Annotated in this window: 72 protein-coding genes, 5 tRNA genes and 1 other RNA gene; 49 read left to right on the top strand and 29 right to left on the bottom strand. The window is 42.2% G+C overall.

The genetic code is table 11. From position 1 onward, the window contains the following. Positions 1-121: 121 nt before the first annotated feature. Both FQV37_RS05045 and FQV37_RS05040 read right to left on the bottom strand, forming a co-directional pair. Positions 122-1,114 carry a hypothetical protein gene (locus FQV37_RS05045; RefSeq protein WP_160021530.1) on the bottom strand — a complete coding sequence of 331 codons (993 nt, stop codon included), beginning with the start codon at positions 1,112-1,114 and terminating at the stop codon, positions 122-124. A gap of 90 nt (positions 1,115-1,204) precedes the next feature. Then, entirely contained in the window at positions 1,205-1,672 is a 468-nt protein-coding gene (locus FQV37_RS05040; RefSeq protein WP_160021529.1) for an Lrp/AsnC family transcriptional regulator, read from the bottom strand. Between the two features lie 242 nt (positions 1,673-1,914). On the opposite strand from FQV37_RS05040, the gene FQV37_RS05035 reads away from it, so the two are divergent. Further along, positions 1,915-2,937 carry an EamA family transporter gene (locus FQV37_RS05035; protein WP_240990952.1) on the top strand — a complete coding sequence of 341 codons (1,023 nt, stop codon included), beginning with the start codon at positions 1,915-1,917 and terminating at the stop codon, positions 2,935-2,937. A gap of 117 nt (positions 2,938-3,054) precedes the next feature. On the opposite strand, the gene smpB is transcribed toward FQV37_RS05035, so the two are convergent. Further along, a complete protein-coding gene (smpB, locus tag FQV37_RS05030; protein ID WP_160021528.1) occupies positions 3,055-3,531 on the bottom strand; it encodes an SsrA-binding protein SmpB in 477 nt (158 codons plus the stop codon). A gap of 251 nt (positions 3,532-3,782) precedes the next feature. Between smpB and coaD the strand changes: the two genes are divergently transcribed. The 19 genes from coaD (at position 3,783) to FQV37_RS04935 (ending at position 23,791) form a co-directional block, all read left to right on the top strand. Continuing rightward, the gene (gene coaD, locus FQV37_RS05025) at positions 3,783-4,301 is read left to right on the top strand and encodes a pantetheine-phosphate adenylyltransferase (protein WP_160021527.1); all 519 of its coding nucleotides are present in this window, start codon (positions 3,783-3,785) and stop codon (positions 4,299-4,301) included. A gap of 267 nt (positions 4,302-4,568) precedes the next feature. After that, positions 4,569-4,817 carry a YfhL family 4Fe-4S dicluster ferredoxin gene (locus tag FQV37_RS05020; RefSeq protein ID WP_021814308.1) on the top strand — a complete coding sequence of 83 codons (249 nt, stop codon included), beginning with the start codon at positions 4,569-4,571 and terminating at the stop codon, positions 4,815-4,817. 55 nt (positions 4,818-4,872) lie between these two features. Beyond that, a complete protein-coding gene (gene bioA, locus FQV37_RS05015) occupies positions 4,873-6,213 on the top strand; it encodes an adenosylmethionine--8-amino-7-oxononanoate transaminase (protein WP_240990951.1) in 1,341 nt (446 codons plus the stop codon). Continuing rightward, positions 6,210-6,926 carry a dethiobiotin synthase gene (gene bioD / locus FQV37_RS05010; protein WP_160021526.1) on the top strand — a complete coding sequence of 239 codons (717 nt, stop codon included), beginning with the start codon at positions 6,210-6,212 and terminating at the stop codon, positions 6,924-6,926. Before bioA ends, bioD begins: the two co-directional genes overlap by 4 nt. A 74-nt stretch (positions 6,927-7,000) precedes the next feature. After that, an RNA gene (rnpB, locus tag FQV37_RS05005) (RNase P RNA component class A) lies at positions 7,001-7,367 on the top strand. 121 nt (positions 7,368-7,488) lie between these two features. Further along, positions 7,489-7,565, top strand: a tRNA-Met gene (locus tag FQV37_RS05000). A gap of 226 nt (positions 7,566-7,791) precedes the next feature. Then, positions 7,792-8,604: an ABC transporter permease gene (locus tag FQV37_RS04995; protein WP_160021525.1), complete on the top strand. Its 813-nt coding sequence runs from the start codon at positions 7,792-7,794 to the stop codon at positions 8,602-8,604. A 57-nt stretch (positions 8,605-8,661) separates the two neighbouring features. Then, positions 8,662-9,333 (top strand): ABC transporter ATP-binding protein, encoded by a 672-nt coding sequence (locus FQV37_RS04990; RefSeq protein WP_102078774.1) that lies wholly within the window; start codon positions 8,662-8,664, stop codon positions 9,331-9,333. Next, the gene (locus tag FQV37_RS04985; RefSeq protein ID WP_240990950.1) at positions 9,311-10,417 is read left to right on the top strand and encodes a KpsE/RkpR family capsule polysaccharide export protein; all 1,107 of its coding nucleotides are present in this window, start codon (positions 9,311-9,313) and stop codon (positions 10,415-10,417) included. Before FQV37_RS04990 ends, FQV37_RS04985 begins: the two co-directional genes overlap by 23 nt. 55 nt (positions 10,418-10,472) lie before the next feature. Next, on the top strand, positions 10,473-12,245 hold the full coding sequence (locus tag FQV37_RS04980; protein ID WP_160021524.1) for a polysaccharide biosynthesis/export family protein: 1,773 nt from the start codon (positions 10,473-10,475) through the stop codon (positions 12,243-12,245). A gap of 75 nt (positions 12,246-12,320) precedes the next feature. Next, entirely contained in the window at positions 12,321-14,804 is a 2,484-nt protein-coding gene (locus FQV37_RS04975) for a capsular polysaccharide biosynthesis protein (RefSeq protein WP_240990949.1), read from the top strand. 145 nt (positions 14,805-14,949) lie between these two features. Next, the gene (locus FQV37_RS04970) at positions 14,950-16,191 is read left to right on the top strand and encodes a capsule biosynthesis protein (protein ID WP_205962052.1); all 1,242 of its coding nucleotides are present in this window, start codon (positions 14,950-14,952) and stop codon (positions 16,189-16,191) included. A gap of 363 nt (positions 16,192-16,554) precedes the next feature. Next, entirely contained in the window at positions 16,555-18,354 is a 1,800-nt protein-coding gene (gene lepA / locus FQV37_RS04965) for a translation elongation factor 4 (RefSeq protein WP_101204270.1), read from the top strand. Between the two features lie 102 nt (positions 18,355-18,456). Next, positions 18,457-19,359, top strand: coding sequence for a signal peptidase I (lepB, locus tag FQV37_RS04960; RefSeq protein WP_160021523.1), 903 nt, complete (start codon positions 18,457-18,459; stop codon positions 19,357-19,359). A gap of 131 nt (positions 19,360-19,490) precedes the next feature. Then, entirely contained in the window at positions 19,491-19,883 is a 393-nt protein-coding gene (locus FQV37_RS04955) for a DUF4845 domain-containing protein (RefSeq protein ID WP_240990948.1), read from the top strand. A 102-nt stretch (positions 19,884-19,985) separates the two neighbouring features. Then, positions 19,986-20,783: a ribonuclease III gene (gene rnc, locus FQV37_RS04950; RefSeq protein ID WP_160021522.1), complete on the top strand. Its 798-nt coding sequence runs from the start codon at positions 19,986-19,988 to the stop codon at positions 20,781-20,783. A 346-nt stretch (positions 20,784-21,129) separates the two neighbouring features. Next, complete coding sequence (era, locus tag FQV37_RS04945) at positions 21,130-22,095, top strand: GTPase Era (RefSeq protein WP_227526679.1); 966 nt, start codon at positions 21,130-21,132, stop codon at positions 22,093-22,095. A gap of 63 nt (positions 22,096-22,158) precedes the next feature. Beyond that, positions 22,159-22,950: a DNA repair protein RecO gene (recO, locus tag FQV37_RS04940; RefSeq protein WP_102078781.1), complete on the top strand. Its 792-nt coding sequence runs from the start codon at positions 22,159-22,161 to the stop codon at positions 22,948-22,950. A 67-nt stretch (positions 22,951-23,017) separates the two neighbouring features. After that, positions 23,018-23,791: a pyridoxine 5'-phosphate synthase gene (locus FQV37_RS04935; RefSeq protein WP_160021520.1), complete on the top strand. Its 774-nt coding sequence runs from the start codon at positions 23,018-23,020 to the stop codon at positions 23,789-23,791. A gap of 20 nt (positions 23,792-23,811) precedes the next feature. On the opposite strand, the gene FQV37_RS04930 is transcribed toward FQV37_RS04935, so the two are convergent. Continuing rightward, positions 23,812-24,540, bottom strand: a complete 729-nt coding sequence (locus FQV37_RS04930) for a GspH/FimT family pseudopilin (RefSeq protein ID WP_160021519.1) — start codon at positions 24,538-24,540, stop codon at positions 23,812-23,814. Positions 24,541-25,124: 584 nt separating this feature from the next. Here FQV37_RS04930 and FQV37_RS04925 point away from each other — a divergent pair. From FQV37_RS04925 to mscL, 3 genes are all read left to right on the top strand, one after another. Beyond that, entirely contained in the window at positions 25,125-26,399 is a 1,275-nt protein-coding gene (locus FQV37_RS04925) for an OmpA family protein (protein ID WP_160021518.1), read from the top strand. A 349-nt stretch (positions 26,400-26,748) separates the two neighbouring features. Further along, positions 26,749-28,599: a translational GTPase TypA gene (gene typA, locus FQV37_RS04920; protein ID WP_057758402.1), complete on the top strand. Its 1,851-nt coding sequence runs from the start codon at positions 26,749-26,751 to the stop codon at positions 28,597-28,599. 279 nt (positions 28,600-28,878) lie between these two features. Next, a complete protein-coding gene (mscL, locus tag FQV37_RS04915) occupies positions 28,879-29,334 on the top strand; it encodes a large conductance mechanosensitive channel protein MscL (RefSeq protein WP_057758404.1) in 456 nt (151 codons plus the stop codon). Positions 29,335-29,448: 114 nt separating this feature from the next. On the opposite strand, the gene FQV37_RS04910 is transcribed toward mscL, so the two are convergent. From FQV37_RS04910 to cysM, 6 genes are all read right to left on the bottom strand, one after another. Then, positions 29,449-29,889: a hypothetical protein gene (locus tag FQV37_RS04910; RefSeq protein ID WP_160021517.1), complete on the bottom strand. Its 441-nt coding sequence runs from the start codon at positions 29,887-29,889 to the stop codon at positions 29,449-29,451. A 290-nt stretch (positions 29,890-30,179) separates the two neighbouring features. After that, positions 30,180-31,121 (bottom strand): bifunctional DNA-formamidopyrimidine glycosylase/DNA-(apurinic or apyrimidinic site) lyase, encoded by a 942-nt coding sequence (gene mutM / locus FQV37_RS04905; protein ID WP_160021516.1) that lies wholly within the window; start codon positions 31,119-31,121, stop codon positions 30,180-30,182. 55 nt (positions 31,122-31,176) lie between these two features. Then, positions 31,177-33,717 (bottom strand): RelA/SpoT family protein, encoded by a 2,541-nt coding sequence (locus FQV37_RS04900; RefSeq protein WP_160021515.1) that lies wholly within the window; start codon positions 33,715-33,717, stop codon positions 31,177-31,179. Between the two features lie 423 nt (positions 33,718-34,140). Next, positions 34,141-35,712, bottom strand: a complete 1,572-nt coding sequence (gene rlmD, locus FQV37_RS04895) for a 23S rRNA (uracil(1939)-C(5))-methyltransferase RlmD (protein ID WP_420876979.1) — start codon at positions 35,710-35,712, stop codon at positions 34,141-34,143. A 61-nt stretch (positions 35,713-35,773) separates the two neighbouring features. Continuing rightward, a complete protein-coding gene (locus tag FQV37_RS04890) occupies positions 35,774-36,598 on the bottom strand; it encodes a 3'-5' exonuclease (RefSeq protein ID WP_160021514.1) in 825 nt (274 codons plus the stop codon). Positions 36,599-36,740: 142 nt separating this feature from the next. Beyond that, positions 36,741-37,709 (bottom strand): cysteine synthase CysM, encoded by a 969-nt coding sequence (gene cysM / locus FQV37_RS04885; RefSeq protein ID WP_160021513.1) that lies wholly within the window; start codon positions 37,707-37,709, stop codon positions 36,741-36,743. 590 nt (positions 37,710-38,299) lie between these two features. Here cysM and FQV37_RS04880 point away from each other — a divergent pair. The 10 genes from FQV37_RS04880 (at position 38,300) to tsf (ending at position 51,499) form a co-directional block, all read left to right on the top strand. Further along, positions 38,300-41,929 carry a hybrid sensor histidine kinase/response regulator gene (locus tag FQV37_RS04880; RefSeq protein WP_160021512.1) on the top strand — a complete coding sequence of 1,210 codons (3,630 nt, stop codon included), beginning with the start codon at positions 38,300-38,302 and terminating at the stop codon, positions 41,927-41,929. Between the two features lie 223 nt (positions 41,930-42,152). Continuing rightward, positions 42,153-42,965, top strand: coding sequence for a crotonase/enoyl-CoA hydratase family protein (locus FQV37_RS04875; RefSeq protein ID WP_160021511.1), 813 nt, complete (start codon positions 42,153-42,155; stop codon positions 42,963-42,965). 355 nt (positions 42,966-43,320) lie between these two features. Then, a complete protein-coding gene (locus FQV37_RS04870) occupies positions 43,321-44,580 on the top strand; it encodes a multidrug effflux MFS transporter (protein ID WP_160021510.1) in 1,260 nt (419 codons plus the stop codon). Positions 44,581-44,688: 108 nt separating this feature from the next. After that, on the top strand, positions 44,689-45,405 hold the full coding sequence (locus FQV37_RS04865) for a transporter substrate-binding domain-containing protein (protein WP_338103982.1): 717 nt from the start codon (positions 44,689-44,691) through the stop codon (positions 45,403-45,405). 12 nt (positions 45,406-45,417) lie between these two features. Beyond that, positions 45,418-47,598, top strand: coding sequence for an ATP-binding protein (locus tag FQV37_RS04860; protein ID WP_160021509.1), 2,181 nt, complete (start codon positions 45,418-45,420; stop codon positions 47,596-47,598). Between the two features lie 61 nt (positions 47,599-47,659). Next, positions 47,660-48,022: a response regulator gene (locus tag FQV37_RS04855; protein WP_057758425.1), complete on the top strand. Its 363-nt coding sequence runs from the start codon at positions 47,660-47,662 to the stop codon at positions 48,020-48,022. Between the two features lie 30 nt (positions 48,023-48,052). Beyond that, positions 48,053-48,502, top strand: a complete 450-nt coding sequence (locus FQV37_RS04850) for a chemotaxis protein CheX (protein ID WP_057758427.1) — start codon at positions 48,053-48,055, stop codon at positions 48,500-48,502. Between the two features lie 35 nt (positions 48,503-48,537). Next, positions 48,538-48,987, top strand: coding sequence for a chemotaxis protein CheX (locus tag FQV37_RS04845; protein ID WP_057758429.1), 450 nt, complete (start codon positions 48,538-48,540; stop codon positions 48,985-48,987). A 464-nt stretch (positions 48,988-49,451) separates the two neighbouring features. Continuing rightward, on the top strand, positions 49,452-50,243 hold the full coding sequence (gene rpsB / locus FQV37_RS04840; RefSeq protein ID WP_057758431.1) for a 30S ribosomal protein S2: 792 nt from the start codon (positions 49,452-49,454) through the stop codon (positions 50,241-50,243). A gap of 374 nt (positions 50,244-50,617) precedes the next feature. Further along, on the top strand, positions 50,618-51,499 hold the full coding sequence (gene tsf, locus FQV37_RS04835) for a translation elongation factor Ts (RefSeq protein WP_114701165.1): 882 nt from the start codon (positions 50,618-50,620) through the stop codon (positions 51,497-51,499). Between the two features lie 171 nt (positions 51,500-51,670). Here the strand turns inward: tsf and FQV37_RS04830 are convergent, their stop codons facing one another. The 4 genes from FQV37_RS04830 to hflX all read right to left on the bottom strand — a co-directional run bounded on the left by FQV37_RS04830 (position 51,671) and on the right by hflX (position 55,908). Next, positions 51,671-52,477 carry a lytic transglycosylase domain-containing protein gene (locus tag FQV37_RS04830; RefSeq protein WP_160021508.1) on the bottom strand — a complete coding sequence of 269 codons (807 nt, stop codon included), beginning with the start codon at positions 52,475-52,477 and terminating at the stop codon, positions 51,671-51,673. Positions 52,478-52,963: 486 nt separating this feature from the next. Continuing rightward, the gene (locus tag FQV37_RS04825) at positions 52,964-53,653 is read right to left on the bottom strand and encodes an LrgB family protein (RefSeq protein ID WP_101204237.1); all 690 of its coding nucleotides are present in this window, start codon (positions 53,651-53,653) and stop codon (positions 52,964-52,966) included. A 16-nt stretch (positions 53,654-53,669) separates the two neighbouring features. Beyond that, a complete protein-coding gene (locus tag FQV37_RS04820) occupies positions 53,670-54,104 on the bottom strand; it encodes a CidA/LrgA family protein (protein ID WP_160021507.1) in 435 nt (144 codons plus the stop codon). Positions 54,105-54,480: 376 nt separating this feature from the next. Continuing rightward, positions 54,481-55,908, bottom strand: a complete 1,428-nt coding sequence (gene hflX / locus FQV37_RS04815; RefSeq protein WP_057758442.1) for a ribosome rescue GTPase HflX — start codon at positions 55,906-55,908, stop codon at positions 54,481-54,483. A gap of 306 nt (positions 55,909-56,214) precedes the next feature. On the opposite strand from hflX, the gene FQV37_RS04810 reads away from it, so the two are divergent. After that, entirely contained in the window at positions 56,215-57,015 is an 801-nt protein-coding gene (locus tag FQV37_RS04810) for a lysophospholipid acyltransferase family protein (RefSeq protein ID WP_160021506.1), read from the top strand. A 158-nt stretch (positions 57,016-57,173) separates the two neighbouring features. Here FQV37_RS04810 and FQV37_RS04805 read toward each other — a convergent pair whose 3' ends face one another. Continuing rightward, a complete protein-coding gene (locus FQV37_RS04805) occupies positions 57,174-58,214 on the bottom strand; it encodes an aldo/keto reductase (protein ID WP_160021505.1) in 1,041 nt (346 codons plus the stop codon). A gap of 100 nt (positions 58,215-58,314) precedes the next feature. Further along, positions 58,315-58,812, bottom strand: a complete 498-nt coding sequence (locus tag FQV37_RS04800) for an FKBP-type peptidyl-prolyl cis-trans isomerase (protein WP_160021504.1) — start codon at positions 58,810-58,812, stop codon at positions 58,315-58,317. 175 nt (positions 58,813-58,987) lie between these two features. On the opposite strand from FQV37_RS04800, the gene FQV37_RS04795 reads away from it, so the two are divergent. Then, positions 58,988-59,656 carry a DUF1294 domain-containing protein gene (locus tag FQV37_RS04795; protein ID WP_240990946.1) on the top strand — a complete coding sequence of 223 codons (669 nt, stop codon included), beginning with the start codon at positions 58,988-58,990 and terminating at the stop codon, positions 59,654-59,656. 145 nt (positions 59,657-59,801) lie between these two features. Here FQV37_RS04795 and lspA read toward each other — a convergent pair whose 3' ends face one another. The 4 genes from lspA to FQV37_RS04775 form a co-directional block, all read right to left on the bottom strand. Further along, complete coding sequence (gene lspA / locus FQV37_RS04790; RefSeq protein WP_160021502.1) at positions 59,802-60,446, bottom strand: signal peptidase II; 645 nt, start codon at positions 60,444-60,446, stop codon at positions 59,802-59,804. Beyond that, positions 60,439-63,300 (bottom strand): isoleucine--tRNA ligase, encoded by a 2,862-nt coding sequence (gene ileS / locus FQV37_RS04785; protein WP_160021501.1) that lies wholly within the window; start codon positions 63,298-63,300, stop codon positions 60,439-60,441. The genes lspA and ileS overlap by 8 nt, the downstream gene beginning before the upstream one ends. 443 nt (positions 63,301-63,743) lie before the next feature. Beyond that, the gene (locus FQV37_RS04780; RefSeq protein WP_160021500.1) at positions 63,744-64,292 is read right to left on the bottom strand and encodes a protein disulfide oxidoreductase; all 549 of its coding nucleotides are present in this window, start codon (positions 64,290-64,292) and stop codon (positions 63,744-63,746) included. 216 nt (positions 64,293-64,508) lie between these two features. Next, positions 64,509-66,146, bottom strand: a complete 1,638-nt coding sequence (locus FQV37_RS04775; RefSeq protein ID WP_102094613.1) for a carbon-nitrogen hydrolase family protein — start codon at positions 66,144-66,146, stop codon at positions 64,509-64,511. Positions 66,147-66,683: 537 nt separating this feature from the next. Here FQV37_RS04775 and FQV37_RS04770 point away from each other — a divergent pair. Further along, positions 66,684-67,313 carry a BLUF domain-containing protein gene (locus FQV37_RS04770; protein WP_114701153.1) on the top strand — a complete coding sequence of 210 codons (630 nt, stop codon included), beginning with the start codon at positions 66,684-66,686 and terminating at the stop codon, positions 67,311-67,313. A gap of 90 nt (positions 67,314-67,403) precedes the next feature. On the opposite strand, the gene FQV37_RS04765 is transcribed toward FQV37_RS04770, so the two are convergent. Beyond that, a complete protein-coding gene (locus FQV37_RS04765; protein ID WP_160021499.1) occupies positions 67,404-68,840 on the bottom strand; it encodes an FAD-binding oxidoreductase in 1,437 nt (478 codons plus the stop codon). A gap of 336 nt (positions 68,841-69,176) precedes the next feature. Here FQV37_RS04765 and serA point away from each other — a divergent pair, with 336 nt between their 5' ends. Continuing rightward, entirely contained in the window at positions 69,177-70,403 is a 1,227-nt protein-coding gene (serA, locus tag FQV37_RS04760; protein WP_057758460.1) for a phosphoglycerate dehydrogenase, read from the top strand. Between the two features lie 149 nt (positions 70,404-70,552). Here the strand turns inward: serA and trhO are convergent, their stop codons facing one another. From trhO to metX, 4 genes are all read right to left on the bottom strand, one after another. Further along, positions 70,553-71,611 carry an oxygen-dependent tRNA uridine(34) hydroxylase TrhO gene (trhO, locus tag FQV37_RS04755; protein ID WP_160021498.1) on the bottom strand — a complete coding sequence of 353 codons (1,059 nt, stop codon included), beginning with the start codon at positions 71,609-71,611 and terminating at the stop codon, positions 70,553-70,555. Positions 71,612-71,840: 229 nt separating this feature from the next. After that, a complete protein-coding gene (locus tag FQV37_RS04750) occupies positions 71,841-72,422 on the bottom strand; it encodes a tetratricopeptide repeat protein (protein WP_057758462.1) in 582 nt (193 codons plus the stop codon). Between the two features lie 413 nt (positions 72,423-72,835). Further along, the gene (gene metW, locus FQV37_RS04745) at positions 72,836-73,444 is read right to left on the bottom strand and encodes a methionine biosynthesis protein MetW (protein WP_160021497.1); all 609 of its coding nucleotides are present in this window, start codon (positions 73,442-73,444) and stop codon (positions 72,836-72,838) included. After that, the gene (gene metX, locus FQV37_RS04740) at positions 73,441-74,826 is read right to left on the bottom strand and encodes a homoserine O-acetyltransferase MetX (RefSeq protein ID WP_160021531.1); all 1,386 of its coding nucleotides are present in this window, start codon (positions 74,824-74,826) and stop codon (positions 73,441-73,443) included. The genes metW and metX overlap by 4 nt, the downstream gene beginning before the upstream one ends. Positions 74,827-75,294: 468 nt before the next feature. Here metX and hemH point away from each other — a divergent pair, with 468 nt between their 5' ends. Next, complete coding sequence (gene hemH, locus FQV37_RS04735) at positions 75,295-76,314, top strand: ferrochelatase (RefSeq protein WP_160021496.1); 1,020 nt, start codon at positions 75,295-75,297, stop codon at positions 76,312-76,314. A 114-nt stretch (positions 76,315-76,428) separates the two neighbouring features. Here the strand turns inward: hemH and FQV37_RS04730 are convergent, their stop codons facing one another. From FQV37_RS04730 to FQV37_RS04715, 4 genes are all read right to left on the bottom strand, one after another. Next, complete coding sequence (locus FQV37_RS04730; RefSeq protein ID WP_101204249.1) at positions 76,429-76,803, bottom strand: hypothetical protein; 375 nt, start codon at positions 76,801-76,803, stop codon at positions 76,429-76,431. Between the two features lie 287 nt (positions 76,804-77,090). Next, on the bottom strand, positions 77,091-77,549 hold the full coding sequence (locus tag FQV37_RS04725) for a hypothetical protein (protein WP_240990945.1): 459 nt from the start codon (positions 77,547-77,549) through the stop codon (positions 77,091-77,093). A 364-nt stretch (positions 77,550-77,913) separates the two neighbouring features. Then, a complete protein-coding gene (polA, locus tag FQV37_RS04720) occupies positions 77,914-80,892 on the bottom strand; it encodes a DNA polymerase I (RefSeq protein WP_160021494.1) in 2,979 nt (992 codons plus the stop codon). A 208-nt stretch (positions 80,893-81,100) separates the two neighbouring features. Then, complete coding sequence (locus FQV37_RS04715) at positions 81,101-81,514, bottom strand: organic hydroperoxide resistance protein (RefSeq protein WP_114701143.1); 414 nt, start codon at positions 81,512-81,514, stop codon at positions 81,101-81,103. A 266-nt stretch (positions 81,515-81,780) separates the two neighbouring features. Here FQV37_RS04715 and FQV37_RS04710 point away from each other — a divergent pair, with 266 nt between their 5' ends. The 11 genes from FQV37_RS04710 to tuf all read left to right on the top strand — a co-directional run. Beyond that, positions 81,781-82,683, top strand: a complete 903-nt coding sequence (locus FQV37_RS04710) for a hypothetical protein (protein ID WP_160021493.1) — start codon at positions 81,781-81,783, stop codon at positions 82,681-82,683. Between the two features lie 205 nt (positions 82,684-82,888). Beyond that, positions 82,889-84,484 (top strand): peptide chain release factor 3, encoded by a 1,596-nt coding sequence (locus FQV37_RS04705; RefSeq protein ID WP_057758477.1) that lies wholly within the window; start codon positions 82,889-82,891, stop codon positions 84,482-84,484. Between the two features lie 202 nt (positions 84,485-84,686). Continuing rightward, on the top strand, positions 84,687-85,538 hold the full coding sequence (locus FQV37_RS04700) for an RsiV family protein (RefSeq protein ID WP_160021492.1): 852 nt from the start codon (positions 84,687-84,689) through the stop codon (positions 85,536-85,538). A gap of 157 nt (positions 85,539-85,695) precedes the next feature. After that, positions 85,696-86,916: an FHA domain-containing protein gene (locus FQV37_RS04695; protein ID WP_160021491.1), complete on the top strand. Its 1,221-nt coding sequence runs from the start codon at positions 85,696-85,698 to the stop codon at positions 86,914-86,916. A 174-nt stretch (positions 86,917-87,090) separates the two neighbouring features. Beyond that, on the top strand, positions 87,091-88,587 hold the full coding sequence (gene trpE / locus FQV37_RS04690) for an anthranilate synthase component I (RefSeq protein WP_160021490.1): 1,497 nt from the start codon (positions 87,091-87,093) through the stop codon (positions 88,585-88,587). 192 nt (positions 88,588-88,779) lie between these two features. Beyond that, positions 88,780-88,855 (top strand) — tRNA-Thr (locus FQV37_RS04685). 67 nt (positions 88,856-88,922) lie between these two features. Continuing rightward, positions 88,923-89,006 (top strand) — tRNA-Tyr (locus tag FQV37_RS04680). An 84-nt stretch (positions 89,007-89,090) separates the two neighbouring features. Beyond that, positions 89,091-89,164, top strand: a tRNA-Gly gene (locus tag FQV37_RS04675). Between the two features lie 103 nt (positions 89,165-89,267). Beyond that, positions 89,268-89,342, top strand: a tRNA-Thr gene (locus FQV37_RS04670). Between the two features lie 209 nt (positions 89,343-89,551). Continuing rightward, positions 89,552-89,869, top strand: a complete 318-nt coding sequence (locus tag FQV37_RS14215) for a DUF6122 family protein (RefSeq protein ID WP_167514297.1) — start codon at positions 89,552-89,554, stop codon at positions 89,867-89,869. 266 nt (positions 89,870-90,135) lie between these two features. Beyond that, the coding region (gene tuf / locus FQV37_RS04665) for an elongation factor Tu (RefSeq protein WP_160021489.1) at positions 90,136-91,268 on the top strand (1,133 nt) is incomplete at its 3' end.

Raw genomic sequence — 91,268 nt, 5'->3', positions numbered from 1 at the left:
GTTAATCTAGTCATAACACTATGATTATCAATTATTCTATATATGTCAACACACCCTAGTATAATTGGAGTCTTTTTAAAATGGGTCGATTGCAGTTATCTTTCGCTAATACTCTATTGAACTAATGCCAGCTAGTATTGTCTTGAGGTATATTTTCTGACTGCTTCTGCCAATAGTTTGCTTTCGGCTCATAACGCGCATCAGTTAAAGCTAATTCAGTATAAATCTCATCTAAGCCCTCTATTGCTTTGTAACTGCCCAGTTCAGCGTAACCGGTCAACTCTGAAATAAGAGGCTGTAAATACTGTTCAAGCTCTTTTTGACTTGAGTTAACATGAGATGCCCGCCAATAATTGAAAGCCTCAAGCAATAGAACAGCTTTGCTATCTAAATGTCCAGCTTTGGATAATAATGCAGTACTTACAATACCTAATCCAGTCTCAGTTTCCTGCTGTAAGATAATAGGGTTGTTTGGACTTACACGTCTATTTTTTCGTACTAAACCTGTACCCACCATATAATCTAGCCAAATTGAAGAGTTTGCTTTATTTTGTTGAAAATAGTCTACAACCTTACTCATGTATTGTATGGCTTTGTTATCGTCTTTAGGAACAAATTCACCTATGTAGTAATTTAGAGCCATCTGGAAGTAAAGCTCGACTAGTTGCTCTTGATAGTAAACACCATCAGATTTAAATTGTTCTATTTGTTTATGGCTTAAGCTATCTTTCTTAGGAAAGTCGCTAATAGCTTTATTCGCAAACCTAGATAATGCTTGCTCGTATTTAGCATATTGGCTAATAACATCCGTATCCTTACTGAAAGGATATTTTGTTTGACAGAGCTGAAATTTTGCCACTTGTAATGCAAAATTATCTGAATATATGTCTATGCCATTTGGCGTTTCTTTGAATTCGCTTAATGTGATAGGTTTATCAGATTGTTCGATATTTTTATAAATATCGCAACTATTTGAAACAGGCTGAATATCATAGGCATAAGTAGGTAGAGATACAACTGTAAATAACCCTATAATAAACAGGCTATTTAGTGAGAGTTTTAAGTAAGGTAAGCTATTTATTTTGAACATTAAAAATGTATTTAAATTTTGCACAACAAGAATCCTTAAAGTCGTCATTAGCTACCATATTTAAAATTACACTACTCTTATCATTTTATTTCTTGATATGCTACATATGATGTCTTAATCAAGCAAAATCTTCGTGCCACTTTTGGTAAAGTTCATCACAAACTGGCTTTTGAAATTGCGCACATTATTTTCGTAAGTCAGTAAGCTGCGGGTGAACTGATGATAGTCGCTCATATTCTTGGCATTGACCATGAGCATAAAGTCAAAATCGCCAGATACTTCATAGCAGCTCATGATTCGTGATTGCGCATCCATCAAGCGCTCAAACCGATGCTGCATTGAAGTGTTAGAGCGCTCCATTTCTATCATCACTACGGCCGTCAGACCGTAGCCCACTTTGTCAGGATTGACGATGGCTACTTGTTTGGTAATCACGTCACTATCTATGAGCGCCTGTATACGCCGCTGCGCCGTCGCGATAGAGACATGCACTCGCTCTGCGACAGTTTTAAGCGGTAATGTCGCATCATCTTGTAGCAAGTTCAAAATAGCTTTATCAATATTATCTAAAGTATGGCTCATATCAGGACATCCTTAATAACGGCAGTTTTTATCTTTTTTTATAAATATTATCACTATAAAGTTTAATATAAGAAAATAATAGTTTATACGACATGTATTTGATATTTTTATTCATAAATATATCTATATAGAGATAATATATCAAAGCAGCCTAGTAAAATAGATCATATCAATTAGAGCTGCTTCAAAATAAGAGCTAGCAATTGGTTTTTTATCATCTATTAATAGCTACGGTGCTTATCATGTCTATCTCAATGTTCTCCAATGTATTCGCTAATACCCTAGCAACGACTGCTGCACGTTTGCCACTACCTGCGATTTGGACGACAGGTAGCGCACAACAACGCACTCTGATATTAGGGGTGTCTTTTGCCATATTGTCTAATGTGCTATTTGGCGTACTCTATGCGTATAGCAGTTTTTTAGCGCCATTATCAGGGACGCAAGTTTTTATCTGGCGTATGCTCGCAATGTGGGCAGCGTTGGTTGGATACCTGATGGTAAGTGGACGTCTAGGATTACACATTGATAAATTGAAAGTGTTAAAAGGCGCTAAGCAATGGGCTTGGTTGCTATTACCTACACCGATATTTCTCAGCCAGTTTTGGTTATTTATGTGGGGGCCAGTGAATGGCCAAGGTGTGCAAACCGCGATGGGGTACTTCTTATTCCCATTGATGATGGTGGTGTTTGGTTGTGTCCTCTTTGGTGAAAAACTCAGCCGTTTGCAATGGTTGGCAGTAGCCTTTGCCGCACTGGGCGTGGGTAGCGAAGTTATCCGTACGCAAAGTGTCTCTTGGGCGACGCTATGGGTATGCGGTACGTACCCTATTTACTACATTTTACGCCGACTGCAAGGAATCGGTGCGGTGACTGGGTTATTGGTTGATTTAACGATATTTGCGCCCTTTGCGTTGGCTTACTTATTCCTTTTTGCCCCAAGCAGTTTGGCATTGGTTAGCGGCTCTGGTTTCTTTATCATGATGCTAGTAGGTTTAGGTGTTCTCAGTGTCTTGGCGATGAAGACCAATATTGATGCTAGTCAAATGCTACCAGTCAACGTCTATGGCATGATGAGCTATCTAGAGCCTGCGTTGCTATTTATCTTGGCAGTGACCGTACTAGGTAACCCATTTGAGTCAGCGATGATCTATAGCTATGGTCTGATTTGGTTAGGTATTGGTTGTCTGATTGCTCATGGTGTTAGGCAATTGCGTCAGGCTAGTAGAAAGACAGCATTGTCTCTAGAAGAGCAGGTGGCATAAAAAGTCTCTGGATAGATGTTATAAAGGTGACTATTTAAAAAATGTGATAGACAACAAAAAAGGACGACTCAGTAATTATTGAGCCGTCCTTTTCTATTTAGATTAAGCGAATACTAGTTAATCTAAATGCTGTTTGAAACCACGCTGCTTGTCACGTTCCCAGTCACGATCTTTTAGCGTTTTACGCTTGTCATGCTGCTTTTTACCCAAGGCTAGACCAATTTGGCATTTCACTAGTGAGTTTTTCCAGTAGCAAGATAGCGGTACGCAAGCATAGCCTTTTTGGTTGATTGCCCCAGACAGCTTTTCGATTTCACGACGGTTCAGCAGCAGTTTACGGGTACGAATACTGTCTGGACTAACGTGCGTTGAGCTCGATAGCAATGGCTGAATGTGCGCACCGAACAGGAAGGCTTCGTTATTACGGAATATGACGTACGCTTCAGTAATCGTCATTTTTCCGGCACGAATGGCTTTTACTTCCCAACCTTGTAATGCCAGTCCCGCTTCAAAAGCTTCTTCGATAAAATACTCATGACGCGCCTTTTTATTGGCGCAAATCTGATTATCAGGTTTTTTTGATTTCTTTGACATAATTTCTCCATAAGGTTTGCCCAAAATGCGAGCGCCTTATCTGATCAGTCCTACTAGTTCCTCATCTTAATCCAATATATAGTCTTAAGCTTTATTTAGATTATAAGACAGATGAGTCGAACCACCTATTGTATCAAAGCCTCTAATCAAAAGGTAAATCAGCTCTTAGGACAAATGTAGCAGATAAGTATTAAGTTTGAGCAAAATTTGCTAGCATATGGCCTAATATCACCGATTATATCAGTCATGCTATGAGCCACTCTATTTCTTCTAATTCCTCAAAGCTACATACCAAAATCCTATATCCTGGTACTTTTGATCCTATTACCAACGGTCATGTAGATTTGGTCACACGCGCCGTCAAGCTATTTGATGAGGTCGTTATCGCGGTTGCCTCAGGCCATCATAAAAAACCCTTGTTTAATTTTGAAGAACGCGTTGCTTTGGTCGAAACCGTATTTGCTGATTTACCGCAAGTATCTGTCATTGGTTTTGAAGGGCTGCTTGTTGATTTTATGCGTGAAAAAAACGCCACGGCAGTTTTGCGTGGCTTGCGAGCGATGTCAGATTTTGAGTATGAGTTTCAGCTAGCCAATATGAATCGTGAGCTTGATGAAAACTTTGAGGCAGTGTTCTTGACCCCATCTCAAAATTACTCATTTATCTCATCTACCATGATTCGCGAAATTGCCAAGCTTGGCGGTGACGTTAACAAATTCGTTCCTCCCTGCGTTTTGCAAGCATTCGATAAAAAGCTAAATATTAAATAAAAGATGCTGCATTAAAGATATGCTGCTAGCACTTGCTAAAATAGTAAGGAGCAGTCATATAGGAGTAGGGCATGTCCCTATTTTAAAAATAGTGATAAAAATTAGATAAATCGTAGGCAAACAAGAAAAATAGTGCAGATAATATCGAGATATTGACCAGTTATTTGACGCCGTTTGCCAAAGATTTAGCCATTTTTAGCCCATTTAGTGATAAACGTTTGAATTAGGGACAAGCCCTAATACAAGCAAAAATATAAGGAACAGTTCATGGCACTATTAATCACTGATGAGTGCATCAACTGTGATGTGTGCGAGCCTGCTTGCCCCAATGAAGCCATCTCAGAAGGGGATGATATCTATGTCATCGACCCTGATCTATGTACAGAATGTGTCGGACATTTTGACGAGCCGCAATGCGTTGTGATTTGCCCAGTCGACTGTATTCCTCACGATCCCAATCATGTTGAGACTGAAAGCGACCTGCTATCTAAATACAAACGTATTACGGGTCAATAAAGTATTTATAAGTGATTGATGGCGTTTGGGTTTACAACGTTTTAGGGACAACACGATGACTATGGAAATAATAACCACGCAAACAACAACCACGCAATCCATCCAAGTCACAAACGACTTTGATCAGCAACACCTTTGGCATCCTTATGCTAGCCTGCCACCCACTTATCCTAATATCGTAATTGATCGTGCCGAAGGTATTTATATCATCACCGAAGATGGCACACACCTGATCGATGGTATGTCATCATGGTGGGCGAGCGTTCATGGTTATAACCATCCAAAACTGAATGAAGCACTGACTCAGCAGTTGGGTAAAATGGCGCATGTCATGTTTGGTGGGTTAACCCATCAGCCGGCGATAGATTTGGGCAAAAAACTGCTCGATATTGTACCTACTGGACTTGAGGCAATTTTTTATGCTGACAGTGGCAGTATTGCGGTAGAAGTGGCACTAAAGATGGCGCTGCAATATCAAGTGGCTGCCAAGCGCCCAAATAAGCAACAGTTTGCATCAACCCATTCAGGGTATTACGGAGACACGTGGCATGCCATGAGTGTCTGTGATCCTGTTAATGGTATGCACAGCCTATATGGCAAGCAATTACCGATGCAGCATTTCGTCCCTGCGCCGCCACTTGGCTTTGATCGCGCCTTGACAGTGGATGAGCGTGAATCGTTAGCTCAGTTTTTTTTCAAGTATGGTGAGCAGCTGGCGGGGTTTATCATTGAGCCAATTATTCAGGGCGCAGGCGGAATGCGTTTTTATAATCCTGAATATCTGCAATTGCTGCGTCAACTGTGCGATGAATATGATGTACTCTTGATCGCGGATGAAATTGCCACTGGGTTTGGTCGTAGTGGTAAATTATTTGCGTGTGAACATGCTGGCATCAGCCCTGATATCATGACCATTGGCAAGGCGCTGACGGGTGGTTATATGACTTTTGCTGCAACGCTATGTACCCGAAAAGTTGCCGATACCATTCATAATAGTGACTATCCAGCCCTTATGCATGGCCCAACCTTTATGGGCAACCCACTGGCTTGTGCAGTTGCGTGCGCATCGATTGATTTGATTACGTCTTATGAGATTGAAGCGTGTACCGCAAACATGCAGACTATTATGGAACAGCAGTTAGCGCCTGCTGCGTTATTAGACGGTGTTGCCGAGGTGCGCTGCTTGGGTGCAGTCGCTGTGATTGAGCTGGACGAAGCGGTCGATATGCCCATTTTTCAGTCTTTGTTGATTGATAATGGTATCTGGGTCAGACCATTTGGCAAGCTGGTGTATATCATGCCACCCTACATGATTACTGATGATGAGCTGACTACCTTATGCCAATCACTGCTAAAAGTAGTGCATACTTATTTAGAAAACCGAGGTCAACCATGAGTGTTTTATTTGTTTCTGGTATCGATACCGATATTGGTAAAACCTATGCTACTGGACTGCTTGCCAAAGCGCTTATGCAGCAAGGCTTAGATGTCATTACTCAAAAGTTAGTACAAACGGGCGTATCGATCAATCCAAATACTAGTGAGATGAATGTCGCTGATGATATTATTACTCATCGTCAATTAATGGCGATCCCACTACAGTCATGTGACCTCGATTTTACCACCTGCCCTTATCGCTACGAGAAGCCTGCATCACCGCATTTGTCAGCAACATTAGCCAACTATCCCCTCGATATTGAAATTATTACTAAAGCTACTAAGCGCCTGCAATCTGAGTATGAGCTGGTACTACTAGAAGGTGCAGGTGGTTTGCTTGTGCCCATTACAGAGAATCTACTCACGTTAGACTATATTGCCGAGCAAGGCTATCCTATTGTCTTGGTCACCTCTGGTCGATTGGGCAGCATCAATCACACTTTGCTGAGTTTAGAAGCTATAAAATCGCGAGGATTAATAGTACATAGCGTAATTTATAATCATATCCATGACGATGCTGAACAAACGGATACTGAGATCGCAAATAGCACTATTGAATTTCTACGAAGATATTTGGACAATCATTATCCCGAAGCGCATTGGCTACAAATACCATATCTAAAAGATAATCTGGTCGGTAATATTGAAACACTACCAGAAAATTTTGTTTAACCTATTTGTGTTGTCCACAAAAATAAATCCAAAAGACATGCGCAGAATGTAATAAGTTTGCTATACTAGCGCGCTTGGTAGACTAGGCGATCGCCGCTGTACACTGGCAACAGATGAGCAGGGGAGGAAAGTCCGGGCTACATAGGGCAGCGTGCCAGCTAACGGCTGGGCAGGGTAACTTGACGACCAGTGCAGCAGAGAGTAGACCGCCTTTAGTATCTTAGGGTATTATCGGTAAGGGTGAAAGGGTGCGGTAAGAGCGCACCGCGTGGCTGGCAACAGTTCACGGCATGGTAAACTCCACGCGTAGCAAGACCAAATAGGCATCGGCATGGCGCGGCCCGCGTTCGATGCGGGTAGGTTGCTTGAGCGTATTAGCGATGATACGCCTAGAGGAATGATCGTCCACGACAGAACCCGGCTTATCGGTTTACCAAACCTTTTTTATTGTTTGTTATAGTAATAGTTGCAATTAATCTGAATTAAATTCATTTTTTTGCAAAAAATGCTTATTAGGGGTTGACGGCAGTCAACAGCTTGGGCATAATGTGCAGCCTAAAACGGCGATGTAGCTCAGCTGGTTAGAGCGCATGACTCATAATCGTGAGGTCAAGAGTTCAAGTCTCTTCATCGCCACCATATATAGCAGTACGAAAAAAACCAATCTATCGAGATTGGTTTTTTTTTGCCTAAAATAAGTGGTTTTATAAACTAGAAGCAATTGATAGATAGCGTTTTAGGTGTGATTTACTTACAGATTTCTTACTAAATCATAGGTTTATCAGGATATGTACAGATTAATTCTTGTAACTTATGTCGCGCTTACTTATCATAGGGGCTGTTTTCGGTAAAGTCCTGTAACGCCATGTCTATACAATTACCTCCTTATCGTCCTGTTCAGCATCGTAGTGGCCTTAAAGTCATGGGTGCCGCATTTCATGCTTTACTAATGCGTGAGCTCCAAACGCGCTTCGGCGGCTATCGCTTGGGCTATCTATGGGCGCCACTTGAGGTTCTTTTTCAGATATTAATTTTTTTAGTAATTTTTGGGGCTATTCGTGAGCGCTTAGTACCAGGGATGAATTTTTCATTATTCTTAGTGGCAGGCATGGTGCCTTTTCGTATGTTCCAAAAGATGGCAACGAGAGCGCTAGGTGCTGTCGAAGGTAATCGTGGCTTGCTTATATATAGAGCAATTCGGCATATAGATGTTATTATTGCTCGCTCATTTCTTGAACTTATTATTTATTTTTTTACTTTTATCTTATTATTAGCTGGATTGTCTTTTTTCGGTATATTTCCAAGTCTAGGTAACTTACATATTGTTATTTTTTGCTGGATAACACTTTTTTTATTTGGATTTGGCACAGCGCTTATTATGATGGTTGTTGGACATTATGGTGGTGAGATATCTAAAGTAATAACAATATTTTTTACAATTCTATATTTTACTTCAGGTGTTATTTTCCCTTTACTTATTGTTCCAGAACCTTATTTTAGTTATTTGTTATATAATCCATTAGTGCACAATTTGGAGCTTATAAAACACTCTCTAGCCCCAAATTATCCCTCCTATTACATTGATATAGGTTATTTTTTAGAGTGGACAATTGGTATAAATTTTTTAGGGCTTCTGATGTATAAAGCAGTTGAAAAAGATCTGATACGTTCTAAGTAAGTAGATTGAAATTTAATCGATATTTTATTCATGTTATTGATAATTTATGGTAAATAAATGATTGAAGTTAAGAATGTTTCAAAGTCATTTATGACTACAAAAGGTCGGCATTATCTGTTTAAAGACTTGAATCTAACCATTGGTGATAAGCAAAGTGTTGGTTTGTTAGGTCGTAACGGTGCGGGCAAGTCAACCTTGCTACGTATTATATGTGGCCTTGATGAGCCAGACCACGGTGAAATTATTAGCGACTCAACCATCTCTTGGCCAGTAGGGGTGGCAGGTGGTTTTCAAGGAAGTTTGACCGGTCGTCAAAACGTACGTTTTGTTTGTCGTCTTTATTCAAGCGGTCCTTATATCGACGAAAAAATTCGTTTTGTAGAAGAGTTTGCAGATATCGGTAAGTATTTCGATATGCCTGTACGTAGTTACTCATCTGGTATGAAGTCAAGGCTTGTCTTTGGATTAAGTTTAGCTTTTGATTTTGATTACTATATGCTTGATGAAGTGGGTGCTGTTGGTGATGCAGCCTTCAAAAAAAGATCAAGAGAGATTTTGAAGGCTCGAAAAGAAACGTCTGGAGTACTAATGGTATCTCACAGTTTAAAAGATATAACTGCAAGCTGCGACATTGGTATTGTATTAATGGATCAGACAGCACATGTGTTTGATGATATAACAGAAGCGATTAAAGTTTATGAAAAGCATGTCCACAAAGCAAAAAAATAACATACTCAATTTTTCGCTTTTCATCGGCTTAGTGATTTTGCCTTGGGTGTTGGTGATATTCTATGTCATGACTATAGCCCACCCAAGATTTGTTTCTACTGCAGATGTAGTGGTTAAGCAGGTTAGCGAGTCTAGCGTACCATCTGGTGGTGGTATATCAGCTCTATTGGGCGTTAATAGTACCAGTAAAGAAGATGCGACCTATTTGACAGAGTATATTTTGTCGAATGATATGGTGAAGCGACTCGATAATAAGTTTAAATTTCGTGAAGCTTACCATGTTGATGGTTCAGACCCTATTTATGAAATCGATCCTGATGCGACTCAGGAAGATTTGCTCGAATACTTCAAGAAACGGGTTCACATTGATCTCGATGAGCAGAGCTATGTGCTTTCGGTATCAACAGAAGGCTTTGACTCAAAGTATGCTTTTGAGCTGAACAAAGCTATCTTGGGAGAGTCTGAACAGTTCGTAAACCGTATTTCGCAAGAAGTAGCTCGTGATCAATTAGCGTTTGCAGAAACTCAGTTAAATGAATCAGAAGAGCGCCTAAATGATGCCAAAGAGCAGCTATTAAACTATCAGAACGAAAACGAAATCTATGATCCACAGGCCAATGCACAGATCGTCAATCAGTTAATTGGTAGCTTACAAGCACAATTAAGCTCGTTGCGTACCGAAGAGCGCCAGTTACTCAGTTATCTAAATCCAGATGCGCCGCAAGTGGTTTCACTAAGAAGCCAGATAAAGGCCGTTGAAGAGCAAATCACTCAAGAACAAACCAAATTGACCTCGCCAAATACAACCAAATTAAACCGTCAAGCGGTACAGTTTGAGACCATCAAGGCAGATGTGGATTTTGCTACCGAGTTGTATAAATTGTCGTTGTCATCGCTTGAAAAATCAAGACTAGAAGCATTCAAGAAAATGAAAAACTTGATTGTGATCTCAACGCCCTATGAAGCTGAAGATGCAACATATCCGCGCCAAGCGTATCTCATTTGGACATCGCTTGCGTTGCTCTTAATGCTATATGGATTTGTGCGTTTGGTAATGGCAGTTGTCCGTGATCACCGTAGCTAATCTTGAAAAACCAGATATCAGTAATGATCGATAGATCAGGAAAGGAATATAACTCATGAATATGAAACCACGTTCTATCGTGATAGCGACAAGTTTGGCAATGGCGGCGACTAGTATGTCTGCAACAGCTGCAAGCAGTTATGCAGATCAAATATCAGGTTCAGGCTTTGGCACAAGCAGTAATAACATGAGTCAATCTCAGAACCAGAGCAATATTAACGTGTCTACCCAAGCATTTGCTGGGGCAGTACCAGGGCAAGCAACAACCCAAGAAGCGGTTAACGCAGCAAGCTTACCAAGTCAGTCAGTTATTAATACCACGCGTCCTTATCAAGATATTAAAACTCAAGATATGATGTTCGGTGAGCAATTGTTCCGTGGGGCATTTTCGACGACTTCAGGCTCTACCTTTAATGACAGTTATGTGATTAACCCTGGCGATAACGTCCAAGTAAGAATGTGGGGCGCTTACCAGTATGCTGCTACCATGACCGTCGATCCACAAGGTAATATTTTCTTACCGAACGTTGGACCAGTCCGCGTCTCTGGTGTGCAAAATGGCAGCTTACAAAACGTGGTCAAAAATGCTGTCAGTCGTATCTACCGCTCGAATGTAGGGGTTTATGCTTCATTAGAGCAGGCGCAACCAGTTAAAGTATTCGTCACAGGTTTTGTTAAGCAGCCAGGCTATTACGGTGGTCTAGCAGCAGACTCGGTATTGTCTTATTTAGATAGAGCAGGCGGCGTTGACCCAACACGCGGTAGTTATATCGACATTCAAATCAAGCGCAATGGTCAAATGCTACAGCAAGTCAATTTATATGACTTTTTGCTAGCAGGTAAATTACAGGCTTTTTCATTTCGTGATGGTGATGTCATCACCGTGGCACCACAGAAAAAGACATTTGTGGTAAGCGGTCAAGTTCAAAACGAATATACCTTCGAGTTTGATGTGAATGATCTGACTATTGGTGATGTGTTACAAGTGTCTAATCCGGCAGCCAATGCTACTAATATCAGTATCACTCGCAGTGCAGGACGTGCACAAACGGCAGAATACTACTCATTAAGTGAAGCCCAAAATGTTCCCGTCTATAACGGCGATCAAATGGTAGTAACCTCAGATCGTTATGCAGGCACCATCGCTGTACAGGTAAAAGGTGCGCATACTGGTAATGGCGCGATGGTTGTGCCATATGGCGCGCGTCTAAAAGATATCGTGCCACAATTACAGCCAAGCCCATTGGCGAAATTGACGCATTTAACAATCTACCGCGAATCTGTTGCTGAACAACAAAAACGCATGATTAACGAGTCGCTCGATCGTCTAGAAGAGCTAACACTTGCTACCCAGTCAACGACTCGTGAAGAAGCTGCACTACGTCAAGATGATGCAGCATTGGTCAAACAGTTCGTCGCTAAAGCTCGTAATGTACAAACCGATGGTCAAATCGTTGTGGTACCAAACTCATGGCAAGATATTATTCTGCAACAAGGCGACATCATTGAGATACCAGCCCAAACATCAGTCATTACAGTCAATGGTCAAGTACGAGCACAAGGGGCACTTACCTTTAATCCTGACTATACCGTTGGGGATTATGTGGCTAATTCTGGTGGTTTCTCTGATAACGCTGATACAAAGGATATCTTAATTATTCATCAAAATGGAGCGAGCCAAGTGGTCAATACTGCGTATCGTATCCAGCAGGGTGACGAGATTATGGTATTACCGAAAGTCAAAACTAAGCGTGTGGAGATTGCGCGCGGTCTATCACAGATTGTTTATCAGTTAGCAATTGCTGCCAAGGTAGTTTTAGATCTATAACGGTTAGCCAGTCATGACTTAACGATGACTGTTGAACGAATTTAACCAAAACCAATGAGTAAAGGTATCAAAGATATGGCAAAAGAAGCAGCGAATGAAATCAAGGTATCTACTATGTCCACCTCTGATCATGCGCTACTTTCGCCATCGTCACAGTACCAATCACCAAAGCAACTGGCAGTAGTTGGTAAAGGTATGTGCCGCAATAACTTGCTACTCTCGCAAGTGTTACAAGCCAATATCCAGCGCTGGTATCCGTGGTCAGGCTTGCAACACAGCCTGATAAATCGCAAGAAAAAATCACAACCTGAGGCATTTATTGGATGGGGGCATAAGAAAAGCTTCCAAAGAGCTAATAAAGCCGCCACTCGTCAGAATGTGAATGCTTTCAGTATTGAAGATGGATTTTTGCGTTCATTAGATTCAGGTATTAATAGTCGCCACGGTTTGAGTGTGGTTATCGATGACGTTGGTATCTACTTTGATATGACGCATCACTCGCGCCTCGAGCAGTTGATTGTTGAGCGCACCAAGAGTACTAGCAATGATCGCGCAGCAGACGAGGCACGTGCTCATCATCTGATGACACGTATATGCGAAGAAAAACTGAGTAAATATAATTCCATAATCGATTGTCCGTCGTTGGACAAATTGATTAATGAAGAAAATATTAACGAAAAAGAAAGTGTTTCACCATTACATATCTTGTTGATTGATCAGGTAGCGGGTGATGCCTCTGTTAAAGGTGCTGGTGCGAATAAACGTCAATTTAAGAAGATGCTAAAATCTGCATGCCACAACCATCCTAACGCCCATATTTGGATAAAGGCTCATCCTGCGTCAAAATCAGGCTACTTATCCAACTTAAAACTGCCTAAAAACGTTAGGCTATTGACTGAATCTCTCAATCCTATTGAACTGCTTAAGCAAGTAAGTGATGTCTATACCGTCAGCTCACATATGGGCTTTGAAGCATTAATGCTAGGTAAAAAAGTACATTGCTTTGGAGTCAGCTGGTATAGCGGATGGGGGCTGACCGATGACACTAATGCACCTAAAAACTTACTTAAAGCAGTTGAGAAACGTCGTTTAGAGTCAGCTGAGATACTTCTCAGTAATAGAGATTTGTCAAACTCAGCAATGTTTCCTGCCACGTCACATAAGACGCTTGAAACGTCATTAGAAACATTATTTTATAGTGCTTATGTTAATTATAGTCGTTATGTAGATCCAGCAACGAAACAAGCTTGTGATATCGATACAGCCATTGAGTGGTTGGTGACCAATCGGTGGTGGCAAGCGCGTCTTGAAGGCGATTTGACGATATATGAATTTAGTCGTTGGAAGCTGCCATTTGTCAAAGCCTTTATAGACCTACCGCGTACGACATTATTCGTTAAACCAAAACCGCGTCTAAAAAATCTTCTACATCTAGACCATTTCCGTGTCAATTTCAGCCAGCCTTTATTGGTATGGGGTTTGGCCAAACGTCAGCAAGTACAGAAGAAGCTACAGAGTAAACTTGCTGAACAAAGCTCGGACATGCCAGCTATTTATTGTATGGAAGATGGGTTTATCCGATCAAATGGTTTAGGTGCTACTTTACTCGCACCACTGTCTGTTGTCATAGACAAACAAGGTATTTATTACGATGCGACCCAGCCTTCAGACTTAGAAACATTGCTGCAAAATTGTCAGCCATTAAGTTCTGAACAGCGTCTTCGCGTAAACAAACTGCAAGACAAACTGCTGAATCAGCGGGTAAGTAAATACAATGTTGGGGTTGGTATAGATGTTTCTAGTATTCAAAATAACTCGTGGATGCAGGATGCCAAAATATCTGGGAGACGACGTGTTCTTATTATCGGTCAGGTAGAGGACGATTTGTCAGTACAGTACTGCGGTTCCACAATAAAGACAAACAGTGGTTTGATCGAACGTGTACGACAAGATAACCCAGACGCTTATTTGATTTATAAGCCGCATCCTGATGTTGAGGCAGGACTGCGAGCAGGTAAAGTATCAGAAGCTCATCTACAACAAGTTCAAGCGGTTGCCTACGATACTGCCATGCCTGATTGTTTAGAATGGGTGGATGAGGTTCATACGATCAGCTCACTGACTGGTTTTGAAGCGTTGCTGCGTGGATTGGACGTCACCTGCTATGGTTTACCATTTTATGCAGGTTGGGGGTTGACCACAGATATTGACGGGCAGTCGCTACCGAAATATACCTATCTAAAAAGGCGTCAACGAGATATACCTTTGACTCTTGAGCAGCTAATATATGGCGCGCTTATATGTTACCCGTTGTATCGTCTGCCTGATGGCTATGGATTAGCACAAGTAGAACAGGTGATCGATTATTTATACCCTCTCAAAGACTCGCATCTGCTTGCGAATAGTGAAGAATCGCAATCTGAAATGGCTAGTACTTCAAATAGTTCAGCTAAGACTGTGAACTCGTCTTTATCTACAAAGTTTAAACGTCACGCGACCACACGTTTTATGCAGCAGCGTCACCAGTGGCAACAGAAATTGCGTAAAATGTCTCGTTAATTTATTAGAGTAGCACCGTATAATTGCATTGCGACAAATAGATGCTTTTTCGGTATAATCACTTTTACGCTATGTGTTTTCACACGGTTGCACGACCTTTCTCATTTTTATTTCTTATTTTCTCATTTAATGGTAGCCCTGTATTATGGCAGCTTCGATGTCTCACTTGCTTACTCATCGACATGTCTTGCTACTACAAGGGAAAATGGGTGGGTTTTTTAATCGCTTTTCGTCATTCTTGCAAACTCAAGATATTAAAGTAAGTAAAATCAATTTTAATGCAGGCGATGCCTTTTTTTATCATCACGACAATACCTACGAATATACCAATACATTAGCGCAATTTTCCTCTTGGTTGCAGGCGTTCATTAAAGAAAATGCCATTGATGCGATTGTATGCTTTGGCGATTGTCGACCGCATCATACTCAAGCAGCGTGTATCAGTGAGAAGCTAGGTATTTCATTTTTTGTCTTTGAAGAAGGGTACTTGCGTCCTGATTACATTACCTTACAAGAGCATGGGATTAATGGCTATTCACGTCTAAACACTGCTGAGATTAAAGCACTTAAGAAAGCCAATGATCAGCCTTTATACACACATAATCGATTTTATCGCTTAAGTATCGCGGCCATCGTCTATTACATCATTGCTTGGCTTTATAAAAGTCGTTATCCACATTATTCGCATTATCGTGGTATGACCGCTTGGCAAGAGGCCATCGCTTGGTTAAAAGCACCGTGGCGGAAGCTACGAGGATATTTGCCAGATAAACAATTGCAAAATAGACTGATCAAGCAAGAAAGTAACAATTACTTTTTGATTAGTTTGCAAGTGCATAATGACTCACAGATTACCCATCATAGTGATTATCGTGATGTGGTACAGTTCATTGATGAGTCTATCGCAAGCTTTGCAAAATTTGCTAAGCAAAAACAGTTACTTGTGTTTAAGCATCATCCATTGGATCGTGGTCATAGAGACTATCGGGAGCTGGTAGCTAGCCTAGCTGAGCGCTATCAAGTGTCTCATCGTGTTTTCTATGGTTGTGATATGCACCTGCCAACTTTGATGAAATATAGTATTGGCATGGTGACTATTAACAGTACGACAGGCTTGCAGTCGGTTTATCATAAGAAACCTACTAAGGTTATGGGTCGTGCAATTTACGATATTCCTAAGCTAACAGATCAAAAGCCGCTTGATGATTTTTGGCAGCAGCCTAAGGGCCCAGATAATAAATTTTATTTGAGATTTCGTGAGTACTTGATAGAGCAAACTCAAATAAATGGTGCTTTTTATGGCAGATCGCCATGGATGTATAAGTATCTGTACCAAAATGGCAGTGAAACTACAGACGTAGATATGTCTAAAACCAATTTACCCTAGTCATTTATTCGCTTTTGTTTCTAAGAAGTCATAGTAATTATAATAGTATCTATATAAAGAAACGAAGTTCAACAAGTGTAACGATTGTTGCGTTATCCTTTTTTAGCTTGTCATTTCATCTGTAAGTCACATCTCTTCTAACAAAATCGCCTTACTTTGCAGTGGAAAACTGCTAGAATACTCTTTTATGTCTACGCATAAGAGTTAATGTGCTTGGCTATAGGTTTTAGACGGTGGTATAAGCCCAATTGGCTTGTTATAACGGTTAACCTTGAAAGAAGTACAAGCACGTTATCAATTGCATCTGACAATATTTATTTTTTAGTTTTATTATTCTATCACCCTTAATTTAGTAGGCGCTTTGTGACTGCATTAGCCAATATTCGTAACTTTTCAATCATTGCCCACATTGATCATGGTAAGTCGACCCTTGCCGATCGTTTTATTCAGATGTGCGGTGCCTTGCAAGATCGCGAGATGCAGGCGCAGGTACTCGACTCAATGGATATTGAGCGTGAGCGCGGTATCACTATCAAAGCACAGTCAGTAACACTGTTTTATGATCATCCAAATGGTGAGCGCTATCAGCTTAACTTTATTGATACCCCGGGTCACGTCGACTTTTCATATGAAGTGTCGCGTTCATTAGCAGCTTGTGAAGGTGCGCTATTGGTTGTTGATGCCGCTCAAGGCGTAGAAGCGCAGTCAGTAGCCAATTGCTACACAGCCGTTGATCAAGGCTTAGAAGTCATGGCGGTGTTAAATAAGATTGATTTGCCACAAGTTGAGCCTGAACGCGTCATTCAAGAAATTGAAGATATTATCGGTATCGATGCCGTTGATGCACCGCGAGTATCAGCCAAATCTGGTCTTGGTGTTGATAAGCTGCTAGAAGCGCTGGTGGAGTTTATCCCGGCACCAACTGGTGACCGTGAAGCACCACTGCAAGCACTAATTATTGACTCTTGGTTCGATAATTATTTGGGCGTGGTCTCATTGGTACGGGTGCGTGAAGGTACTATACGTAAAGGTGACAAGTTATATATCAAATCGACTCAAGAGGCGCATCTGGTTGGCTCGATTGGTGTCTTTACGCCTAAGCCTGTAGATACGGGTGTTTTAGAAGCAGGGGAAGTCGGCTTTGTTATTGCGGGTATTAAGGATATTGCCGGAGCACCAGTAGGCGACACTATCACTCATGCTAAGACCCCTGATGTGGATCGTATCCCAGGTTTTAAACAAGTCACGCCACAAGTCTATTCTGGTATGTTCCCAGTAGATTCGAGTGATTTCGAAAAATTCCGTGAAGCTTTGCAAAAACTGCAAATTAACGATGCGTCGCTGTTTTTTGAGCCAGATACGTCGGATGCGCTTGGTTTTGGTTTCCGCTGTGGCTTCTTAGGTATGCTGCACATGGAGATTATCCAAGAGCGTCTAGAGCGTGAATATGATTTAGATTTGATTACTACAGCGCCCTCAGTTATTTACGAAATTGAGAAAAAGAACGGTGATGTAATCTATGTAGATAATCCGTCACATCTACCTGAGCCAAACAACATAGAAGAATTCCGTGAGCCAATTGCCCGCTGTCAGATTTTAGTACCGCAAGAATTCTTAGGCAATGTAATGACGCTATGTATTGAGCGTCGCGGCGTTCAGGTTGATATGCGTTTTATGGGTCGACAAGTACAGCTGATATTTGATATCCCAATGGGCGAAGTGGTTATGGATTTCTTTGATCGCCTAAAGTCAGTTTCACGTGGTTTTGCATCGTTAGACTATAACTTTGAGCGCTATCAAGCTGATAAATTGGTGAGAGTTGATGTACTAATCAATGGCGATAAAGTTGATGCCTTAGCGATGATCGTGCACGAAACCCAATCACGTTATCGTGGTAATGCCCTAGTTACTAAGATGAAAGAGTTGATTCCACGTCAAATGTTTGATGTCGCCATTCAAGCGGCTATCGGTAGCCAAATCATTGGTCGTAGTACGGTAAAAGCCATGCGTAAAGACGTATTAGCAAAATGCTATGGTGGCGATGTGTCACGTAAGAAAAAGCTACTGTCTAAGCAAAAAGCTGGTAAAAAACGTATGAAGCAAGTAGGTAACGTGGAAATTCCACAAGAAGCCTTCTTAGCTGTGTTGCAAGTTGATAGCTAATCGCTAAACGTAACCTAAGATAGTCATTGTAGATAACAGTCAAATGTAGTGAGTCTTATCGTAAAGGTGTTAGATAAGCCGCTCGTTAATAGGCAATTTGGTATGGATTTTGATTTTAATTTAATTTTAGTGCCGTTAACTATAGTCCTAGGAATTGTTTGGCTGTTAGATAAGCTAGCGCTCAAACAGCGCAAAACTCGTGGTCGAGGTCAAGAAGGCTTACTAGTTCGCTGGGCTTATGACTTTTTTCCTGTGTTAGCAGTGGTATTGATAGTACGCTCATTTTTAATTGAGCCTTTTAATATTCCATCATCGTCTATGGTGCCAACGCTATATACGGGTGACTTTATTGCTGTCAATAAGTACGCATATGGCGTGCGCCTGCCGTTAACCTACAATAAGGTGATAGATACTGGTGAACCTGAGCATGGTGATGTGGCAGTGTTTCGCTATCCTGAAAACCCGAGCATTTATTATATTAAACGCGTTATCGGTTTGCCTGGTGACACCGTAAGTTATAGTCAAGGCACGTTATCTATCAATGATGTACCTGTTGAGACTAAGTCTGTAGATTTCGCGGCAAATGCTGAATTGACTTCACAGTTATACTTACCAGGCCAGGTTGGTCCAGGTCAAGTGCTGACCGAAGAGAGTGCTTCTGCAATGGGTCAACAAGAAGAAGATGCGGCACAATATTTTGAAGAAGTACAAGGTGACAACAATCATCTCGTGCGCTATTTAGATGGCATGAACAGTTCACAGTACGCGCCATTTTTACAACAACAATCGCCAGAAGTGGTTGAGTCAGAAGGTACTGAGTGGCGCATTGACGTACCAGAAGGTCAGTATTTTGTGATGGGTGATAACCGAGATCGCAGTGCAGACGGTAGATTTTGGGGATTCGTTCCTGATGAAAACCTAGCAGGTAAGGCAGTTTATATTTGGATGCATAAACCACCTGGTCTTAACCTACCAACCTTTGAGCGTAATGGTACTATCAATTAAGGCGGTGTGATTGTTTATCGGTTGATTTGTTGACAATGGTTTTATGCTAATATCGTTGCTATCTAATAAATAGCTATTTATTATTTATACACTTATTCAAAATAGTCGTTTATCTTTAGAAGGATATCATAATGCAGCAATTATCTGGTTTGGCTATGCAGCGCGGCGCCAGTGTGACAAATGTTGTTCTCATTATTATGCTTTTGGGTATTGCGACTAAATTGACAGTAGCTATTGTACCAGCTCAAATTGGTGACTACCAACTGACCAAAGTATTAAGTGCGCAGCTAAAAGAAGCCAATAATAATAAAGAAACAGCCAAACAATTTGTTGAACGTGTCAACAAACAGTTATCTATCAATGCTGACTATGATACCAAGGCAGAAGAGGTATTTACCTTTACCGATAAAAAAACAGGTCAATTAGCTATCTATAAAGAATATGCAGTAACTAATAACTTTTTTAGCAATGTCGACATCGTAAACCGTTTCGAAGGTAACATCGAGATGGCAACAGCAGAGTAAGCCATCATAGTACGACATAGCGCTTTCATTATTTCATAAAATATATCAAATAATATTATTAAACTAAATCTGTCAAGCAGAAGGGATAACCACAAACCACGCATGAAACCAACTTCGCACCATTCCCAAGCGGCTTCTACTTCCCAAAAAAATAGTACATCTGTTGACACGCTTGTTGTTAGCTCGGAATTTATTCAGCGGTTAGCAGTATTAACGCGTAAGTTAGGCTACGAGTTCAATGACTTGAGTCTACCTAAACTTGCGTTAACGCATCGCTCATTTGATAGCAAAAAAAACTATGAGCGCCTAGAGTTTTTAGGTGATGCACTTTTAGGGATGATTGTGGGTGAAGCTTTATATCATCGTTATCCTAGTCAAAATGAAGGGCGCTTAACGCGTATGCGTGCGACATTGGTACGCCAAGAGTCGTTGGTAATTATCGCTCAAAATTTAGAGCTGTCTAACCATCTTATATTAGGAGTAGGTGAGCGCAAAGGTGGCGGTCGCAATCGTGCTTCTATACTGGCCGATGCCGTAGAGTCTCTAATTGGTGCTATCTATTTAGACAGCCAAGATATGGATATTACTCGCAAATGTGTTCTCTCTTGGTATGGTGATCTGATTGATAATGTCAATGACCAAAAAGCGCTGAAGGACGCCAAGAGTCGGTTACAAGAGTGGCTACAATCTAAGCAGTTTGACTTGCCCAACTACGAACTCATGGAAACGCGTGGTAATGCACCGCATCAAATTTTCGTTGTACGTTGCCATGTCAATATCAATAATTGCCCTGATATTACTGAATCTGGTGAGAGCCGCCGTATTGCTGAACAGAAAGCAGCAGAGCTTATGATTAACCAATTACATAAATTGCCAGGATCTGCCAAAAAACGTGTATAGCCGACATCCATAAACGCGTTTTTAGATGCATAGTATCTGTTTAGACTGGTTTATAACTTGGCAAACATACATTAAAACTACCTCACATATTATTCATTTTAAAACTTTAAATGTTTCTAGCCCGTTTTTAATGGTGACTAAATAAATTTACCATCAAAGACTGTTCGGCTAGTCACAAACCCTATAGGATTAACTTATGAGCAATCATACTGATTTGCCATCAAACAATGAAGACAGCACCCAAAATTTGGGTGAGAATACAGATATTGATTTAAGCCAAAACAATATCGAAGTTACCGAAGAGATTCATGCTATTGATGCAGAAGATATTGCATTAGACAATGATATGGCTATTGAAGAGTTTTTTGCGCCAAGTGGTAATACTCGGATGGCTGATGATTTTAGAGCAGGTTATGTGGCCATTGTTGGACGACCAAATGTGGGCAAGTCAACTTTGATGAATCACTTATTGGGTCAAAAGTTGTCTATCACTTCACGCAAACCACAAACCACCCGTCATCGTATTCATGGCATTTTGTCAAACCATGAAATGCAAGCGGTGTTTGTTGATACACCAGGTATTCACCGTAACGAAGTACGTGCTATTAACGAACGTATGAATAAAGCGGCGGTATCGGCGTTAGTAGATGTAGATTTAGTACTGTTTGTTGTCGATTCAGATCAATGGCGTGACGATGATTTATTGACCTTGCAAAAGCTCGGTGAGACCAATCTAACAGTCGTATTGGTTATTAATAAGTCAGATACTCTAAAAGATAAAGGCAGCGTGCTACCACTTATCGAAACTTTCAACGATAGTTTCGATTTTGCTGATATCGTTCCTGTATCTGCACTAAAAAATCAAAACTTAGATCGTTTGCAAGAAGTGATTGCCTCACATTTACCAGTCGCTGCGCCTATTTACGATACAGAACAAATCACAGATCGCTCTGAGCGATTTTTAGCCAGTGAAATCATTCGCGAAAAAATCATGCGTAGTGCGGGTGATGAAGTGCCATATGATTTAACGGTACAGATTGATGAGTTTAAAGACGAACCTGCACATACTGATCCAAAAACAGGGCGTCCACGCAAAGCTTGTACTTTCATCGATGCGACTATCTATGTTGAACGTGGTGGTCAAAAAGCCATCGTTATCGGTGATAAAGGCCAGCGTATCAAACAAGTTGGTATGGATGCTCGTAAAGATATGGAGCAGTTGTTTGGTAAAAAAATCATGTTAACTTTGTGGGTCAAAGTGAAACGTGGTTGGTCTGATGATGAGCGTGCGTTGACCAGTTTGGGCTATTGATAGCGGTTAAGAACGAACGCTTCAAAAGCACTGTCTGCCTTTTAGCTATTTAGGTAATAAAAAATGCGTAATGAAGCGCTCGTCGGGTATTTATTGCATCAGCGTCCTTATCAGGAAAAGCGCGCTTTGTATTATCTTTTTTCTCAACAACACGGTGTGATACATGGTGTTGGGAAAAAAGGCGCGCCATTATTTATGCCGTTACAGCTTTTTGCTACTGGCAAACGCGATCTAAAAACCTTTAGTCAAATTAATATTGCTTCGCAAGATACAACTCAAGCTGATAGCGTTCAAAAAGACGGTGTTCAAAAAGATAGTAAATCTGCTGTCTTAGAAGCCGTACCTTACGCCAATATCAGCGGTCAACATCAATATGCTGCACTATATATAAATGAGATTCTGTGGCGGCTGTTACCTACTGAAGACCCAATTCCTGTATTGTGGCAGCATTATCAAATCAGTCTACAACAACTCAAACAGCCCTTAAGTAATAGCGAGCTTCGTCTCTGTCTACGTCAGTTTGAGCAGTATCTATTTACCGAGTTAGGATTCACTTTAACGTTAACGCATGACAACGTTGAAGATCCCATCGAGTATGATTGTACTTACCGCTTTTTACCGGATGTAGGTTTGCTCCCTGTATTAGTACATAATGAAGAATCTGAGCATTTAGCCAGTGAGTCTGGACAGACCGTCTTTAAGGGTGCAGATATCATAGAAATGGCACGTTTAGGTATTACTGAACAGACGCTGAGCCATTGGTCAAAACTACATCGACATCTTATTGATCATTTGCTTGATTATCAGCCGCTACAAAGTCGTCTGTTATGGCAGCAACAGCAGCGTTATCAATAACTGCATTCTCAAATATCATCGTAGTATCAACTATATAAGTTAGGCTTAATTGTCCAAAGGATTTTTTATGAGTATCTCTGTATCTACCTCATCTGAAAGCAGTTCAAAAAAACCTTTGCTAGGCGTGAATATTGATCATGTGGCAACATTGCGTCAAGCGCGCGGTGTGAGTTATCCAAGTCCTTTGGCTGCTGCATTATTGTGCGAAAAGGCAGGAGCAGATGGTATCACTATACATCTACGTGAAGATCGTCGTCATATACAAGATGCGGATGTTTATGAAATGGCAGGGCAGTTGTCGACGAGAATGAACCTAGAGATGGCAGCAACTGATGAGATGCTTGCAATTGCCTGCGAAGTTAAACCTTTTTGGGTATGTCTAGTACCTGAAAAGCGTGCAGAGTTAACGACAGAGGGTGGTCTCGATGTTGCAGGGCAAGTCACGTCTCTAAAAGAGTATGTTCATAAACTACAAGCCTCTAATATTAAAGTTTCTTTGTTTATTGATCCTGATGACAAGCAGATTGCAGCCGCGATAGAGTGTGGTGCAGACGCGGTAGAGTTGCATACGGGTGCTTATGCCGAAGCAGGATTAGCAAATGATACTGACGCACAGTTGGCTGAACTTAAAAGAATTGAACAAGCAGTAGCTACAGCACAGAGCATAGACGATAAATTGCTTATTAACGCAGGTCATGGTTTAACGTGTGACAATGTTAATGCTATTGCAAAGATTGATGGTATCTATGAGTTAAATATTGGTCACGCACTTATTGCAGATGCGGTCTTCGTAGGACTAGAAAGCGCTGTGACAATGATGAAAGAGGCCATGCATAAATAGGTTTGCATATACGGCATCTATTACCCATTACATTTCGTAGGGTGGTCTACGTTAAGTTTATGTTTGACGATACCGGATTGGTTAAAAGAGATTTGGTACATTGATTTATTATAAGAAGAGGTAGGGCAATATTTTATATGACCGAAGTGTCCTCGTGGTCTGCCACTATCACCCCAAAATTTAGTATAGTGACGCCTACCGCCAACTCTTAATTTCACTGTACTATATCTTAGGTTTAAGGATTGCTGAGTTAATAAGGTATCTACTTGAGAATCAAAATGCTTGTTGTTATTTTTATCTACGAATAGCAGAAGTGTTTTATCACTATTCCTATGGCACTGCTGTGCATCATTCGATAAACAAACCAAGACATCCTGCCGACTTATGTAACTTTCAGCCTTTGCTAATGATAAGGTACTCTCTAGTTGATGCTTGACACGTTGGGCTTCCATTCGTGCTAAGTGCGTTAAGATACTTGGCGCTGCAATAGCTGCGATAATTCCCAATACCATTGTCGTCACAGTTAGCTCAACGAGAGTAAAGCCGTTTGATTGCTTAGCATTTAAAATATTATCGTTTTGAAGGAGTGGTTTCCTATAAATGACAAACTTCAATAGTTTATTGAATAACCTAGATGCAATAGCTAATAAATTATCAATTCCATACCTGCCGTTTTTACAAATAGGTAAACAAAAGGTAAAAATGGCTATTCTCTTATAATGGGCCAGTACCTTACTAAGTAAGTTCATAATGCGCTACATCCTATAGCTGTTTATCTTTGAAGTAAAAAACAACGTCTCACACACCCTTGTGTTGACTATCTTTTAAGCTAACCAATTGTCTAAATTCTTTAGACTTTCTCTTATTCCACTGTATATAAGACAGATGTAATTGCTAATTACTTGATTTTCAGAAGAATATTGGTTTTTTACAATATATATGTAATATATAGCGACTGTCAAAAAATGTTTCAATTAGTGAAAGAACGATATTAGCAATAGAGAAAAAATTCTAATTGTAATAAAATGCTTCAAGAAAATAGCTATCAATGGACTACTCATCTATCGCAAACTGATGTGTAAAAGATAAGAAGCGTAAGGTGTGTTAGTTCTGGGTAACTTAGACTGTTTACTGTGTTTTAGTTACAACATTATCGTGTAATAATGTGTAGCTCGTTAACGAAAAAAGTTGTAAACTGAATTAATAATCGCTAAGCTACTCCTTAATTGGTTTTGCTTTGTAACTTAAAATGCGTAAGAGATGTCTATCTTAGTACGTCTTGAGAATCGGTTTTGCTTAATGCATCACTAAAATTATCCTTTGGAGGAAGTCCATGAAATTGAATAAAATAGCTCTAGCCCTTGTTGCTGTAGCGGCTGCACCGATGGCAGCTAATGCTGGTGTTACTATCAGCCCATTGTTACTTGGTTATCACATGACTGAAGAATTCAGTGATACCTCTGACAAGCAGCGTGAAGTTCTTACTACTGGTAAGAATCTGCAAAACAATACAGATCGTGCCGGTAACGACAACGGTGGCGTAGCTAAAGAAAGTGGCTTATACACTGGTGCAGCACTAGGTATCGAACTTACTCCTTCTACTCAGTTCCAAGTAGAATATGGCGTATCTGATGCTAATGGCGAGGCTTCTGAAGATTCAGCGAAGTCTGGCGCTAACCGTTTTGACATCGAACAAGAAATGATTTCTGGTAACTTCTTGATCGGTACTGAAGAATTCACTGGTTACACTGATAGCGCACTTAAGCCATATGTACTAGTAGGTGCTGGTCAGTCTAAAATCAAAGTAGAGAACCAAGAACAGTATACTAACTCTAACGGTGAAGTAGTTGCTGCTGGTACTGAAGTATCAAATTCTAAAGACACTATTGGTAACCTAGGTCTAGGTGCTATGTATCGCATCAATGACGCGCTAAGCCTACGTGGTGAAGCTCGTGCGATTCATAACTTTGACAACAATTGGTGGGAAGGCATGGCTTTAGCCGGTCTAGAAGTAGTACTAGGTGGCCATCTAGCACCTACAGTAGCAGTACCACCTATGCAAGAGCCAGTAGTTGACAACACTCCAGTAGTCCTTGTTGAAGCTGATCTTGATTCTGACGGTGATGGCGTACCTGATAGCATCGATGCATGTCCAGGCACTCCAATGAACGTTGTAGTTGATGAGCGCGGTTGCCCAGTACCAGTAGACATTACTGACGAACTGAAAATGGAACTACGTGTATTCTTTGATAACGACAAGTCAGCTATCAAAAACCAGTACAAGCCAGAAATCGCTAAAGTAGCAGAGAAGATGCGTGAGTATCCTAACTCTACCGCTCGTGTAGAAGGTCATGCTTCTAAGACTGGTCCTTCAGCACGTTATAACCAACGTCTATCTGAAGCTCGTGCCGTTGCTGTTAAATCTATGCTAACTAACGAATTCGGTATTGCTCCAAACCGTCTATCAACTGTAGGCTATGGTTACAACAACCCAATCGCTTCAAACGACACTGAAGAAGGTCGTGCTATGAACCGTCGTGTTTATGCCATCATCACTGGTGACAAAACAATGACTGTTGAACAAACTAAAGATATGGTTGTTCAATAAGTATTAGCAAAATAACCGTATAGTTAAATATACAGTTACAAAAAAAGCCACCCAATGGGTGGCTTTTTTTTATTTATGTATTGAGAAAAGTGAGTTATTACATAAATTTATGAATCAATAATGTTATACTAGCCACCCAAACATTCTGTAAATTAGCAGTATGTACATTAGCATAGCAATCTGTATGATGAATTCGTCAGTATAGATATTTGATTGTATTGAACTTTTTTATTTGATAGCATTCTTTTCTGCGTCATCTTAGATTCAATATCTATCTGATTGATGATGAAAGTTTATTCAGCAGCGCTTACTGCTACTGCATTTTTTTAAGACGAAACGAGCATTTTATATGGCGAACGATATCAAACACCTGCGTAACATTGCAATTATTGCCCACGTTGACCACGGTAAGACAACTTTGGTTGATAAGTTATTACATCAGTCTGGTACTTTTGGCGACCGTGCAAACATTGCTGAGCGTGCAATGGACTCAGGTGATATTGAGCAAGAACGTGGTATTACCATTTTGGCTAAAAACACAGCTATCCGCTGGACAGATAAAACTTCAGAAACTGAATACCGTATCAACATTGTTGACACCCCAGGTCACGCCGATTTCGGTGGTGAAGTTGAGCGTGTAATGTCTATGGTTGATTGCGTACTTTTGGTTGTTGACGCTGTTGATGGCCCAATGCCTCAGACTCGTTTTGTGACGCAAAAAGCATTCGAACAAGGTCTAAAGCCGATCGTTGTTATTAACAAAATCGATCGTCCTGGCTCACGTCCTGATTGGGTAATGGATCAAATCTTTGATTTGTTTGATAACCTAGGTGCAAACGATGAGCAGCTTGATTTCCCAGTTGTTTATGCTTCAGCATTGAACGGTATCGCAGGTTTAGAAGCAGATGATTTAGCTGACGACATGACCCCATTGTTCAAAACTATCGTTGACGTTGTTCAGCCTCCACAGGTTGATGCTGACGCTCCGTTCCGTATGCAAATCTCAAGCCTTGATTACAACAGCTTCGTTGGTGTAATCGGTATTGGCCGTATTCAACGTGGTAAAGTTAAACTTAACACGCCAGTGACTGTCATTGATAAGCATGGCAAAACGCGTAACGGTCGTATCTTAAAAATCATGGGTTACCATGGTCTTGATCGTATTGACGTTGAAGATGCACAAGCAGGTGATATCGTTTGTATCACAGGTATCGATGCGCTAAATATCTCTGATACTATTTGTGATCCTAACAACGTTGAAGCACTACCAGCACTAACGGTAGATCAACCTACAGTATCTATGAACTTCCAAGTAAATAATTCACCATTTGCTGGTCGTGAAGGTAAGTTTGTGACTTCACGTAACATTCGTGAGCGTCTTGAGCGTGAGTTGATTCATAACGTAGCATTGCGTGTAGAAGACACTGAGTCTCCTGACAAATTTAAAGTATCAGGCCGTGGTGAGCTTCATTTATCAGTACTTATCGAAAACATGCGCCGTGAAGGTTTTGAGCTAGGTGTTTCTGGTCCAGAAGTTATCGTTAAAGAAGTTGATGGTAAGCTACAAGAGCCGTATGAAAACGTTGTCTTCGATATCGAAGAAGAGCATCAAGGTTCTATCATGGAGCAAGTTGGTCTACGCAAAGGCGAGATGACTAACATGGAGCTGGACGGTAAAGGCCGTATGCGTATCGAGGCAACCATACCAGCGCGTGGCTTGATCGGTTTCCGTTCTGAGTTCCTAACCCTGACTTCAGGTAGTGGTATTATGACCTCGAGCTTCTCACATTACGGTCCACAGAAGATCGGTGATGTTGGTGGTCGTTCTAATGGCGTATTGGTTTCTATGGCAAATGGTACTTGCCTAGGTTTTGCTCTATTTAACCTACAGAAACGCGGTAAGTTGTTTGCTGAACCACAGCTTGAAGTTTATGAAGGTATGATTGTTGGTCTTAACTCTCGTAACGATGATATGACTGTTAACCCGACGACTGCTAAACAGTTAACCAACGTACGTGCTAGTGGTACTGACGAAGCATTGACGTTGACGCCAGCAGTGAAGTTCACTCTTGAGCAAGCGCTTGAATTTATTCAAGACGATGAGCTAGTCGAAGTAACGCCAAAAGCGGTACGTATTCGTAAGCGCTACTTGACTGAAAGTGAGCGTAAACGTCACGGCCGTGGTAAAAAAGGTGCTTAATATCAATAATTGAATTACTTAGTGATTCATAGTATTGATATTTGACGCGAACACTTAGTGTCAGTAGTTTTACTGGCACTGAGTGATTCAAAAATGAGCAGTATAAGGTGAGCTATTAGTGTTTGACTTTATACTGCTTTTTTTTATGTTGTAATCTTGGAAAAATACAGACAGAATGAATAGTGGTATTAATGTATTCAATTATTAACATGAAAGCTAGATGTGATACTAACTATATAAATATCTATTGGTTTATAGATAAATTTTGAGGAAAAAACAATGAGTATGGTTTCAGAGTTTAAAGAGTTCGCTGTCAAAGGTAATGTGATGGATTTGGCAGTCGGTGTCATCATCGGCGGGGCTTTTGCTACCATCACAAAATCTTTGGTAGATGATATTATTATGCCAATTGTCGCTTTTATTTTTGGCGGCGAGATTAATTTTGAAAACATGTTCTTAGTTTTAGGTGATGCACCTGATGGTATTGCTATGACTTATGATGCGCTCAAAGAAGCAGGTGTACCTGTGTTGGCTTACGGTAGTTTTATTACCGTACTTATTAACTTCTTAATTTTAGCTTTCATCATCTTTATGATGGTGAGAGGTGTCAATAAAATGCGCCGTGCTGAAGAGGTGGAGGAAGTTATAGAAGAAGCAGTAGAAGAGCCATCAGAAGAAGTGAAGTTGCTGCGTGAAATCAGTGCTAAATTAAGTAATACCAGTATTACGAAATAAATTATCAAATCGTTGACAATAAAAAAGGCTAACTTCTCGAGTTAGCCTTTTTTTCTATGAAATAGTCACAGTTATTTTTGTAAACTATTTGGTGTGCCTACTAAAAGCAAATTGTTACGGAGTAACCACTACATAGTCATTGGTGTTAATCAGAATTTCTGATGGTTGATCGACAAGGATACGTACTACGTTATTATCAACAACTTGAGATTTATAATAGTTGTCTTCTGCAACTGTGCAGCCTAAACAACGTCCCATCGCATTCCAAGGTTCAACAAATAGCTTCTGCTGTGCTTGATCTGCATTACCACCAATAAGTGAGAAAGGTAGGCTTACGATATAAGCTGCTGTTCCAGCTACCGCATTAACGAGTTGAAGTGGTTTGCCAACAATCGTATCGACTACCATCTTTTCATATGAAGGACCGAAATCAGTTTCATCAATTTCTATGGCTGCAAAAGTAGGTTGAATAGTCGCAGCTACCAATCCTAAAGTTGCCAATACAGTAAAAAATCTCTGCTTAACTGTGCGTTGAGTTTTTGCTTTAACAGTCATAACGATATCCTGAAACTCATAGTAGTATGATTAATGGCTGCTGCTATCTTCACGCAGGAATCTTGCGGCAACGATAGGCAGGTATAGTATTACAGAAAAATAAATGATACGCACTATTTATGTAAGCGCTAGCACTATTAAAGCAAGATGTGCGCTAATAAGCAACAAAAATGAGAATAATCTAGTTATAGCTTTGGCAGTATTTGATACTTTTAAAAATAGATACTCTGCCCAGATATTAGCTTCATTTAATCTAAATATACCATAAGCAGATAGATATCATTTATTAGCTATTTTAACGGCTGACAATTTGGACAATAAACACTGGCTCTACCAGTAAGCTTGATGTTTTCTAGCGTCGTACTACAATGCAGACAGCTCTCTCCTTGTCTACCATACACATTTAAGGTTTGCTGAAAGTAACCAGTTTGACCACTTGCTACTGTGAAATCCCGTAGTGTCGAACCGCCTAATTTTATCGCTTTCTTTAAAATTTCTTTAATATGACTCACTAAAATGACAATCTGATCGTATGAAATTTGATTGGCTGGTGTAGCAGGGTGGATGCCGGACAAGTACAGACTTTCAGTCGCATAGATATTGCCAACCCCAACCACGACTTCTTGTTCCATGATGACAGATTTAATCGCTCGGGAGATGGGTTTTAGTCGTTTGTTTGCTTTAGTATTATCTGTCGATGACCCATTGCCATCTTGGCTAGATAAATCTATACGCTGGATTAAACTGTACAAATAGTCTGCGGTAAAATCTTTTGAAAGAGGCTCAGGACCTAGATGATCTAGTAGTTTATTGCCGTAATCCTCATGCCATAGTACTGAACCAAAGCGTCTTGGATCATAGTAATGTAGCTGAGACTTTTTATTAGCAGCATCATTAAAAACGACGACCAGATGATCATGTTTACGTTTATCAGTACCATAGCTGTGCTGTTGTAAGCTACCTGACATCCCTAAGTGGATAAGAAGCTGACGTGGTTCAACTTTGCTGGCTGACATGGGAGCATTATTCAGTGCAGCTACTGGCATAAAATTAAGAATCAGATACTTTGCTCGGCGCTCGACACTCTCCAATGTGTAATTAATTAACTCGTCCAAGTTACCTGGCATCATCCATCGCAGCTTTGGTTGAAATACTTTAACATCAACGACCTGTTGCCCAAACAATGGAGCAAGACTGGCTTTAGTGGTTTCTACTTCAGGTAATTCAGGCATAGTATTTTTTGACAACTCTATTGTGGAATAAACAACGACTGGCTTAAGGTTTTATTTACACGACTGCACGGCGTGCGTGCAAAATACCATGTTGCTGCTCTAATTTTGCGAGCAGCTTAGATAGATGCGCTAGGCCTGAGACTTCAATATGGAACTTTAAAAAAGCAATATTGTCGTCATTACTTAACGTTTGAACTTGGCGAATATTGACGTTTTCTTTATCAATTATCTGTGTCAAATCACGTAGCAAACCGCGTCTGTCATATGCTTCGACATGAATATCAACAGGCTGATAACGACCAATCTGTACTTGCCAAGCGGCTTCTATCTTGCGCTCAGGATCACGCTCGACCAGACGTAAGTACTCTGGGCAGCCTCGATTATGCACGCTAACGCCACGCGATAAAGTGATGTAGCCAGCTATCGGTTCGCCATGCACAGGATGACAACAACCTGCCAAATTGATTTCGATATTATCCAAACCATCGATATGGATTTTATACGCATCGAGCTTACCTGTATCTCTGTTATCTACATGAGGTACAAAGTTCTCTGGTGGTATCTCAGGTTCAAGGTGTAGCTGACGAGAGATATGACTGGTTAACTGATTAAGGCCAATATCACCTGTCACCAGCCCTACAATAATATCGTCGGTCGTATTGACATGAAAATGCTGAATATAGTCGTTCAGATCAATACTATTAGGATGAACAGATAGGCGCTCAAGCTCTTTACTGAGCATTTGGCGACCTATTTCAATATTCTTATCACGGTCTTGCTTATTGAACCACTGGCGCAGTTTTGAACGGGCGCGATTGGTATGAATATAACCTAACGAGGCTACCAACCAATCACGATTGGGCTCACGCGATGCCTTAGTAATAATCTCAACTTGCTCACCTGTTTTCAACTGATAGGTCAGTGGCACATAACGCTGATTGACGCGGGCTGCCTGCGCACGGTTGCCAACTTGAGTATGCACATAGTAGGCAAAATCGAGAACGGTCGCGCCTTTTGGTAGCTCAGTAATATCACCGTCACGGCTAAAGATATAAATACGTTCTAGTTCATCAAAATCAACAAGTTGTTCTTCTTCGTCAAACTCGATATCGTCTATCTCTTCGCCCGCTACCACAGCTGAGCGTGGTTGATTACGTGTCTCATTGTTGATAGATAATAATTGGCGTAGTGAGCTGATTCTTTGATTCAGATAATTGTCTTTCTTATTCTTTAGACCTTCTTTGTAGTTAACGTGCGCACACATGCCAAGCTCGGCCTCAAAGTGCATCTCATGAGTACGAATTTGAACTTCCAGTGATTTATTTTCTGCAATTACAGCCGTATGTAGCGAGCGATAGCCATTGGACTTAGGGTTAGTAATATAGTCATCAAACTGCTCAGGAATATAACGCCATAAGCCATGTACTAGGCCTAAAACGTGATAACAGTCAGAAGGGCTATTAACCAAGACACGTAAAGCGCGAATGTCATAAAGCTGATCGAAAGATAAGCCTTTGAGCTTCATTTTTCGATAGATAGAGTAGATATGTTTGACGCGACCAGATACTTCGCCTTCAATACTGGCATCTGCTAGTGATTCATTTAATTTGTCTTGTACGCGCTGAATATAGGACTCGCGTTCGCTACGTTTTTCTGACAGCAGCTTAGCAATTTCTTTGTAGCGGTCAGGCGCAAGATAACGGAAAGCTAAATCTTCGAGCTCCCATTTTAACTGTGCAATACCTAAACGATGGGCTAATGGCGCATAAATAGTCATGACTTCACGTGCGACACGCGTTTGACGCTCTGGCCTAGAAAACGTCAATTCACGCATGGCGAAAGTACGTTCAGCCAGTTTTATCAGTACCACGCGCACGTCGTTGGTGACAGAGATGAGCATGCTATAAATATTTGATAGCTGATCACGTTGATTATTGACGAAATGGTCTTCTAAGCGCTTGTTGCTTTCGATAATCTCCGACAGTTTACCCATTGCAAGGGTATCTTTCACAAGCGTCAAAATATCTGGACCAAAGTTTTTTTCAACTTCAGCGAGACTGATGATTGATTTGCGCGCACTGCGATACAGCATGGCCGCGACCAATGCGTCTTCATCTTGATAAAGATAGGTCAAAATATCAGTCATACCAATACCGGTCACATAAGCACCTGAACGCTCAGATTCACTGGTATTCATATGACTGCGAATAAACTCGCAAGCTGCACTTAGGTTGGGTACTGACTCTTGTCCAATACGCTTGGCCACATTATCTAGCCAAGTAGGTACGTCGATGTTGGCGTGGTGGTCTAAGTCGACCGCCTCAAGCTCATCGTTTGATAGCGCATTGGTATCATCCAAATACTCGTCTTCAGTGTGAGGGTCATGCAAATGATAAGTGTGTGCAGCTGAGCGATCAAAAGTAGTATGTAGCTTGTGGGTTGCCAACTGGTATTTGATGTCGAGGGGAATTTGGGCATAGCTATTGGCTGACTGGTGAGAGCGTTGGCTCGCCACCAGTTGTGCCGCAAGTGTTGCACTATCGGCCTGAGTGGTCTGTCCATCCACCAGCGGTAATCCTTCACGAATTTTTACCATAGCCGACTCCTCTTAGCTATTTTGAATTGATTATAACCTCATCTACTATGCACACACTCTGAATTAACGATCCATAAAGCGTCAGCTATAAACCAATACAACTGCTAAAAATGTTATTTTTAGCAGCTATAAAATGCGCGTAAAATATATAAAGCTATGAGTGCAAATGCTTGCTATGTAGCGATTGGAAACATCATCAAAAACATAGGAAGATTGTTTACTATTATCTCATTTTAAAGTGACAAATCAAGCGAGCCTCTGTACGGCTGTGGTCAATTACGCTAAATAATGACTATTTATTAGCACAAACTTATCAAAGCTTTGAGTTATCTTAGATAATTGTAATAACGCTTAATTGTCTCTTTAATTAGGTTCAACTATCAGTCATTTCTAGCTATCAATCATTTTTGAAAATTAATAACGTTAAACTGCTACTTTTTCAAAGCGAGCGATAGATTCAACATGACCCGTATGGCAGAACATATCCATCACGCCAGCATGAGTCAGACGATAGCCTTGTTCTAACAATGCTTTTGTATCACGAGCAAGGGTCGCTGGATTACAAGAGACATAAACAATACGCTCAGCATTAAATTTTGGCAAATATTGCATAATCTCCCAAGCACCAGAGCGCGGTGGATCAATCAACAGTGCATCAAAACCTTGGTTGGCCCATGGCTTATCAGTACAGTCTTGAGTCAAATCTTGACTATAAAACTCAGTATTGTTGATACCGTTGCGACGAGCGTTGTCAGCAGCACGTTCGGTCATGGCTTCACTGCCTTCGACACCGACTACTGAGCCTGTCTCGCCAACGAGGCGCGCTAGTGGCAAGCTAAAATTGCCCAAACCACTGAATAAGTCTAGTACGCGTTCGCCTGCTTTTAAGTCCAATAAGTCACAGGCAAGCTTGGTCATCTGACGGTTCACCGATAGATTTACTTGAGTAAAGTCTGTAGGGATAAATTCAAAAGTCAGATCATACTCTGGCAATTGATAATATAAACGCCCAAATTGCTCGCTCAAATCATCAGCGTCTGTCAACGCAATACGTTGGATGCTATCAACGCCTTTCGACTGCAAATATAGCTGCCAATTACGCGCTGCGAAAAATACTTTTAGTTTGTCTATATCAGTATCTGATAACGGTTCTAAATTACGTACGATGAGCGCAACTGGCTGATTGCCATCAGGTAGTTCTGGCAGTTGCTCACCCATTGCAAGCTCAAGCTGAGCAATCTTGTCACGGCTCTCTAAAGTGCTAATAAGTATTTTTAGGTTTTCAATCTCAAACCCAATACGTGGATCTAGGATATGACATTCATTTAGCTCTGCCAAGAAGTTACTTGAACGCTCGCGGAAGCCGACAAGCGCGGTTTCTTTTTTGACAACATAACGCACGCCCAAACGTGCTTTGGTACGATAGCCAAGACGATCGCCGACCACAGGTGGGAGCCAATTGTCAGGTTCCGCGTTGGCTTGGTGCATTAGCATTTCAGCCAGTACTGACTGCTTGAAGTTTATTTGACCATCTGGTTGCCAATGTTGCAAGTTACAACCGCCGCAGGTACCGAAATGCGGGCAGGGTGGTACAGCACGTTCAGGGTTTGGGTTGGCAGTAATGCTAATGGCATCGCCTTCTTCAAAGCTAGCACGGCTGTTGGTTATTTTTACTAAGGCGCTCTCACCGGGTAGGGCAAAGCTAACAAAGATCTTTTTGCCGTGTTTGTCTTCAGCATGGCCTTCAGCAACGTCAAAACCATTACCATACACAGCAACACCGCGACCATCATGTGATAAGCCATCTATATTGAATGGAATTGGCTCTGCATCTTTTAGACGACGACGTGTCTTTGATGATGGCTTTGATTTTTTCTTACTCGGCGGAATGACAATCGTTTGGGTGTCGTTTGTTTGAGCTTCATTCGTTTGAGCGTTACTGTTTTGCGCTGCCATATCAGATGCTGTAGATGTTTTTGAATCGGTGGGTTGCATAAACCTGCCTTAATAATAAATAACTAGAAGAGGGGAATAAAAACTACTAATAATGCGAATTCTATAATTCGGGTGCCGATGACCAGTCAGCGATAAACTCTTGATGTCGCGGACTACCGTCAGCTTGGGTATACTTTGCCAGATAGTCATAGCTCTGCTGCTGCCAGGCATCAAAATCTTGTGAAGACAACTGTCCTGTTAGACGTAACCAGCGTAAATAAATAAGCCAAGTATTCATGACATCAGACTCACAGTATATAGATAGGGTCTGCCAGTCACCGCTACTAACAAGCGCGCCGACCATGCTACCATCTACATCAGTTTTACCAGGTAATCCGTACAGACTTGCGACAATATCCATGGCTTCGCGGCGACTAGCACCGTACTGGCTAAACCGATCCATCAAGTCTAGATGACGCGTATGAAAGCGATTAACATAGTTATCAAAGCGCATGTTTTTAATACGCTCGCCTTCTTCGAACAGCCATGGTGCTGACAAATCATATTGCATGGCACGATATATCAGTACAGGTATGTCAAAGCCCGAGCCATTCCAACTAATAAGTTGTGGCAGTGTCTCAATGTCGGTAAATGCTCTAAAGAATTTGGCTAGGATTTCTTTTTCACTAAATTTATCGGCAGTCAAAGAAAATAGCGATAACTTACCATCCTTGATGTACAGAGCTGAGATACAAACAATACGCTGTAGTGGCAGGCGCATAAAGTCGTGCCCTGCCTCTTGTGTACGTATGGCTGTCAGCGCGCTTAAGGCATCTGCATCATTAAGATCGGCCAATTTCGGATAGATACGGCGTGCTGCATCGACATCGGCGACAGTCTCGATATCAAAAACCAATATAGGGTCGGATGGTAGCGCTTGTGACATAGATAATCCTGACTATTTATGAGCTTATAGTTAATTCATTATAAAAGAGTGACAACATTGACCTTGCTTGAAGTATTACATCTGCACTTGGTCGCTCTGCACTTCTTTTAAATTAACAGTAATAAATGGTATTTCTTATGCATTAACTAACTTCTGCGTCATTGTCCGTATTGCTATCGTCAACGTTATATAAACCTGTTGATAAATAACGATCGCCACGATCGCAGACAATAAAGGCAATAACAGCATTAGGGTTTGCTTTTGCCACTTGGGTCGCTGCCCATGCAGCTGCGCCCGAAGATACACCAGCAAAGATACCTTCAGTCTTCGCCAATTTACGCATATAGACTTCGGCAATACGCTGATCGATATCCATCACTTCATCAATCAAGTCTGCATCAAAAATACCTGGCATATAAGCCGCTGGCCAACGGCGAATACCAGCAATAGAGGCTTCTTCGTCAGGCTGTAGGCCGATAATTTTGATGTCTGGGTTTTGCTCTTTTAGATAGCGTGATACACCAGTAATCGTACCTGTCGTGCCCATCGAACTAATAAAATGCGTAATTTTACCTTCTGTCTGTGCCCATAGCTCCGGGCCTGTAGTCAGGTAATGTGCTTGGCTATTGTCAGGATTATTAAACTGATCCAATACCACCCCTTTGCCATCTGCTTGCATCTGTAATGCCAAATCACGCGCAGCTTCCATACCTTCGTCTACTTCAATCAGCGTTGCGCCATAAGCAATCATGGCATCTTTACGCTCTTGGGTAGAGTTGGTTGGCATCAGCAATATTATCGGGTAGCCACGCATCGCAGCGACCATGGCCAATGCAATACCAGTATTGCCACTAGTGGCTTCAATCAACATATCACCAGGCTTGATATCACCACGCTGTTCTGCTTGATAAATCATATTAAAAGCAGGACGATCCTTTACAGAGCCCGCTGGATTATTGCCTTCAAGCTTAGCTAATACTGTGGCGCCATTGGCAATTTGCTCTTGCTCAGGCAGGCGTTGAAGTTGTACCAATGGCGTTTGACCAACGCAATCAGCGAGGGTAGTGATTTGAGTAATAAAGTTAGCATTTGACATGGCCGTAGTGGACATAAAGTATCCTTTTCTATTTTTTAAATATGTTTTTAATGGCTTGTTTTTGATGGAAGCGCTGTTTTTATTGTTTGATCATAATTTTAGACAGTCGCTGTGTATATAGGTTTACAGTGATACGCGAGCTAAAAACGAAAGGCATTAGAGTGCGCTCTCATATGTTATGACTATGAGCGATATATTGTGGTAAATAAAAAGTGGCTTTATTATATCATTTTGTTTTCAGCTGCGCTTATCGCATCAAGGATTAATAGTCACTGTATCAGGTCAGTACTAATGCTACGTTAAGGGTTGCAAAAGTAGGACCATTGCTTAAAGCCATATTCTCTTTGACACAGAGTGGTTGGTACTCTAATTATAACGTTATTCATCACATGGAATGCCTAACCAGAACTTAGAGAATCCTGTTAAGATAATCTTGAGTTATATATCAATTGTCTTATCAAAACCAGTGACCTTATTAACGATTAGTGGCTTCATTAAAAGTAGCGCCTTACCCAAATGCTTTGACACGACATGCTATAAGTAACACGAATACTGACATTATCACAAAAATTCATGGCAAGAACCTAGTAGAGAGTAGACCTAGCATGGCATATAAAAAACGTTTCGATACCAGTAGTGCTTATGGTCAGCTGATCATACTGGTGTTTTTGCCTATCTGTGTGTTGGCAGCAGTAGGCGGCATTTTGGTATTTCACGAAACCATGCGTGCAAGCGACTCTGAGCAAGAAGTATTGGCCGAAGCGGTACTTATTCGCTATACGCCAGTCATAGCTGAACTGATTCCTGAGCTGCTAGAACAAGAGCGCCAGCAAGTAGGGAGTAGTGCTGAGAGGACCCAGCAAGCGGCGATGACGACGCTAGAGGGCATCCAAGATAAGCTTGGACGTATGCAGTCTGAGCAGCATGTACAGCGCATTGCTATTATTAATGAAGGCAATCAAATACTGGCAACCGTCGGTTATGGTCTCAATGAAGAATGGCCATTAATCAGTGATTCTGCAAGCTTTTTATCACAACGCCCAACGCCTGTAGGCACAGCGTATGGCAGTGTATTGGGAGAGTTTGAAGGGCAGACATTGTGGTTACTTGTCGATATGGATAACGAGCCGCTCTACATTGCACGCTACCGTATTGCGATGGCGTTAGTGATTACTGGTTTGTTTACTATCCTGATTCTATTATTGAGTCTAAATATCTATTCGAAACGTTGGATTGCCCCCATTTATGAGCTGCGGTTGCAGTTGCAGCGTACCCATGTTGATAATTTATACCAACCTGTACCAGTAGAGTCAGATGGTGAGCTGAATTTATTACAGCAAGATCTAGTCAGAACGTTGCGCCGCTTACATAGAAGCTTTCAAGAGCTCAAAGACCATGCCGAGCAAACTGAGGATGATTTACGTTTGGCATTTGATGAGATGGAGATGCAAAACATCTCTATTCGAAATGCACGTGATGCAGCTATTTCAACCAGCCAAGCAAAATCTGCGTTTTTAGCCAATATCAGTCATGAACTGCGCACACCATTGAACAGTATCGATGGCTTTATTAACTTGCTGGCACGTCACGGTGAGCTTAATCCTGAGCAGGACTTGTATGTACAGACCATACGTAAGTCCTCAGCACACTTGCTCGCTTTGGTAAATGATGTCTTAGATTTTTCTAAAATTGAGGCAGGCAAGCTAGTACTGGATCGCCATGAGTTCGATCTCTATGACACTATTTATGATGTGGTCGATATGCTATCTCCGGTCTCTGCGGAGAAGGGTTTACGCATGGCGGTGCTTTTTTACAATGATGTGCCGATGCGCATCAACGGCGATGCGTTACGTCTTAAGCAAGTATTGACCAATATCGTTGGTAATGCCATTAAATTTACGGATAGTGGTGATGTGGTGGTGCGTGTGAGCTTAGATGACCACCGTGATAACTATCTGATGATTAGCGTGCAAGATAGCGGAAAAGGCATTTCTCTAGCAGATCAAAAAATGCTGTTCCAAAGCTTTAGCCAAGGCGATCCATCAATCACACGTCAGTATGGCGGTACAGGGTTGGGTCTGGTTATCTCCAAACAGTTAACACGCTTGATGGGCGGTGATATTGGGTTTCATGATAATGCTCAAGAAAATATTGCCAACCAAGGCGCGACATTTTGGTTTCGCATGCCAGCCCATGTTGATGTGCTAGAGGCAGCCACAGGGCAAACGATTGAATTACCAGTATTAGCGCCACTGGCGAGCGAGACTGATGAGTTTAATGTCCTGGTTTGGATTAATCATACCGCTTCCATACAAGTACTCAAGGCCAGCCTGCAATATTTACCGATTAAATTGACTCAAGCCAACTCATTACCGGGTGTGCTTGAGTCACTAAAAGAGCACGGTAACTATTGGGATTGGGTCATCGTTGATGATGACACGCAAGACGATATGATGGCGCTCCTCAAGCAAATTCGTCTGCATTATCAAGGCAAGCTTGCTGTATTTGGCTATCAAGTGGCGGCCGATCAAGCGCTACTCAATCGCTATCATGCCAACATACTGTATGAGCCATTAGACAAAAGACAGCTGTACGCGATGCTTGATACGCAAAGCCGTAGTACGCCGCAAAGCCTGCAGGAACCACGCTGGAAAGGGGTCACTGTACTGGCAGTTGACGACCATTTGCCTAATTTATTAGTGCTTGATGCTCTATTGAGCGAGCTAGGGATTCAGGTAGTCACGGCGAGCAGTGGGTTTGATGCTATTGAGATTATCAGTAAACAGCAAACCAAAAATATTAAAACTGCCAAGAGCGATAAACAAAGCCTATCGAATAAAACGCAACTCTCTAAAGCAGAAACACGTGATGAGATAAATAAGAAAACAAACAGCGCGTTCTATCATGAGGACACGAGCGCTGACGATAAAGCGGCTACGCAAGACAAAGATAATATTGATTTGATATTTATGGATATTCAAATGCCGCGTATGTCAGGTCATGAGGCGGCTAAGCAGATTCGAAATATCGAAAATGCGGATAGTCGTATCCCTATTATCGCTCTGACAGCTCATGGGTTGGTAGATGAACGTGACAAACTTATAGCCAGCGGTATCAATGACTATGTCGGTAAACCTATTAGCCAACCTCAGTTATTGCAAGTGCTACAGAAATGGCTTGGTCGTAAGAGTACGACACCACAATTGACCGCGCTGCCCGATACAGATTTGCAGAGCTTTGGCTTACAGCATTCTGATTTGCAGGATGATAATTTACAAGATGCTAATGTACAAGGTGCTAACGTAAAGGGTACCGACCCAACAGGGGCTGAGTTAACTCCTATTGACTCGCTGCGCGGTTACTCAATTAATGATAATGATTTATCGAACGACTTGTTCTCCAACAATGTAAATGGGCAGGAGACTCAAGTCAGTTCAGGTATATCTTCAGATACATTAACCGCTATTTATCCAATAATAAGAGGAGACGGGGGAGATCGTAATAGTACTTCTGTCAGTAGCGAGCCGAAAATTACCCGTCCACTATCCCTGAAAAAAATCCGTGATGACTATTTGCGCGATAGCCAGCCTCGTGACGGCTATAGACGAGATACTGCGCGTGATATTCAGCCACGCTATGAGAGCTTACGTCTACAAAAACAAGGTCAGTCGCCACTACTACAATCACCAACAAAGTCTATCGACAGCTCTCAAGACCAAAGCATTCAAGACAGTAGTTCTCAAGATAGGACAGCTAACGCTAACTCGGCTTTACACGAGCAAATCAATAATGACCTTAGTAACAACAATATAAGCAAAAGTGATACCTCAAACATTTTAGATTGGCAAGATGCGCTCACTCGTTCAGCGAACAAACCTGAATTGGCGGCCAAGCTTATTATCATGATGATCGATACTATCAATGATGAAAAACAGGCACTCATTCAGGCATGGGAAGCGCATGACCGAAATATGCTGGCACAAATTGCCCATCGTATATTGGGCGGTAGTCGATATACAGGTGTACCACAATTGCGTCAGGCTAGCCAAGATTTAGAAGATAAGTGTCTGCTGAATGTACAGCATACGACACCTGTGCAGTTTGCAATGATTGAGCCTTATTATGAGGCATTATTAATGGCGCTAGACAACCTGCAAAAGGTAGATTTATCTTCTTATCCGCAGCTTAATTATCATCGCTTAAGCGAAAATGACATGACGTGGAAAATGATATAAGTTGAAGATGAGGTAATAAGGTCAGAATCATTTAGGTCCAGAGAGCGATAGGTAGCCTCGTTAGATTTGCTTATCGCTATCAGCTAGACAAACTGTGTGTGCTGTATATGAAACTGACTATAGTATCGTGACAGTCAGTTATTACTACGGTACAACAAAGACAAGCCTGCTAATATTGTGAATATCAGCACCATATTTATTTTATTCATTAATAAGGATTGTTATGAACGCGATTGCAAGTTACCAGTATGAGACCTTACAAGTTAGTATTACAGACAACATACTGACGGTTACCTTAAATCGTCCACATAAAAAAAATGCCATGAGCTTTCAGGTAATCAATGAGCTGATTAAGCTGGCAGGTCGCATTAGTAAGGACAGAAGCATACGCGCAGTCATTCTAAATGGGGCAGAGGGGACGTTTTGTGCAGGTATTGATTTAGGAGACTTAAATCATCCAAAAAACACAGCATTTGCGCTTTGGGAATTGATTAAACCATGGCAAAGTGCGTTCCAACGAGTATGTTTGGTATGGCGTGATCTGCCAGTACCCGTCATAGCAGTATTGGAAGGGTATTGTATCGGCGCTGGGTTACAGTTGTCGTTGGCTTGTGACATACGTATCAGCCATCCTGACTGTCAACTATCTATTATGGAAGCTAAATGGGGGTTAGTGCCAGATATGGGACTGACCCAATCGGCATTTGGAGTTCTAAGAGAAGACACTTTAAAAGAGCTCGCCATGAGCGCTCGTATCATCGATGCTAATGAAGGCAAAGAATTAGGCTTGATTAGCCATTGTAGTGAAGCACCTCTTGAACAAGCACAAAAGCTTGCTGCCGAGTTTGCAGAGCGCTCTCCTGATGCGGTGCTAGCAAGCAAACGCGTGATAAATGCGATGTACGATCAACCTGCTAAGACTTTATATAAAGAAAAAGCATGGCAGCTTAAAATGATGCTTGGTCGCAATCGTAAGCTTGCTCTTAGAAAAGCAAAGCAGGCCAGCACCTTATTTGGCAAACGTCAATTCCGCTAAATTTTTGCTATCAGTAAATTTTCTAGTGTTATTTTCGTTTGATTCATTCTAATAAAAGAAATTGCTACCTAAGAAAACCAGACATATTTTGATAAATTATTTTGACGATCTTTAATTGTTAGCGGTTGTTTCGCCATTATCTTATAGCCATTGAAATGCAAGCAGATAGCACGATATAGCATTGTCTGCTTGCACCGATGTGGGTAAAGATGCACTATTGTTGTTAAAGGTATCTATTTTGATTACTGGATAAGCCAGTAAAATGACGAAAGCCTACCTAACAACACGTGCAAGCAATTAAACGTCGAAAAATAAAATATCAAAAATAATAGCCACTATATAAAACGGTCTAAATATGTCTGCTTCAAAACCCTCCCTTCCAAACAAACCTATCGCTTCTGAGCGAGTGCGCTCTGCTGATTTGCCTGTTGCATGGATTATGATGCTTGGGCTGATGGTTGCGGTGGGCCCATTATCCATTGATATGTATCTGCCAGCGCTACCATCGATGGCCGATGATTTCGGTGTTTCAACGGCCTTTATGGCCAACTCTGTCCCTGCATATTTTTTAGGTTTGGTATTTGGGCAGCTATTTTACGGACCTTTCAGTGACCGTGTTGGCCGTGTCAAACCCTTATATATAGGTATGACGCTGTATGTTATCGCTTCTATCCTTTGTGCGACTACTGATAATGAGTACGTACTGTTTGCAGGCCGTACTTTACAAGCATTGGGCGCGTGTGTAGGTGCAGTAGTTACTCGCGCTGCGATTCGAGATCGCCTCACTGCAAAACAAACGGCAAAAGCTTTTTCCATCATGATTTTAGTGATGGGCTTAGCACCCATATTGGCACCATCGCTTGGCGCGCTATTCTTACAGTTTTTTGATTGGCACTCTATATTTTGGTTCTTAGCTGCATTTGGCGCTCTAAACTTGCTACTTACTAAGTTTTTCTTTTTTGAAACTTTGACTGAAGAAAACCGTAACGTACGCCCTGCAAGAGAAGTGCTCAGTCAATATTGGGATTTATTAAAAGATCCGACTTTTAATTACCCAGCAATTGGTGGCGGATTGTTAATGGGGGCGATGTTTGTCTATATCAGCTCCGCTTCAGAGCTAATCATGGATACTTATGGCGTCTCAGCGACACATTTCGCTTGGTTGTTCGGAATGAATGCGGCAGGTTTTGTAGGTTTGACTCAGTTGAACCAATGGCTTACCAACCGCTTTCGAATACTAAGTATTTTGCGATTTGGGGCGATGATGCAGGTTATCTCTGCGGGTGTGCTATTCGTGATTGGCTTGCTTTTAGGGACGGATGCTTGGTTGCCACTAGTACTAGCTTGTATTTTCTTTTGTATCGCAGGACTGGGTTTGACTCAGCCTAATGCTTCTGCAATTGCGCTCGCTTTTCAGAAACGCCGTGCTGGTATGGCAAGTGCATTACAAGGCTCGCTAATGTTTTCAGTCGGTATCTTTGGCGGTTTATTATTGAACCTGTTTCCAGTCAACCCAGTCCTCAAGGTCGGTATTGCTCTGTTCTCACTAATGAGTTTCGGTTCTTTCCTGATTTGGAAGATTGATCGTAATCTCAATTTGGACGACGCAGAGTAAAAGTGCCTCTATTTTAAGTTAACTGTATTTTAAAAAAGCACTCATACGTTCACAGCGTATGAGTGCTTTTTTTGTGTTGAATAATTATTCAGTTAAGGATCAAGTCTTATAGAGACTTTAAGTAGCAACGGTTATCAGACTTTAGCAAACATAAATGGCAATATGCAAGGCACTGATGTTGATTCAATTCGTGCTATTGGTGAAGAGCAGGGGTTCAAAGTCGAGTTTTACAAGGAAACTTGGCAAGACATGTTCGATAGCGTCGAAACAGGAAAGCGTGATCTAGCGATTTCTGGTATTTCTTACAAAGACGATCGGGCAGTGAGATATGGTCTATCAACACCATACTTTTTCAACCCAGCTACTATCATGTATTTGGAAGGTAAGTTCGATATAAAAGGCTTAAACGATATAAAAGGTCTAAGAGCAGGTACGTTAGAAGGCTCTAAAGAAGAAGACACGCTAAAAGAGATGGGCAGTTCAGTTGAGCTAATTTCAAGACCTACAGCATTTTTGGCGTATCAGGATTTGGTTCAAGGTAATACGGATGTCTTCTTGTACGATATGCCAGTCTTGCAATATATCGTCAAAGGCTATCCTGAGCATAAAGTGAAAATTGTACCCTATGAAGCTGCAGATGCACCTTCAGCCCAGCAAGTGGTGCTCATGGCAAAAGAAAATACTCAGCTTATCAAAACGGTTAATGAAGGTATTGCCAAACTAAAAGAAAAAGGGACATTTAAAGAAATTGAGGCGCGCTGGTTGGGTGAAGCTGACCCTGCTGAAAAGAGCGAATCTGACACCAATACTAAGCAATTGAACTAAGGAATTCTGAAGATGGCAACCGTACCTAATGTCGACAATAAGCGCTATCAAGGTCTGATTATTTCAATTGCACTATTTTTATCTCTAATCGGTGCTTTGCTAGCGTTCACGTTTTATACCTCAAATTTATTAGAACGAAACACGGCTTTAATTGACCAAACTAACCAAGTGGCAAACAGTGCACAGGCAGTAATTAAAGATCTTTTCGATTTAGACAGTAGTTATGGTGAGGATACTAACTCTCCGCACATACAACGAGTGCTAAGCCGTTTAGAACAAAATACTGCGCTAATCACCAGCTCGATTGCTGCTATTGAGCAAGGCAGTACAATTACAGATGCAGAAGGTAATAGCTATGACTTGCCAAAAATTGATGGTCAAGCACAAACCAATATTGCTGCGGCCAATGAGCAATGGAAAGCGCTAGAGCCTAAGATTCAAACATATCTAAAAGATGCTGATAATATCATGGTAACGTCTGCTGATGAATTGACGCAGGCCGTTGAACAGGCGAAGACATCAAGTTTGTTTATTAACGACTCTTTGGATAATCTGACAAAAGATGTATTTAATAGTGCAGAGCGTCAAGCAACTACCATTCGTCTTATCCAGGTACTTGGTGTTGCCGCTATCTTTACCTACTTCCTAATCTTCGTATTCTTCTTTGTACGTCGTCTACGTGAGACGGATGCTGAAGCACTTGCCGCTCGCCAAGAAACGCAAGAGATTATGGAAACGGTAAATACGGGTCTTTTCCTACTTGATAAAGACTTGAATATTGGTCAACAGCATTCTCGTGCGCTGAACAATATCATCGGCTCTGATCGCTTGGCAGGGGAAAACTTTACTAATGTCTTGCGCGGTCGTATCTCTGATAAAGACCTCAAGACCACACAGCAATTCATTGAGCAGCTCTATAACCCTCGCGTTAAAGAAAAGCTGGTAGATTCACTTAACCCATTAAATAAAGTCATGCTGCATAATTTGTCTGAAGACAAAAATCTTGATAATCGCTTCTTGGATTTTAAATTCTCACGTGTTTATGACAATAAAGACATTGCCCGTATCTTGGTCAACGTGAACGATGTATCAGATGCAGTCTACTTAGAACAGCGCCTAGAAAAAGAGCGTTCACAAAACGATATGCAGATTGAGATGTTAACGACTATCTTGAATGTGAATCCAAAGATTATTAATGAGTTTATTGGTAATACACAAGCGCATATCGAGAAAATGAATAATATCTTGAAAAATCCTGGTAGCTCACAATACGAGCTTGAAGGCAAATTGAAAGCTATTTATCGTGAAATGCATAGCTTAAAAGGTGAAGCATCAGCACTAAAACTACATAGCTTTACAAAGATTGCTTCTGATGCTGAAGACAAGTTACATGCATTACAAAACCAAGGTCAGTTGTCTGGTAATGAATTCTTGCCATTGGCAGTACATTTGGATGATTTGCTTAGCTTATCGAACACGATTGCGACGTTGGGTGAGCGTATCAACCGCTCAGCACCGTCAGCAGCTAAGGCGTCAACCATACAAGCACCGGTCGCTACTCAAAATCCAGTAGCAGATCATGCAGCTAGCAATGCTGACTTCGATGGTGGGCTAGATATCGACTTAGACAATGAAGCAGATGACGATTTATTGTCTTTTTACAATGAATTTACAAAAGAAATTGCTGCAAGACAAGGCAAGCGAGTACAGCTAAAAAGTACGACGCTAACCCAAACCAGTATTCCGGCACATCTTGCAAAGCCAATCAAAGAAATCAGTATTCAGTTGCTGCGTAATGCAGTAGTCCATGGTATCGAGTCACCAAGTGTGCGTCATACTACTGGCAAACCTGACGTTGGGACCATTGATTTGGAAGTGCAAGACAACGGTTCAAACTTCATGTTGGTTGTTCAAGACGATGGACAGGGTATCAACTATGACAACATCCGTAATAAACTGATTCAAGAAGGTCGTTTCGGTACGGAAGAGGCAAATCAGCTTAGTAAAGGTGACTTGCTCAAACAGCTGTTCTCTTCTGGATTCTCTACCAAAGAGAACGCAGATGAAGACGGCGGTCGCGGTGTTGGACTTGATATCATCAAAGCAAAAGTAAAAGAGTATGATGGCAAACTTAACGTAAATAGCGAGCTGGGTCAGATGACGCGGTTTGTCATTACTTTACCTAAAGCTTAATCAAAATAGTAATTATATTGTCAGGGACGACAAGCACTTCATTAAAGGTAGTAGATAAGTTATGCATAAGTTAATGATTGTTGATGATTCAAATATTATTAGAAACCGTATTCAGCGCGCATACGATTCAGGAAAGTTCATGTTGGTTGCGACAGCGACTAGTGGTGTTCAAGCCATCGAAAAGTTCAATGTCCATCGTCCTGATGTGATCACCATGGACTTAACCATGCCACAAATGGATGGGCTAGAATGTATTGAAAAAATCATCGCGATTGATCCTGAAGTACGCATTTTAGTGGTATCAGCGTTATCGGATAAAGCCACCGGCATTGAAGCATTGTCACTAGGTGCTAGCGGCTTTTTGTGCAAGCCCTTCTCAGAAGAGGAGCTTGTCGAGTCTTTGTATGAGCTGATGCAAGACTAATACCATTCATCGACCAAAGCAGATGTCATTATGAAAGAGCAAAAGCTACAGATTTTTTTAAGTATTATTAGTAATTATTTTGACCAGTTTGGGGGAGAGGAGCTTATTGCTGATACCCCTTACTTACTAGAAAACAAACAGCCAAAAGTCCACGATTATACGGGCGTGATTGGTATATCTGGTGGCCAAAAAGGCGTGGTATATTTTTCGGCGACGCGTGACTTGCTGTCTTCAATCTTAGACAGCATGGGCGAAACCGATAAAAGTGAAGAGAACTATGTAGATCTGGCTGGGGAAGTGGCCAATACAATCGCAGGCAATGCACGCAAAGAGTTTGGCTCAGAGTTTCATATCTCTGTACCATTTGTGTTCAAAGGTGCGCCGCAAAGTATTGTATTGCCGAACGATGAGCGTTCTTTTATCATCCCCATCACTTGGCATTCTCAAGTAGGCGAGATTGTGGTTTGTTTGCAAGACTAATGCTGCCACGTAATACAGATGGATATTAATATATTATGGTTAAAGTAGAAAAATTGGGTGTGTTTCTAAGCTCGATCAATGCGTTTTTTGCGCAAATCGATGGCTCGGAAGTGTCAATTGATACCCCTTACTTGAACAACAACAAAAGCGCGATTGGCTTTGATTATAGCGGTGTCATTAAGATATCAGGGCCTTTAGAAGGCTGCGTCTATGTCAGTGCACCAAGCGTGATGTTGCGAGAAGTCATCAAAGTGATGGGCGAGCCTGACTCTTCAATCACGATGATGAAAGATTTGTTGGGTGAAATGGCCAATACAATCTCAGGTAACGCTCGTACAGAGTTTGGTTCAGAGTTTATTATCTCGCCGCCGCACATTGTAGAGAGTGCGCCAAGCGTGTCTTATTTACCTAAAGACCGTCAAAGCTACATCACACCATTTACGTGGCGTGGTTACAAGGCGGTCATTGGTATTTGCATTGCATAAGTTATAGTCAATCACTCTGCAAACGAGTGATAACTATAAAAGAGTGACGGCGGTAACCCTGCTTGAAAAATAGCTGTTAAAAAGACAATCATGAAAAAAGCGATGCAAATGTGTCGCTTTTTTTGTTTTATTATCGCCATAGTTTGTTTTTATCTTATTGATACGCTACGAATAAACTGCTGGAGATTCTAAGACGTTATGTGATAAAATACAGCGCAGCTATTTTTTATAATTCACTTTATAGTTTAGATTTGGGCATTTGCTTCAATCTAGCGATAGCTTCTTTTTTAAACCAACCAATGACACACACATCATGGCAAAAAATTGCTGGGTGTTTGGCGACTTGATTAATTTGTGATCTGTTAGTGCATTACTAATGAAAACTAACTGGTAGCAGATGCGTGTCGCTAAATAGGCTGTTTTTGTGATGTGGAGGCATAACCCAACCAATAGGATATATTCTCATGGCTACAAAGAATCCAACCAAAATCGAAATGCGCGACTTACTACAAGCAGGCGCTCACTTTGGTCACCAAACACGTTTTTGGAACCCAAAAATGGGTCCATACATCTTTGGCGCACGTAACAAAATCCATATCATCAACTTAGAGCACACCGTAAAAGCGTTCAACGAAGCGTTGACTTACGTAAACGGCCTAGCTGCTAAGAAAAACAAAGTATTATTTGTTGGTACTAAACGCGCTGCAAGCGGTATCGTACGTGAGCAAGCAGCTCGCGCTGGCATGCCATACGTTGACCATCGCTGGTTAGGTGGTATGTTGACTAACTGGAAAACACTACGCCAGTCAATCAACCGTCTAAAAGAGCTAGAAAAGCAAGCAGAAGACGGTACTTTCGCTAAGCTAACTAAGCGTGAAGCGCTAGAGCGTACTCGCGATATGGAAAAACTTGAGCGTTCACTAGGTGGTATCAAAGACATGGGCGGCCTACCTGACGCTATCTTCGTAGTAGACGTAGATCACGAAGCGATCGCTATTAAAGAAGCCAAGAACTTGGGTATCCCAGTTATCGGTATCGTTGATACTAACTCTAGCCCAGACAACGTTGATTACATCATCCCAGCTAACGATGATGCTATCCGTGCTGTGACTTTGTACGTAACTTCTATGGCTGATGCTATCATCGCTGGTAAAGAATACGCACAAACTCAAGCTGGTGGTAAAGCTGAGCAAGCACCTGCTGCAACCGAAGAAGCGCCAGCTGCAGAAGAAGCTGCTGCAACTCCAGCAGAATAAGTAGCTGACTTAAAAAGTTTAACTTTGTAAGGATGTCTTGATAGTGTATCTATCAGCATCCATATAATGTTTTGAACAGCGTATAAGCTCATAATAGGCATGATGTAGTTTTACTCGTCATGCCTTGTTATTGAATAAAGCCTTATTAATATGCCATGCGTATAAGCGAGCAGCTATTGAGCGAGTATTATCGCTCCTACTGGTCATATCGCTATATTATAGAGATGTTATTTGTTTGACATCATTTATGGCTATATTAGTAATCGTTCAAAACGAGCTGTCTGCTAGATTTTAAGTAATACCAAGATATTGAATAGAAATACAGCATTTAGAAATACAGCACTCCTATACATAACTATACTAAGGTAACTCTTATGACAGAAGTAAAAGTATCTGCCAAAATGGTAAAAGAATTGCGTGACCGTACTGGTCTTGGCATGATGGAATGTAAAAAAGCGTTAGAAGAATCAAACGGTGATGTTGAAGTTGCCATTGATAACCTACGTAAATCTGGTCAAGCTAAAGCAGCTAAAAAAGCGGGTAACATCGCAGCTGACGGCGCTATCATCATCGCTCAAGGCGAAAACAAAGCATTCTTGTTAGAAGTTAACTGCCAGACTGATTTCGTTGCAAAAGATGACAGCTTCACTGCATTTGCAGAAAAAGTTGCTAACCTTGCATTAGAAAACAACGTAACTGACGTTGCTGCTATCTCTGAATTGTCTTATGGCGAAGGTCAGACTGTTGAAGAAGCACGTGTATCACTAGTACAGAAAATCGGTGAAAACATCCAGATTCGCCGTGTTGAAACCCTTGAAGGTGCTAACATCGCTGCATACCGTCATGGTCTGCGTATCGGTGTAGTGGTATCTTATGAAGGTGGCGACGCTGACACTGGTAAGAACCTTGCTATGCATATCGCTGCATTCAACCCTGTTGCTGTAGATGACGAAGATGTTGCTGCTGACGTATTGGCACGCGAAAAAGACATCATCGAAGCAAAAGCTCGTGAGTCTGGCAAGCCTGATAACATCGTTGAAAAAATGATTGAAGGTGGCCTACGTAAGTACCTAGACGAAGTAACTTTACTACGTCAGCCATACGTCATGGACAACGACAAGAAAGTTGGCGAAGTCCTAAAAGCTGAAGGCGTAAAAGTACTTGGCTTCAAACGTCTAGAAGTTGGTGAAGGCATCGAGAAGAAGCAAGAAGACTTCGCTGCTGAAGTTGCTGCAACTCAGGCTGCCAACAAGTAAGTACCAAATAGTATTGGATCAGGCTGTGAGTACTTAATTGTGGCTCACAGTTTGGCTTTATTACTCTTAATGCATCAAAATATGAAGCCTCAAGACATAAAGCATCCAGACATAAAAAAGCCTATTAATTCGTTAATGGGCTTTTTTATGTCTGGCTTTTAGGTAACTGGCTTAGCGTAAAGCCGCATAGGCAGAGTTGGCATAGCTGGCACTATTCACATTGCTGCTGGTGCCGTAACTGACATTTTGTAAGCCACTACTTGTACTGGTGCTACTGGTTTGATTGTTAGCACTGATACTTGCACCAAACAGTCCGGCATCGTTCTTATACAAGCTATGATAACGGCTCATCACTCTTTGAACATAGTTACGTGTTTCTTTGAACGGAGGAATGCCACCGTATTTATCGACATTGCCTTCACCTGCATTGTAGCCTGCGACAGCATGTTCGACATTATTGTTGAAGCGGCGCATGAGCCACGCGATATATTTGGCTGATCCTTCGATATTATCTGCAGGGTTCCAAGGATTGCTGACATTGAAACGGCGCGCAGTCGCTGGCATTAACTGCATAAGGCCTTGTGCACCCACTGGTGAGCGTGCGTTTGGATTAAAAGCTGATTCAGTGTGCATCATCGCTTTCATAAGGGCAGGGTCAACACCATTGCGCTCAGCGGACGCACGAATGTAGCTGTCGTAAGAGTTGCGACTTCCGCTGTTGCTAGCGGCGCTGCTACCATAGCTATCGCTACTTCCATCATACATCTTAGAGTCTTTATAATAAGTTACTTTTACTTTTTTCGTAAACTTATCAAAATTTCCACTAGGATTGACGTTGGTCAACAGTACTTGTCCACCTTTGTCTTTGTAGATATACATATTGCCTGCATTGGCAGCGATAGAAAAGGTCGAAAGAGCAATGGCACTTAGTAAAAGGGGAGATAAGCAGCGAGTCATCAAAGTAGCCGTATTTATCATAGTAAAATCACTTTTTATCGAATAACAGCAAATTGTTTTGCCTACATATGCGTTGATTTAGGCGCTTAAGCGGTTACTGAGTTTGCAGAATTATTTAGCCCACCGTGAGGACAGCAGCTGAGCAATTATTACTTTCAATAAGGAACCACTTGCAATAGATACAAAAAATAATAGTTGCTTACTATAACATATAATAACTTTTTGGCGCATCAGATTGACAAACTAAGTTGTAAACCCAGATTTCTATTATTAAATAACCTTAGATAAATCAATACACTAACTTTTCTAAGTGACTTAATGAGCCATTTGCAGTGGGCTTTTTGCGCTTATGAATTCATATAAATAAAGTGTCTCAATTTTTTAAGAAATAATAATGACATTTGAATAGTCGAGGTGATCTTTAATCTGAAATCAACAGTAAATAAGCCTATTAATGGTTAAATTTTTAAAAATATAAGAATAGTTTAGGTAGGGTTTTAGTGATGACTAGATACCAATAGCGCTGATAAAAATAGGCACCCAAACCGCAGTAACCAACCCGTTCACTGCCAAGCCAAATGCAGCATAACGTCCTGCTGTATGACTGATTTGCCATGCCTCTACTGTTCCAAACGCGTGAGCTGCTAACCCCAGTGCTAGACCTTTGGCTCGGTCGTCATTGATACCGCGGAACAAAAAGCGAGCGACCGTACCACCTATCAGACCTGAGACGATGATAATTAGGTTAGCCATTGCCAGTGGTGCTTTGATTAAATCTGCGACACTCAAGCCAATAGGCGTCGTAACAGAACGGGTAGCGAAAGCCAATAGGGTCTCATGACTGAGCGAAAATAAATAGGCCAGTGACATAGGCAATAATGCGCCAACGACACTAGCGATAGCGACAATTAGAGTGAGTTTTTTGACTGGTAAGCCTTTAAAGTTCATCGCCGCCAGTGGTACAGCCAGAAGTACTGTCACATATCCCAACAGATGGTCAAATACAGGTTTTGCCGCGCTGTAATAGTTGTTGTAATCCCACTGCAGTACAAATAGGAAAACAAGCACGAGGACAAGTGCGGTAATGACCATCGGTAGCCATGATAATTTACGTGCCAATACACGTGCAATTACGTGTGCTGCTAATGTCAATAATATTGCGGCTAGGGTTGCCATAAATACGCTGTCAAAAGTCATAATATCTCTCCGCAGCTCACGGCTGTCCCTTTTGCTCAGTGGTAGTTGTACTATCAGTATTTGCAGCGTGATTGAGCCAACGATTGGCCAATAATGCTAGTCCCCACAGTGGTATGAGCGTACTAACGATCATCGTTATCATCACACCCAATAGCTCATCTCCTAGAGCAAATAGCAACAAGCCTGCACCAGCAGAAACGGGTAAGAAGGCAAAACCACTATCGACTAGTAAAGTATTACTGGCCTGTGTGAGCCAACTCGGCAACCCTTTAAGCAATCGCCACGCCATCAAAATAACAAACATCGCAACCAAACCGACAATATTGGCCGCTTTTTCGATGCCTGCCATTTGACAGAGAACAACCGCCGTTTCTCGAACAACGATAACCATGGTCAACGTTAGAATTAACGCAAGCCATAGTGGAAGATGGGGAGAGTGAGCAGACTTCATAAGCAATTCTGGCCAAGTCAGATATAAATGGATGGTGTACAAAACAAAATGCGTGATCACACCAAGAATACAACGTAGAAAATGATGCTATAAATACTGATAGTAGCAATGATTCACTTTTAAAGTATTAACGCTATCTATCAATATTTGTTGAATGTATAACAGGCGATTATATAGAGAGTGGAGCAACTAATAAAGCCTATGCACCGTGACTCGTCATATCCAAAAAAAATAGACGATATCAATGGATATCGTCTATTCTATTTTAACGTACTATATAAGGGTTTATGATCTAACAGTATGAATCAAATACTCATTCGATTACTGCCGCAAATGACTCACTTTAACAATAGTTATTATTCTACAGAAATAACGATTATTTTTCTGAATCAGCTGTTTCTGAGTGTAATGCATCAAACTCATCAAATGCTTTTTCCTCAGCCTCTGTCATAGTCGGCTCTTCAACGTCGTCAACCTTCTCAAACTCTTCGAGTACCGGCATCAGTAGTGTTGCTTGTGCAAGCGGCAACACATCGATAGGTTTCAAGTTAGCTTGACCCAGTAGCTGTCTTAGACGGTCACTTGGCAAACGAATCGTCAGACATTCACGACCCGTATCGTCATAGCTTTCTTCTTCAATAACACCCAATTCATATAGAGTGTTTTTGAACTGTCCAGCATCATACGGCAAGGTTAAATCAAACGTCGTCAGTTTACCTGTCAACAATTGCTGTACGGCAAGCGTTAGCTCCTCCATGCCGAGGTTCTGTCTAGAAGAAACATAGACGCGGTTTGGCTGACCTTCGCTAGCATAGCCGATATGTGCAGGCTCATCAGTCAAATCAATCTTGTTGTAGACATTGAGCACAGGTACATCGTTATCGATTTCTGCCAATACTTCTTTAACCGCCTGAATCTGCTCGTGCATGTCTTCGCTAGAAGAATCAATGACGTGCAATAACAAATCTGCTTCTAGTGTTTCTTCTAGAGTTGCATGAAAAGACTCAACCAACTCATGCGGTAGATGACGAACAAAACCAACTGTATCGACTAAGACGACACGACCAACTCCCTGCCAGTCTAAACGGCGTAGAGTAGGGTCTAGCGTCGCAAATAGCTTATCAGCAGCGTAGATGTTTTCATCGACCAAACGGTTGAACAAAGTAGATTTACCCGCATTGGTGTAGCCGACCAATGAGATGGTCGGTACGTCTGATTTTTGGCGACGAGCGCGGCCTTGCGCACGGGTCTGACGGACTTTTTCTAGTTTGCTCTTTAGCTGATTGACGCGAGTCTGTAGTAGACGGCGATCGGTCTCAAGCTGAGTCTCACCCGGTCCACGCAGACCAATACCACCTTTCTGACGTTCCAAATGCGTCCAACCACGTACCAGACGCGTTGATAGATGATTAAGCTGAGCCAGCTCTACTTGCAACTTACCTTCGTAGGTACGGGCACGCTGGGCAAAAATATCCAAAATTAAACCAGTACGATCCAACACGCGGCACTTCACTAGCGCTTCGATATTACGCTCTTGTGATGGCGACAGGCTGTGGTTAAACAGTACGATATCGGCTTCGTGTTCGCGCACTAGTTCTGCGATTTCTTCTGCTTTTCCGCTACCAACGAAGTATTTGGCGTCAGGGCGCGAGCGTGATCCAGTGACTAATGCCAAACGATCGGCACCTGCTGAATCAGCCAACAGCTCAAATTCACTAAGATCATCAGGATCTTGAATTTGGCGGATGTCTAAATGTACTAAAATGGCGCGTTCGCCACCTTCATGTCTTTCAAAATAATCCAAAGAGTATCACCTATTTAATAAAGTAAATGTCTCGCTATAATCAGCTCAATAAGCTTTGACGTAGCGTTCATATGATTATCTATATATGGTCTTATCACTTGATATTAAAGCGTATTAGCATAATTAGCGATGGTTTTATGTTACAGCGTTTGCTGCGGATAATTTTTTATAAATCTGCTTTATTACCCGTTTGTATAAAAGTCGGCACTCACTGAGTGAACAAGCTATCACTGAGTGTGCGAACTTTGTTATACTGGGCTCGTTTTTTGACTATTAAACACCCGTTATTTAATCATGAGGGCGAAGATGAGCCAAGCTAAATCAAGCTTTTCACTCAGACGACAGTTGAGCCGAGGTAGACAGGTTGCTGGTATGACCACGACTATGGTCGGCGGCATACGCGCGGCGAAGCGTATCGGTGCCTTTAAGCAGCCACCACGCGAAACCCTACCACGCTATATCCAGACATTCTGCCGCAAGATGGCAGGCTCTTTTGGGGTAAAAGTGGTAGAAGTGGAACCTGTAGAGCAGTTCCATGGCTTGTGGGTATCGAATCACGTGTCATGGATGGATATCCCTGTCGTTGGTACTGTGAGCCCAGCGTTCTTTTTATCCAAGGCTGAAATCGGTGAATGGCCTGTATTTGGCAAACTTGCTCATGCCGCAGGGACGCTTTTCATCGAGCGTGGTTCCGGTGATGCAAGCTCAGTATCGGCGCAGATTGCTGACTTTTTAGCCAAAGGTTTTTCGATTATTTTCTTCCCTGAGGCGACGACCACTAGTGGTAAAAAAGTAAAGCGCATTCATGGAACATTGCTGCAAGCAGCCATAGATGCTGATGTGCCTATCAGACCGATCATCATCGCTTATGTCAATAAAGATGGCACACTAAGCGACGCATTGCCATACTATGGTAAGCTTACAATGAAAGAAAGTATGAAAAAAGTGCTCGATAGCAAAAACGTGACCGCTTACGTGTTGCCACTTGCGCCTATAGATCCAGAAGGTCGTAACAAGAGTGAGCTGACCAATTTATTACAAGCACGCATGAATGAAGGGCTAGCAGATCTACATTCAAGAGTCCTTAGCGCACCAGTTGAAGAATGATTACTTAGAGTTGAGCTAGTATAGCTAATCTCAGCCAGTTAATAAAAGGGCGCAAATCGAAACGATTTGCGCCCTTTTTTATAGGAAGTTTAATAGAGCATGCATAATCTTATTTATCCAGCAGGCTCTATTAACATCCAGTCTCTATAAAATACCAACTATGGCGATGGATTAGGCTGCTGTGTGTGCACCGCTTCAATCGCTTCTAAGACATCTGCTGTTAGCTCCACATTGACACTATCGATGTTTGATTTGAGTTGCTCGGTCGTGGTTGCCCCAATGATGTTACTGGTGACAAAGTGACGAGAGTTTACGAAAGCCAATGACATCTGCGCCATGTCCAGACCTGCATCAGCAGCTATCTTGGCATATTGTTCAGTGGCTGATTTGGCTTGCTCATTCACATAACGTCCAAAACGATCGTACATTGTGAGGCGTGCGCCAGTTGGACGTTTGCCATCAAGATACTTACCAGACAACACGCCAAAACCAAGCGGTGAATATGCAAGTAGCCCCACATTTTCACGATGGGCAATCTCTGCCATACCGACTTCGTATAAACGGTTCAATAGGCTATATGGATTTTGTACGGTAAGTGGTGGAATTAGACCGTTTTTATCTGCTTCCCATAGGTAGCGCATGAGTCCCCACGCGGTATCATTCGATAAACCATAAGCACGAATACGACCTTTTTTGATCTCATCATTCAGGGCCTGAATAGTCTCTAGAAATGGCGTTAAATCGTCTAATGACTGTGCTGCCATCTCTTCATCATAGCCGCGCTGACCAAAGAAATTCGCTTGGCGTTCAGGCCAATGCAGCTGATAGATATCGATATAGTCGGTTTGTAGACGTTCCAAATTCCCGTCAATAGCGCTGCTGATGTGATCGGCATTAAAGCGCGTTTGACCATCACGCAAAAAGTTCATTGGCGATATCTTGCTAGCGAGAATAACTTTGTCACGCTGTTTAGTCTTGTTAAACCAAGTACCCATAAAGCGCTCGGTATCACCTTGTTTGTCTTTATCTGGTGGTGACGGGTACATCTCGGCGGTATCCCAAAAGTTCACACCCTCAGAGAGCGCCATGTCCATTTGCTCATGTGCTTCGGACTCAGTATTTTGCTGTCCCCACGTCATCGTGCCTAGACAAATTTTAGATACTTTTTCATTGAGTTGCGGTAACGTTTGATACTGCATATAAGTCTCCCTTTTGGCTGTTTTTATCGATATTAATTTTTATCGTCGCTAGTTTTTATCTTAGTTAACGTTTAACGAGTTTTCGTTAGTTTTTAAACGGCTACATTAACTTGATGCCTGTGACACCAGGCGGTGTGACTTTAAAGATTTTTACTTTGAACAACACGTCTTGTCCAGCAAGCGGATGATTAAAGTCGACTTCGACTTGATCATCATCGATGGCACTGATCGTACCGGGCAGCGTGTTTTTCCCTTTGTCTTCGAACTCAACCATCATGCCAATTTCTGGATTGTCAGCGACTAGCGCAAACTGAGTACGGCTAAAATGTTGGATGTTTTCAGGATTCCACTCACCAAAAGCTTGCTCTGGCTCAAGGTGTGCGGTACGAGTGTCACCGGCGCGCAAGTTCATCAGTACTTTCTCAAAACCAGGTAACAAGCTCTCATCACCAATGGTCAAAGACACAGGTGCATCACGATTAAAGGTTGAGTCGATGATGGTGCCGTTCTCTAGTGAAACTTCAAAGTGCAGCTTAACGAGGCTGCCGTAAGCGATACGAGTGTCTTCGTTTGGGTTAATAAATTGAGATTGAGTCATAATAAAAAGCCATCGGTTGCTAGAATAGAAAATAATGCGTTTGATTAAAGTGTTTTTAATTGCAGTATTATAGTGTAAGAAATAATAAGCCATCTAAGACCAGATGTAAGCGTCAATAATGTAACGCAGATGGTGTACTATAATTGGCAATTCTAAAAGATATGAGGTGTCGGTAGTGAATAAACAACAAGGCACTGTCAAAAAATGGCAGGACGATAAAGGGTTTGGCTTTATTGAAACTGAAGCGGGCGAGTCTGTCTTCTTTCATGTGAGTGAGTTTAAGGCTCAGCGCCGTCCTAACATCGGTGAGGCAGTGGTCTTTAGCATTGGACAAGATGCGGAGGGACGCAAGCGAGCCACGCAAGTACAAGAGCTTGGGTTTGTACAGCAAAAAATGGCACAAAAAAATCATCAGATCCGTCAGCGCAATCAGAAACGTAGCCATCAAGCAGAGTTTGAAGCGGGCCAAAAGAAACGCTCGTTTCTTGGACTGGCTTTTTATGGTGTCTTAGCTTTATTAGCAGCGACAGATAAACTAAGCTGGCTAGTGGTCGGCTGGTACGTCGTGCTAGGGATTATTACTTATGGCATGTATGCCAAAGACAAAGCTGCTGCGCAAAGTGGCGACTGGCGTACGCCTGAGTCTAAATTACATATACTAAGCGCGCTTGGCGGTTGGGTAGGTGCGCTATTGGCTCAGACGTATCTGCGTCACAAATCACAAAAGCCTGAGTTTCGAGTGACTTATTATTTGACCGTTGTCATCAATATGGCAGGGCTATTGTTTTTATTGGCAGGTGGTGGCTTAGAGACTGTCACTGATTTATTAACAGAGTTTCTATAACTATATTATAGATACTGCTATAGTTGGTGACATCAATGTTTATATAAAAAATTGTTTTTAATAGCAGATAAAAAAAGGTGGGTTACGACTGCGTAACCCACCTTTTCAATTTATAAATTGAACTATTATCTCTAGCTATAGACGGTTATGAACGTGGCATTTCACGCTTCTTTTCCAAAAACAGCATGTCAATGACAATCAATAATACACCGATAGAAATACCAATATCTGCAATATTAAAAATCGGATAATGCCAAACATCGGCATAGTGCACATGGATAAAGTCAATCACATGACCATGTAGTAAGCGGTCAATCAAATTACCAAGCGCACCGCCCAATACCATGGCAAGTCCAAGCGAGAGTAGTGTGGCTTTGCGAGGCGCTTTGAGCAAATAGATAATCAAAAACAGCGACATGAGTAATGCCAGTCCTGAAAAAAACCACTTTTGCCAACCGCCAGCATCTGCCAAAAAGCTAAATGCTGCGCCATAATTATAAGCGAGTGTCCAATTAAGAAATGGCTCGATCACTGGCACTGGATCATGAAAGGTCAGCTTGGTTTCTGCCAGCCACTTGGTCCACTGATCTATGACAATGATAATCAGCGCCAGCGCATACCACATAAAAGCACGACTACCGTTAGCTACCATTTTTGGTGTCTTGGTCAATCGACTTCTAGGTGTGGTCGAGCTACCTGTAGTCGCATGAGCAGGCTGAGGCGAATGATCAACCTCAGCTTGCGACGGCTTATTGTGCTGGCTATCAGGTGTATCTGTTGGGTTAGGCATAATGGCGCACCTCGCCATCGCCACTGACATTGGTCACGCAGCGACCGCATAGCTCAGGATGGGCGCTATCTGTGCCGATATCATCACGGATGTGCCAGCAGCGTACGCACTTAGTACCGGTAGCTGCACTGACTTGCACGACTAAGTCGATAACTTCATCTGTACTTTCTGCGGTCGTATCGTCTGTCTGCTTGATACTATCAGCAGGTGCTTCGCTCATTGGCTTTAGTTCTGCGTTACTAGTAATCAATACAAAGCGCAGTTCTTCACCCAGCTTGGCTAAGCTCTCATGCATAGCACCGTCAGCATATAAGCTCACGTCGGCAGACAAGTTGGCATTGATAATTTTTTCACCACGTGCGGTTTCGATATGCTTGTTTACCATGTCTTTGGCAAACATAATACGCTGCCAGTCATCATTGCTGATGGCGCTTAGCTCAAATGCTGGGAACTCGTACCACTCTTGAGTGAATACATAGCCGCCTTTATCAGCCTCACGTTGGTTCAGTACTTCCCAAGCCTCTTGCGCCGTGAATGACAAGATCGGTGTGATCCAGCGAATCAGTGCATGAGTGATATGGTAGATAGCCGTCTGCGCAGAGCGACGAGGCTGACCATCTGCCTGCGTGGTGTACTGACGATCCTTGATAATATCTAGATAGAAGCTACCCAAGTCTTGCGAGCAAAACGCTGTCACGTGCTGAGTGACTTGGTGAAAGTCCATCGCATCATAAGCGCTAATGATTTGCGCTTGTACGGTTTGTGCGCGCTCAATGATGAATTTATCAAGGCTAACCAATTCATTGATATCAATGCTATCAGTCGCTGGATTGAAGTCATCGGTATTGGCAAGTAAGAAACGTAAGGTATTACGGATACGGCGATACATATCGATCGCACCTTTAAAGACCGTTTTACCCGCGCTCATCTCATAACGATAGTCACTTGAGGCAATCCATAGACGCAGCATATCCGCGCCTGTTTTATTGATCTCTTCTTGCGGGGTGATAATGTTGCCAAGTGACTTACTCATTTTGCGACCGTTTTCATCGACCACAAAGCCATGCGTCAGTACTTGCTTAAACGGTGGACGCTCATACATCGCTTCTGACGTCAGTAGTGACGTCTGGAACCAGCCGCGATGCTGGTCAGAGCCTTCTAGATACATATCAGCTGGATTGGTCAATTCATCACGTTGATCAAGTACCGCAAAATGCGTTGTGCCTGAGTCAAACCAAACGTCTAGTGTATCGGTAGCTTTGTCATAGTCAGCGGCTTCACTGCCTAAGAAATCTTCACAGCTAGCATCAAACCACGCTTCTACGCCGCCTTCATTGATTTTTTGCGCCGCAGTTTCCATTAGCTCAAGGGTGTTTGGATGCAGCTCGCCTGTTTCCTTATGCGTAAAGAAAGTAATCGGCACGCCCCACGTACGCTGACGCGAAATACACCAATCAGGACGACCCGTCATCATTGATTCGATACGATTTTGTCCCCACGCTGGCGTCCAGTTGACTGTAGGGATGTCAGCAAGCGCGCGAGCACGTAGGCCTTTGGTTTCCATATTGATAAACCACTGAGGCGTAGCACGGAAAATAATTGGCGACTTATGACGCCAGCAATGCGGATAGCTATGCTCAATTTTGGTATGGCTGATTAGATGACCATTTTCATGTAGTGCAGCAATGATTTTTGGATTGGCTTTATAGATGTGCTCGCCTGCAAATACTGCAGCGCTATCTAAATAAACGCCCGTACCGCTTACGGGGTTTTCCACTGGTAAGTTGTATTTTAGACCAACGATATAATCGTCTAAACCGTGACCAGGTGCAGTATGTACCAGACCAGTACCACTATCAGTAGTTACATGATCGCCCAAAATGAGTGGCACTTGACGGTCTGCAATTAGTGGATGCTGGGCATGTAGGCCTTCAAGCTCGCTGCCTGATACAGTTGCTAGGATGCCGTTATTTTCTAGTTTTAGCTCACTTAACGCAGTTTCGACAAGATCCGCTGCGAGTAACAGATTGCCTTTTTTAGTAGCGACCACGCTATAGTTATGCTCAGGATGTACTGAGATAGCTTGGTTGGCAGGTAGTGTCCATGGCGTGGTGGTCCAAATAACAGCAGCGATATTGCCCGCTATTTCAGCCAATGCAGCTACTTTATCTGTACCAAGTACATCAAAACTGACATAGATCGCGTCAGAGACTTTGTCTTGATATTCTACTTCTGCTTCTGCTAGGGCAGAGCTACAGTCCAAGCACCAGTTGACCGGCTTCATACCGCGAGTCACATGACCATTGTCATAGATTTTGGCAAGCGCACGTACGATGTTGGCTTCTTGATGGAAGTTCATGGTCAGATAAGGGTTGTCCCAATCACCAAACACACCTAAGCGCTTGAAGTCTGCTTTTTGCAGTTCAATCTGAGTACTCGCATACTCGCGGCATAGACCACGGAATTCGGTAGCAGACACTTTTTGACCGACTTTACCAACCTTAGCTTCGACTTTTTGTTCGATTGGCAGACCATGACAATCCCAACCAGGGACATAAGGCGCATCAAATCCTGATAAGGTTTTTGATTTTACAATAATGTCTTTTAGTACTTTATTGACTGCGTGACCCAAGTGAATCTGACCATTGGCGTATGGAGGGCCATCGTGCAAAATATACTTGGTTGCACCAGCACGCGCCTGACGAATTTTACCGTACACGTCATCCGCTTCCCAAGCAGCCAACCAATCTGGCTCGCGCTTGGCAAGGTTTGCGCGCATCGCAAATGGCGTATCCGCAAGGTTCAGCGTGTCTTTGTAATCTTGGCTTGGTGTGTCAGTGCTTTTATCAGTCATAGAAGGTATCTTTTTAAAAGGTAGGTTTGTGTGTCGGTTCAAAACCGGATACAAGGCTCGATGTAGTTCAATATAGTACTGAGGGTCACGCGGTATTGATAATGCTTAATTACTAATAGTAGGTATATTGCTCATCATAGTCGGTTTATCAACCATCATGTCAATAAATACCCATTGTCGCTCATTAGTCGGTAAATAGTTACGTCAATAATAAATGGTAACGAGACGATTGCAACATAAAATATGCTAGTAAAAATAATTCAAAAAAATATTTAGATCGGCAGCTATTATATGACAAAAAGGGTAGGGTAAAAAGAGCTGTGCGAGGTCAGTCCAATTTTGTCCAATATCAATCGTTTATCTACGTCATATATCATTGGTGAAGACATAGCTATAAGCTCTTTGAATGATTATTTATTGAAGCATAAAGTACGACTCAAGTACTAAAAAACAGACGCCAACCATAAGCGCAGTTTCAATGACCATAATGGCTGAATCCCTGTTAGCCCTTGTGTCATCTCGCCATTCTCTAATACCACATAGGACGGTGTGATTTGTCCTTGCCAATCTGCAAAGATATTGCCTTGTTGATCATTTATGGTGGTGAAATCAAACTGATGCTGATCGAGGTAGCCGCGTAACTCTTGGTTTGAGCCGGACTGTACGGCAACAGTGACAACGGGATAGTTATCTGCTGCTAGTTTATTGATAGTGGGCGAAGTAAAACTACAGACTGAACACCACATACCCCAAAAGTATACCAGTGTAGGCCGCTCATGACTCATCGCTGCCAAATCGATAGTTTGCCCTTGGTAATCGGTCAGTTGCAATTGAGGGTTGGCAGGCATAATAGGCTGTCGCCACCAATTGACCACGCTATAGATCACGACAAACATGAGACCATATAACATTATCGTTTTAAGTATCGAAATGATCTTTCGCTTCGGCTGCTTCTTTGCCTTTAGTTCTGTTTGCTCAATATCAGTCGTCATGACGTCCGCTTTTTAGTTTGCATGTTGTTTTCAGTTATTTTCAGTTGTTCTAAAATAATGGCTTATCGTCACTGCTTATCTTATCGTGATTGCCTATATGATCATTGCATGAAGAGTCGACAGTAGATAAAAATAAACGGCTGAAAATCAGCCGTATTATTTATAAAGTCTACTATAAGTGTGCGACGTCAACCGACCATAACTAACTACAATTAACTACGGCTTTTGTGCTCGGTTTTGTAATGGATCACCAATCAGTACGCTGCCTGAATTTTCGCGGCGCTGCTCATCACTTAACTTGCTCGCTGGAACTTTGGCTTTGCGCTTCCACTTTAAGCTGAACAAATCATCACGGCGATCGATTAAGTTATGTACTGAGCCTTCGTGACGAACGTGAGTCAGCTTGTCCAAGTTTACATCAGAGAAGAACACCATCTCCGTGTTGGCAGTGGTCTCTGCCATAATCGCATCATGCGGGAACGCAAAGTCTGACGGTGAAAAAATCGACGACTGAGCGTACTGAATATCTAAACTCTCAACTTGCGGTAAGTTACCGACTGAACCACAAATCATCACATAGCATTCGTTTTCGATAGCACGGGCTTGCGCGCAGTGGCGGACACGTAGATAGCCGTTTTTGGTGTCAGTCCAGAAGGGCACAAACAAGATATCCATGTCATCAAGTGCCATCAGACGTGCAAGCTCAGGGAACTCAACATCGTAGCAGACCAAGATGCCGATACGACCCGCATCCGTGTCGAATACTTTGACTTCATCGCCACCTTCGATTACCCAAGCGCTGCGCTCATGCGGAGTAATATGAATCTTGCGTTGCTCTTCAACCGTACCATCACGGCGGCACAGATAGCTGACGTTGTATAAGGTATCGTCTTCGTCCAGTAACGGCATCGAACCGGTAATGACGTTGACGTTATAGCTGACCGCTAAATGCGAGATTTCATTTTTGAACCACTCGGTATAACCCGCCAAAAATCGAATGGCAATATTTTGATCGGTTTCTTCGCATAGACCCATCAATGGCGCATTGAAAAACTCAGGTAAGCAAGCAAAGTCTGAGTTGTAGTCAGCCATGATATCGACAAAGAACTCAACCTGTTGCAGTAATTCTTCAGGTGATTCGACTTCACGCATCTGCCACTGAATACCACCTATACGCACTTCAGACTTGCGAGTATTAGGCTTATAGTCTTTAGGCTCATAGTAAATATTTGCCCACTCAAGCAAGGTAGCAAAGCCCTTTGATTGTTTATCATCTGGTAGGTAGGCAGTCAAAATACGTTTAACGATAAAGCCATTAGACAGCTGGAACGACAAAGCTGAGTCGTGAATTTCACGGCTTTCAACGGCATCAATATATTCGCCTGGAGTCAGATCTTTATGGTTATGATAGTTAGGTATGCGTCCACCGGCTAAGATAGCGCGGAAGTTTAACTGTCGGCACAGCTCCTTGCGCGCATCATACAGACGACGACCGAGGCGGTAGCCGCGATAATCAGGGTCGATGAGTGCATCTAAACCATAAATGGCATCACCTTCTGGATTGTCTCTAATGATTTCTTTTTGCCCAATCAAATCGTCATAAGTGTGCGGGTTTGAAAATTTGGCATAGTCAACGCGCATAGAGAGCACGATACCAATCAGCTGATCATGATCAAACAAAGCAATCTGACCTTCAGGGAAAGCGTCAATCAAAGTATGAATGGTTGTCTTTGACCATGCGCCACCCAAGTTTACATAGACACGATCCATTAAGGCTTTTAATTGCGGGTAATCTTTTTTCTTAATCTCAGCAATCGTGAGATGAAAGTCATCTAGTTTTTCCATCTTACTCATAAGTTTCCTGTTTTAAATAGCTATTGAATGTAGTGGTATCAAATAATGGTGTTATAGCACGTTGATGTACCGATTTTTGTGCAAAAAAGTAATAAAAACATTCCAATAGGAAGATATTGTCGTTACAATAATTTATTGCCGTATTTACAATAGGTTATGTTGATATCTTATGCAGTTTTGCCCACTATATTTAGTACTGTTTTTGACTAATGTATAGGATTAAAGGATAGTGAACGCCGCATTCTATATCGCCTTATACATATTAAGTTTGTGAGCACCAATAAGCACATAACTCTGCATTATCATTTTGCCTGCGACTGTCTTGCTATTTATTATCTCAATATAGAATCTAAATAATATCTATCAGCACCTTTTGTTTTGCTTGTTATCATAGCAAGCTATAACGGTAATAACAGTCTCACGTAGTAAATATTTGCTACGTTTTTGTGAGTCAATTTTTTGGTTCAACTCAGGCATAGTATTGTGTTGCTTGTTTCGTTTAGCCGTATCTCATCGGCTTCTTAGGATTATTTTATTATGCCTTTAAATCATACCAATAGAATCATGAAGTGGGATGACATAGATGACTCCGCTTTGGTTCAGTTGGTTTATGTCAGTACGCTGACTCTTGGCTCGCGTTTGAGCACCTCTATTTTTGATGAAGTAGAAGGCCACGCACGTAACTACAATCAGCAGCATAACATCACAGGCACGCTATGCTACGGCAATGGTCATTTTCTGCAATGTATTGAAGGTAAAAAGTCAGACGTATTTAATCTGCAAGAGCGTATCTTCGTCGATAGTCGTCATAAAAATGTAGAAGTGTTGCTATTACAAGTTATCAATCATCGCAGCTTTGCCGACTGGCGTATGCGTTTGCTGTTTTTAGAGCGTTGGTTGTGGTCACCCGCGACCAAGAAACAGGCCGTACAATTATCCCCATTTTTACCATTTGCGCCGCACGGCTGGTCATCTGATCGGACCGAACAGTTTTTGCAAATTATCAAAACTTTTGATAGTCCACCCCATATTAAGGCGGCAGGTATTACTTATAATGCATTGGGTAATATGGTGCGTCATATCGCGGCACCGCATCAGGCGTTTCTGATTATTCAAGGGTTTTTGAGCATACTACTGGTCGTCGCATTGATACTGTTGTATTTATAAGTCGTAGTTTTTGCGAATTATAAACCAAAAAAAAGACGCTAGCCTCTCGGGTTAGCGTCTTTTTATTTGAGATAAGTGTTAAACATCTAATCACATATCAAAAATCTTACCACGGTTCATAATATTGTTTGGATCAAAAACCTTTTTGACCTCTTTTAAGTACTCAATTTCAGTCTCACTACGGCTATAGTGCAAGTACGGCTTCTTTGTCATACCAACCCCATGCTCAGCAGACACTGAACCACCATATTTCTGTACCGTCTCAAACACATATTTATTGACGACCTGACACTCAGCAAAGAAATCATCTTTATTCATATTCTCAGGTTTTAAGATATTGAGATGCAAATTACCATCGCCAATATGACCGAACCAACAGACTTCAAAGTCTGGATAGTTGCTACTGACAATGTGATCAATCTCTTCGATAAAGGTCGGTACGTGACTTATTAGCACCGAGACATCGTTTTTATAAGGGGTAAAGACTGAGATGGTCTCTGAGATATACTCACGTAGCTTCCATAGCTCTTCAGCCTGTGTGAGATTTTGACTCATCACCCCATCGACAACCCAACCTTGCTCCATACAATGCTCAAATATGGCCATGGCTTTATCCATAATCGGCTCATAAGGCGCTTCAAACTCTAATAGCGTATAAAACTTGGTACGTGATTCAAAGGGCTCTTGTACTTGACCATGTGCCATCAGCTTATCAATCGCTACATCGTCAAAGAACTCAAACGCTGTTAAATCAATCTGTGCTTGAAAAGCAGAGAGTACGTTCATCACATCGTTAAAGCTATCCATACCAAGTACCATGACGTTTAAGTCTTGTGGCTGACGCTCAAGTTTGATTTGCGCATGAGTAACAAGACCAAGCGTGCCTTCGCTACCGATGAATAGTTGGCGTAGGTCATAACCGGTGGCATTCTTTACCATGCCGCGATTCAGCTGCAAGATATCACCTTTACCAGTGACAACAGTCAGTCCCATAATCCATTGACGGGTCATGCCATAGCGAATGACTTTGATGCCGCCTGCGTTGGTGCCGATGTTGCCGCCTATCTGACTAGAGCCTGCTGAGGCAAAGTCGACAGGGTAGTATAGGTCTTTTGATTCAGCGAATTCTTGCAACTGCTGGGTGACGACACCGGCTTCGACTTCAACCATGCGATCGGCAGGATAGAACTGTCCGATCTGGTTCATTTTATCCATGCTAACGACGATTTCGCCGTTAGCAGCGACGGCACCAGCAGACAGACCAGTACGACCACCACTAGGCGTCAGGACAACATTATGCTCATTGGCAAGCAGGACGATAGTCTGTACTTGTTCGGTGGTCTTTGGAAAGACGATGGCAGCAGCAGCAGGAGCAAAGTGTTTGGTCCAGTCTTTACCCCAATGCTCTAAACTCTCAGCATCGGTTTTGATTTGGGTCGGGTCAAAATCATGGGTATCAGTAAGCGTGCTCAAGATGGTTTGCACGGCATTGGTTTCGGATGTGTTCTGAGCGGTAGTTGGCGTCATGGTCAAATCTCAATATTGGCGTAAGCACGATGCTGGGACTGTTTATTATATAGCGAAATAACTATAAATTCAGTGATGAGTCAGCTCGTAGAGTTAATAAGTGGATGATATTTTTTACCTATAAGAAGAGGTAAGTAATAAATAATTGATTCGAGCGGTTTCAAACAGAATAATTCACTATAGCATAAAAATTTTTCAGGCTTGATAACCAATAATTCATCTAATCTGCTAACATCGACCTCAAATTTTGTGTAAGATATCGGGACTGTTTTCGTTTCCTCCATCATAGATTATCCAACAGGTAATCTTATAAAACAATTATAGGACAGTTCTCATATGGCGTTATCACTACAAAAAGACAAAATCCGGTTTTTATTGCTTGAAGGTCTACATGACAATGCCCTAAAAGTATTGGAAGGAGCTGGTTACCATAACATCGAGAATATCAGTCACGCCTTAGATCAAGACGAGCTGATCGAAAAGATCAAAGATGCTCACTTTATCGGTATTCGTTCGCGCACTCAGTTGACGCGCGAAGTACTTGAGCACGCACACAAGCTTATCGGCATTGGTTGCTTTTGTATTGGTACCAACCAAGTAGATCTAGACGCAGCTCGTGATCTTGGTATCCCTGTCTTTAACGCGCCATTCTCGAACACTCGTTCGGTAGCTGAGCTAGTATTGGCAGAAGCCATTATGCTGTACCGCGGTATTCCTGAAAAGAATGCAACCGTACATCGCGGCGGCTGGGGTAAGTCTGCGACTAACTCACACGAAGTGCGTGGCAAGACTATCGGTATCGTCGGTTATGGTTCTATTGGCTCGCAGCTGTCTGTCTTGGCAGAAAGCTTCGGTATGAAAGTCATCTATCATGATGCCGTGACCAAGTTACCACTAGGCAACGCGGTACAAGTTGGTAGCTTAGAAGAGTTACTATCAACGGCTGATATCGTGACATTGCATGTACCTGATGTGCCAAGCACTCGCTATATGATGAAAGCTGAGCAGTTCGCTCAGATGAAAGAAGGCAGCTACTTTATCAATGCGGCTCGCGGTACGTGCGTCGAGATTGATGATCTAGCAGATGCGCTTGAGTCTGGTAAAATTTTGGGCGCGGCTATCGATGTGTTCCCAAAAGAGCCAAAATCAGCTGACGAAGAGTTTGAGTCACCACTACGTAAGTTTGATAATGTGATTTTGACGCCGCATATCGGTGGTTCAACCCAAGAAGCACAGGCCAATATCGGACTGGAAGTAGCAGATAAGTTTGTTAGATACTCTGACCAAGGTGATACGGCGACTGCTGTGAACTTCCCAGAAGTTTCTATTCCGTTCAAAGAAAACTCGCATCGTCTACTACACATTCACAAAAACGTGCCAGGCGTACTTTCTCAGATTAACCGCTTATTTGCTGAAGCTGGTATTAACATCCTAGCGCAGAGCCTGATGACAGAAGGTGATGTTGGTTATCTAGTGATGGATGTTGATTACAATGATTCGACCGCTGCACTAGACCAATTAAAAGATGTAGAAGAGACTATCCGCGTACGTATCTTATTCTAATATAGTCAATCCGCTTTCAAATTGGATTAACTATATCAGGGCTAATAGTTTTGATAGGCACTGAAGATTTATCATAAAAAAAGAGAGGCTCTATTGATTAGAGCCTCTCTTTTTTGTTTCACTTCTCTTTTATTGCACTAATGCTAAGTTTAGTTCGCTTTAGTGTTGTTTGCAGCTTCCGCTTGTAGACGCGCTTCCGTCTTAGCGGCTTTACGCTTTTCAATTACATCCATCACGTCGCTACCGATATGGGCTTCGCCACGCTTCTTGGCTAGCTGCATTTGGTGCTCGCGCTCACGGAAACGGGCTTTTTGCTCGTTGGTCGCTTTGTCGATACAGTGTGGGCAAGACTCGCCTTTGATATAGGCAGGGCTTTGCATGTCATCGACAGTGATCGGCATACGGCAAGCAAAACACTGCTCGTAGCTGCCTTTTTCTAAGTTGTGGTTGACCGAAACTCGATTATCAAAAACAAAGCAGTCGCCTTGCCACATAGAGTCACTGGCAGGAACTTCTTCTAGGTATTTTAGGATACCGCCTTCTAAATGATAGACCTCTTTAAACCCTTGCTCGCGTAAATAGGCAGTAGATTTTTCGCAGCGGATACCACCTGTACAGAACATTGCCACTTTTTTATGCTTGGTTGGGTCTAGCTCTTTTGAAACGTATTCTGGAAACTCACGGAACGTTTCAGTGTTTGGGTTGACTGCATTTTGGAAGGTGCCGATTTGCACTTCATAATCGTTACGCGTATCGATCAAGGTAACTTCGGGATCTGAGATCAACGCATTCCACTCGCTTGGCTTTACATAGCGACCAACGGATTCCAATGGATCGATATTCTCGACACCCATGGTAACGATTTCTTTTTTTAGCTTTACCTTAGTGCGATAAAAAGGCTGTGCGTCAGTATAGGATTCTTTAAAAGTAAACGTACCAATTGCCTCAATACTGCGCAGGTAGCCAAGTACGGTATCGATAGCTTGACGCGTACCAGAAATCGTACCATTAATGCCTTCGCTTGCAAGTAACAACGTACCTTTCACATCGTGATCGAGCATAGTGTTTAGGATAGGCTCACGATATTGCTCAAAATCAGCAAAGCGCGTGAACTTATATAGTGCGGCAACGACGATATTATTAGTTACACTATCGTATACAGGGGCTGAATTGTTGTCAGTTATCGCGGTTTCTTTGTTGATGCTCATGTCTTTCTCCTGCTGGCTAGGTCGCAAACCTAGTGCAATGATAATAAAAAAGTAGATAGGTATATAACATTATCTCAATTGTGGAATTGATTAATGCGCGCGTAGTGTAGCAAATTTTAGATGGGTTTTGAATAGTTTGTATTGCTTGGCTTGATGTTATAGAAAACAGAAAAGCCCAGTAAAATACTGAGCTTTTTTTATATTCAATTCGTAATACGAAAGTTAGAGTTTACTTACTCTGGAACCAAGTATCTGCTTTGCTACGAGCACTGGCGATGTCATCACTTGATAAGTTTAATGCCAACTGACCAATTTTACCGCGTGCTTTGTTACGGACTTTTTCGTCTAACATGCCATCACGGGCAGCCAAGTCATACCATTTATAGGCATCGACCAGATTTTTTTGCTTTTCATCTAATAGCGCAAGCGTGTAACTGGCACGGTTATCGCCACGCATCGCAGCTTTTTCTAACCACAGACGGGCTTGTTGCAAGTTAGGCTGTACACCTTCGCCGCGCAAATACATGATGGCAAGGTTTAACTGAGCAGGGGCAACACCTTGCTGAGCGGCTTTGGTGTACCACTGGATTGCTTGTTGGGTATTTTGCGCAATACCTTCACCTTTTTGCAAACGCTTGGCCAGATAGAACTGAGCGTGATCGTTACCTTGGGCGGCACGACTAGACAACTCGCTCACAGGCATCAGCTCAAAACGTGAGGTATCAAGCGGTACGTTTGATATTAACTCAGCATTGGCTAAACCAGCACAAGAAAATAATGCAGTAAACAACGCAGCTTTTAATAATTTCATAGCAGCTCCAAAATTAGGCAGTTAATAAGCAAAAAGAATTGTACCGCTAAACATTGTCTCGCTAAAGACAGTCAGACGGCGATAACAATTAGGTGGAATCTTGCGATATGAACTTACCTAATCATTAGCAAAAGGGGGTTGTCATCTCTAAATCAGAGATTTCACCCTAACTGATTAGACAAACGGTCGTAATAGTGGGGTGGCTGACAATATTTTGCTAGCTTAACACCCAAACTTACGAAACTCAAATACTAATTACAAGGTCTCATAGACGTTTGTACTTGATTGTCCTTAACAAAATCAGACAGTTACTAAAAAATTATATTAAGTTAACAATCTATTAAGGTTAATATCAGTACGTACAGCACTGTTTGGTATTCTATAAAACATAAAGACAGCTGAGCATTCACCGGTTATTTCTTGGTCACTCGGTAGATAGCGACGTCTGCTAAAAAGTTAGGGGCTTGTCTTATTAACGCTTTCATTAGCGGTGTGTGACCTTTCTCAGAATCGCTAACGGCAAAACGATTAATAATATGAATATCATGCTGCGCACATAACAGTTCAAAATCTTTAAAGGTACATAGGTGAATGTTCGGCGTGTTGTACCATTCGTAAGGCAGCGCTTCAGAGACAGGCATCATACCTTTTAGCCCTAAATGAATACGGTTTTGCCAATGCGCAAAGTTAGGGAAAGTGATGACTGCTTCACGGGCAACTCTCAGCATATCAAGCAACAACTCGTCAGGTGCTTTTACTGCTTGTAGGGCACGTGCCATGACGACCGTGTCAAAGCTGTTATCAGCAAAGCGCGCTAGACCATCGTTGAGGTCCTGCTCGACAATTGACAAGCCATTGCCAATTGCCTCATTGATTTTGTCTTCATCAATCTCTAGTCCGTAACCTGTTACGCCTAGTTTTTGCTGTAAGTGGGCAAGTAGCTCGCCATTGCCACAACCTAAGTCCAGTACATGTGCTTGCGGCGCAATCCAGCGCTCTGCCAGTTGGTGATCCATTCTCATGAGCGCTCTCCTGTGGCTGGGCGGCTAGGGGTAATAAATGGCGCAGTCAAAAACCCTTTAACCGCACCCATGTAGCGAGGAATATCAAACAAGAATGAGTCATGTCCGTGCGGCGCGTCAATATTGATATAGCTGACTGGTTTGCCAGTGGCCATCAGCGCATCGACAATCTCTTGCGAGCGCTCAGGTGCAAAGCGCCAGTCAGTGGTGAATGATACGACCAGATATTGGCATTGTGTATGGGCAAAGGCTGCTTTGAGCGCAGAAAGCTCTAGCTGACGATCAGATTCAATATCTTCAATCGTCGTCACTGCATCTTCTAACTCACTCTGTGCATTGGCTTTGCTAGATTCGACTGACGCCGCGATTGAGTCTTCTATTTGCACTGCCGACTCTGTAGTATCTTTTGCTACCGTTGATGGGTAGTCGCGTATTGGATAGTCGCGCGTCGGATCAAAGTAATCTAAGGCTTTGGTCATGAGCAGATAGGTATTGGCATCGAAGTTTTCACTAAAGCGTTCGCCTTGATAGCGTAGATAGCTTTCGACCTGAAACTCGACATCGTAACCATACATGAATTTACCTGATTTTAAATCACGGCCAAATTTGGCTTTCATCGCGTCATCAGTTAAATAGGTAATATGCCCAACCATACGCGCCAATATCAGTCCGCGACGAGGATAAGTGCCTTCTTGTATATAGCGCCCGTCTTTGAAGTCAGGATCGGATAATATAGATTGGCGCGCCACTTCGTTAAAGGCGATATTTTGAGCAGATAGCTTTGGCGTACTGGCGATGACCACACAGCGCTTTAACCGCTCTGGATAATCAACAGACCATTGTAGCGCTTGCATACCGCCCATTGAACCACCAACAATCGCATGCCAAACGTCGATGCCTAGACGATCTGAGAGCATTGCTTGGGTTTTTACCCAGTCTTTGATGGTGATCAGCGGAAAATCAGGGCCATACACTTGCGGCTCATCGCTGCTATTTGCATCAAGGCTGTCCGAACTAACACTATCCGAATCAACGCTATCAGGGTTAATAGTGGTAGGCCCTGTTGAACCAAAACAGCTGCCGATATTATTGACACATACTACATAAAACTGATTGGTATCAATTGCTTTATTGGGGCCAATCATATTGTCCCACCAGCCTGCTTTTTTGTCATCAGCACTATGGAAGCCAGCTGCATGATGATTGCCAGATAACGCGTGGCAAATCAGAATCGCATTTGATTTATCGCGATTGAGCGTACCGTAAGTCTCTACCATCAAGTCAAACGAGGGTAGGGTACGGTTGCATTCTAACGTTAAGGGCTCCGCGAAATGAAAATTTTGGGGCGTAACGACACCCACAGACCCTACAGCACTTTCAATATTGGCTGAGCTATTAGGGTGAGGTTGTGAATTAGGATGCTGGTCACTGGTATTATCAGAGCGTGCGTTCAAAGCTACCTCGCAAGACTACAATCATCAATAAAATAAAAGCAAAATGGCACATTACTAACAGGCTATTTTACCTACACGGTTTTTATAAACTGGGCCTGCCTATTGTATGGTGATGCGCGTTGGAGTACAACCGTCGAGCGCGCCTTTCGAGCGCATCGATCGTAGTTTTTATGGAACATACTTTATAAATGAATAACGAGTAAGCCGCCAGCATCAAGTAATCAAGAGTCAATAAATAGCAACTGCGTATCAAATTGTATAGGGGCGCTTTTAGCCCGCGTCATTAATAGATAAAATGCTACACTAATGAGGTGTTCGTTCAACTGTGTCTTAACAGTATCGTCTCTTATTATTTTGACCTAACCCTTAATAACTTACTGCTAATAAAGTGCTGCTATGAAACCTAAATTGCCCCCACGTATTGCCGTTTTGTTAGTGAATCTTGGTACCCCAGATGAGCCAACGGCACCTGCCGTACGTCGCTACCTCAAACAGTTTTTGTCAGACCCACGAGTGATCGAGATTCCCAAATTCCTATGGGCTATTATTCTGAATCTATTTGTCTTACCAAGTCGTCCTAAGCGCGTAGCAAAGGCTTACGCCAGTATTTGGGAAGGTGATTCACCAATTCGTAAAATACTAAAAAGCCAAGTTGAGCTATTAGAACCACGTTTGGCTGATAGTGTGGCACCATTTCGAGTCTCCGTGCATCCTGCGATGAGCTATGGTAACCCTGGTTTACCTGACGTTATGGATGCGCTACGTGGTGAAGGGGTTGATCATTTTGTTATTCTGCCGTTGTTTCCACAGTACTCTGCCTCTTCAGGTGGTGCCGTATATGATGCGCTGACGAAGTGGACGCTCAAGCAACGCAACTTGCCAAACTATACGATTGTCAAAGACTACTTTGCCCATCCGCTATATATTCAAGCTTTGGCCAACTCTATTCGCCGTTTTCAAGAGAAGCATGGCAAGCCTGAAAAGTTAATGTTTAGTTTTCATGGTATCCCGCAGCCTTATGCTGATAAAGGTGATCCGTATCCTAAACGTTGTAAATGTACGGCTGCGCAAGTGGCACATGAGCTTGGCCTGAACGATGACGAATGGATTATCAGTTTCCAATCACGCTTTGGTAAGCAAGAGTGGGTTAAGCCATATACCGATGTGGTGTTGGAAGATTGGGGTAAGTCAGGTGTGCGCTCGGTACAGGTAATCAGTCCGGCGTTTTCAGCAGACTGTCTAGAGACACTAGAAGAGTTAGCCATTGAAAACCGTGACAACTTCCTTAATGCTGGCGGGCAAGAGTATCATTATATTCCTGCACTAAACCTTGATGAGACACATATTGAATTGCTTGAAGCGTTGAGCTTGCCTTTGATAAAAGGTTGGGCTGGCACGCTAGATGGCTGGGTTTAGTCAATTAAGAGGCGCTGTTTCAGTAAGTTGAATAGTAAAACCAAAAAAGCACGCTTAATATAGTTAAGCGTGCTTTTTTGGTTTAGAGGGGTAGGTCAACAATCGTATTAAGTGCTAAAAGTCATCATCGTTGCTACGTTCGGCCGCTTCTCTATCCACAATATCCATCGCATCTGGATAATCGCTGTCATCAAGGTTGTCTTGAACCAAAATCTCATCGACCCGTGACTCATCGATATTTTGACGATGCGCAGGTGTCAGCCCTTGGGTCGCATCACTACCGACTTCTGAGTTATTAAATCCCGCACTATTATCAATCACATCATCGTTATCGATGGTATGCAGCATAGGATTGTCCAAATCGACCAATTGGTTGTCTTGTTCATCTTGATTGTTGTTATCTAAGTTATCGACGTTGTCATTGTTGTCACGACGATTACCGTCAATATGATCCATCTCTTCTGGTAGTGGATTTTTTGAGTTTTCCATGAATAATTCCTTATTGTAGTTATTAGATGTTGCCATCATTAGAAGTAAAATATCGCGCTGGCTTGTTAAAGCATCGCTCATTGCAATGTAGATAATATGCTTCTCAGTTTGTACGCTTAATCAACTTTTCACTAGTAGTAAGGTGTGACAGGATGTTCAAAAAATGTAAGACGATGATTAGAACGCAAAACGGCTACTCAAGATGAGTAGCCGTAATTGTTTATGAAATTTCTACTAAGTCTTTGTAAGATAACAAAGTCGCTACATAAGAAATCAAACTTATAGTTTTAATTATTGGCGTGGTTGAACTTATAGTTTAACTTCTGAACCAGACATGACTCATAGTCAGCCAGTTTAAATCGCCATAAATAGGTCAAGGCAATACCGTAGATTGCAGTCTCAGCCAGCTCTTCGACAATTTCACCAAATGTATGCGGGAACATAATAGCGTTCTCGCCCATGTACTGAATGATAGCAAGTACAGTAACGCTAAGATAGAGCGAAACGGGTACGTTTTTTAGCACTGCCCATAGGTAATGCCTCGAGTAGACCAGCAAACCAAGGGCGACGAGATAGATAAGGGTAAGGACGCTGTCCTCCCACCAGTCATAAGACTGACCAAGCATCAAAAAATCGCTTGGAACCAGTAAGTCTGGTAGATAGTTCAACTCTCGACGAATGACAGAGACAAATATAAGTACGGCTCCTAGCCAAAAAGCCTTAATTTGTTTGACATGACTTTTCATAAAATACTGTGAACTGCGCAATAGGCATACTATCAAAAGTATAATGCCAGGGACTTCAATGATGCCATCTGAACTCAAAATAACTGGCTCCTGCGTATCAAAAGAATGTGTTAAAAACAAAAAAGTGAGCCCAAAGGCTCACTTTAAAGCAAAAAATATCGAATAGTTAATGTTTAACAGATGACCTATTATAAACCCCGTACCTAGATATTACTGTTATGAAATATAACTAACTGGTCATAAGTGATTGTTAATATAAACAATATATAATGATTTATTGTAGTATCAGTTATCAAAAACTCTCATATCTGCAAGATATATAAATAATCGTGCCTTACATGCTTGATTAAATGGCAGTTAATTATTAATGCGCCTCATCCCAGTTTTGACCACTATCGGTCTCGACCAGTAAAGGTACTGCAAAGTCGACGTTCCAGCCTTTTTCTACTGCCGTAGTCGTCAATACATCTTGCATAGCATCGGTAATTAGCTGGCTAACTTCGTCTACTTTATCGGCATTCACTTCGAACACCAATTCATCGTGAACCTGTAGCAGCATTTTGGCTTGCTCTTTTGGCAGCACTTTATCAACGGCAATCATAGCAAGTTTGATTAGATCAGCAGCAGAGCCTTGTAGTGGGGCGTTAATCGCCGCGCGCTCAGCACCTTGCTTGACCATACGGTTACTATGATTGATATCAGGCGTATAGAGCTTACGGCCCAATATCGTCTCGACATAGCCTTGTTCATAGGCACTGGCACGCGTATTGATCATATAGTTTTTGACACCCGGATAGCGCTCGAAGTACATATCGATATAGTCTTGTGCTTCACCGCGGCTCATCTGTAGCTGCTTGGCAAGTCCAAAGGCACTCATCCCGTATAGCAGACCAAAGTTAATGGCTTTAGCATTACGACGCTCGGTCGAGGTGACGTCAGCGACATCCTTACCAAGCACTTCGGCAGCGGTGGCTGCGTGAATATCTAATCCTTCGTTAAAGGCATGAGTTAGGTTCTTATCACCTGAGAAATGCGCCATTAGACGCAACTCAATTTGTGAATAATCCGCTGCCAAAATAACGCGACCTTCTGGGGCGATAAAGGCTTGACGAATTAAGCGACCAGTTGCAGTACGAATTGGGATGTTTTGCAAGTTAGGATCTGTCGATGACAAACGCCCAGTGCTCGTTAATGCCTGATGGTAGCTAGTATGCACGCGATCGGTTTCGCTATCTGCGACATTATCCAGCGCATCAGTATAAGTACTTTTGAGCTTAGATAATCCACGATACTCTAGCGTAATATCGACCAATGGATGATCGATTTTTGATAGTACAGCCTCACCAGTCGAGTATTGACCAGACTTGGTTTTTTTGCCACCAGCGACGCCTAGCTTTTCAAACAGCATCTCGCCTAATTGCTTAGGAGAGCCTAAGTTAAATTCTTCACCTGCCACTTCATAGGCGCGTTTTTCTAGGGCGATGATTTCTTCATCGAAGCGTTTTGACAGCTCGTTTAAGAATGAACGTTTAATCAAAATGCCATGCGCTTCCATTTGGCAAAGTATCTCTGCTGTTGGAATCTCTAGCTCGTGTAGCAATTTGGCATTATTGGCATCGTTAGCCAGCTCAACGCTGAATACGTCAAATAATTGATAGGTGATATCAGCATCTTCACAAGCATAGTCGCTCGCGATATCGATGGCCACTTGGTCAAAGGTAACTTGCTTAGCGCCTTTACCTGCTACATCTTCAAAGCTGATGGTTTGTGTTTGTAGATAATGACGTGCCAAATCATCCATACCGTGGCGAGTAGCTGCCGCATTGATGACGTAGCTGGCAAGCATGGTGTCCATTGCCCAGTTATTTGGCTGCTCATGTATGGCGCCAACTAGGTCGATATCATAGTGAGCGAGGATATGCGCATCATACTTTAGATGCTGACCGATTTTACCGATATTAGGATTTTCTAAGACAGGTTTTAAGCGAGCTAATACTGTATCGCGATCAAGCTGCTTGGCTATTAGCTCATCACCTTCTAGGCTATGCGTAAGCGGAATGTAATAGGCTTCGTGTGCTTGCAATGCGAAAGATAAACCGACGATTTGTGCATCACGCCAATGAACGCTAGTGGTTTCGGTATCAATGACAAAATGCGGAGCAGCTTCTAACAATTCGACCAAGCTATCAAACGCTGGCTCATCGAGTACAGTGTGCCACGCTTTATCATGGTTAGTACTGTCTTTGATGTTGTCAGTATTGGTCGATTGGAGCGATTTTGCTACCTGTGCCTGTGACTCAGTATTGGCTTGGCTATCAGCAACACTTTTAGAGCCATTGGCAGGGTGATTTGGATGATCGAGCGATGCCAGCTCATTTCTAAACTCAAGCTCATTATATAAGTCGCGCAATTCATCTATATGCGCACAAGGGTCGGTATTGATTTTTAGATCATTCCAATCTTGACCGATGGCTAAGTTGGTGACGATGGTGGCTAGCTTCCTATTAAAAGGAATATCGTCGGCGTGTTCGATCAGACCTTTCGCCCCGCGACCTTTGATAAAGCCAATGTGCTTGAGCATGTTTTCAATATCACCATACTCAACGAGTAGGTCTTTAGCGGTCTTTTTACCGATGCCAGGTACACCTTTGATACCATCAGAGGCATCACCCATTAGCGTTAAGAAATCGATCATTTGATTTGGATTGATACCAAACTTATCGATCACCGCTGGTGTATCCGTGACTTTACCAGTAAAGCTGTCTTCTAGTATTACGCAGTCATTAACCAACTGCATCATGTCTTTATCGCCCGTTGAGATGACCACATGGTGACCTTGCTCGACGGCACGATAGGCAAGTGTACCGATGATATCATCGGCCTCTGCACCCTCGATACGTAATAGCGGAATACCCAAGGCGCTGACCAAACGATGAATATAAGGAATTTGCTCTACCAGCTCTATATCGATAGGCGGACGAGCGGCCTTATAGTCAGGCGACATATGATGGCGAAAAGTCGGTGACTTTGTATCGAAGCAGACGGCCATATGAGTAGGGTGATAACGACGCATCAGTTTTAGCAGCGCATTCAAGGTACCGCGAATCGCATTGGTGATTAGACCCTGCGAGTTTTGCATGGTCTTTGGGAGGGCATGATAGGTGCGAAACAGATAATACGAGCCGTCGACTAAGATAAAGGGCGGCTGATCTTTGTCTACGTGACTGGTATCCATCAGTGCCACATTTGGCATATCGTCAAAATTCGGTAAGGTTTTAGGATCGAGTGCTTGATGGGAGTTGTGGTCGTTATCGGCGGTATTGTCAGCTATATTATCAGTCATAAAAGTCACTTATCAGCTATTAGATAAAAATATATACGCTTATTATAACGATAAAATCAGCGCGTGCCGAACTGCTTAACCGTTACGAGATGTTGTAGCGATAATCTTTTTCACCAAGATTTCAAACAAAAAAAGAACCCAGACTAACTGGGTTCTTTTATAATTAATATATTTTTCATTATTAGTTGATAATGGATCTCATAATACGTTATTTTACTTCTGAAGAGACTTCAACATCGATATTACCACGTGTGGCTTTAGAATATGGGCATACTTGATGCGCTTTTTCAACTAACTGTTGAAACTCATCCGCTGACAAGTCTGTATTTTCACCAATGACATGAATTTTAGCAGCCAGTTTATATTCGTGGCCTTCGCCTTGTAGTAAATCTACTTCTATTGAAGTAGTCGAGTCAAATTTTGCCTTTTCCATCTGTTTGACTGCACCAAGTGCACTATCAAAGCAGGCGCTGTAGCCCATAGCAAAAAGTTGTTCTGGATTATTACCTTCTTTTCCGGAGCCTGGTGGTACCATGTTGATGCTAAGATCGTTATCGTTCAAGCTGACTGAACCTGCTCGGCCGCCCACGACAGTTGCTTTGGTAGAATATAGAGTTTTCATAACACATCCTTTGTTGTGAGTTTTTATGTTTATATCTGAATGGTAAATCTCAACGTGAAACCTAGCATAACAAATCGCAGGCGCAGCTCAGTGCATTGGGAGTAAATATATACTACTAGTTTGTAAATGAGATTTCGGGCACAGTTTTATTCGTTTCTAGATTTACAAGCTTATTGTACAGTCGTCAAAGAGGTGCAATAGCGGTAATGAGCCATATATATTATCAGTACAGATAATAGAAATCTGAATCATAAGGACATTGTTTGATGAATAGATGGATTGCGATACCTAGTGTTTGTTTTTTGACGACGCTCGCTTTGATAGGATGCGAGGAAGAAGACGGCGCTTATGGGACGGCTAGTAGCGAGATTACATTGACAAGCTTTGCTAATAGTTACGATAGCAAAGCCAATGCTACGGCAATTGCGCGAATTGATGAAACGTATCGTACTGGTGCGCGCAACATCAAAACTACCAATCTCATCAACAGTTATAGCAACCAGAGCCTAAATGATTTAGACAGAACGGTACTGGCAGATGATTTCGAAGGTCGACTCGAAAACAAAGACATCGGAGTCAATGGTCGCACGGTCAAACGCCCTATCTATGAAAAAAACAGTAATAACAAACTGGACTATCAAACCACCTATCAAACACTGGACTTGTCGGGCTTAACGACCCGCAGTTATAGCACGGGCACGAATATCGAAGAACGCCGCGGTATTCTCACCGATTTGAGCAACTACTCAGAAATTCCATCCAATGTTGCTTTCCCTGAAGGCTCCGTTTGTTACATTCCAGTCGTGACAAGCGAGCAATCATTTTGGGCATTCAACGACAAAAATAAGACAGGATACTCGTCATTAAGTGAATGGATCGAAGCTGCCGAACGACGCTTTAGTGATGATAGAGATTATAGACTGTCTGAGTTTGACGTTGGCAAAGGGAGTAAACTAAAAGCGGCGCAAGTGATGTTCTTTGAATATAAAAATCAACCTGCCTATGAATATAGTGGTGTTGAATATGGGAAGGATATTTATGAGGCAAATTATGTCGCCAAAGGTAGTACTGACCCGAATACGGACAGTCGTTTTGACGTAGTCGATTGTACAATCGTCAATGAGGTGGCTGGCGACTTCTTAGCTGAGCAAATAGAACGCTACTACTGAGATGAATTGATGGCTATTAGTCGTGCTACTCAAGCAGGATGATCACAATTTAAAAGCCCAAAAACACGCTTTGTTTAAATAACGGAGCGTGTTTTTTTATACGCTAATTCTGCACCCTGATGCTAAATCCGCTACAATACGCCCATTATTTATTTTATTTATTTAGAGTCACTTCTAAATCACATAACTGTTGAAGCTGAAAATTATGAGCGTAGATCCAAAGAAATTAAACAAAGAAGTTGCTAAGCGCCGCACCTTTGCCATCATCTCGCATCCCGATGCTGGTAAGACCACCATGACCGAAAAACTCCTGTTGTGGGGTCAAGCGATTCAGGTAGTGGGCGAAGTAAAAGGCCGTAAGACAGATCGTCATGCAACCTCAGATTGGATGAGCATGGAGCAAGAGCGTGGTATCTCGATTACGACGTCTGTCATGCAGTTTCCGTATAAAGACCATATGGTCAACCTACTAGATACCCCAGGTCACGCCGACTTTAGTGAAGATACTTACCGTACTTTGACCGCAGTGGATAGTGCGCTGATGATGGTCGATGGCGCAAAAGGTGTCGAAGAACGAACCATCAAGCTGATGGAAGTGTGTCGTATGCGCGATACACCTATCATCTCATTCGTCAACAAGCTAGATCGTCAGATTCGTGAGCCGCTTGAATTGCTTAGCGAAATCGAAGCCGTTCTAAAAATCAAATGTATCCCAGTGACTTGGCCTATCGGTATGGGTCAAGATTTCATTGGCGTCTATCATTTGACTGAAAACAAAACTTACTTTTATGAAAAAGGTAATGGCGGCAAGATGACGGTCTCTGAGACCCGAGAAGGCTACGATTATCCAGATATCCGTGAGCGCCTAGGACAGTTGATGTTTGACGCTTTTGAAGAGTCGCTTGAGCTGGTACAGATGGCGCTAGAAGAGTTCAGTGTTGAAGCATTTTTGGCTGGCGAGATGACGCCAGTATTGTTTGGCACGGCATTGGGTAACTTTGGGGTAAACATGGTACTTGATACCTTGGTCAAATATGCTCCGCCGCCAAAAGCCCATCCAACGACTGAGCGTGAAGTATCAGCCACCGAGACAGATTTTACGGGCTTCGTCTTTAAGATTCAGGCCAATATGGATCCGCGTCATCGTGACCGTATTGCGTTCTTGCGAGTGTGCTCTGGTAAGTACGAAAAGGGTATGAAAATGAAGCACGTGCGTCTGGGTAAAGACGTACGTATTGCTGATGCTTTGACCTTTTTAGCAGGTGACCGCGAGGCGCTAGAAGAAGCCTATCCGGGTGATATCATTGGTTTGCATAACCATGGCACCATCTCTATCGGTGACAGCTTCACTGAGGGTGAAGAGTTAAGCTTTACGGGTATTCCACATTTCGCCCCTGAATTGTTCCGCCGTGTGGTGCTAAAAGATCCGCTTAAATCAAAAGCCCTGCAAAAAGGCCTGCAGCAGTTGAGCGAAGAGGGTGCAACGCAGGTCTTTATGCCGCAGATTAATAATGACTTGGTCTTAGGCGCAGTCGGTGTCCTACAGTTTGAAGTGGTCGCGCATCGTCTAAAAGAAGAGTACAAAGTTCAGTGTACTTTTGAGCCAGTATCGATAGCTACAGTACGCTGGATTCATTGTGATGACGAAGTAGCATTGGCGAAATTTAAGAAAAAAGCCCATGACCAATTATCATTAGATGGGGGCGGTTATCTAACCTATCTTGCACCGTCACGTGTCAATCTACAACTGATGCAAGACCGCTATCCAGAAGTGACTTTTAGTAGCACTCGCGAACATTAAATTTATTTATACGCTTATATCGTTTATTGATTAAGACACGCCAGCCGTGTCTTTTTTATTGCCTGTATTTACGATTTAAGTAGTAAGAGTCAGATAATCGTTCGCTTACATCACCTCAAAAACGTGAACAGTGTTCCTACAATACAGTGCAATTGTTACGGTAGAATGATAAACAACATTTTATATTTATAAAAGAGGACATATGCACACTACGACTCAAACTGATGATAAATCGATATCGGCTGATCTATTTTCGATAAAGGTAAGCCAGAGACGTTCAATTGCTATGTTGACTGGCAGCCTACTGTTAAGTGCCGTTAGTACGTCGGTAAATGCAGGAAACTTTATTAGCAGCACTGAATATCTACCGTATCAACTACCCAGTAATATACAAGAGACGTGTGACAAGCGTGATAATTGTCCAGAGATTGAAGTTAAATATCTCAAAAGCAGTCAAAACTGGACAGATGAGATTGCCAATGCCCGTATCGATAATATGGTCGTTAATAGTCAGATGACAGAGTCAGCACCTATCAAGGGTAAAAGCAGCAAGAAGGAAGTTACGGCTGCTCTTGATAGCTTTGTGAGCTCGCAATTTCAAGATATGCCTGATGATGTGTCGTGGGGTTATAATTTAATGATAGCGCCCATTTACTTAGGTCATGTCGATGATTTTGAACTGTTTGAGATTAGTTCCTATGTCTATACTGGCGGTGCACACGGCATGCCTTATAGCGAGTACCTAGTATTTGACCCAAGTACCAAAAAGCAGGTCACGCTTGACGACATGCTTATCTCAGGTAAAAAACCTCGTTTTGAGGCACTTGCCTATGATGCTTATAAAACGTGGGTTAAAACGGTTGCCGAAGACGTGAGCAGTTATGAGAAAAACTGGCCATTTACGTTGAGCGATAATGTGACCTTGACTGATACAGGCGTTAGCATTCGTTACCAGCATTATTCTATCGGCCCATATGCTTACGGTATGCCTATTCTTAATATCCCCTATAACAAGCTCGACAAAGTTATAAAACCTCACTTTATACCAAAGTAAATACTGTATGGTGTCTGAGGAAAGTACTTAATAAACCGTGCTAGGCAACTATTATTAAAGAAATAGCGACAATACTTATCACAAATTGGCAGTAATATTTTAGAGTTATTATTTTTAGCATCATTGGATATTCAATAGAAAAATAAGGAGTTATAACATGACAAACGAGACAGATAGTATGAATACGGCAGCAAGTACAACTTGGCAGCTAAATGCATTGACCGAAGCGCTAGGTGACCTAACACTGACGGTTAGTGATAGCTTATCTATAGGTCGTGGTAGTGATAACGACGTAGTCCTAGGTAGCAAGCAGGTTTCTCGCAATCACGCGGTACTCAGTGTGTTAGACGGTCAGCTGTACGTAAAAGACTTAGACTCTTCTAATGGTACGTTTATTAATGAGCAACGTATTGCAGGTAATGAATCTAGTCATCTCAAAGCAAATGATACGCTTGGCTTTGCAAGTTTTAGCTTTCAAGTACAGGCATCTGCTGCGCCAGTGACTACAGAGGAGCTAGTAGCAGATACACATGAAGATGCTGACACAGCGGTCGTGCCAGAAACCCCTGCTAGTGAGTCTGTGACTGAAGAGCAGATAGTTGAGGGAAACGTTCTTGAAGAAAGTTCCAGCAAAGAAGCTCTAATTGAAGAAGAGCCGATCATAGAGCAAACAGGTAATGAGCCAGTGATCAAAGAAACTGGTATCGAAGAAATGTTACCTGCTACAGATGATACTGTACCTGTAGATACCGGCTCAGATATGACCGAAGAATCAGTCACTCCTACGCACGAAACCGTTGAACCAGTTGTTGAAGAACCAGCTGTTGAAGAGCTAGCTACTAAAGAAGCCGTTGCTACAGAGCCAGTTGTCAAAGAAACAGGGATTGATGAAGTACTGTCTGACGTGGATGCGGCATCGCCTACGCCAGTAGAAGAAACGCCAGTTGCTACAGAAGGGGTAGATGACACATCTGTACCAACAGCAACCCAAACAGAAGCTGTGTCGTCTACAGAGCCATCACAGGCAGCATCTACTGATAGCGCGCCAGTGGTAGAAAAGCAGCCAGCAGTGCATGAAGAGCCAGCAGTCCAAGACGAACACGACAAAACAACAAAAACAGAGTTACAAGAAGAAGCTGACCCTGAAGTTTTAAAAGCCAAACAAGCAGCTAGTGCCCAGTTTTCAGGTACGGCTAATTTAGGGCAGCCGCGCGATCTTGGTACCGAAGGTAATAATGCGATGGATCAAGAAATCAGCAACCCTGCACATGCAGGTCATGTAGAGAAAAAAGCGAGCGGCGGCTGGTTTATATGGGTATTTGTGACCATTCTAATTATCGGTTTGGCCTTATGGTTGTTTAATATGGGCGGTGCATAATTCAATTCTACACTAGGTCTTTGTCGTAATTTTTGATCGAGAGCCTTGTTGTACTTACCGTTTTTTAAACAAATGACTTATTGTAGCGTCGATATTTTAGCGAATATTGGCGCTATATTTTTAGAGCAGCTTGTAGTTTTATTATTGCCTATAAGGTGCTAAGAGATTGCTATTATGATGACTTTTGAAGAATACCAAGCTTTTAGAGATAGAGGCTTTAGTCACGCACCGCTAGTAAAAAAGCGTCTGATGGATGCGCAGACTCCCGTATCTGTATTCTCCAAAGTGCGTGATCTAAACGGCTCTGCCTATTTGTTTGAGTCTGTGGTAGGCGGTGAGCGCTGGGCACGATACTCCATGATTGGATTGGGTAGCGATCTGATTTTGCAGTACGCTGATGGCAATATGACGACCAAACGAAACGATCATATCGATACAGAGGCGGTAGAGAATCCTTTTGATTACCTGCGTGAGCTGATGGCGCAGTATCAAATGCCAACCGCTGAAGATGTGCCGACGATGCCGAGCTTTAGCGGCGGTCTAGTAGGTTACTTTGGCTACGATATGGTACGTGTTATTGAGCCAAGTGTCGGCTTATCTGATGCGCCCAATCCAATGTCGATGCCAGATATGTGGCTGATGCTTTCGATGAGCGTTATTGTATTTGATAATTTAGAGAATACGCTATCAATCATCGTCTATGCTGATTGCCAGTCTGAGGATGGCTACAGTTCAGCTATTCGTGAGCTAGAACAAATCGAGGAAAAGCTAGCAGAGCCATCAAATCTGCGAGCACCTGTGATGCCTACGCCTAAATTTATATCGCAAACAGGTGCCGAAAAATACTGTAGTGATGTCGATAAAATAAAGGATTACATTGCCGCAGGTGACGTTATGCAGGTAGTACCAGCGCAGCGCTTGACAGCGGACTATACAGGTGACTCTCTAGCCGTCTATCGTGCGCTTCGCTACCTAAATCCTTCACCATATCTGTTTTTGGTGCATGGCTATACACTCGATGATCACAAACGCTTTGATATTATCGGTGCTTCTCCTGAAATTCTATCCCGTATCGAAAATGGCAAGGTGACGGTAAGGCCGCTGGCAGGGACACGGCAACGTGGCCGAGATGAGGCTGAAGACCTAGCGCTTGAGCAAGAGCTGCTAAATGATGAGAAGGAAACAGCCGAACATTTGATGCTTATTGATTTGGGTCGCAATGATATTGGCCGCGTTTGCGAATATGGCAGTGTCAAAGTCACAGAAAAGATGTTTATAGAGCGCTACTCACAAGTGATGCATATCGCATCTAATATTGAGGGTACGATACGAGCTGACAAAGATGCACTAGATGTATTTTGTGCCACTTTCCCAGCTGGGACGCTATCGGGTGCACCCAAAATCCGTGCCATGCAAATTATCGATGAGATAGAACCAGTACGTCGAACGGTGTTTGGTGGTTCAGTCGGTTATTTAGGTTGGAATGGTAATATGGACACTGCCATTGCTATCCGTACTGCGGTGATGCGCCGTGGTGAGATACATATTCAAGCCGGAGCAGGGGTTGTTGCTGATTCTGTTCCAGAAAAAGAATGGGATGAAACCAATAAAAAAGCATTGGCATTAATAAAAGCGGTAGAAATGGCCTGTAATGGCTTGCGTATTCGCTAATTAAAGAGCTAGTGATATGGCAAAAATAAAGGCTGCAAGTAAAAAGCCAATTTATCGTCATATTTTTATTTATAAAAAAACTAGCTTAATCAGTGACTTAAATATTTATATCAAATTAATTTAAAAAAATATGAAAAAGTGCTTGCGCATCTCAAAAAATTTGATAGAATAGCCACCACTTTAAGAGAACAAGCCGACTTAGCTCAGTTGGTAGAGCAACTGACTTGTAATCAGTAGGTCGCCAGTTCGATCCCGGCAGTCGGCACCATCTCTCTTAAAGTAGCTTTTTATGAATTTGTCTTAAATGTAAGTCATTTTTGTTCAAAGCAACCTAAGGTGGGGTTGGGGAGCGGTCAAACCCAACAGACTGTAAATCTGTCGCGAAAGCTTCGAAGGTTCGAATCCTTCCCCCACCACCATATTTTCTAAAGTTTGTCATAGCGCCAAGCATACTCTCTATATCTCATAACTCTCGATTAGAGTTATCCTGAATAAGAGTAAATGCGGGTGTGGTATAATGGTAACACCTTAGCCTTCCAAGCTAATGACGCGGGTTCGATTCCCGCCACCCGCTCCATATATACACCATCGCAAAGCATAACAATAAATCATCACGAGAGTCAGTAATTATTGCTGCATCGTGATATTTTTTTTAGTGCAGTTCAAAGGTTTCAATATACGCTCATATAGCTCAGCGGTAGAGCACTCCCTTGGTAAGGGAGAGGTCTCGAGTTCAATTCTCGATATGAGCTCCATTTATTGTTTATACCTTTTATGCTTGTTTTGCTATTTATATAACTTTACGTCGATATCGAAATTATAGAATATTGAAATATATAACAGTAGTGCGGTAGACAATGATTCAAAGGTGACACTGAGGTGTTGCCTTTTAGTGCTGTCAGTATATTAATAAATATTGGTTTTGATGGTCTTATATAGAGAAGACTAAAACTAATAGGTCAGTATGCAGACATTCATACATTATTTTTTGCACTTTGGTTTCCCTCTTTTTATTGCGATTGCGTTTTTTAAAAAAGAGTGGAAAAAAGCATATCTGATTTTGCTTGCGACCATGTTGGTTGATATAGATCATCTGGTAGCAAACCCAATATTTCAGGCAAATAGATGTAGCATTAATTTTCATCCGTTACATACTTATTATGCGATGCTAGTGTATTTTGTTTTACTCTTTCTTCGTAAGCCTTTTAATATCATTGGAATTGGATTGCTGTTCCATATGTTAACGGATTTTACGGATTGTTTGATGATGTCGGTCAGCTAATATCGCGACCTTGCATATCAAGATAATTATACGGTTATAAGAAATCGAGCTTTATATCTACTAGTTAGAGAGAAGTTGATTTCGATTGAGAGATGTATGACTATTTAAGACAAGTCAGCGTATAATAACGGATACAAGAATTAGTTCGGAGCATTGTTTAAGCAGTGGTTCGTGCGGTTGATAGCTAGGTTTATGATGATTTAATTCTATTATGAGCCATTAAACAGCTTTTTATTGATCATTCACCAAAAAAAGAGGAAATACCCATGGCAAAGGCCAAGTTTGAACGTAACAAGCCACACGTCAACGTCGGTACAATCGGACACGTTGACCATGGTAAAACAACCCTTACCGCTGCAATCGCAACCGTAGCTGCAATCACCTCTGGTGGCGAAGCCAAAGACTACGCGTCTATTGACTCAGCACCAGAAGAAAAAGCACGTGGTATCACAATCAACACCTCACACGTAGAATATGACACAGACAGCCGTCACTATGCTCACGTAGATTGCCCAGGTCACGCCGATTATGTTAAAAACATGATCACTGGTGCGGCCCAGATGGACGGCGCAATCCTAGTCGTATCTGCAACTGACGGCCCTATGCCACAGACTCGTGAGCACATCTTGCTTTCACGTCAGGTTGGCGTACCGTACATCATCGTATTCATGAACAAATGTGACATGGTTGATGACGAAGAATTGCTTGAACTAGTAGAAATGGAAGTTCGTGAATTATTGAACGACTATGACTTCCCAGGCGATGACACTCCTATCGTTAAAGGTTCTGCTACTGAAGCCCTAAAAGGCTCACAAGAAAAATACGGCCAACCAGCTGTTGTAGAACTACTAAACGTACTAGACACTTATATCCCAGAGCCAGAGCGTGACATCGACAAAGCATTCCTAATGCCAATCGAAGACGTATTCTCAATCTCAGGTCGTGGTACCGTAGTAACAGGCCGTGTTGAATCTGGTATCGTTAAAGTTGGCGACGAGATCGAAATCGTTGGTATCCGTGACACTCAAAAAACCACCTGTACTGGTGTAGAGATGTTCCGTAAACTGCTTGACGAAGGTCGTGCAGGCGAAAACTGTGGCGTACTACTACGTGGTACTAAGCGTGAAGACGTACAACGTGGCCAAGTACTAGCTAAGCCAGGTTCAATCACTCCTCACACCAAGTTTGACGCTGAAGTATATGTGTTGAGCAAAGAAGAGGGTGGTCGTCACACACCATTCCTAAACGGCTATCGTCCACAGTTCTACTTCCGTACTACTGACGTAACTGGCGCAATCCAATTACAAGACGGTACTGAAATGGTAATGCCTGGTGATAACGTTGAGATGGGCGTAGAGCTTATCCACCCAATCGCTATGGACAAAGGTCTTCGCTTCGC

The organism is Psychrobacter nivimaris, from assembly GCF_009812035.1.
Taxonomy (GTDB): Bacteria; Pseudomonadota; Gammaproteobacteria; order Pseudomonadales; family Moraxellaceae; genus Psychrobacter; species Psychrobacter nivimaris.
Note: the sequence above shows the minus strand (reverse complement) of the source record. Positions and strands in the feature narration are given on the sequence as shown.

Coding starts and splice junctions, on each gene's coding strand:
- FQV37_RS05040 (WP_160021529.1), bottom strand. CDS start 1,672: ATGAGCCATACTTTAGATAATATTGATAAAGCTATTTTGAACTTGCTA.
- FQV37_RS05035 (WP_240990952.1), top strand. CDS start 1,915: ATGTCTATCTCAATGTTCTCCAATGTATTCGCTAATACCCTAGCAACG.
- smpB (WP_160021528.1), bottom strand. CDS start 3,531: ATGTCAAAGAAATCAAAAAAACCTGATAATCAGATTTGCGCCAATAAA.
- coaD (WP_160021527.1), top strand. CDS start 3,783: ATGAGCCACTCTATTTCTTCTAATTCCTCAAAGCTACATACCAAAATC.
- FQV37_RS05020 (WP_021814308.1), top strand. CDS start 4,569: ATGGCACTATTAATCACTGATGAGTGCATCAACTGTGATGTGTGCGAG.
- bioA (WP_240990951.1), top strand. CDS start 4,873: ATGACTATGGAAATAATAACCACGCAAACAACAACCACGCAATCCATC.
- bioD (WP_160021526.1), top strand. CDS start 6,210: ATGAGTGTTTTATTTGTTTCTGGTATCGATACCGATATTGGTAAAACC.
- FQV37_RS04995 (WP_160021525.1), top strand. CDS start 7,792: ATGTCTATACAATTACCTCCTTATCGTCCTGTTCAGCATCGTAGTGGC.
- FQV37_RS04990 (WP_102078774.1), top strand. CDS start 8,662: ATGATTGAAGTTAAGAATGTTTCAAAGTCATTTATGACTACAAAAGGT.
- FQV37_RS04985 (WP_240990950.1), top strand. CDS start 9,311: ATGTCCACAAAGCAAAAAAATAACATACTCAATTTTTCGCTTTTCATC.
- FQV37_RS04980 (WP_160021524.1), top strand. CDS start 10,473: ATGAATATGAAACCACGTTCTATCGTGATAGCGACAAGTTTGGCAATG.
- FQV37_RS04975 (WP_240990949.1), top strand. CDS start 12,321: ATGGCAAAAGAAGCAGCGAATGAAATCAAGGTATCTACTATGTCCACC.
- FQV37_RS04970 (WP_205962052.1), top strand. CDS start 14,950: ATGGCAGCTTCGATGTCTCACTTGCTTACTCATCGACATGTCTTGCTA.
- lepB (WP_160021523.1), top strand. CDS start 18,457: ATGGATTTTGATTTTAATTTAATTTTAGTGCCGTTAACTATAGTCCTA.
- FQV37_RS04955 (WP_240990948.1), top strand. CDS start 19,491: ATGCAGCAATTATCTGGTTTGGCTATGCAGCGCGGCGCCAGTGTGACA.
- rnc (WP_160021522.1), top strand. CDS start 19,986: ATGAAACCAACTTCGCACCATTCCCAAGCGGCTTCTACTTCCCAAAAA.
- era (WP_227526679.1), top strand. CDS start 21,130: ATGGCTATTGAAGAGTTTTTTGCGCCAAGTGGTAATACTCGGATGGCT.
- recO (WP_102078781.1), top strand. CDS start 22,159: ATGCGTAATGAAGCGCTCGTCGGGTATTTATTGCATCAGCGTCCTTAT.
- FQV37_RS04935 (WP_160021520.1), top strand. CDS start 23,018: ATGAGTATCTCTGTATCTACCTCATCTGAAAGCAGTTCAAAAAAACCT.
- FQV37_RS04930 (WP_160021519.1), bottom strand. CDS start 24,540: ATGAACTTACTTAGTAAGGTACTGGCCCATTATAAGAGAATAGCCATT.
- FQV37_RS04925 (WP_160021518.1), top strand. CDS start 25,125: ATGAAATTGAATAAAATAGCTCTAGCCCTTGTTGCTGTAGCGGCTGCA.
- typA (WP_057758402.1), top strand. CDS start 26,749: ATGGCGAACGATATCAAACACCTGCGTAACATTGCAATTATTGCCCAC.
- mscL (WP_057758404.1), top strand. CDS start 28,879: ATGAGTATGGTTTCAGAGTTTAAAGAGTTCGCTGTCAAAGGTAATGTG.
- FQV37_RS04910 (WP_160021517.1), bottom strand. CDS start 29,889: ATGACTGTTAAAGCAAAAACTCAACGCACAGTTAAGCAGAGATTTTTT.
- mutM (WP_160021516.1), bottom strand. CDS start 31,121: ATGCCTGAATTACCTGAAGTAGAAACCACTAAAGCCAGTCTTGCTCCA.
- FQV37_RS04900 (WP_160021515.1), bottom strand. CDS start 33,717: ATGGTAAAAATTCGTGAAGGATTACCGCTGGTGGATGGACAGACCACT.
- rlmD (WP_420876979.1), bottom strand. CDS start 35,712: ATGCAACCCACCGATTCAAAAACATCTACAGCATCTGATATGGCAGCG.
- FQV37_RS04890 (WP_160021514.1), bottom strand. CDS start 36,598: ATGTCACAAGCGCTACCATCCGACCCTATATTGGTTTTTGATATCGAG.
- cysM (WP_160021513.1), bottom strand. CDS start 37,709: ATGTCCACTACGGCCATGTCAAATGCTAACTTTATTACTCAAATCACT.
- FQV37_RS04880 (WP_160021512.1), top strand. CDS start 38,300: ATGGCATATAAAAAACGTTTCGATACCAGTAGTGCTTATGGTCAGCTG.
- FQV37_RS04875 (WP_160021511.1), top strand. CDS start 42,153: ATGAACGCGATTGCAAGTTACCAGTATGAGACCTTACAAGTTAGTATT.
- FQV37_RS04870 (WP_160021510.1), top strand. CDS start 43,321: ATGTCTGCTTCAAAACCCTCCCTTCCAAACAAACCTATCGCTTCTGAG.
- FQV37_RS04860 (WP_160021509.1), top strand. CDS start 45,418: ATGGCAACCGTACCTAATGTCGACAATAAGCGCTATCAAGGTCTGATT.
- FQV37_RS04855 (WP_057758425.1), top strand. CDS start 47,660: ATGCATAAGTTAATGATTGTTGATGATTCAAATATTATTAGAAACCGT.
- FQV37_RS04850 (WP_057758427.1), top strand. CDS start 48,053: ATGAAAGAGCAAAAGCTACAGATTTTTTTAAGTATTATTAGTAATTAT.
- FQV37_RS04845 (WP_057758429.1), top strand. CDS start 48,538: ATGGTTAAAGTAGAAAAATTGGGTGTGTTTCTAAGCTCGATCAATGCG.
- rpsB (WP_057758431.1), top strand. CDS start 49,452: ATGGCTACAAAGAATCCAACCAAAATCGAAATGCGCGACTTACTACAA.
- tsf (WP_114701165.1), top strand. CDS start 50,618: ATGACAGAAGTAAAAGTATCTGCCAAAATGGTAAAAGAATTGCGTGAC.
- FQV37_RS04830 (WP_160021508.1), bottom strand. CDS start 52,477: ATGATAAATACGGCTACTTTGATGACTCGCTGCTTATCTCCCCTTTTA.
- FQV37_RS04825 (WP_101204237.1), bottom strand. CDS start 53,653: ATGACTTTTGACAGCGTATTTATGGCAACCCTAGCCGCAATATTATTG.
- FQV37_RS04820 (WP_160021507.1), bottom strand. CDS start 54,104: ATGAAGTCTGCTCACTCTCCCCATCTTCCACTATGGCTTGCGTTAATT.
- FQV37_RS04810 (WP_160021506.1), top strand. CDS start 56,215: ATGAGCCAAGCTAAATCAAGCTTTTCACTCAGACGACAGTTGAGCCGA.
- FQV37_RS04805 (WP_160021505.1), bottom strand. CDS start 58,214: ATGCAGTATCAAACGTTACCGCAACTCAATGAAAAAGTATCTAAAATT.
- FQV37_RS04800 (WP_160021504.1), bottom strand. CDS start 58,812: ATGACTCAATCTCAATTTATTAACCCAAACGAAGACACTCGTATCGCT.
- lspA (WP_160021502.1), bottom strand. CDS start 60,446: ATGCCTAACCCAACAGATACACCTGATAGCCAGCACAATAAGCCGTCG.
- ileS (WP_160021501.1), bottom strand. CDS start 63,300: ATGACTGATAAAAGCACTGACACACCAAGCCAAGATTACAAAGACACG.
- FQV37_RS04780 (WP_160021500.1), bottom strand. CDS start 64,292: ATGACGACTGATATTGAGCAAACAGAACTAAAGGCAAAGAAGCAGCCG.
- FQV37_RS04775 (WP_102094613.1), bottom strand. CDS start 66,146: ATGAGTAAGATGGAAAAACTAGATGACTTTCATCTCACGATTGCTGAG.
- FQV37_RS04770 (WP_114701153.1), top strand. CDS start 66,684: ATGCCTTTAAATCATACCAATAGAATCATGAAGTGGGATGACATAGAT.
- FQV37_RS04765 (WP_160021499.1), bottom strand. CDS start 68,840: ATGACGCCAACTACCGCTCAGAACACATCCGAAACCAATGCCGTGCAA.
- serA (WP_057758460.1), top strand. CDS start 69,177: ATGGCGTTATCACTACAAAAAGACAAAATCCGGTTTTTATTGCTTGAA.
- trhO (WP_160021498.1), bottom strand. CDS start 71,611: ATGAGCATCAACAAAGAAACCGCGATAACTGACAACAATTCAGCCCCT.
- FQV37_RS04750 (WP_057758462.1), bottom strand. CDS start 72,422: ATGAAATTATTAAAAGCTGCGTTGTTTACTGCATTATTTTCTTGTGCT.
- metW (WP_160021497.1), bottom strand. CDS start 73,444: ATGAGAATGGATCACCAACTGGCAGAGCGCTGGATTGCGCCGCAAGCA.
- hemH (WP_160021496.1), top strand. CDS start 75,295: ATGAAACCTAAATTGCCCCCACGTATTGCCGTTTTGTTAGTGAATCTT.
- FQV37_RS04730 (WP_101204249.1), bottom strand. CDS start 76,803: ATGGAAAACTCAAAAAATCCACTACCAGAAGAGATGGATCATATTGAC.
- FQV37_RS04725 (WP_240990945.1), bottom strand. CDS start 77,549: ATGAAAAGTCATGTCAAACAAATTAAGGCTTTTTGGCTAGGAGCCGTA.
- polA (WP_160021494.1), bottom strand. CDS start 80,892: ATGACTGATAATATAGCTGACAATACCGCCGATAACGACCACAACTCC.
- FQV37_RS04715 (WP_114701143.1), bottom strand. CDS start 81,514: ATGAAAACTCTATATTCTACCAAAGCAACTGTCGTGGGCGGCCGAGCA.
- FQV37_RS04710 (WP_160021493.1), top strand. CDS start 81,781: ATGAATAGATGGATTGCGATACCTAGTGTTTGTTTTTTGACGACGCTC.
- FQV37_RS04705 (WP_057758477.1), top strand. CDS start 82,889: ATGAGCGTAGATCCAAAGAAATTAAACAAAGAAGTTGCTAAGCGCCGC.
- FQV37_RS04700 (WP_160021492.1), top strand. CDS start 84,687: ATGCACACTACGACTCAAACTGATGATAAATCGATATCGGCTGATCTA.
- FQV37_RS04695 (WP_160021491.1), top strand. CDS start 85,696: ATGACAAACGAGACAGATAGTATGAATACGGCAGCAAGTACAACTTGG.
- trpE (WP_160021490.1), top strand. CDS start 87,091: ATGATGACTTTTGAAGAATACCAAGCTTTTAGAGATAGAGGCTTTAGT.
- FQV37_RS14215 (WP_167514297.1), top strand. CDS start 89,552: ATGCAGACATTCATACATTATTTTTTGCACTTTGGTTTCCCTCTTTTT.